The 115,068-nt window shown below is 72.1% G+C and carries 95 protein-coding genes, 5 tRNA genes and 1 pseudogene (2 of these 101 running past the window's edge); 28 read left to right on the top strand and 73 right to left on the bottom strand.

Annotation, left to right across the window (positions count from 1 at the left end; all coding sequences use genetic code 11):
• The 3 genes from rsmD to ACZ46W_RS10240 form a co-directional block, all read right to left on the bottom strand.
• Positions 1-242: the 5' portion of a 16S rRNA (guanine(966)-N(2))-methyltransferase RsmD gene (rsmD, locus tag ACZ46W_RS10250; protein ID WP_468334267.1), read on the bottom strand. It extends 343 nt beyond the left edge of the window; the window shows 242 of its 585 coding nt (coding positions 1-242); the start codon lies at positions 240-242; its stop codon lies beyond the left edge, outside the window.
• 69 nt (positions 243-311) lie between these two features.
• Positions 312-2,498 (bottom strand): ATP-dependent DNA helicase RecG, encoded by a 2,187-nt coding sequence (gene recG, locus ACZ46W_RS10245; protein ID WP_468334264.1) that lies wholly within the window; start codon positions 2,496-2,498, stop codon positions 312-314.
• A gap of 46 nt (positions 2,499-2,544) precedes the next feature.
• Positions 2,545-4,137 carry a DAK2 domain-containing protein gene (locus tag ACZ46W_RS10240; protein ID WP_468334261.1) on the bottom strand — a complete coding sequence of 531 codons (1,593 nt, stop codon included), beginning with the start codon at positions 4,135-4,137 and terminating at the stop codon, positions 2,545-2,547.
• Between the two features lie 241 nt (positions 4,138-4,378).
• Here ACZ46W_RS10240 and rpmB point away from each other — a divergent pair, with 241 nt between their 5' ends.
• Complete coding sequence (gene rpmB, locus ACZ46W_RS10235) at positions 4,379-4,564, top strand: 50S ribosomal protein L28 (RefSeq protein ID WP_064070327.1); 186 nt, start codon at positions 4,379-4,381, stop codon at positions 4,562-4,564.
• Positions 4,565-4,715: 151 nt separating this feature from the next.
• Here the strand turns inward: rpmB and thiD are convergent, their stop codons facing one another.
• A complete protein-coding gene (thiD, locus tag ACZ46W_RS10230; RefSeq protein WP_468334744.1) occupies positions 4,716-5,498 on the bottom strand; it encodes a bifunctional hydroxymethylpyrimidine kinase/phosphomethylpyrimidine kinase in 783 nt (260 codons plus the stop codon).
• A gap of 8 nt (positions 5,499-5,506) precedes the next feature.
• Positions 5,507-6,469 carry a thiamine-phosphate kinase gene (locus tag ACZ46W_RS10225; RefSeq protein WP_468334259.1) on the bottom strand — a complete coding sequence of 321 codons (963 nt, stop codon included), beginning with the start codon at positions 6,467-6,469 and terminating at the stop codon, positions 5,507-5,509.
• Between the two features lie 203 nt (positions 6,470-6,672).
• On the opposite strand from ACZ46W_RS10225, the gene ACZ46W_RS10220 reads away from it, so the two are divergent.
• Positions 6,673-6,906: an Lrp/AsnC family transcriptional regulator gene (locus ACZ46W_RS10220; protein WP_028802415.1), complete on the top strand. Its 234-nt coding sequence runs from the start codon at positions 6,673-6,675 to the stop codon at positions 6,904-6,906.
• A gap of 20 nt (positions 6,907-6,926) precedes the next feature.
• Complete coding sequence (locus ACZ46W_RS10215) at positions 6,927-7,415, top strand: DUF3515 domain-containing protein (RefSeq protein WP_468334256.1); 489 nt, start codon at positions 6,927-6,929, stop codon at positions 7,413-7,415.
• Between the two features lie 24 nt (positions 7,416-7,439).
• Here the strand turns inward: ACZ46W_RS10215 and ACZ46W_RS10210 are convergent, their stop codons facing one another.
• The 3 genes from ACZ46W_RS10210 to ACZ46W_RS10200 form a co-directional block, all read right to left on the bottom strand.
• On the bottom strand, positions 7,440-8,588 hold the full coding sequence (locus ACZ46W_RS10210; RefSeq protein WP_468334254.1) for a D-alanine--D-alanine ligase family protein: 1,149 nt from the start codon (positions 8,586-8,588) through the stop codon (positions 7,440-7,442).
• A 62-nt stretch (positions 8,589-8,650) separates the two neighbouring features.
• Entirely contained in the window at positions 8,651-9,700 is a 1,050-nt protein-coding gene (locus tag ACZ46W_RS10205; RefSeq protein ID WP_468334251.1) for an NAD(P)H-dependent glycerol-3-phosphate dehydrogenase, read from the bottom strand.
• Positions 9,697-10,449, bottom strand: coding sequence for a lysophospholipid acyltransferase family protein (locus tag ACZ46W_RS10200; RefSeq protein WP_468334248.1), 753 nt, complete (start codon positions 10,447-10,449; stop codon positions 9,697-9,699). The genes ACZ46W_RS10205 and ACZ46W_RS10200 overlap by 4 nt, the downstream gene beginning before the upstream one ends.
• Positions 10,450-10,574: 125 nt before the next feature.
• Here ACZ46W_RS10200 and cofC point away from each other — a divergent pair, with 125 nt between their 5' ends.
• Entirely contained in the window at positions 10,575-11,300 is a 726-nt protein-coding gene (cofC, locus tag ACZ46W_RS10195) for a 2-phospho-L-lactate guanylyltransferase (RefSeq protein WP_468334246.1), read from the top strand.
• 10 nt (positions 11,301-11,310) lie between these two features.
• Complete coding sequence (locus tag ACZ46W_RS10190) at positions 11,311-11,514, top strand: hypothetical protein (protein ID WP_366131688.1); 204 nt, start codon at positions 11,311-11,313, stop codon at positions 11,512-11,514.
• Positions 11,515-11,598: 84 nt separating this feature from the next.
• Here ACZ46W_RS10190 and ACZ46W_RS10185 read toward each other — a convergent pair whose 3' ends face one another.
• The 4 genes from ACZ46W_RS10185 to leuC form a co-directional block, all read right to left on the bottom strand.
• On the bottom strand, positions 11,599-12,261 hold the full coding sequence (locus tag ACZ46W_RS10185) for an HU family DNA-binding protein (RefSeq protein WP_366131687.1): 663 nt from the start codon (positions 12,259-12,261) through the stop codon (positions 11,599-11,601).
• A gap of 141 nt (positions 12,262-12,402) precedes the next feature.
• A complete protein-coding gene (locus ACZ46W_RS10180; protein ID WP_366131686.1) occupies positions 12,403-12,630 on the bottom strand; it encodes an SCO5555 family protein in 228 nt (75 codons plus the stop codon).
• 356 nt (positions 12,631-12,986) lie between these two features.
• Positions 12,987-13,580: a 3-isopropylmalate dehydratase small subunit gene (gene leuD / locus ACZ46W_RS10175; protein ID WP_366131685.1), complete on the bottom strand. Its 594-nt coding sequence runs from the start codon at positions 13,578-13,580 to the stop codon at positions 12,987-12,989.
• A 6-nt stretch (positions 13,581-13,586) separates the two neighbouring features.
• The gene (gene leuC, locus ACZ46W_RS10170) at positions 13,587-15,011 is read right to left on the bottom strand and encodes a 3-isopropylmalate dehydratase large subunit (protein WP_468334240.1); all 1,425 of its coding nucleotides are present in this window, start codon (positions 15,009-15,011) and stop codon (positions 13,587-13,589) included.
• A gap of 189 nt (positions 15,012-15,200) precedes the next feature.
• On the opposite strand from leuC, the gene ndgR reads away from it, so the two are divergent.
• On the top strand, positions 15,201-15,917 hold the full coding sequence (gene ndgR / locus ACZ46W_RS10165; protein ID WP_366131683.1) for an IclR family transcriptional regulator NdgR: 717 nt from the start codon (positions 15,201-15,203) through the stop codon (positions 15,915-15,917).
• A gap of 128 nt (positions 15,918-16,045) precedes the next feature.
• On the opposite strand, the gene ACZ46W_RS10160 is transcribed toward ndgR, so the two are convergent.
• From ACZ46W_RS10160 to ACZ46W_RS10115, 10 genes are all read right to left on the bottom strand, one after another.
• Positions 16,046-16,121 (bottom strand) — tRNA-Glu (locus ACZ46W_RS10160).
• 18 nt (positions 16,122-16,139) lie between these two features.
• Positions 16,140-16,211: transfer RNA gene (locus ACZ46W_RS10155), tRNA-Gln, on the bottom strand.
• Between the two features lie 15 nt (positions 16,212-16,226).
• A tRNA-Glu gene (locus tag ACZ46W_RS10150) sits at positions 16,227-16,302 on the bottom strand.
• Positions 16,303-16,362: 60 nt separating this feature from the next.
• Positions 16,363-16,435: transfer RNA gene (locus ACZ46W_RS10145), tRNA-Glu, on the bottom strand.
• A gap of 39 nt (positions 16,436-16,474) precedes the next feature.
• Positions 16,475-16,546 (bottom strand) — tRNA-Gln (locus tag ACZ46W_RS10140).
• Between the two features lie 89 nt (positions 16,547-16,635).
• Positions 16,636-17,355 (bottom strand): HAD family hydrolase, encoded by a 720-nt coding sequence (locus tag ACZ46W_RS10135; protein ID WP_468334236.1) that lies wholly within the window; start codon positions 17,353-17,355, stop codon positions 16,636-16,638.
• A 10-nt stretch (positions 17,356-17,365) separates the two neighbouring features.
• The gene (locus tag ACZ46W_RS10130) at positions 17,366-18,046 is read right to left on the bottom strand and encodes a DUF4241 domain-containing protein (protein ID WP_468334234.1); all 681 of its coding nucleotides are present in this window, start codon (positions 18,044-18,046) and stop codon (positions 17,366-17,368) included.
• Between the two features lie 123 nt (positions 18,047-18,169).
• A complete protein-coding gene (gene gltX / locus ACZ46W_RS10125; protein WP_468334231.1) occupies positions 18,170-19,642 on the bottom strand; it encodes a glutamate--tRNA ligase in 1,473 nt (490 codons plus the stop codon).
• Complete coding sequence (locus ACZ46W_RS10120) at positions 19,635-20,423, bottom strand: fumarylacetoacetate hydrolase family protein (protein ID WP_468334228.1); 789 nt, start codon at positions 20,421-20,423, stop codon at positions 19,635-19,637. Before ACZ46W_RS10120 ends, gltX begins: the two co-directional genes overlap by 8 nt.
• An 80-nt stretch (positions 20,424-20,503) precedes the next feature.
• Positions 20,504-20,686, bottom strand: a complete 183-nt coding sequence (locus tag ACZ46W_RS10115; protein ID WP_366131678.1) for a hypothetical protein — start codon at positions 20,684-20,686, stop codon at positions 20,504-20,506.
• 588 nt (positions 20,687-21,274) lie between these two features.
• Between ACZ46W_RS10115 and ACZ46W_RS10110 the strand changes: the two genes are divergently transcribed.
• From ACZ46W_RS10110 to ACZ46W_RS10075, 8 genes are all read left to right on the top strand, one after another.
• Positions 21,275-25,045: a sensor histidine kinase gene (locus ACZ46W_RS10110; RefSeq protein ID WP_468334223.1), complete on the top strand. Its 3,771-nt coding sequence runs from the start codon at positions 21,275-21,277 to the stop codon at positions 25,043-25,045.
• Positions 25,046-25,054: 9 nt separating this feature from the next.
• Positions 25,055-25,468, top strand: coding sequence for a roadblock/LC7 domain-containing protein (locus tag ACZ46W_RS10105; RefSeq protein ID WP_064070344.1), 414 nt, complete (start codon positions 25,055-25,057; stop codon positions 25,466-25,468).
• A gap of 121 nt (positions 25,469-25,589) precedes the next feature.
• Entirely contained in the window at positions 25,590-25,997 is a 408-nt protein-coding gene (locus tag ACZ46W_RS10100) for a DUF742 domain-containing protein (protein ID WP_366131676.1), read from the top strand.
• On the top strand, positions 25,978-26,565 hold the full coding sequence (locus tag ACZ46W_RS10095) for a GTP-binding protein (RefSeq protein ID WP_468334219.1): 588 nt from the start codon (positions 25,978-25,980) through the stop codon (positions 26,563-26,565). The genes ACZ46W_RS10100 and ACZ46W_RS10095 overlap by 20 nt, the downstream gene beginning before the upstream one ends.
• A gap of 340 nt (positions 26,566-26,905) precedes the next feature.
• Entirely contained in the window at positions 26,906-30,130 is a 3,225-nt protein-coding gene (locus ACZ46W_RS10090; protein ID WP_468334216.1) for a sensor histidine kinase, read from the top strand.
• Between the two features lie 10 nt (positions 30,131-30,140).
• Entirely contained in the window at positions 30,141-30,554 is a 414-nt protein-coding gene (locus ACZ46W_RS10085) for a roadblock/LC7 domain-containing protein (RefSeq protein ID WP_006127847.1), read from the top strand.
• A gap of 97 nt (positions 30,555-30,651) precedes the next feature.
• Positions 30,652-31,227, top strand: a complete 576-nt coding sequence (locus ACZ46W_RS10080; RefSeq protein ID WP_468334213.1) for a DUF742 domain-containing protein — start codon at positions 30,652-30,654, stop codon at positions 31,225-31,227.
• The gene (locus ACZ46W_RS10075) at positions 31,208-31,789 is read left to right on the top strand and encodes a GTP-binding protein (RefSeq protein WP_069978110.1); all 582 of its coding nucleotides are present in this window, start codon (positions 31,208-31,210) and stop codon (positions 31,787-31,789) included. The genes ACZ46W_RS10080 and ACZ46W_RS10075 overlap by 20 nt, the downstream gene beginning before the upstream one ends.
• 235 nt (positions 31,790-32,024) lie before the next feature.
• Here ACZ46W_RS10075 and ACZ46W_RS10070 read toward each other — a convergent pair whose 3' ends face one another.
• From ACZ46W_RS10070 to ACZ46W_RS10030, 9 genes are all read right to left on the bottom strand, one after another.
• Positions 32,025-32,222: an acyl-CoA carboxylase subunit epsilon gene (locus ACZ46W_RS10070; RefSeq protein WP_468334210.1), complete on the bottom strand. Its 198-nt coding sequence runs from the start codon at positions 32,220-32,222 to the stop codon at positions 32,025-32,027.
• 12 nt (positions 32,223-32,234) lie between these two features.
• Positions 32,235-33,818, bottom strand: a complete 1,584-nt coding sequence (locus ACZ46W_RS10065; RefSeq protein ID WP_468334207.1) for an acyl-CoA carboxylase subunit beta — start codon at positions 33,816-33,818, stop codon at positions 32,235-32,237.
• 153 nt (positions 33,819-33,971) lie between these two features.
• On the bottom strand, positions 33,972-36,305 hold the full coding sequence (locus ACZ46W_RS10060; protein ID WP_468334204.1) for a polysaccharide lyase 8 family protein: 2,334 nt from the start codon (positions 36,303-36,305) through the stop codon (positions 33,972-33,974).
• Positions 36,306-36,354: 49 nt separating this feature from the next.
• Complete coding sequence (locus ACZ46W_RS10055; RefSeq protein WP_468334201.1) at positions 36,355-38,778, bottom strand: polysaccharide lyase 8 family protein; 2,424 nt, start codon at positions 38,776-38,778, stop codon at positions 36,355-36,357.
• A 144-nt stretch (positions 38,779-38,922) separates the two neighbouring features.
• Positions 38,923-42,855, bottom strand: a complete 3,933-nt coding sequence (locus ACZ46W_RS10050; protein WP_468334198.1) for an endo-alpha-N-acetylgalactosaminidase family protein — start codon at positions 42,853-42,855, stop codon at positions 38,923-38,925.
• 123 nt (positions 42,856-42,978) lie between these two features.
• A complete protein-coding gene (locus tag ACZ46W_RS10045; protein WP_468334195.1) occupies positions 42,979-44,397 on the bottom strand; it encodes a hypothetical protein in 1,419 nt (472 codons plus the stop codon).
• Positions 44,398-44,512: 115 nt separating this feature from the next.
• Positions 44,513-45,718, bottom strand: a complete 1,206-nt coding sequence (locus tag ACZ46W_RS10040) for a vWA domain-containing protein (protein WP_468334739.1) — start codon at positions 45,716-45,718, stop codon at positions 44,513-44,515.
• A 332-nt stretch (positions 45,719-46,050) separates the two neighbouring features.
• Positions 46,051-47,286, bottom strand: a complete 1,236-nt coding sequence (locus tag ACZ46W_RS10035; protein ID WP_468334192.1) for an AAA family ATPase — start codon at positions 47,284-47,286, stop codon at positions 46,051-46,053.
• 231 nt (positions 47,287-47,517) lie between these two features.
• Positions 47,518-48,879, bottom strand: coding sequence for a hypothetical protein (locus tag ACZ46W_RS10030; RefSeq protein ID WP_468334189.1), 1,362 nt, complete (start codon positions 48,877-48,879; stop codon positions 47,518-47,520).
• 205 nt (positions 48,880-49,084) lie between these two features.
• Between ACZ46W_RS10030 and ACZ46W_RS10025 the strand changes: the two genes are divergently transcribed.
• Positions 49,085-49,693, top strand: a complete 609-nt coding sequence (locus ACZ46W_RS10025) for a YceI family protein (protein ID WP_468334186.1) — start codon at positions 49,085-49,087, stop codon at positions 49,691-49,693.
• Here the strand turns inward: ACZ46W_RS10025 and ACZ46W_RS10020 are convergent.
• A complete protein-coding gene (locus ACZ46W_RS10020; RefSeq protein WP_468334184.1) occupies positions 49,677-50,465 on the bottom strand; it encodes a class I SAM-dependent methyltransferase in 789 nt (262 codons plus the stop codon). The genes ACZ46W_RS10025 and ACZ46W_RS10020 overlap by 17 nt on opposite strands.
• A gap of 4 nt (positions 50,466-50,469) precedes the next feature.
• Positions 50,470-50,877: an ATP-binding protein gene (locus ACZ46W_RS10015; RefSeq protein WP_468334181.1), complete on the bottom strand. Its 408-nt coding sequence runs from the start codon at positions 50,875-50,877 to the stop codon at positions 50,470-50,472.
• 111 nt (positions 50,878-50,988) lie between these two features.
• On the opposite strand from ACZ46W_RS10015, the gene ACZ46W_RS10010 reads away from it, so the two are divergent.
• A complete protein-coding gene (locus tag ACZ46W_RS10010) occupies positions 50,989-51,813 on the top strand; it encodes a helix-turn-helix domain-containing protein (protein ID WP_468334178.1) in 825 nt (274 codons plus the stop codon).
• A complete protein-coding gene (locus ACZ46W_RS10005; RefSeq protein ID WP_468334176.1) occupies positions 51,810-52,064 on the top strand; it encodes a DUF397 domain-containing protein in 255 nt (84 codons plus the stop codon). The genes ACZ46W_RS10010 and ACZ46W_RS10005 overlap by 4 nt, the downstream gene beginning before the upstream one ends.
• Here the strand turns inward: ACZ46W_RS10005 and ACZ46W_RS10000 are convergent.
• Positions 52,033-52,983, bottom strand: coding sequence for a hypothetical protein (locus ACZ46W_RS10000; protein ID WP_468334173.1), 951 nt, complete (start codon positions 52,981-52,983; stop codon positions 52,033-52,035). The genes ACZ46W_RS10005 and ACZ46W_RS10000 overlap by 32 nt on opposite strands.
• 1 nt (position 52,984) lies before the next feature.
• Positions 52,985-53,383, bottom strand: coding sequence for a hypothetical protein (locus ACZ46W_RS09995; protein ID WP_468334170.1), 399 nt, complete (start codon positions 53,381-53,383; stop codon positions 52,985-52,987).
• 41 nt (positions 53,384-53,424) lie between these two features.
• Here ACZ46W_RS09995 and ACZ46W_RS09990 point away from each other — a divergent pair.
• Positions 53,425-57,393: pseudogene (locus ACZ46W_RS09990) on the top strand (CHAT domain-containing protein); the annotation flags it as partial.
• Here ACZ46W_RS09990 and ACZ46W_RS09985 read toward each other — a convergent pair.
• Positions 57,321-58,511: an acyltransferase family protein gene (locus tag ACZ46W_RS09985; RefSeq protein WP_468334167.1), complete on the bottom strand. Its 1,191-nt coding sequence runs from the start codon at positions 58,509-58,511 to the stop codon at positions 57,321-57,323. The pseudogene ACZ46W_RS09990 and the gene ACZ46W_RS09985 overlap by 73 nt on opposite strands.
• 42 nt (positions 58,512-58,553) lie before the next feature.
• On the opposite strand from ACZ46W_RS09985, the gene ACZ46W_RS09980 reads away from it, so the two are divergent.
• Positions 58,554-59,300, top strand: a complete 747-nt coding sequence (locus ACZ46W_RS09980) for a transglutaminase domain-containing protein (RefSeq protein WP_468334164.1) — start codon at positions 58,554-58,556, stop codon at positions 59,298-59,300.
• Here ACZ46W_RS09980 and ACZ46W_RS09975 read toward each other — a convergent pair.
• Complete coding sequence (locus tag ACZ46W_RS09975; RefSeq protein WP_468334161.1) at positions 59,278-59,658, bottom strand: nuclear transport factor 2 family protein; 381 nt, start codon at positions 59,656-59,658, stop codon at positions 59,278-59,280. The two genes, ACZ46W_RS09980 and ACZ46W_RS09975, sit on opposite strands and share 23 nt — an antisense overlap.
• A 2-nt stretch (positions 59,659-59,660) precedes the next feature.
• Complete coding sequence (locus ACZ46W_RS09970; RefSeq protein WP_468334159.1) at positions 59,661-61,013, bottom strand: hypothetical protein; 1,353 nt, start codon at positions 61,011-61,013, stop codon at positions 59,661-59,663.
• An 83-nt stretch (positions 61,014-61,096) separates the two neighbouring features.
• On the opposite strand from ACZ46W_RS09970, the gene ACZ46W_RS09965 reads away from it, so the two are divergent.
• Genes ACZ46W_RS09965 through ACZ46W_RS09955 form a run of 3 tightly spaced genes read left to right on the top strand, consistent with a single transcriptional unit; the run spans position 61,097 to position 63,548 of the window.
• Positions 61,097-61,903 (top strand): alpha/beta fold hydrolase, encoded by an 807-nt coding sequence (locus tag ACZ46W_RS09965; RefSeq protein WP_468334156.1) that lies wholly within the window; start codon positions 61,097-61,099, stop codon positions 61,901-61,903.
• Positions 61,900-63,186 (top strand): SpoIIE family protein phosphatase, encoded by a 1,287-nt coding sequence (locus ACZ46W_RS09960; RefSeq protein ID WP_468334153.1) that lies wholly within the window; start codon positions 61,900-61,902, stop codon positions 63,184-63,186. Before ACZ46W_RS09965 ends, ACZ46W_RS09960 begins: the two co-directional genes overlap by 4 nt.
• On the top strand, positions 63,180-63,548 hold the full coding sequence (locus ACZ46W_RS09955) for an STAS domain-containing protein (protein WP_468334150.1): 369 nt from the start codon (positions 63,180-63,182) through the stop codon (positions 63,546-63,548). The genes ACZ46W_RS09960 and ACZ46W_RS09955 overlap by 7 nt, the downstream gene beginning before the upstream one ends.
• A 25-nt stretch (positions 63,549-63,573) precedes the next feature.
• Here ACZ46W_RS09955 and cimA read toward each other — a convergent pair whose 3' ends face one another.
• From cimA to ureA, 5 genes are all read right to left on the bottom strand, one after another.
• On the bottom strand, positions 63,574-65,223 hold the full coding sequence (cimA, locus tag ACZ46W_RS09950) for a citramalate synthase (protein ID WP_468334147.1): 1,650 nt from the start codon (positions 65,221-65,223) through the stop codon (positions 63,574-63,576).
• Between the two features lie 314 nt (positions 65,224-65,537).
• Positions 65,538-66,077: a TetR/AcrR family transcriptional regulator gene (locus ACZ46W_RS09945; RefSeq protein ID WP_366127812.1), complete on the bottom strand. Its 540-nt coding sequence runs from the start codon at positions 66,075-66,077 to the stop codon at positions 65,538-65,540.
• Between the two features lie 113 nt (positions 66,078-66,190).
• On the bottom strand, positions 66,191-67,204 hold the full coding sequence (locus ACZ46W_RS09940) for an agmatine deiminase family protein (RefSeq protein WP_366127201.1): 1,014 nt from the start codon (positions 67,202-67,204) through the stop codon (positions 66,191-66,193).
• 12 nt (positions 67,205-67,216) lie between these two features.
• Positions 67,217-68,938: an urease subunit alpha gene (locus ACZ46W_RS09935; RefSeq protein ID WP_468334144.1), complete on the bottom strand. Its 1,722-nt coding sequence runs from the start codon at positions 68,936-68,938 to the stop codon at positions 67,217-67,219.
• Entirely contained in the window at positions 68,935-69,639 is a 705-nt protein-coding gene (gene ureA, locus ACZ46W_RS09930) for an urease subunit gamma (protein WP_468334141.1), read from the bottom strand. Before ureA ends, ACZ46W_RS09935 begins: the two co-directional genes overlap by 4 nt.
• A gap of 142 nt (positions 69,640-69,781) precedes the next feature.
• On the opposite strand from ureA, the gene ACZ46W_RS09925 reads away from it, so the two are divergent.
• On the top strand, positions 69,782-71,212 hold the full coding sequence (locus ACZ46W_RS09925; protein ID WP_468334138.1) for a cytosine permease: 1,431 nt from the start codon (positions 69,782-69,784) through the stop codon (positions 71,210-71,212).
• Between the two features lie 70 nt (positions 71,213-71,282).
• Here the strand turns inward: ACZ46W_RS09925 and ACZ46W_RS09920 are convergent, their stop codons facing one another.
• The 9 genes from ACZ46W_RS09920 to ACZ46W_RS09880 all read right to left on the bottom strand — a co-directional run bounded on the left by ACZ46W_RS09920 (position 71,283) and on the right by ACZ46W_RS09880 (position 80,272).
• A complete protein-coding gene (locus ACZ46W_RS09920) occupies positions 71,283-72,389 on the bottom strand; it encodes a branched-chain amino acid aminotransferase (protein ID WP_468334135.1) in 1,107 nt (368 codons plus the stop codon).
• A gap of 239 nt (positions 72,390-72,628) precedes the next feature.
• Positions 72,629-73,672 carry a 3-isopropylmalate dehydrogenase gene (locus ACZ46W_RS09915; RefSeq protein ID WP_468334133.1) on the bottom strand — a complete coding sequence of 348 codons (1,044 nt, stop codon included), beginning with the start codon at positions 73,670-73,672 and terminating at the stop codon, positions 72,629-72,631.
• Positions 73,673-73,757: 85 nt separating this feature from the next.
• Positions 73,758-73,892, bottom strand: coding sequence for a hypothetical protein (locus tag ACZ46W_RS09910; RefSeq protein WP_468334130.1), 135 nt, complete (start codon positions 73,890-73,892; stop codon positions 73,758-73,760).
• A 213-nt stretch (positions 73,893-74,105) separates the two neighbouring features.
• Positions 74,106-74,651 (bottom strand): GNAT family N-acetyltransferase, encoded by a 546-nt coding sequence (locus ACZ46W_RS09905; protein ID WP_468334127.1) that lies wholly within the window; start codon positions 74,649-74,651, stop codon positions 74,106-74,108.
• Positions 74,652-74,738: 87 nt separating this feature from the next.
• Positions 74,739-75,113, bottom strand: coding sequence for a hypothetical protein (locus ACZ46W_RS09900; protein ID WP_468334124.1), 375 nt, complete (start codon positions 75,111-75,113; stop codon positions 74,739-74,741).
• Between the two features lie 44 nt (positions 75,114-75,157).
• Positions 75,158-76,372: an MFS transporter gene (locus tag ACZ46W_RS09895; protein ID WP_468334121.1), complete on the bottom strand. Its 1,215-nt coding sequence runs from the start codon at positions 76,370-76,372 to the stop codon at positions 75,158-75,160.
• 143 nt (positions 76,373-76,515) lie between these two features.
• The gene (locus ACZ46W_RS09890; protein WP_468334118.1) at positions 76,516-77,556 is read right to left on the bottom strand and encodes a S1 family peptidase; all 1,041 of its coding nucleotides are present in this window, start codon (positions 77,554-77,556) and stop codon (positions 76,516-76,518) included.
• Between the two features lie 141 nt (positions 77,557-77,697).
• Entirely contained in the window at positions 77,698-79,329 is a 1,632-nt protein-coding gene (pruA, locus tag ACZ46W_RS09885) for an L-glutamate gamma-semialdehyde dehydrogenase (RefSeq protein ID WP_468334115.1), read from the bottom strand.
• Between the two features lie 16 nt (positions 79,330-79,345).
• On the bottom strand, positions 79,346-80,272 hold the full coding sequence (locus tag ACZ46W_RS09880; protein WP_468334112.1) for a proline dehydrogenase family protein: 927 nt from the start codon (positions 80,270-80,272) through the stop codon (positions 79,346-79,348).
• Between the two features lie 192 nt (positions 80,273-80,464).
• On the opposite strand from ACZ46W_RS09880, the gene ACZ46W_RS09875 reads away from it, so the two are divergent.
• Entirely contained in the window at positions 80,465-81,799 is a 1,335-nt protein-coding gene (locus ACZ46W_RS09875) for a PucR family transcriptional regulator (protein WP_468334109.1), read from the top strand.
• Positions 81,800-81,872: 73 nt separating this feature from the next.
• Here ACZ46W_RS09875 and serA read toward each other — a convergent pair whose 3' ends face one another.
• The 6 genes from serA to ACZ46W_RS09845 form a co-directional block, all read right to left on the bottom strand.
• Positions 81,873-83,474 carry a phosphoglycerate dehydrogenase gene (gene serA / locus ACZ46W_RS09870; RefSeq protein WP_468334106.1) on the bottom strand — a complete coding sequence of 534 codons (1,602 nt, stop codon included), beginning with the start codon at positions 83,472-83,474 and terminating at the stop codon, positions 81,873-81,875.
• Between the two features lie 238 nt (positions 83,475-83,712).
• Complete coding sequence (gene ilvC / locus ACZ46W_RS09865) at positions 83,713-84,714, bottom strand: ketol-acid reductoisomerase (RefSeq protein WP_468334103.1); 1,002 nt, start codon at positions 84,712-84,714, stop codon at positions 83,713-83,715.
• Between the two features lie 75 nt (positions 84,715-84,789).
• Complete coding sequence (ilvN, locus tag ACZ46W_RS09860) at positions 84,790-85,314, bottom strand: acetolactate synthase small subunit (protein WP_019889675.1); 525 nt, start codon at positions 85,312-85,314, stop codon at positions 84,790-84,792.
• Between the two features lie 21 nt (positions 85,315-85,335).
• Positions 85,336-87,195 carry an acetolactate synthase large subunit gene (locus tag ACZ46W_RS09855; RefSeq protein WP_468334100.1) on the bottom strand — a complete coding sequence of 620 codons (1,860 nt, stop codon included), beginning with the start codon at positions 87,193-87,195 and terminating at the stop codon, positions 85,336-85,338.
• Between the two features lie 213 nt (positions 87,196-87,408).
• Positions 87,409-90,378, bottom strand: coding sequence for a putative bifunctional diguanylate cyclase/phosphodiesterase (locus tag ACZ46W_RS09850; protein WP_468334735.1), 2,970 nt, complete (start codon positions 90,376-90,378; stop codon positions 87,409-87,411).
• A gap of 405 nt (positions 90,379-90,783) precedes the next feature.
• Entirely contained in the window at positions 90,784-91,734 is a 951-nt protein-coding gene (locus ACZ46W_RS09845) for a 2-hydroxyacid dehydrogenase (protein ID WP_468334098.1), read from the bottom strand.
• Between the two features lie 47 nt (positions 91,735-91,781).
• Between ACZ46W_RS09845 and ACZ46W_RS09840 the strand changes: the two genes are divergently transcribed.
• The 3 genes from ACZ46W_RS09840 (at position 91,782) to ACZ46W_RS09830 (ending at position 94,297) form a co-directional block, all read left to right on the top strand.
• On the top strand, positions 91,782-92,804 hold the full coding sequence (locus ACZ46W_RS09840) for an aldo/keto reductase (protein WP_468334095.1): 1,023 nt from the start codon (positions 91,782-91,784) through the stop codon (positions 92,802-92,804).
• Between the two features lie 151 nt (positions 92,805-92,955).
• Positions 92,956-94,107, top strand: coding sequence for a PQQ-dependent sugar dehydrogenase (locus ACZ46W_RS09835; RefSeq protein ID WP_468334092.1), 1,152 nt, complete (start codon positions 92,956-92,958; stop codon positions 94,105-94,107).
• 13 nt (positions 94,108-94,120) lie between these two features.
• Positions 94,121-94,297 carry a DUF6191 domain-containing protein gene (locus ACZ46W_RS09830; RefSeq protein WP_468334090.1) on the top strand — a complete coding sequence of 59 codons (177 nt, stop codon included), beginning with the start codon at positions 94,121-94,123 and terminating at the stop codon, positions 94,295-94,297.
• 27 nt (positions 94,298-94,324) lie between these two features.
• Here ACZ46W_RS09830 and ACZ46W_RS09825 read toward each other — a convergent pair whose 3' ends face one another.
• The 14 genes from ACZ46W_RS09825 to ACZ46W_RS09760 all read right to left on the bottom strand — a co-directional run bounded on the left by ACZ46W_RS09825 (position 94,325) and on the right by ACZ46W_RS09760 (position 114,408).
• Positions 94,325-97,369 carry a helix-turn-helix transcriptional regulator gene (locus tag ACZ46W_RS09825; protein WP_468334732.1) on the bottom strand — a complete coding sequence of 1,015 codons (3,045 nt, stop codon included), beginning with the start codon at positions 97,367-97,369 and terminating at the stop codon, positions 94,325-94,327.
• A 69-nt stretch (positions 97,370-97,438) separates the two neighbouring features.
• The gene (locus ACZ46W_RS09820; protein ID WP_468334087.1) at positions 97,439-97,627 is read right to left on the bottom strand and encodes a hypothetical protein; all 189 of its coding nucleotides are present in this window, start codon (positions 97,625-97,627) and stop codon (positions 97,439-97,441) included.
• 128 nt (positions 97,628-97,755) lie between these two features.
• Positions 97,756-98,325: a hypothetical protein gene (locus ACZ46W_RS09815; RefSeq protein ID WP_468334084.1), complete on the bottom strand. Its 570-nt coding sequence runs from the start codon at positions 98,323-98,325 to the stop codon at positions 97,756-97,758.
• 35 nt (positions 98,326-98,360) lie between these two features.
• Positions 98,361-98,948 (bottom strand): GNAT family N-acetyltransferase, encoded by a 588-nt coding sequence (locus tag ACZ46W_RS09810; RefSeq protein WP_468334081.1) that lies wholly within the window; start codon positions 98,946-98,948, stop codon positions 98,361-98,363.
• Positions 98,949-98,966: 18 nt separating this feature from the next.
• The gene (locus tag ACZ46W_RS09805) at positions 98,967-101,276 is read right to left on the bottom strand and encodes an MMPL family transporter (protein WP_468334078.1); all 2,310 of its coding nucleotides are present in this window, start codon (positions 101,274-101,276) and stop codon (positions 98,967-98,969) included.
• Positions 101,277-101,467: 191 nt separating this feature from the next.
• Positions 101,468-103,546, bottom strand: coding sequence for a phosphocholine-specific phospholipase C (locus ACZ46W_RS09800; protein ID WP_468334075.1), 2,079 nt, complete (start codon positions 103,544-103,546; stop codon positions 101,468-101,470).
• 411 nt (positions 103,547-103,957) lie between these two features.
• The gene (gatB, locus tag ACZ46W_RS09795; RefSeq protein ID WP_468334072.1) at positions 103,958-105,469 is read right to left on the bottom strand and encodes an Asp-tRNA(Asn)/Glu-tRNA(Gln) amidotransferase subunit GatB; all 1,512 of its coding nucleotides are present in this window, start codon (positions 105,467-105,469) and stop codon (positions 103,958-103,960) included.
• A gap of 16 nt (positions 105,470-105,485) precedes the next feature.
• Complete coding sequence (locus ACZ46W_RS09790; protein WP_366127229.1) at positions 105,486-105,725, bottom strand: hypothetical protein; 240 nt, start codon at positions 105,723-105,725, stop codon at positions 105,486-105,488.
• Entirely contained in the window at positions 105,722-107,215 is a 1,494-nt protein-coding gene (gene gatA / locus ACZ46W_RS09785) for an Asp-tRNA(Asn)/Glu-tRNA(Gln) amidotransferase subunit GatA (RefSeq protein ID WP_468334068.1), read from the bottom strand. Before gatA ends, ACZ46W_RS09790 begins: the two co-directional genes overlap by 4 nt.
• Positions 107,216-107,219: 4 nt before the next feature.
• Entirely contained in the window at positions 107,220-107,516 is a 297-nt protein-coding gene (gene gatC / locus ACZ46W_RS09780; RefSeq protein WP_016642027.1) for an Asp-tRNA(Asn)/Glu-tRNA(Gln) amidotransferase subunit GatC, read from the bottom strand.
• Between the two features lie 660 nt (positions 107,517-108,176).
• On the bottom strand, positions 108,177-110,285 hold the full coding sequence (locus tag ACZ46W_RS09775; RefSeq protein ID WP_468334065.1) for a putative bifunctional diguanylate cyclase/phosphodiesterase: 2,109 nt from the start codon (positions 110,283-110,285) through the stop codon (positions 108,177-108,179).
• 226 nt (positions 110,286-110,511) lie between these two features.
• Positions 110,512-112,701, bottom strand: coding sequence for an NAD-dependent DNA ligase LigA (gene ligA / locus ACZ46W_RS09770; RefSeq protein WP_468334062.1), 2,190 nt, complete (start codon positions 112,699-112,701; stop codon positions 110,512-110,514).
• A 16-nt stretch (positions 112,702-112,717) separates the two neighbouring features.
• Entirely contained in the window at positions 112,718-113,722 is a 1,005-nt protein-coding gene (locus tag ACZ46W_RS09765) for a methionine synthase (protein ID WP_468334059.1), read from the bottom strand.
• Positions 113,719-114,408: an SDR family oxidoreductase gene (locus ACZ46W_RS09760; RefSeq protein ID WP_468334056.1), complete on the bottom strand. Its 690-nt coding sequence runs from the start codon at positions 114,406-114,408 to the stop codon at positions 113,719-113,721. The genes ACZ46W_RS09765 and ACZ46W_RS09760 overlap by 4 nt, the downstream gene beginning before the upstream one ends.
• Positions 114,409-114,510: 102 nt before the next feature.
• On the opposite strand from ACZ46W_RS09760, the gene ACZ46W_RS09755 reads away from it, so the two are divergent.
• Positions 114,511-114,909, top strand: coding sequence for a DUF427 domain-containing protein (locus tag ACZ46W_RS09755; protein WP_468334053.1), 399 nt, complete (start codon positions 114,511-114,513; stop codon positions 114,907-114,909).
• On the opposite strand, the gene mnmA is transcribed toward ACZ46W_RS09755, so the two are convergent.
• Positions 114,837-115,068, bottom strand: partial view of a tRNA 2-thiouridine(34) synthase MnmA gene (mnmA, locus tag ACZ46W_RS09750; protein WP_468334050.1) — the final stretch only. The gene runs 893 nt beyond the window's last position; the window shows 232 of its 1,125 coding nt (coding positions 894-1,125); its start codon lies beyond the right edge, outside the window — the gene reads right to left on this strand; it ends in the stop codon at positions 114,837-114,839. The two genes, ACZ46W_RS09755 and mnmA, sit on opposite strands and share 73 nt — an antisense overlap.

The raw sequence follows: 115,068 nt of genomic DNA, 5'->3' as shown, positions 1-115,068 counted from the left end.
GCGGCCCGCTGGTCGGCCTCGACCAGCAGGGCGTGGGCGGCGCCCCGGGAGAGCGCCTCCAGGCCGACGGCGCCGGACCCGGCGTACAGGTCGGCGATCCGGATGCCGTCGAGCGTCCCGAGGAGCGCCTCCCAGGTGGAGAACAGCCCCTCCCGGGCCCGGTCGGAGGTGGGGCGGGTGCCGTTGCCCGGCGGCACGGCCAGGCGGCGTCCGCCGGCCGCACCGGCGATCACGCGGGTCATCTGAGGTCCTTAGCCGTCCTGTGAATGCTGGTGCCTCCACGATATGGGCTCCGGCGGCATGTGCACCGCTCAGCCCTTCTCCAGATACTGCTCCCGTTCCTGGTCGAGCAGGGCGTCCAGGGCCGTGCGAAGCTCCGGGAGGTGCTCCAGCTCGGGGTCGGCGGCGACGACCGCCACGGCCTCCTCGCGGGCGGCCGCGATGACCTCCTCGTCGTCGATGACGGCGAGCATGCGGAGGCTGGAGCGGACCCCGGACTGGGCCTGGCCGAGCACGTCGCCCTCGCGGCGCTGTTCGAGGTCGATCCGGGAGAGCTCGAAGCCGTCGAGGGTGGAGGCGACGGCGCCCAGCCGCTGGCGGGCCGGGCTCGCCTCGGGCATCTCGGTGACCAGCAGGCACAGGCCCGGGGCCGAGCCACGGCCCACCCGGCCGCGCAGTTGGTGGAGCTGGGAGACGCCGAACCGGTCCGCGTCCATGATCACCATGGCGGTGGCGTTGGGGACGTTGACGCCGACCTCGATCACGGTCGTCGCGACCAGGACGTCGGTGTCCCCGGCGGCGAAGCGGCGCATCACGGCGTCCTTGTCGTCGGGGGCCATCCTGCCGTGCAGCACCTCGACGCGCAGACCGGCGAGGGGGCCCTTGGCGAGCTGGTCGGCGACGTCGAGGACGGCGAGCGGGGGCCGCTTGTCCGCGTCGCCCTCCTTGGCCTTCTTCTTCTCGTCCTCCTCGTCGCCGATGCGGGGGCAGACGACGTACGCCTGGTGGCCGTTGCCCACCTCCTCGCGGACCCGCTCCCAGGCACGGGCCAGGAAGTGCGGCTTGTCGGCCGCCGGGACGACATGGCTGGCGATCGGCGAACGCCCGGCGGGCAGTTGGTCCAGGACGGACGTCTCCAGGTCACCGAAGACGGTCATCGCGACCGTGCGCGGGATGGGGGTGGCGGTCATCACCAACAGATGGGGCGGCTGCTTCCCCTTCCCCCGCAGGGCATCCCGCTGCTCGACGCCGAAGCGGTGCTGCTCGTCGACGACGACCAGGCCCAGGTCGTGGAACTGGACCTTGTCCTCGATCAGCGCGTGCGTGCCGATGACGATGCCCGCCTCGCCGGTGACCAGGTCGAGCAGCGCCTGGCGGCGGGCGGCGGCGCTCATGGAGCCGGTGAGCAGCACGACCTTGGTGGCGTGCTCCGCGCCGCCGAGCATGCCGCCTTCCGCGAGCTCGCCCATCATCTCGGTGATGGACCGGTGGTGCTGCTGGGCGAGGACCTCGGTGGGGGCGAGCATGGCGGCCTGGCCGCCCGCGTCCACGACGGCGAGCATCGCCCGCAGCGCCACCATGGTCTTTCCGCTGCCCACCTCGCCCTGGAGGAGGCGGTGCATCGGGTGCTCGGTGGCCAGGTCGTCGAAGATCTCCTTGGAGACCTTCTGCTGCCCCTCGGTGAGGGTGAACGGCAGTCTGGCGTCGAAGGCGTCCAGCAGCCCGCCCGGCACCGGCACGCGCGCCACGGCGGGCTGCTGGGTGTCGGCGTACCGCCGCCGGGCCAGGGCGACCTGGAGGACGAACGCCTCGTCCCACTTGAGCCGCTCGCGGGCGTCGGCGATGTCGGCCTTGGTGCGCGGGCGGTGGACCTTGCGGAGGGCGTCCGGGAGACCGGTGAGACCGCGCCCCTCGCGCAGCGCGGGCGGCAGCGGGTCGACGGCGTCCGCCGCGCTGGGCAGCACCGCGTCGACCGCCTTGGCGATCTTCCAGGACTCCAGCTTGGTGGTGGCCGGGTAGATCGGGATGAGGGCCCCGGCCCAGGAGTCCACGGCGCTCTCGCCGTCCTCGCCGCGCAGCAGCTCGTAGGCGGGGTGGGCGAGCTGCGTCTTGCGGTTGAAGACGGAGACCTTCCCGGCGAACATCGCGCGCGTGCCGGGCAGGAGGTCCTTGTGCGGCTTGTGGACGCCCTTGCCGAAGAAGACCAACTGCAGCCGTCCGCTGCCGTCGGTGATGGTGACCTCCAGGCGCTGGCCGCGCCCCTTGGCGCTGTTGAAGGTCAGCACGCGCGCGTCCGCGACCCGGGCCACCACCGTGACGTGCTCGTCCAGCGGCAGGTCGGCGAGGGTGGTGAGCTCGCCGCGCTCCGCGTACCGCCGGGGGTAGTGGTGGAGCAGGTCACCGACGGTGTGCAGGTCGAGGTGCTCGGCCATCACCTTGGCGGTGGCGGCGCCGAGCTGCTTCTTCAGTGGTTCGTCGAGAGCTGACACGTCTCCCATTGCACACCACGGCACTGACAGGCGGGCGCACCTGTGGACGGACGCGCTACTCGACGCCGATCAGCAGCAGGGGGGCCTGCGGGCCGCCCGGGTACACGACCGTGTCGACCGCGAGGTGCGTTTCGCGTACGTGGCTCTCCAGGCGGTCCGCGAGGGCCTCGGGCGCGTCGTCCGCGAGGACGAGGGTGACCAGTTCGCCGCCCGCCGAGAGCATCCGGTCCAGGACCGTCTCGGCGACGGTGGCCACGTCATGGCCGATGACGGCGACGTCGCCGTCGATCAGGCCCAGCACGTCGCCCGCCTGGCAGACGCCGACCGAGGTGAACGACTGGTGCTCCGCGACGGCCAGTTCGCCGTAGCGGGTGGCGCCCGCCGCGGCGGTCATGGCCACGACGTCCTCGTCGAAGCGCCGGTCCGGTTCGTGGACGGCGAGGGCGGCGATGCCCTGGACGGCGGCCCGCGTCGGGACGAGGGCGACCCGGATGCCCTCCGCCCGCGCCTGTTCGGCCGCCGCCGCCGCGGTGTGCCGCAGGGCGGCGTCGTTGGGCAGCAGGACGACCTCGCGCGCGTGGGCGCGCCGGATCGCCTCGACGAGCTCGCCGCTGGCCGGCGGCTCGCCGGGCCGGGCCAGCACCGTCGTGGCGCCCGCCTCGGCGCACAGGTGGGCGAGCCCCTCACCGGGCAGGACCGCCACCACGGCGCGCCCCGCGCGCTCCTCGGGCGCCTCCGTGCCGGGCGTACCGAAGTGGGTGATCCGGATCCGGTACGGGCGCCCCGCCTCGACGCCGGCCTCCACCGCCGCGCCCGCGTCGTCCACGTGGACGTGGACGTTCCACAGCCCGTCGCCGCCCACCACGACCAGGGAGTCGCCGAGCGCGTCGAGCCGCTCCCGGAGCCGGGCCACGGCCGCGTCGTCGGCCTCCAGCAGGTAGATGACCTCGAAGGCGGGCCCGGCGTCCGCGCAGGGCTCCACTGCGGGGGCCACCGCCCGGGGCGTGCGCGGCGCCCGCGCGGGCGCCTCCCCCGAGACCGCCTCCACCAGCGCGCCCAGCATCGTGACGAGGCCGCGCCCGCCCGCGTCCACCACGCCGGCCCGCTCCAGGACGGCGAGCTGGGCGGGCGTGGCCTCCAGGGCCGCGCGGGCGCCCGCGTACGCGGCGCGGGCGACGGTCACCACGTCCTGGCCGCCCGCCGCGGCGGAGGCGGCCGCTGCCGCGACGCTGAGGATGGTGCCCTCGACGGGGTGGGCGACCGCCTGCCGGGCGGACACCGAGGCCTTCCGCAGCGCCCTGGCCAGGTGGTCCCCGTCCCGGCCTTCGGCGAGGACCTCGCTCATGCCGCGCAGCAACTGCGACAGGATCGTCCCGGAGTTCCCCCGGGCGCCGATCAGCGCGCCGTGCGCCATGGCGCGCACGGTGTCGGCGAAATCGGGCGCCGTGATGGCCGTGAAGACGGCTTCGACCGCCTGGGAGGCGGACTCGACCGTCAGGTACAGGTTGGTGCCGGTGTCCCCGTCCGCGACCGGGTAGACGTTGATCGCGTCGATCTCCTCGCGCTCCCGGCCGAGCGCCTCCAGCGCCAGTGAGCACCAGTCGCGGACCACTGCGGAATCGAGCGCCTGCGGCAGGGTCTGCGGCACCTGGTGTCCTCCTCGAGCAGCGCTGGCTGCACCGCAGCGTAGACCCCGCCCGGGGCCGGGGCCCCGACCGGGGGCCGGGCGAACCGTGGTAGTTTCGTTGAACCAGGGCAGTCGTTGTATGCTGCTCCGGTTGCCCGATGAAAGTCGGGCCATTCCCCCGGCAACGCCACTTCAGTCACCAGATCTGATTCCGGCTCGCCGGATTTCACTGTAAGTGCATCTGAAGTCTTTGGAGTGACCCGTGGCTGCCAACTGCGACGTCTGCGGCAAGGGGCCGGGCTTCGGCAACAACATCTCGCACTCGCACCGCCGTACGTCCCGTCGCTGGAACCCGAACATCCAGCGCGTGCGTGCCGTGGTCAGTGGGACGCCGAAGCGGCTCAACGCTTGCACCTCGTGCATCAAGGCCGGCAAGGTCTCGCGCTAACGCCGACGACGGTTCGTCGTAGCGCAGCCTCTGCGGTTGCCTTGAAAGCCGGTCCACCTCGGTGGACCGGCTTTTTGCCGTACCCGCGCCGTACCGGGCGCGCTGCCGCGGCCGTACCCGGGCGCGCTGCCGCGCCGTACCGGCCCGCGCGTTACCGGAAGCGCCAGCCGTGGTCGACCGGGCCGATCCCGCCGCCCAGCGCGAACCCGGCCGCGATGGCCCCGGTGACGTAGGCCTTGGCCTCCCGTACCGCGTCCGGCACCGTCAGGCCCTTGCCCAGGCCCGCGGCGACCGCCGAGGCGAGGGTGCAGCCCGTGCCGTGGGTGTGCCGGTTGTCGTGCCGGGGTGCCCGCAGCCAGTGCTCCTGGGTGCCGTCGGTGAGCAGGTCCACCGCGTCCCCGGCCAGGTGCCCGCCCTTGATGAGCGCCCAGCGCGGCCCGTACTCCAGCACGGCGGCGGCGGCCCGCCGCAGATCGCCCTCGTCCTCCACCGTCACGCCGGTGAGCTGGGCCACCTCGTCCAGGTTGGGCGTCGCCACGGTGGCGACCGGCAGCAGCCGCTCGCGCACGGAGTCGAGCGCGGACGCCGCCAGCAGCGGGTCGCCGTGCTTGGACACCCCGACCGGGTCGACGACCACGGGCGCGTCGGTCCCGGCCAGCAGCTCGGCGACCGCCTCCACGAGCGGCGCGGAGGCCAGCATGCCGGTCTTCACGGCCTGTACGCCGATGTCGTCGACGACGCTGCGGTACTGGGCCCGCACCGCCTCCACGGGCAGCTCCCAGGCGCCCTGGACGCCCAGCGAGTTCTGCGCGGTGACGGCGGTGATCACGCTCATGCCGTGCACGCCCAGCGCCAGCATGGTCTTCAGGTCGGCCTGGATGCCCGCGCCGCCGCCGGAGTCGGATCCGGCGACGGTCAGCACGTTCGGGATCACCCGGGACGTCACTCGCCCTCCCCGAAGTGGTCCCAGCCGCCCTGCGCGTGCCAGGGCGCGCCGTCGACGGTGACCTGGGGCAGCGCGGAGGGGTTGAGGACCTCGCCGATGACCTTCCAGCGGGCCGGCAGCTTCACGTCCGGCGGGAAGGTCGCGACGATGGCGTGGTCCTCACCTCCGGTGAGGACCCACTGCATGGGGTCGACGCCGACGGCCTGGCCGATGTCGTTCATCTGGGTCGGGATGTCGATGAGCCCGGAGCGCAGGTCGATGCGGACCTTGCTGGCCTCGGCGATGTGCCCGAGGTCGGCGATCAGGCCGTCGCTGACGTCGCACATGGCGGTCGCGCCGAGCCCGGCGGCCGCCGGGCCCGCGTGGTAGGGCGGCTCGGGCCGGCGGTGGGCCTCGACGAAGGCGCGCGGCGAGCGGAACCCGCGCGAGAGCACCGCGTACCCGGCCGCCGACCAGCCCAGCCAGCCGGTGTACGCGACGACGTCACCGGGCTGGGCGCCGGCCCGGGTGACCGGCTCGTGGTTGCGCAGGTCGCCCAGCGCGGTGATGGACACGGTGATCGTGTCGCCGCGTACGACATCGCCGCCGACGACGGCCGCGCCCGCGACCTGGCACTCGTCGCGCAGGCCGTCCATGAGCTCGGTCGGCCAGGTCACCGGGAGTTCCGCGGGGACGACCAGGCCGAGGAGCAGCGCGGTGGGTACGGCGCCCATGGCGGCGATGTCCGCGAGGTTCTGGGCGGCGGCCTTGCGGCCGACGTCGTAGGCGGTGGACCAGTCGCGGCGGAAGTGCCGCCCCTCCAGCAGGATGTCCGTGCTCGCCACCACACGCCGGTCGGGTGCGGCCACGACCGCGGCGTCGTCGCCGGGCCCGATCCGTACCGCCGGGGTGGAGGTGAGCCGGGAGGTGAGCTCCCTGATCAGCCCGAACTCCCCCAACTCGCCGACAGTGCCCTTCATCGCTGTGCCCCTTCTGCCCCAGTGCGGTTGCGCTCGCGACCCGTCACTGCTGTAGGTACCGTCAAGTAGACCGTCAACCCGGTACTTCGTGCGCCGGCCTCGCGCGCCACCGGCCGCGAGGGTCTCCCCGCTGCCCGCGGCGACGCGGTACCGTGGCGTCCCTTTCTTCTCCACAAGATCCTCGTGGCCGCCCTGGAGGTTCCGTGGTACAGGCGTACATCCTTATTCAGACCGAGGTGGGCAAGGCGTCGACGGTCGCCGAGACCATCTCCAAGATCCCGGGGGTGATCCAGGCCGAGGACGTCACGGGTCCGTACGACGTGATCGTGCGCGCCCAGGCCGACACGGTCGATGAGCTCGGCCGCATGGTGGTCGCCAAGGTCCAGCAAGTGGACGGGATCACGAGGACCCTGACCTGCCCGGTCGTACACCTGTAGCCCCCGTCTACCCTGAGCCGGTGACGTCTTCGCACCGGCTTCGCCGCCTGCCCGCCCTGCCCGCCACCGTCGCGGCCGCCGCTGTCCTGCTGGCGGCCGCGGGCTGTTCCCCGACGGACGCACAGGCGACCGTCGCGGTTCCCAGCCCGCCGTCGGAGGAAGCCGCTCTCTGCGGCGCGCTGCACGAGCGGCTCCCGGAGACCGTCTCGGGACTGGACCGGAGTGATCCGGAGCCGGGTTCCGATCTGACCGCCGGGTGGGGGGACGGGGCGATCGTACTGCGCTGCGGTGTCCCCCGCCCCGCCGGTATGAGCGATGACAAGGCGGACGCGGTCGAGGTCAACGGGGTGGACTGGCTGCTGGAGAAGCCGGAGCACGGCGGGACCCGCCTCACCACGACGTACCGCAAGGCGTACGTCGAGGTGACGCTGGACGAGACCTTCACCGAGATGAAGCCCCTGCTGGAGCTCGCCGCCCCGGTCGCCGGGACGATCCCGAAGACCCTGTGACCCCCGCCGCGGGGGCCGCGCGGGTCAGCGCAGGCCGGTCGGGCGGCGCAGGGCGGCCTGGATGAGGCGGTCGACGAGCTCCGGGTAGCTGACGCCGCTCTCCTGCCACATGCGCGGGTACATGGAGATCGGCGTGAAGCCCGGCATCGTGTTGATCTCGTTGATGACGAACTCGCCCTCGTCGGTGAGGAAGAAGTCCGCGCGGACCAGGCCCTCGCAGGACGCCGCCTCGAACGCGGCGATGGCGAGCCGCTGCACCTCGGCGGTCTGCTCCGGGGTGATCGGGGCGGGGACGACACCGGAGGCGGAGTCGATGTACTTGGCCTCGAAGTCGTAGAAGTCGTGGTCGGTGACGGGCGGGATCCACGCGGGAACGGAGGCGCGCGGGCCGTCCTCGAACTCCAGCACGCCGCACTCGATCTCGCGGCCGGTCAGCAGCGACTCCACGATGACCTTGGGGTCGTGGCGCCGGGCCTCCTCGATGGCGGCGTCCAGCCCGGAGGGGTCGTCGACCTTGGTGATGCCCATCGAGGAGCCGCCCCGGGCGGGCTTCACGAAGAGCGGCCAGCCGTGCTCGGCGGCGAAGCCGGCGATCTTCTCGCGGGCGGCGGAAGGATCCTGCTCCCACTCGCGGGGGCGGATCACCTCGTACGGGCCGACGGGCAGGCCGAAGGAGACGAAGACCCGCTTCATGTACTCCTTGTCCTGGCCGACGGCCGAGGAGAGCACCCCGGCGCCCACGTAGGGCACGCCGGCGAGCTCCAGGAGCCCCTGGAGGGTGCCGTCCTCGCCGTAGGGGCCGTGCAGCATCGGGAAGACCACGTCGACGTCGCCCAGGACCTTGGGGACGGCGCCGGGCTCGCTGTAGACGACCTCGCGGCTGCCGGGGTCGACGGACAGGACGACGCTGCCCTCGTCGGACTCGGTGAGGTCGGCGACGGACGGCAGCGTGCGGTCGGCGATGGCCATCCGCTCCGGTTCGTCGGCGGTCAGCGCCCAGCGGCCGTCGGTGGTGATGCCGATGGGCAGCACGTCGTACTTGTCCCGGTCGATGGCGCGCAGGACGGCACCGGCCGTGACGACGGAGATGGCGTGCTCGGAGCTGCGGCCGCCGAAGACGACGGCCACGCGCGGCTTGCGCCCGGGGCTGGTGGGGAGGTTCTCGCTGCTCATATCGCGATGAGCGTACCTGCTCCCTCCGGCTGCGTCAGCGACCGATGGCCGCTTCCGCCGGGTCAGCGCCGCTCGGGCTTGGCGGCCCGTGACATCAGCTCCTTGAGGGCCACCATCGGCGGCTTGCCCTCGTGGACGATGCCGACGACGGTCTCCGTGATGGGCATGTCGACGCCGTGGCGGCGCGCCAGATCCAGCACGGATTCACAGGACTTGACGCCTTCGGCGGTCTGCTTGGTGACCGCGATGGTCTCCTCCAGGGTCATGCCCTTGCCGAGGTTGAAGCCGAAGGTGTGGTTGCGGGAGAGCGGCGAGGAGCAGGTGGCGACCAGGTCGCCGAGGCCGGCGAGCCCGGAGAAGGTGAGCGGGTCGGCGCCCATCGCCAGTCCGAGGCGGGTGGTTTCGGCCAGGCCGCGCGTGATGAGCGAGCCCTTGGCGTTGTCGCCGAGGCCCATGCCGTCCGCGATGCCGACGGCCAGCCCGATGACGTTCTTCACGGCTCCGCCGAGCTCGCAGCCGACGACGTCGGTGTTGGTGTACGGGCGGAAGTACGGGGTGTGGCAGGCGGCCTGGAGGCGCTGGGCGACGGCCTCGTCCCGGCAGGCGACGACGGCCGCGGCGGGCATGCGGGCGACGATCTCCTTGGCGAGGTTGGGGCCGGTGACCACGGCGACGCGGTCCTCCGGCACCCCGGCGACCTCCTGGATGACCTCGCTCATCCGCTTGGCGGTGCCCAGCTCGATCCCCTTCATCAGGGAGACCAGGACCGTGCCGGGGGCCAGTTGCGGCGCCCATTCGGCGAGGTTGCCGCGCAGCGTCTGGGAGGGGATGGCCAGCACGGTGAAGTCGGCGTCGTGCGCGGCTTCGGCGGGGTCGGTGGTGGCGCGTACCGACGCGGGGAGTTCGGTGCCCGGGAAGTAGTCGGGGTTGGTGCGGTTGGTGTTGATCGCGTCGGCGACCTCCTGGCGGCGGCCCCAGAGGGTCACCTGGCAGCCCGCGTCGGCGAGCACCATGCCGAAGGCCGTACCCCAGGATCCGGTGCCGAAGACGGCCGCCTTGACGGGGGCGTCGCCGGGGCGGCCCGCCGGGCCTGCCGTGTCGGGGCGTGTCACTTCGCTTCCTCCCCTGCGGCCTTGCGCCGCTGTTCCAGGCGGGCCCTGCGGTGGTCGTACGGCGTGGCGGGGGCCTTCTCGCCCCGGACCTCCTCCAGGAGGGAGGTGATGGCGGCCATGATGACCTCGGTCGCCTCGCGCAGCACCTCGGGGGTGGGTTCCTTGTCGTAGAAGCGGCTGAGGTCGACGGGCGGACCGGCCTGCACGATGAGGGTCTTGCGCGGGAAGAGGCGGACCTTGTTCTCCTTGGCGTAGGGCGGCATCGCCAAGTTGGCGCCCCACTGGGCGACCGGGATGACCGGCACCCTGGTGAGCAGGGCGACGCGGGCGGCGCCGGTCTTGCCCGCCATGGGCCACATGTCGGGGTCGCGGGTGAGGGTGCCCTCGGGGTAGAAGGCGACGCATTCGCCCCGTTCGATGGCGGCGACGGCGGCGCGGAAGGCGTCCAGCGCGTTGGTCGTCTCGCGGTAGACGGGGATCTGTCCGGTGCCGCGCAGCATGGTTCCGACGAACGAGCCCTTGAACAGGGCGGCTTTCGCCAGGAACCGAGGAACTCGTCCGGTGTTGTACTGGAAGTGCGCGTACGACAGCGGGTCGAGGTACGAGTTGTGGTTGACGGCGGTGATGAATCCCCCGTCGGCCGGAATGTGCTCCATTCCCCGCCAGTCCCGCTTGAACAGAACCACCAGTGGCGGTTTTGCGATGACCGCCGCAAGGCGGTACCAGAAGCCGATTCTGCGGCGGGACACTCGGACACCTTCCTCTGGGCGGGCCTGCGGGGGTCAAGTGTCGCCCCAGGCCTCTGCTCTGTCGAGAACACCGTACGCCCCGCCCCGGACACCGGCGCTCCGGGTCGCGCCGGGGCCGCGCCACAATGAGCCCCGGCGGACATGGCCCGCCGAACCGCCGTCGCAGGAAAGGAGCGCCCGCCACGAACGCCGACCCGACCGGCTCCTGGTCCCTGGTCGTCCCGCTGAAGCCCCTTGTCCGGGCGAAGAGCAGGCTCGCCGGCGCCGCCGGCCCCCTGGTGCGGCCACGGCTGGCGCTGGCCTTCGCGCAGGACACCGTGGCGGCGGCGCTGGCCTGCCCGGCGGTGCGGGATGTGTCCGTCGTCACGGACGACCCGGTGGCGGCGCTCACGCTGGGAGCCCTGGGGGCGCGGATCGTGCCCGACACCCCGGCCGCCGGCCTGAACGCCGCGCTGGCCCACGGGGCCGAGCACGTACGCCTCCGGCGGCCCGGCGCGCCCGTGGCCACCCTGAACGCCGATCTTCCCGCGCTGCGGCCGGGGGAACTGTCCCGGGTGCTGGCCGCCGCCTCCGAATTCCCGCGCGCTTTTCTCGCGGACGCCGCCGAAATCGGTACGACATTGCTGTCGGCGGGGCCCGGAGTGGAATTGCGCCCGGCTTTCGGCGGGGCGTCGAGGCGCCGGCATTTGTTGTCGGGCGCGGTGGAAATCCGGTTGGACGACGTCCGCTCCGTGCGCCAGGACGTGGACACCGGGGACGATCTGCTGGCCGCCGTGGAGCTGGGCGTGGGGCCGCGCACGGCCGAGCGGTGGGCGGTGGACGTCGGCGCGGCGGACGGGGCGGCCGGATAAGCTGCCGTCCATGCAGGCGACCGCGTACACGTACGACCCCGAATCCCGCAGCGGGAGTGTGCTGCTCGACGACGGCACCCCGGTGGACTTCTCCGCGGCGGCCTTCGACGCGGGCGGCCTGCGGTTGCTGCGGCCGGGGCAGCGGGTCCGGATCGAGACGGAGGGGCAGGGCGAGTCCCTGCGCATCACGCTGGTGACGCTCCAGACGTTCTAGGCCCCGCACACACACCGCGGGCCGGGCTCCCTTGCGGGGAGTCCGGCCCGGCGTGTGAGGGGCCTTGGGGGCCTGCGCCGCTTACTAGCGCGCGCGTGCGGTGGTCTTCTTGGCGGTGGTCTTGCGCGCCGTCGTCTTCTTGGCCGGGGCCTTCTTCGCGGTGACCTTCTTCGCCGGCGCGGTCTTCTTGGCGGTGGTCTTCTTGGCCGCCGCGGTGGTGGCCTTCTTGGCCGGTGTGGCCTTCTTCGCGGTGGTCTTCTTGGCCGGAGTGGCCTTCTTGGCCGTGGTCTTCTTGGCGGCGGTGGTCTTCTTCGCCGGGGTCGCCTTCTTGGCGGCCGCCTTCTTCGCCGCTGCCGTGGTCTTCTTGGCGGCGGCCTTCTTGCCCACGGCCTTGGAGATGGTGGGCGGGGCGCCCGTGAGGCTGCCCTTGGGCGCCTTCTTGACGGCGACCTCGCCACCCTTGGGGAGCTTCTTCGAGCCGCTGACCAGGTCCTTGAAGCCCTGACCGGCACGGAAGCGCGGAACGGAGGTCTTCTTGACCCGCACGCGCTCACCCGTCTGCGGGTTGCGGGCGTACCGGGCCGGACGGTCGACCTTCTCGAACGAGCCGAAGCCGGTGACCGAGACCCGGTCACCGGCGACCACGGCACGGACGATCGCGTCGAGCACCGCGTCGACAGCATCGGCGGCCTGCTGGCGGCCACCCATCTTGTCGGCAATCGCTTCTACGAGCTGCGCCTTGTTCACGTCTTCCCCTTCGGAGACATTGCCGGAACGAAAGTGTTCAAGCTTTTTCGCACGTTAGGCAGATATATACCGCAAATCAAACACGAAACGGGCTAATCACCCTAGTGCCGCAACGAAGTCGGCCGCCGCGGAGTTCGAGTGTCAGTCCCCTTCAGGGAATCGGCCCTCGTCGAGGTCCTTCATCAACCGGTCCAGCCGCCTTGCCGCACCTGCGAGATCGTGCTTCGCCGCGGCCGTGATGGCCAACAGCTTCCGGGACAGCGTCATCCTTACGCCCTCCGGGACTTGCAGTTCGCGCACGCGGGTGTGCGCTTCTTTCAGTCGGGCTGCGACGGCCTGATAGAGCTCGAGTTGGCTGTCGCGTTCCATGCACCGATTGTGCCATCTGGGGCGAGTTGTCGCCTCCGTAGGGGGTAACTGGCCTGCTGCTGCGGCGTTTCGGGAGCCACGGCCACTCCCCCCGGCAGACCTCCGCCGCACCGGTAAACGCCTTCCCCCGTACGGCAGTTGAAACCTCCCGGCACACCGCTCGCGGGTCGGGGGAGGAGCTTGGCGGGGCGGGCGAACGGTGTCAGCCGGATGGCCCCTTGGGGGGCGGGCAAGGGCACTTTCGGCCATCGTCCCCATGGCTCTCCCGGCGGAGTTGAGCACCCGCACACGACGGTGCCCCCGGCCGTGGATCGGCCGGGGGCACCGGAGGGGTGACGCGGGGGTCCGGGAGGGGCTCAGACCTGGAGGGTGCGCGGCTTGTACGAGGGGCGCTTGGCCTCGTACGCGGCGATGTCCGCCTCGTTCTGGAGCGTGATGCTGATGTCGTCCAGGCCGTTCAGCAGCCGCCAGCGGGCGTTCTCGTCCAGTTCGAAGGCCGCGGTGATGCCTTCGGCGCGCACCTCGCGGGCCTGAAGGTCCACGGTGATCTCCGCCTGCGGGTCGGCCTCGGTCAGCTCCCACAGCGCGTCCACGGTCTTCTGGTCGAGGACCACGGTGAGCAGGCCGTTCTTCAGCGAGTTGCCCCGGAAGATGTCGGCGAAGCGGGAGGAGATGACGGCCTTGAAGCCGTAGTTCTGCAGCGCCCATACGGCGTGCTCGCGCGAGGAGCCGGTACCGAAGTCGGGGCCGGCCACCAGGACCGTGGCGCCCTGCCGCTCGGGGCGGTTGAGGACGAACTCGGGGTCCTTGCGCCAGGCCTCGAACAGGCCGTCCTCGAAGCCGTCGCGGGTGACCTTCTTCAGCCAGTGCGCCGGGATGATCTGGTCGGTGTCGACGTTGCTGCGGCGCAGCGGGACGGCCCGGCCGGTGTGGGTGGTGAAAGCTTCCATGGTTGCTCAGACTCCGGCGGTCGCGGGGGCTTCGGACAGGTCGGCGGGCGAGGCCAGGTGGCCCAGCACGGCGGTGGCGGCGGCGACCTGCGGCGACACCAGGTGGGTACGGCCGCCCTTGCCCTGCCTGCCCTCGAAGTTGCGGTTGGAGGTGGACGCGGAACGCTCACCAGGCGCGAGTTGGTCGGGGTTCATGCCCAGGCACATCGAGCAGCCCGCGTGCCGCCATTCGGCCCCGGCCTCCTTGAAGACCTTGTCCAGCCCCTCCTCGACGGCCTGGAGGGCGACCCGGACCGAGCCGGGGACGACCAGCATCCGTACGCCGTCGGCGACTTTGCGGCCGTCCAGGATGGCGGCGGCGGAGCGCAGGTCCTCGATGCGGCCGTTGGTGCAGGAGCCTACGAAGACGGTGTCGACCTTGATGTCCCGCAGCGGCTGCCCGGCGGTCAAGCCCATGTACTTCAGGGCGTTTTCGGCGGCCAGGCGCTCCGAAGCGTCTTCGTACGAAGCCGGGTCGGGGACGGACGCCGAAAGCGGCGCTCCCTGGCCGGGGTTGGTGCCCCAGGTGACGAAGGGGGCCAGCTCGGAGGCGTCGATGACGACCTCGGCGTCGAAGACCGCGTCCTCGTCCGTCTTCAGGGTCTTCCAGTAGGCGACCGCCGCGTCCCAGTCCTCGCCCTCGGGCGCGTGGGCGCGGCCCTTCAGGTAGGCGAAGGTGGTCTCGTCCGGGGCGATCATGCCCGCGCGGGCGCCGGCCTCGATCGACATGTTGCAGATGGTCATGCGGGCCTCCATCGAGAGTTTCTCGATGGCCGAGCCGCGGTACTCCAGGACGTAACCCTGGCCGCCGCCGGTGCCGATCTTCGCGATGATCGCCAGGATCAGGTCCTTGGCGGTGACGTCCGCCGGCAGCTCGCCGTCGACGGTGATGGCCATGGTCTTGGGGCGGGCCATGGGCAGCGTCTGGGTGGCCAGGACGTGCTCGACCTGGGAGGTGCCGATGCCGAAGGCGAGCGCGCCGAACGCGCCGTGCGTGGAGGTGTGCGAGTCGCCGCAGACCACGGTGGTGCCGGGCTGGGTCAGGCCGAGCTGCGGTCCCACGACGTGGACGACGCCCTGCTCGACGTCGCCCAGCGGGTGCAGGCGGACGCCGAACTCGGCGCAGTTCTTGCGCAGCGTTTCGAGCTGTGCCCGGGAGACGGGGTCGGCGATCGGCTTGTCGATGTCGAGGGTCGGGGTGTTGTGGTCCTCGGTCGCGATGGTGAGGTCGAGCCGCCGCACCTGCCGGCCGCTCTTGCGCAGGCCGTCGAAGGCCTGGGGGCTGGTCACCTCGTGCAGCAGGTGCAGATCGATGAAGAGCAGGTCGGGCTCGCCTTCGGCGCGCCGGACGACATGGTCGTCCCAGACCTTCTCCGCGAGAGTCCTACCCATCGCTTTCCCTCCGGCCGGCGTGGTGTGCCGGCTCCTCTAGAGATCAGTGGGCCCACGCCCGTAAACCCACGTTTCACGTGCTGGACGTCGACATCGAGACCCGTTGGTCGTCGGGTCGCACGTACAGGGTGGCAAGTTCCTGGAGAAATTGAACTTGCGTTTCACAGAGTGAGACGTGAATATCGTTGCATGGACAACTCTAGCGGCGTCGGCGTTCTCGACAAGGCAGCTCTGGTATTGAGCGCCCTGGAGTCCGGTCCGGCCACCCTCGCCGGGCTGGTCGCGGCGACAGGGCTCGCACGACCCACGGCACATCGCCTTGCCGTGGCACTGGAACACCACCGGATGGTGGCGAGGGACATGCAGGGCCGGTTCATCCTGGGCCCGCGGCTGGCGGAGCTCGCCGCCGCGGCCGGTGAGGACCGTCTGCTGGCCACGGCCGGACCGGTACTGACTCATCTGCGTGACGTGACCGGGGAGAGCGCGCAGCTCTACCGGCGCCAGGGCGACATGCGCATCTGCGTCGCCGCGGCGGAGCGGCTGTCCGGACTGCGGGACACCGTGCCGGTCGGCTCCACGCTCACCATGAAGGCGGGCTCCTCCGCCCAGATCCTCATGGCCTGGGAGGAGCCGGAGCGGCTGCACCGGGGCCTCCAGGGCGCCCGCTTCACGGCGACGGCCCTGTCGGGCGTACGGCGCCGCGGCTGGGCCCAGTCGATCGGTGAGCGCGAGCCGGGCGTGGCGTCCGTCTCCGCGCCCGTACGGGGCCCGTCGAACCGCGTGGTGGCCGCCGTGTCGGTGTCGGGGCCGATCGAGCGCCTGACCCGCCACCCGGGCCGGATGCACGCCCAGGCCGTCATCGACGCGGCCGCCCGCCTGTCGGACGCGCTGCGCCGCGCCGGCTGACCACCGTCCCTGCTGCCGACTCCCGGCCCACCGCTTCAACGCCGCAGCGGTGGGCCGGAGTTGTCTCTCCACCCAACCCTGCCCGTGCACGCGAAGAAGCCCTCCCCTGCTGGGGAGGGCTTCCTCTGTGGTACCCCCGACCGGATTCGAACCGGCGCTACCGCCTTGAGAGGGCGGCGTGCTAGGCCGCTACACAACGGGGGCAAGATCAAAAGAGATCCGCTGGCCTACCAGGACTCGAACCTAGACTAACTGAACCAGAATCAGTCGTGCTGCCAATTACACCATAGGCCACTGGTTTAGACCAGTTGGTACCCCCGACCGGATTCGAACCGGCGCTACCGCCTTGAGAGGGCGGCGTGCTAGGCCGCTACACAACGGGGGCCCTAGCGATCCTGCATCGAGGACATGGGAGCTACCCAGACGACCTCGCGGGAAGGATCTGTACCCCCGACCGGATTCGAACCGGCGCTACCGCCTTGAGAGGGCGGCGTGCTAGGCCGCTACACAACGGGGGCTTTGCGGATCAGATCCGCGATGCAGATGAGCTCTGCGAGCTGGCCTACCAGGACTCGAACCTAGACTAACTGAACCAGAATCAGTCGTGCTGCCAATTACACCATAGGCCACCAAAACGCAACCCCCGGTGGGGATTTTGTTCGGGTTACGCTTCCGGGTTCCGGCCTTTCGGCCCGCTCCCCTCGGCGCAGAAAGAACATTACCCGAAGGAGTCCGGGGCTCCAAAACGGGTATCGCCGCGCAGCAGGGCGGGGAGCTGGTCGAGGCCCGTGATCGTCGTGAGCTCGGGTCTCCCGCCGGCCCCACTGCGGTCCAGCCAGATCCCGGTCAGCCCGGCCTCCACGGCGCCCCGGGCGTCGATGTCCGGGTGATCACCGACGTACGCCACCTCGGCCGGACGCAGCCGCAGGGCGTCGCAGGCGGCGTGGAAGGCGGCCGGGTCCGGCTTGGCGACGCCCAGCTCGGCGGCGCAGAGCAGCACCTCGAAGCGGTCGCGCACGCCCAGCACGCGCAGCTTGCGGTCCTGGTTGTGGACGGAGGAGTTCGACAGGGCGGCGTGCCGGTAGTCGGCCGCCAGCAGCTCCAGGACCGGCAGGGTGTCGGGGAACAGCTCCCAGGCGGCCTCGTAGTGCCGCAGGTAGCGCTGGAACCAGGCGTCCGCCTCCTCGTCCGTCAGCGCCTCCCCCAGGAAGTCCCGCACCCGGTCGCGCCGCTGCTCCTCGAACCCGACCCCGCCGGCCTCGAAGCGCCGCCAGTGGAGGGTGGTGAGCTCCTTCCAGCGGGTGAGGGCCTGGTCGACGGATTCGTACCCGTTGACCAGGCCCTCGGCCCGCAGGTGGTGCAGCATGCCGGCGCGGTCGGCGCTCGCGTAGTCGAAGATCGTGTCGTCGATGTCCCACAGGACGGCGCGGATCGGCATGCGGCCGAGCCTACGCGGCAGCCGTCTGCGTCTCGTCCGGCACGACGAAGAAGTCGGTGACGAAGCAGGTGACGGCACCGGAGGCGTCGCGGCCGACCCAGGTGGGGTAGGCACCGTCGCCCCAGCCGGACATGAAGGCGATCAGGTTGTGGCCGGTGTCGGGGGCGGTGACCGTGTGGGGGCCGAGGTAGGCGTCGCCGCCCGCGTCGAAGGCGTCCCACAGGGGGCCCTCGTCGCCCTGGCAGTCCGGGAAGGATTCGTCGCACGCGGCGTCGTAGAAGCAACCGGTGCCGGCGTCGACCGGGTAGGCGAAGAACTCGTCGTCGGCGAGGTCCGCCGGGTCCTGGTCGGCGTGGTGGGCGATCTCCCAGGTGACGGCCGGGGCCTCGGTGATCACCAGGCGGGCGGCGGCCATACGCCGGTGCGGGGTGGCGGACGGCGGCTCGTCGGGCTCGGCGAGCGTGGCCACGGCGCACTCGACCCGGTAGCGGCCCGGCGCCACTTCCGCGGTGAAGGGCTTCGCCTCGCCGCTGCCCAGCTCGACGAAGGGATCACAGGCGACGACCCGGCCCGTGGGCAGCCACAGCTCCCCGGCCCGCACCAGCGACATCGTGCCGGTGAGTCCGGTCTCCTCGCGGAAGCGGTGCCCCGGCGTGAAGCGCCGGGAGAGGTCGGGAGCGGGCATGGGCATGGGAATTCCTCCGGACGGCCGGCGACGATGATCGTTGCCGACCCTAGCGGCGGCCTCCGACAACGCCGGAGGGGCGGCCACCGGGTGTCCGGTGGCCGCCCCCCTCGCACGTACGGGTACGGATTACGCGGCGAGCTTCGCCAGGGCCGCGTCGATGCGGGCCAGGGTGCGGTCCTTGCCGAGGATCTCCAGCGACTCGAACAGCGGCAGGCCGACCGTGCGGCCGGTGACGGCGACGCGGACCGGGGCCTGGGCCTTGCCGAGCTTGAGGCCGTGCTCCTCGCCGGCGGCGAGGACGGCGCCCTTCAGGGACTCGGGGCTGGTCCAGTCCGCGTCCGACAGTCGCTCGCGGGCCGTGCGCAGCAGGGCGTCGGAGCCCTCCTTCATGGCCTTCTGCCAGGACGCCTCGTCCTGCACCGGCTCCTTCAGGAACAGGAAGTCGACGTTGGCCGTGATGTCGGACAGGACGGTCAGGCGGGTCTGGGCGTGCGGGGCGATGGCCTCCCAGGCGGCCCGGTCGAAGTCCTCCGGCGCCCAGGGGGCGTGCGGGGCCTTCAGCCAGGGCTCGCAGGCCTCGGTGAACGCCTTCACGTCCAGCATGCGGATGTGGTCGGCGTTGATCGCCTCGGCCTTCTTCAGGTCGAAGCGGGCCGGGTTGGCGTTGACGTCCGCGATGTCGAACTTCGCGATCATCTCGGGGATGGTGAAGACGTCCTGGTCGGCGGAGAAGGACCAGCCGAGGAGCGACAGGTAGTTGAGCAGGCCCTCGGGGAGGAAGCCGCGCTCCCGGTACAGGTTCAGGGAGGACTGCGGGTCGCGCTTGGAGAGCTTCTTGTTGCCCTCGCCCATCACGTACGGCAGGTGGCCGAAGGCGGGGATGCCCTTGGCGATGCCGAGCTCGATGAGCGCCTTGTAGAGCGCGATCTGGCGCGGGGTGGAGGACAGCAGGTCCTCGCCGCGCAGCACGTGGGTGATCTCCATCAGCGCGTCGTCGACCGGGTTGACGAGCGTGTAGAGGGGGGCGCCGTTGGCGCGGACGATGCCGTAGTCCGGGACGTTGTCCGGGGTGAAGGTCAGCTCGCCGCGGACCAGGTCCGTGAAGGTGATCGGCTCGTCGGGCATCCGGAAGCGGACGATGGACTCGCGGCCCTCGGCCTCGTACGCCGCCTTCTGCTCGTCGCTCAGGTCGCGGCACGTGCCGTCGTACCCGGACGGCTTGCCGGCGGCGCGGGCGGCCTCGCGGCGCTCGTCGAGCTCGGTGGCGGTGCAGTAGCAGCGGTACGCGTAGCCGCCGGCGAGCAGCTTGTCGGCGACGTCCTTGTAGATGTCCATGCGCTGCGACTGGCGGTACGGGGCGTGGGGGCCGCCGATCTCGGGGCCCTCGTCCCAGTCGAGGCCGAGCCAGCGCAGCGAGTCGAGGAGCTGCTGGTAGGACTCCTCCGAGTCGCGGGCCGCGTCGGTGTCCTCGATGCGGAAGACCATGGTGCCCTGGTTGTGCCGGGCGAAGGCCCAGTTGAACAGGGCGGTGCGGACCAGGCCCACGTGGGGGTTGCCGGTCGGCGAGGGACAGAAACGTACGCGGATCGCGTTAGCCACGCTTGATCACCTTGTTGGTGAGAGTGCCGATGCCTTCGATGGTGACGGCGACCTCGTCGCCGACGTTGAGCGGTCCGACTCCGGCCGGGGTGCCCGTGAGGATGACGTCGCCCGGGAGCAGCGTCATGGCCTCGGTGATGTGGACGACGAGGTCCTCGATGGAGCGGATCATGTCGCTCGTACGACCCAACTGGCGCTGTTCTCCGTTGACGGTGCACTGGATCGTGACGTCGGCGGGGTCGAGGTCCGTCTCCACCCAGGGGCCGAGCGGGCAGGAGGTGTCGAAGCCCTTGGCGCGGGCCCACTGCTTCTCGCGCTGCTGGGCGTCGCGGGCGGTGACGTCGTTGGCGCAGGTGTAGCCGAAGATGACGTCCTTGACCCGCTCGCGCGGGACCTCGCGGCACATGCGGCCGATGACGACGGCGAGCTCGGCCTCGTGGTGCAGCTCGTTCGAGAAGGAGGGGTACTCGATGGCGTCGCCCGAGCCGATCACCGAGGTGGTGGGCTTGAAGAAGGCGACGGGGACGTCCGGGACCTCGTTGCCGAGCTCCGCGGCGTGCTCCGCGTAGTTGCGGCCGATGGCCACGACCTTGTTGGGCAGCACGGGCGGCAGCAGCCGGACCTTGCTCAGCGGGACCTTGGTCCCGCTGAGTTCGAAGTCGGCGTACGGAATACCCTTGATGATGTTGAGGACGAGAGCGCCCTCTTCGCCGGGGGCGCCGTCGCCCTCGACCGCGCCGAAGGCGACATTGCCGTCGATGGAGAATCTGGCGATGCGCACGGGATGCCGTGCCCCTTACTTCCGCTGGCTGGAGTCTGACGCTCCAGGCTAACGCGGGAGGCGCATGCCACCTGCCGTTATTACCGCGCGGCCGGGACCGGGGCGTCCATCAGGGTCGTGCGGCGCGGGTTGGCGGTGCTGGCGGGGAGGTCCACCGAGTGGTCCGGCCGCGCGCCCTGGTCGAGCTCACCGGCGTCGGCCAGGTGCATCAGGGTGGTGCGGCGCGGGTTGGCGATGCTGCGCATGGTCATCGTCGTCTTCATCGGTGGTTTCAGACCTCGGTGTGCGGGCGCCGCCGGGGCGCCTGGTTGGCAGTTGCTCCGTCTTTGTAAAGCGTCAGGCTAAACATGGGATTCCCCGCAATTGACGGTAGATGGCAACGATCTATATGTGAGTTTGCTCACGCAGTCGGGGACGATTCCGGCATAGCGGGCGGGTCCCGGGGGTGGGGTAAACGGACATTGCGTACCTGAACGCAGCATTCCGCTGCTGATCATCGCGACTGGGACACCCCCCTCCCCCATGGGGCCGACCAGCGACTCGTACATGAACGCCCGATTCCTCCCTGATCGACTTCTACGCCGGGTGACCCGGCCCTCACGGCTTGTGACACCCGTCCGGGTGCCGGTCGTCGGCCTTGTTGGAGATCCGGCACTGTGCTGGAATTCCACGCACCGCCGCGGGTTCCGGACCGGCGCGCTGGGGCGCAACACAGCGCCGAGCGGCGGTGAGGAAGGGGGGTCTGCGCCGGTCACTCACGACCACCACTGGAGCGCGCTCGCGCTCCACGACGCCGACACCGTCCTGTCCGTTCGCGCGGGGGGACGCCTGGTCCAGAGGTTGCGACGCTAGTGCAGGGACGTTTCAAGAGGGATGGCAACGGGTCTCCCCAGGCCCGCCAGGGCCGAGGGGAAGCTGCGGCGGAGCAGGAGCCTCGCGGCGGGACCGACCGCGGCTCCTCGGCCCAGCACACCCAGAACCACGGACCGGCCGCCGCCGGGGACAGTGGCGACCGTGCGGGACGTTCGGGAGCCGGGCAGGGCGGCGACGCCAAGGGCAAGGCCGGCAAGTCCGGCAAGGCCGGGAAGTCCGCCGCGGCGAAGGCCGCGAAGGGCTCGGCCACGCCGAAGAGTCCCACCGACGCCGGTGCGCGAATAGCCCTGCGCAACTGGCGCATCAGCACGCGACTGGTCTCGCTGCTCGCCCTCCCCGTGGTCGCCGCGACCACCCTGGGCGGCATTCGTATCAACGAATCCATGAACGACATGGAGCAGTTGGACCACATGCAGCTCCTGACCAAGCTGACCCAGGAGGCGACCGACCTCGCCCAGGCCCTCCAGCAGGAACGCGACCTGACGGCCGGTCCGCTCTCCAACGGCGTCGCGCCGACGGAGTTCAAGGTCACCGAGCCGCGCAAGGAAGCGGACCGGGCGCAGAAGGCGTTCCTCGACGCCACCGCCGCGATCGGCGACACGCAGGGCGACGAGGCCCTCCAGAGCATCCACGCCAACGTGACCCAGATCGCCAGCCAGGTCGTGACCCTCGGCTCGATCCGCGAGGGCGCGTACAAGGACGGCTCCCAGGACTTCCAGACGGTCGAGCGCTACAACCGTCTGATCAACTCGCTGCTCAGCCTCTCCCAGGACATGGCGCAGGCGACCAGCAACCCGGAGATGATCAAGCGGACCCGCGCGCTGGCCGCGTTCTCGTCCGCCAAGGAGTACGCCTCCATCCAGCGCGCGATCATCGCGGCCGCCCTGCCGACGACCAACCAGTCCAGGGGCAGGCTCGACCCGAACGACCGTGAGTACGGCGCCGCCGCCCAGGACAACGAGCGGCAGGCCCTCGAGTCGTTCACGAGGATCTACACCTCCGCGGGCGGTGACCCGACCGAGCTCCTGGCGCCCCTCGGCCCGAACAACCCCTCCATCGCCAAGGCGGACGAGTACGCCGACCACGTGCTCCGCAGCGACGAGGGCATGAAGCAGCAGGAGCCGCGCGGTTACCTCGACTGGACCGACGCGTACGACTCCAAGATGACGGCCATGAAGACCATCGAGGCCGACCTGCTCGGCCAGATGGACAGCACGGCCCGTGAGCTGCGCCGCGAGGAGCAGCGCGACGCGATCATCAACGGTGCGCTGATCCTCCTCGTCCTCGGCGTCTCGCTGGTCGGCGCCTTCGTGGTGGCCCGGTCCATGATCCGGTCGCTGCGGCGACTCCAGGACACGGCCACCAAGGTCGCCCAGGAGCGGCTGCCCGAGCTGGTCAAGCAGCTTTCCGAGGCCGACCCGCAGGACGTCGACACGTCCGTGGAGTCGGTCGGTGTGCACTCCCGGGACGAGATCGGCCAGGTGGCCGCGGCCTTCGACGACGTGCACCGCGAGGCGGTCCGCCTCGCCGCCGAGCAGGCCCTGCTGCGGGGCAACGTCAACGCGATGTTCACCAACCTCTCGCGCCGTTCGCAGGGTCTCATCCAGCGCCAGCTCTCGTTGATCTCCGAGCTGGAGTCCCGCGAGGCCGACCCGGACCAGCTCTCCTCGCTGTTCAAGCTGGACCACCTCGCCACGCGTATGCGCCGTAACGGTGAGAACCTGCTCGTCCTCGCGGGTGAGGAGCCGGGGCGCCGGTGGACCCGGCCCGTCCCGCTGGTCGACGTGCTCCGTGCCGCCGCCTCCGAGGTGGAGCAGTACGAGCGCATCGAGCTGGCCGCCGTGCCGGCGACCGAGGTCGCGGGCCGTGTCGTCAACGACCTCGTGCACCTGCTCGCCGAGCTGCTGGAGAACGCGACGTCGTTCTCCTCCCCCCAGACCAAGGTCCGGGTCACCGGTCACGCGCTGCCCGACGGCCGTGTGCTGGTCGAGATCCACGACACCGGTATCGGCCTGTCCCCCGAGGACCTCGCCGCGATCAACGAGCGGCTCGCCTCGCCGCCCACCGTGGACGTGTCGGTGTCCCGGCGCATGGGTCTGTTCGTGGTCGGCCGCCTGTCGCTGCGGCACGGCATCCGCATCCAGCTCCGTCCCTCCGACTCGGGCGGTACGACCGCGCTGGTCATGCTCCCGGTGGACGTCGCCCAGGGCGGCAAGAAGCTTCCCGGCAAGCCCGGCCAGGGCGGCCAGGGCGGTCAGGGCGCCATCCCGCAGGGCCCCGCGGGCCCGGCCGGCCGGCTGACCGGCGGCCCGGGTGCGGCCGGTGGCGGCCGCCCGGGTCTGACCGGTGGTCCGGGTGGCCCCGGCGGTGCGCCCACGGCCCGGCAGGGCCTCGGCGCCGGTCCGGGTGCCGGGGCGGGTGCGGGCGCCGGCGGTGCCCGTGGCCAGGTCGGTGCGGGCTCCGGACCCCGGGCCGCGCTGCCCGGCCGGGACGACGCCGCCGGGCGACCGGGCGGTCTCCAGGGCGGCCCCGGTCAGGGTGGCTCCGCTCAGGGCACCGGCATGGGCGGCCCCGTTCAGGGCGCCGGCATGGGCGGCTCCGGTCAGGGCACCGGCATGGGCCAGGGCGCCGGCATCGGCCAGGGCGGTCAGCCCGGGCGCCAGGGCCGGCCGGGTCAGGCGGGTCCGGCGGGTCAGCCGCAGCAGCCCCAGCAGCAGCCGCAGGACCCGCAGCGTCAGGGCGCCGGTGTGGCGGGCGCCTTCGGCGGCGGCGCCGGCGGCGGCCGGGGTGCCGGCGACAACGGCATCCCGACGCGCTCGGACGTCTGGCAGAACGGCCCCGCCGATCAGGGCGGCCGAGCCGGCCAGCAGCTCCCGCCCGCCGGCGGGCCGCGCGCCGAACTTCCCGGCGCCGCCCCGCAGCAGCCCGGGCAGCAGCAGGCCCAGCAGCCGCAGCAGCCCCAGCAGCAGGCCCCGTACTCCCAGCAGCAGCGCCCGCAGCGCCCCCAGACCACGAGCTGGGGCGCCGACGTGCCGCGCGGCCACGACGAGCCGGAGACCACCGGGCAGTACGCCCGCCAGGACCCCGCCTCCACGGCCCAGTTCGCCCGCCCCGACTACAACGCCGGGCGCCCGGAGCCCGAGGCGCTGCCGGCCGCACCCGGCGCCGGGGACGGCCGTACGCCGCTGTACGACACGCTGGAGACCAACTGGTTCAACCAGAACGGTCAGGCCCAGCAGTCCCAGCAGCCGCAGCAGCCGCAGCAGGGCCGCCCCCAGCGCGGCTCCGGCGGCGGTCAGTACCCCGCCCACGACCAGACCGTGCCGACCCCGGCCGTACCGCAGCCCGCGCAGCCGTCCCGGCCGGCGCAGCAGCGACCCGCATCGTCGCCGCCGCCGCGCCGTGACTCCCAGGGCGCCGGCCAGGGTCCGGGTCAGGGTTCGGACGCGGCCACGTCGTGGCGCACCTCCCCCAATGACGAGCTGGTGCGCCAGGCCGAGCGGGTCCGCAAGCCCGCCGCGGGCGGCGTCACCACCTCCGGCCTCCCCCGCCGGGTCCCGCGTGCCAACCTGGTGCCGGGGACCGCGCAGGAGTCCACCCACCAGTCCGGTCCGCAGGTCTCGCGTGCGCCTGATGACGTACGCGGCCGCCTGACCAACCTCCGCCGGGGCATCCAGCAGGGGCGCCAGGCGGGCAGCTCCACCACGGGCAGTTTCCATATCGGCCCCACTCACCAGCAGGAGCGTTAGTTGAGACCGATGAGCCAGGCGGCCCAGAACCTGAATTGGTTGATCACCAACTTCGTGGACAACACCCCCGGGGTGTCCCACACGGTGGTGGTCTCCGCCGACGGACTCCTGCTGGCCATGTCCGAAGGCTTTCCCCGCGACCGCGCCGACCAGCTCGCGGCCGTGGCGTCCGGGCTGACCTCGCTGACCGCGGGGGCGTCCCGGATCTTCGAGGGCGGCGCCGTCGCCCAGACCGTGGTGGAGATGGAGCGCGGCTTCCTCTTCCTGATGTCCATCTCGGACGGTTCCTCCCTGGCCGTGCTCGCGCACCCGGACGCGGACATCGGCCTCGTCGGGTACGAGATGGCACTGCTCGTGGACCGCGCGGGCAGCGTCCTCACCCCGGACCTCCGCGCGGAACTCCAGGGAAGCCTGCTCCACTGAGGCGGTACGCCCCAATCCGTACCCTCCCCCCTCATGCCTTGTTCATCGTCGGCCGCCCCCTCCGGCCCCCCACCGGCCCAGTCAGACGACAGGCAGACCACCTGCTGTCACTGGAGGATCAATGACCCCGCCCCCCGCCTCTCACGATCCGTACGGTGTCCCCATGGACACCGGGTACGGGCATGAAGGCGACCAGCCGCTGGTCCGGCCGTACGCCATGACCGGCGGCCGGACGAGGCCGCGCTACCAGCTCGCCATCGAGGCGCTGGTCAGCACCACGGCCGACCCGGCCCACCTGGGAAGCCTGCTTCCCGAGCACCAGCGGATCTGCCACCTGTGCCGTGAGGTGAAGTCGGTGGCGGAGGTGTCGGCGCTGCTGTCGATGCCGCTGGGCGTCGCCCGGATCCTCGTCGCCGACCTGGCGGAGGCGGGCATGGTGGCGATCCACCAGCCGGGCAATGGAGAGGCCGGCGGAACGCCGGATGTGACACTGCTCGAAAGGGTGCTCAGTGGACTTCGCAAGCTCTAGCGGCGGTGTGGGAGGCGGTCGTTCCACCACCTCCGCGAAGATCGTGGTGGCGGGCGGATTCGGCGTGGGCAAGACCACGTTCGTCGGCGCCGTCTCGGAGATCAACCCGCTGCGTACCGAGGCCGTCATGACGTCCGCCTCCGCGGGCATCGACGACCTCACCCACACCGGCGACAAGACGACCACCACGGTCGCCATGGACTTCGGCCGCATCACCCTGGACCAGGACCTGATCCTGTACCTCTTCGGTACGCCCGGACAGGACCGCTTCTGGTTCATGTGGGACGACCTGGTACGCGGCGCCATCGGCGCGGTCGTCCTCGTCGACACGAGAAGGCTGGCCGACTGCTTCCCGGCCGTCGACTACTTCGAGAACAGCGGCCTGCCGTTCGTCATCGCCCTCAACGGCTTCGACGGCCACCAGCCGTACACGCCCGACGAGGTCCGCGAGGCCCTCCAGATCGGCCCGGACACACCCATCATCACCACCGACGCCCGCCACCGCGCCGACGCCAAGAGCGCCCTCATCACGCTCGTGGAACACGCCCTGATGGCCCGCCTCAAGTAGACGTGGTCGTACGGCAGTTGTCGTAGGGACGAACAGGGGCCGGGTGTGTCCTTTGACACGGTCGGCCCCGGTGTTCATAACGTTTCGACAGAGAATTGCGGGGCCTCGGACACGAGACGCATCCGTATGGTGCCTGTGTGCGCACATGAGCCCCGCCTTTTGGCGGGGCTCGCTCTTTATGCCCGTTTTATCTGAGGTCTGAACCACTGGTCATGACCCGATCGGGGGGTTTGGAACGCGGCCGCTTTACATGCTGCAATGCGACGAACTCCCGAGTAGTACGGCCCTGAACAGAAAAACGGCACAACCTAGGTGCCGGCGCCGAGAGGTTGTTGGTCGAGTGAGGCGAAGCACGAAAAGCGCCGCAGAGCAGCAGGCGCGGGGCAACTTCACCCCGCCCGCACGCACAGCGGTGCCGCCTGCCGATACGCCCGGAACGCCACCGGCCGCCTCCGGCGGCAGCGGTGGCACTGGCAGCTCCAGCAAGCTGTCCCCGCGCAACTGGCGCGTGGCGACGCGCCTGAACGCCATCCTCCTCATTCCCGTGCTCGTCGGGCTCGTCATGGGCGGCTTCCAGGTCAAGACGTCGATCGACACCTGGCAGGAGGCGCAGGACGCCGAGAAGACGGCGCTCATCGTGCGCGCCGCCTCGGAGTACGGCCAGGCGCTGCTCAACGAGCGGGACCTCACCGCCGTACCGCTGCTCGCCGGGAAGCGCGACGACCCGAAGGTCACCGAGGCGTACGAGGCGACGGAGGCCGCGAAGGAGAAGTTCGACGCGGCCGTCCAGGACATGCCGTCCGGGCAGGGCCTGGAGCGCCGGCTGGAGCTCTTCCGCAACGAGGAGCCGAAGCTCGAGGCGCTGCGCCAGGGCGCGTACACAAAGGCTCTGGACCCGGTGAAGACCGAAGAGGGCTACGTCCAGGTCCAGCACTCCCTGATGGAGTTCTCCAACGAGCTCGGCCTGGGCACCGGCAACGTCACCTCCTACGGCCGTATGGTCTACGCCATTCAGCTCGCCCAGGCGGCCGAGTCGCTCCAGCGCTCGATCGGTATGCACCTGCTGGTCCGGCCGAGCAAGGACGACGAAACGTTCGCCGCGCAGACCAAGGCGTTCAATTCGTACAACTACCTGGAGCAGATCGCCCTCGCCGAATTCCAGTCCGGCGGTACCGAAGAGGATGTGGAGAAGCTCGCGGCGGTCATGAAGCGCCGGGCCATGGAGGGCGACAAGCAGCTCCAGGCCGCGGGCATCACCCTGCCGAAGGACGACAAGGGCTCGGTCCTCGCGCCGATGGCCGTGGCGATCGGCAACAGCGAGGACGCGGACGCGATCAAGGAGCTCCGCGCCAAGGGCATCACCAAAGAGACCTGGCTGGGTGCCTCCACGTCCAAGTTCGACGGCTACGGCGAGGTCAGCACGGACCTTGTGAACAAGGCCGTGGACGAGGCCGCCGAGATCTCCTCGGACGCCAAGACCGACGCCATCGTCAACGGCGCCATCGTCGTGGTCGCCCTGCTGGCCGCGTTCATCCTGGCCGGGATGATGGCCCGGCAGATGAGCACCTCGATGAGCCGGCTGCGCAGCGCCGCCTTCGGCATCGCCGAGCAGCGCCTGCCGATGCTGGTCGACCAGCTCTCCCGCACCGACCCGGGCCGGGTCGACACCCGCGTGCAGCCCATCCCGATCGACTCCCAGGACGAGATCGGCGAGGTCGCCCGCGCGTTCGACCAGGTGCACCGCGAGGCCGTCCGGCTCGCCGCCGAGCAGGCCCTGCTGCGGGGCAACGTCAACGCGATCTTCACCAACCTGTCGCAGCGCAACCAGTCGCTGATCGAGGGCCAGTTGACCCTGATCACCGAGCTGGAGAACAACGAGGCCGACCCGGACCAGCTCGAGAACCTCTTCCGGCTGGACCACCTCGCGACCCGTATGCGCCGCAACGGCGAGAACCTCCTCATCCTCGCGGGCGAGGAGCCCGGCCGCCGCTGGAACCAGCCGGTCCCGCTGGTGGACGTGCTGCGCGCCGCCTCCTCCGAGGTGGAGCAGTACGAGCGCATCGAGCTCACCGGCGTACCGGAGTCGGAGATCCACGGCCAGGCCGTGACCGACCTCGTGCACCTGCTGGCCGAGCTGCTGGAGAACGCCACGACGTTCTCCTCGCCGCAGACCAAGGTCCGCGTCACCGCGACCCGTCTCCCGGACGGCCGCGTGATGATCGAGATCCACGACAAGGGCATCGGCCTGACGGCCGAGGACTTCGCCGACATCAACCACAAGCTGGCCAACCCGCCGACCGTGGACGCCGCGATCTCGCAGCGCATGGGCCTGTTCGTGGTCGGCCGCCTCGCCGACCGGCACGGCATCCGCGTCCAGCTCCGCCCCTCGGGCGAGCAGGCCGGTACGACGTCGCTGGTCATGCTGCCGGACGCGATCACCCACGGTGGTGGTGGCGACCCGTCCATGGAGGACGACTTCACCGTCTCCCAGATCATCCCGGAGCAGAAGGCGTTCGAGGCGGCGCCGCTGCGGACGGCTGCGGAGCTCGGCTTCGACGACTCCCGGTACGAGAAGCCGAACGGTGACGGTGCCACGCTGGACCCGGTGGGCCGCTCCCGGATGCGCGAGGAGCGCCGCGCCGCACTGGGCGCGCAGCTCCACGGCGCCTCCGAGGCCGAGCGCCCCATGTTCCGCGACGAGGTCGCCCAGGAGCAGCAGGCCCCCGCGTACGACCAGCAGGGCGGCCAGGAGCAGTACGGGTACGAGCAGCAGGGGTACGAGCGGCAGGGGTACGAGCAGCAGGACGCGTACGCCCAGGACGGCTACGAGGGCTACGAGCAGCAGCACCAGCAGCAGCCCGCGTACGACCAGTACGGCGGCGGCGACTACGCGCCTGGCGAGTACGCTGAACCCTCCTATGCGGAATCCGGTTTTCCGGCTCAGGAGACCCAGCAGCCGCAGTACGACAACCAGTTCGACCCCCAGCCCCACCAGGGCGAGTGGGCCGATCAGGGCTCGTACGAGGGCGGTTACGCCTCCGGGTACGGAGCGGAATCGGAATCTGCGCAGGGCGCTCCCGCGAACGGCCGGGAACGCGTAGGCTTCTCCTCGGGCCCCACCCCGAGCGCCGGTCACGAGCTGACCGACGCCGGCCTGCCGCGCCGCGGCAGCCAGCAGAAGGCTCCGGCCCCGCAGCAGCAGGTTCCTCAGGCGGAGCAGACGCAGCCGGTCCAGCGGGCCTCGCAGAGCAGCAGTGAGGACAGCGGTTCCGAGGGCTGGCGCTCGACCAACGACGAGCGCTGGCAGCGGGCCGAGAAGCTCCGCGAGCCCAAGGCCGGCGGGGTCACCCCGTCCGGGCTCCCGCGGCGCGTTCCCAAGGCCAACCTGGTCGAGGGGACGGCGGAGCAGACCCCGCAGGGCGGCCCACAGGTCTCCCGTGCCCCGGAGGATGTGCGCGGCAGGTTGAGCAACCTGCGGCGTGGTGTCCAGCAGGGACGCAACGCGGGAACGGACACGAACGGATCGGGCCTCGGCCCGGGTAGTACCTACAACCAGGAGCGTTAGTGTGAGCCCGATGAGCCAGGCGGCGCAGAATCTCAACTGGTTGATCACCAACTTCGTGGACAACACCCCCGGGGTGTCCCACACGGTGGTGGTCTCCGCCGACGGACTCCTGCTGGCGATGTCCGAGGGTTTCCCCCGTGACCGTGCCGACCAGCTCGCTGCGGTGGCGTCGGGTCTGACGTCGCTGACGGCTGGGGCGTCCCGGATCTTCGAGGGCGGCGCGGTCAACCAGACGGTGGTGGAGATGGAGCGCGGCTTCCTCTTCATCATGTCGATCTCGGACGGTTCCTCGCTGGCCGTCCTCGCCCACCCGGACGCCGACATCGGTCTGGTCGGCTACGAGATGGCCCTTCTGGTGGACCGCGCGGGCAGCGTCCTCACCCCGGACCTCCGCGCCGAACTCCAGGGAAGTCTTCTCAACTAGCAGACAGACCGTGCGTTTCTCGCCACCGCACCATAGGGTGCGGTGGCGCGGCTCCACAGGGACATGGAACCGGTGAACGGCAGTCGGAGGAGGAAAAGTGGCAACACCCCCAGGCGGACACCACCCATATGACGGTGCGCACCAGTCGCAGGGTGAGAACGCCCAGAACCGCTTCAACTTCCCTTCCGCACCAAGCGGTCAGGGCGGCATGCAGCAGCCGCAGCCCTACCAGCAGCCGCAGCCCGGTCCTTCCTACGTCCAGCCGCAGGCACCGCGCATCCAGCCGGTGCAGCAGCGTCGGCGTCCGGAGCCCGCGCCCACGTCGGGCAACCACAATCCGCTGGTCCGTCCGTACGCCATGACCGGCGGCCGGACGAGGCCCCGGTACCAGCTCGCCATCGAGGCGCTGGTGTCCACCACGGCCGATCCGTCGCGGCTGCAAGGGCAGTTGCCCGAGCACCAGCGGATCTGCCGGCTGTGCTTCGAGATCAAGTCGGTCGCCGAGATCTCGGCACTCCTCTCCATCCCCCTCGGCGTTGCCCGGATCCTCGTCGCCGACCTGGCGGAGGCCGGACTTGTCGCCATCCACCAGCCCGGCGGCGACGAGTCCGCCGGCGGCCAGCCAGACGTGACACTGCTCGAAAGGGTGCTCAGTGGACTTCGCAAGCTCTAGCGGCGGTGCAGCCCGCTCAACCACCAGCGCGAAGATCGTGGTGGCGGGCGGATTCGGCGTGGGCAAGACCACGTTCGTCGGCGCCGTCTCGGAGATCAACCCGCTGCGTACCGAGGCCGTCATGACGTCTGCGTCCGCGGGCATCGACGACCTCACCCACACCGGCGACAAGACGACCACCACGGTCGCCATGGACTTCGGCCGCATCACCCTGGACCAGGACCTGATCCTGTACCTCTTCGGTACGCCCGGACAGGACCGCTTCTGGTTCATGTGGGACGACCTGGTACGCGGCGCCATCGGCGCGGTCGTCCTCGTGGACACCCGCCGTCTCGCCGACTGCTTCCCGGCCGTCGACTACTTCGAGAACAGCGGACTGCCGTTCGTCATCGCCCTCAACGGCTTCGACGGCCACCAGCCGTACACGCCCGACGAGGTCCGCGAGGCCCTCCAGATCGGCCCGGACACCCCCATCATCACCACCGACGCCCGCCACCGCGCCGACGCCAAGAGCGCCCTCATCACGCTCGTGGAACACGCCCTGATGGCCCGCCTCCGGTAGGTCCCGTGACGCAGGAGGCCCGCACACCACCAGGTGTGCGGGCCTTTGTCGTAGAAGGGTTTGCTTTGCGGGGGCTCCGCCCCCACGCCCCGGCTCGCGGCAGCTTCGCGCCGCGGCGGGCGCAGGTGGCGGTGGGCGCCTGTGGGCACACGGGGCCGTACGACCGCCGGGGCATCCGTCCCGGGACGCCGCAGGGCCCCGCACCGGACGTGGTGCGGGGCCCTGCGTGGGAGGCTCAGCGCTGCCAGGAGTGGGCGGCGCGGAAGCCGCCCTGGCGCTCCAGGCGGCGCCAGCCGGCCGTGGAGCGGACGCGACGCGCCGGAGTGGCCGCCGGGCGGGCGGAGGCGCGGGCGAGCAGCACCGCGGTGATGGCGGCCAGCTCCTCGGGGTCGGCGTGGCCCTTTTCGACGCGGAGCAGGTTGGTGTCGGTCACGTGGGGCTCCTGTTACTGGGGCGGGTTGCCGTGCTTGCGGGACGGCAGGTCGGCGTGCTTCGTGCGGAGCATCGCGAGGGAGGCGATGAGCACCGAGCGGGTCTCGGAGGGGTCGATGACGTCGTCGACGAGGCCGCGCTCGGCTGCGTAGTACGGGTGCATCAGCTCGGCCTTGTACTCCTTGACCATGCGGGCGCGCATGGCTTCGGGGTCCTCGGCGTCGGCGATCTGGCGGCGGAAGATGACGTTGGCGGCGCCCTCGGCGCCCATCACGGCGATCTCGTTCGTCGGCCAGGCGTAGGTGAGGTCGGCGCCGATGGACTGGGAGTCCATGACGATGTACGCGCCGCCGTACGCCTTGCGCAGGATCAGCGAGATGCGCGGCACGGTGGCGTTGCAGTACGCGTACAGCAGCTTCGCACCGTGGCGGATGATGCCGCCGTGCTCCTGGTCGACGCCCGGGAGGAAGCCGGGGACGTCCAGCAGGGTGATGATCGGGATGTTGAACGCGTCGCACATCTGGACGAAGCGGGCTGCCTTCTCGCTCGCCTCGATGTCCAGCACACCCGCCAGCGTCTGCGGCTGGTTGGCCACGATGCCGACGACCTGGCCGTCCAGGCGGGCCAGCGCGCAGATGATGTTGCGCGCCCACCGCTCGTGGATCTCCAGGTAGTCGCCGTCGTCGACGAGCTCCTCGATGACCTTGGCCATGTCGTAGGGCCGGTTGCCATCGGCCGGGACCAGGTCCAGGAGGACCTCCGAGCGGCGGTCGGCCGGGTCTTCGCTGGGGTGGGCGGGCGGGTTCTCGCGGTTGTTGGAGGGCAGCATCGACAGGAGGTAGCGGACCTCCGCGATGCAGGTCTCCTCGTCGTCGTACGCGAAGTGCGCCACGCCCGAGGTCTCGGCGTGCACATCGGCGCCGCCGAGGCCGTTCTGGGTGATCTCCTCACCGGTGACCGCCTTGACGACGTCCGGGCCGGTGATGAACATCTGCGAGGTGTCGCGGACCATGAAGACGAAGTCCGTCAGCGCCGGGCTGTAGGCCGCACCACCCGCACAGGGACCGAGCATCACGCTGATCTGCGGGATCACACCCGAGGCGCGGGTGTTGCGCTGGAAGATGCCGCCATAGCCGGCGAGGGCGCTGACGCCCTCCTGGATACGGGCGCCGGCGCCGTCGTTCAGGGAGACCAGCGGCGCACCGGCCGCGATGGCCATGTCCATGATCTTGTGGATCTTGGTGGCGTGGGCCTCGCCCAGCGCGCCGCCGAAGATCCGGAAGTCGTGCGCGTAGACGAAGACCGTGCGGCCCTCGACCGTTCCCCAGCCGGTGATGACACCGTCGGTGTACGGCTTCTTGTTCTCCAGGCCGAAGCCGGTCGCCCGGTGGCGGCGCAACTGCTCGACCTCACGGAACGACTCCGGATCCAGCAGCAGCTCGATCCGCTCACGAGCAGTCAGCTTGCCCTTCGCATGCTGCGCCTCGGTCGCCCGCTCACTCGGGCCACGCAGGGCCTCCTCACGCAGAGCGTGCAGCTCGGCCACACGCCCACGGGCATCGGTCGGCTCGCCCTGGGTTTCGTCCACAACGGTCATGCATCGACCCTACGGAGCCGACCAAGAAAAACCGCCGTCGACTCCGTACAGTCTCCCGACCCATCTCCTGTGAGCCCTGGACAGAACCATTCGGCAGTGCAGCCGAAGTGCCAGCCCAGAGCCCCCAAGCATTGTGGAGGTCCCACAATAGGGTCAGATGATCACCGTGCAGCGGTGCCCCGCGCCCGCCGTGCCCGGGGCGACCCGCAGCCGGAGCGTGCGGCCCGCCGCGAGGACCTCGATGGACGGATCGTGGGCGTCGACGTGGTGGACCGGGTGGTGCCAGGTGATCTCCAGGGGCCGCCCGGTGCGCGGCGGCTCGCTCACGCAGACCGTCACCGTACGGCCCCGGCGGCGTACGAGCACGCTCGCCGGCGCGCTCGTGGTGAGCGGCCCCACCGTACCGGGCTGCCAGAAGTTGGCGGCGGTCAGGCCCAGCGAGGGCACCGCGACGGCCTGGCGGGCGGCGGTGTTGTCGAGGATCTCCAGCCAGTGGGGGTCATGCGCCCGGGCCGCGACCGCCCGGCGCGGGGCGCCCGGCATCAGCAGGTACGCGTACGAGGCGTCCGCCGGATCGGTGCCGTGGTCGAGCCAGAGGGTCTGGTACCGGCGGGTGCGGCGCTCGGTGGTGGACGTGGTGTTGATGTCCCGCCACGCGCCGGTCCGGTCCTCCCGCAGGGTGCGCAGCCGGTCGGTACCACCCGGGAACACCCAGCCCCCGTGCCCCTCCAGGTGCGCCCAGCGCGAGCCGGGTCCGGTGGTGAGCCGCTCCTCGCCCGCCTCCCCGAGGTTCCGGTTGTCGACGATCGTCTCGACGGGGACGCCGTCGGCGCACCTGATGCCCGCGCCGAGGCAGATGACCGTGTCAGCGGCGCAGAACCATGACTTGCGGGCCTCCAGGGTGGAGCCGAGGCCCTTCAGGTGCTGCCCGACGGCGGCGTATTCGCCGTCCGTCACCCCGCCGACCCACGCCGTGGCCGGTTTCGGCACGCCCCACTCGCCGCCCGCCCGGTCGGGCAGCCGCTTGGTGGACACGGTGGTGCCGGGCAGCCGGTAGAAGTCGACCGTCGGCCAGAACCAGTCGGTGTACTGGCCGTCACCTCCCGGGCCCCACCAGTAGAGCATCCCGGCACCGGTGTGCCAGCCGCGCGGGTTCTCGCCGTTGCCGCACTCGTAGTACGAGATCCGCTCCGAGGCCATGGAGATGTTGGCCGCCCAGCCGGGGCGTCGGTGCACGGCCCGGTCCATGGCGGCGAACAGCTTGTGGCCGACCGGTTCCGGCGCCGCGGGGACGGGTGAGGCGGCGACCGCGTGCAGCCGGGCGAGGTCGGCGACCCCGAACTGGCCGGCGGTGAGGACCGGGGAGACCGTGTCCCGCTCGATCCACCCCTTCACGCGCGCGTGCCACCGGTCGCGCTCGGCGGCCGAGGCGCCGCCGGCGAGCAGCGCTATGGCGGCGATGATGCCCTGGCCGTGGAAGTGGTCGCCGCGCATGATCCCGCGCGGGTCGTTGCGGAGGATGCCCCGGCTGATGGCGCGGCCGTTGACGCTGTCCATCATCAGACCGTTGTACAGAAGGGGCGCGTAGGCGTGCTCGACGCTGTCGAGGACGATCTGGCGGTGGGGATCGGTGACGTCCCAGGGGGACCCGGCGAGGAGGGCGAAGAGCCGTCCCAGGCCGTCGAGCATGACCTGTCCGTACGTACCGGAGTAGGCGACCCAGGTGTGCTGCACGAACGACCCGTCGGCGTAGAGGCCGTCGCCCTTGGTCACGTACGGGAAGACCGGGGAGAGTGCGTCCCGTGCGAGGGCGAGCTTGGCCGGGGATCTGCCGAGGAGGCCGCGCAGCGCGACGGAACGGCACAGGTCGACGCGGTTGGCGCCGGTGGAGGTGCCGCTGTAGTCGCGGAGCATCGCGTCGGGGATGAAGTGGTCGACGGCGGCGCAGGCGGCTTCGACGCGGGCGGGGCCGGCGGCGTCGTAGAGGGTGGCGACGATGTCCATGAGGAGGCGGGGGCTGCCGATCTGCCACTCCCACCAGTTGCCGTAGCGGGTGGTGGAGGGGTTGTAGACCCGCTCGGAGAGGTGGTCGAGCCCGCGCAGGACGTCGGCGAGGAGGGCGGGGTCCCCGGTGTGGCCGGTGCCCGCTTGCGCGTACGCCTGGGTCATGGTCCACAGGCGGTGGTAGCTCTGGGTGATCCCGGAGGGCGGGTTGAAGGCGTACCCGGGCCACAGGGAGGTGTCGGTGGGGGCCATGGAGGTGCGGTAGCGGGCGGCGAGGTCGCCGGTGTCGGCGAGGCGGGAGGCGTACGGTTCGGCGGCCGGGTCGTAGCCGGTGCCGAGCTGGAGGTCGAGCCAGCGGAGCCGGAGCGACTCGAAGTCGTCGGCTCGGGTGGCGGCTTGTGCGGGCACGGCGAGTCCCAGGGCTGCGGTGGAGGTGGCGGTGAGGAAGGTGCGGCGGGACCAGGCGGACGGTGTCGGTGGCACGGAGGGCCTCCCGGGAGGGCGATCGCAGTGGGCATGACACGCAAGGGCTCTACCCCAGTCGCACCACCGCCTTGTGGACCGCACCCAGGGTGCCCGGCGTGACGCGGAGTTTCAGCGCCTGCCCGGTCGCGATCACCTGGACGGAGGGGTCCTTGGACGTCACCTCCGACACCGGACGGTTCCACGTCAGGTCGACGGTGGCGCCGTCCCGCAGCGGGCCGGAGACGCAGAGGGAGGCCGTGCCGCCGCTCTCGCGGATCAGCACGCTCGCGGGCGCGGAGGCCGTGACCGCTCCGACCGTCCCGCCGAACCAGAAGTTCACGCCCGTCAGGCCCAGGGACGGCACCCGCACGCCCTGCTGGTCGTTCGTGTTGGCGAGCACGGTGAGCCACCCGGTGTCGGCGGCCCGCGCCGAGGTCTGCGCGGCGCTCGCGCCCGGCATCAGGACGTACGCGTACGTGCCCCCGGTCGGATCGGTGCCGTGGTCGAACCACAGGGTCAGGTACCGGCGCGTGACGGGGTCCGCCGCGGCGCCCTTGTTGATGTCCGACCAGGCGGCCGTGCGGGCCTCGCGCAGCGCCTTCAGGCCGCTCGTGGCCCCGCCCGGGAAGACGTACCCGGCGTGTCCCGCCAGGTGCGCCCACCGGGCGCCGGTCAGCGCGGCGCTCCAGCCGGGCGTGGTCGGCCGGGCCGAGCCGTCGACGGTGAAGGCGTGGGTCCCGGACGCGCCCAGGTTCCGGTTCTCGACGACCGACTCGACGCCCGTGCCGTCCCAGCAGCGGATGCCGGCGCCGAGGCAGACCACGGCGTCGTCCAGGAAGAACCAGGACTTCTTGGCCAGCAGTGTGGAGGACAGCCCCTTCAGGTACTGCCCGACTGCCGCGTACGTCCCGTCCGTCGCCCCGCCCACCCAGCGCACGTCGGGCCGGGGCGCGCCCCAGGTGCCGCCCTCCCCGTCGGCGAGCGCCTTGCGGGACGCGGTGGTACCAGGCAGCCGGTAGGGGTCGACGGTCGGCCAGAAGTCGTCGCTGTACTGGCCGTTGGCGAAGGTGTCGCCCCACCAGTAGAGCATTCCGGAGCCGCTGTGCCAGGCGCGGAGGTTCTCCCCGTTGCCGTTCTCGTAGTACGTGATCCGGTTCGACGCCATGGACAGGGCGGCCGCCCAGCCGGGGCGGCGGTGGACGGCACGGTCCATGGCGGGGAAGAGCCGGTGGCCGACGGGTTCCGCGCTCACGGCCGCCGGCCCGTCGGCGACGGCCTTGAGCCGCGACAGTTGGGCGACTCCCAGGGCCGGGCTGGACAGGACCGGGCTGAAGTAGTCGCGGGCGATCCAGCCCTTGACCATGCCGTCCCAGCGGGCCTTCTCGGCGGTGGACGCGCTGCGCGCGAGCAGCGCCACGCACGCGATGACGCCGTGCCCGCGCAGGTGGTCGTCCTGCCGGATGCCTCGGGTGTCCGCCTTCTGCACGCCACGGCTGATGGCACGCCCGGAAACGCCGTCCATGGCGAGACCGTTGAAGAGGAAGGGCGCGTACGCCTTCTCGACCGAGTCGAGGACGACCTGCCGGCCCGGGTCGGTGACCTCCCACGCGGACCCCTTGAGCAGGGCGAACAGCAGCGACAGGCCGCCGAGCATCACGGCCCCGTAGGACCCGGCGTACGGCACGTAGAGGTGCTGGATGAAGCTGCCGTCGGCGTGGAGCCCGTCGCCGGAGGTGACGTACGGGAAGACGGGCGAGAGCGCGTCGCGGGCCAGGGCGAGTTTGGCGGAGTTCTCACCGACGACCCCGCGCAGGGCGAGGACGCGGCACAGGTCGACGCGGTTGGCGCCGGTGGACGTGCCGGTGTAGTCGGCGACCGCGCTGTCGGGGACGAAGTGGTCGACGGCGGCGCAGTGTTCGGCGACGCGGGCGGCGCCGAGGTGGTCGTACAGCAGGACGTCGATGTCGAGCAGGGCCTGCGGGATGCCGATCTGCCAGTTGTACCAGTTGCCGTAGCGGGCCTGGGAGGCGTTGTAGGCCTGGTCGTGGAGGTGGTCGAGGGCGGTGAGGAGCTCAGCCCGGAAGCCGGGGTCGCCGGTGAGGCCGGTGCCGGGCTGGGCGTACGCCTCGGCCATCGTGCGGAGGCGGTTGAAGCTGGTGCCGAGGTTGCCGGAGTACGTGTACGACTCGGCGTCCGTGTCCGGTTCGGGGTCGGCGTACGGGAGGTCGGGCCACAGGGAGCCGCCCGCGGGGGCCATCGTGGCGCGGAGGCCCCGGGCGGTGGTGCCGAGGTTGGCGAGCTTGGTGGCGTACGGCTCGGCGGCGGGGGTGAAGCCGGTGCCGAGGATGAGGTCGCGCCAGGTGAGGCGGAGGGTGTCGAACGCGTCGGCTTCAGCGGCGTACGCCCGGGACACCGGCGGGAGGAGTGTGCTGCCGACCGCGGCGAGGAGGACGGTGCGGCGGGAGGGGAAAGGGGAGGGGGAGGGAGGCATGGCGGACGGACCTCCGGGGAAGAGGGCGCGAGGCACTCGCGGGTAAGCGCTTTCTCCCATACGAACGCGCGAATGGTCAATGAATCGCACATGGCGTGTGCGAATTGATCGTTCGATCAGGACGCCCTCTTCCCCAGGGCCGGTTCACCCGCAGTGGAAGCGGGCGTCGCCCCAGTCGGCGTGGTCGTTGCCGTTGCCGTCACCGCCGTCACCGACGACCAGGTCGACGTACGACGCGCCCATGACGTCCGCGTTCAGCGACCAGGGCGCGTCGCTCGCCCTCAGCACCGGCGACTTCACCTTCTCCGCGCCGTCCGCCGTGACGGTGAACTGCACGCTCCCCCGCGTCGCCTGGGCGTCGTCCACCCCCACCTCGGCGGTGAACGAGGTGCACTTCCCGCCCAGGTAGTAGCGCACGGTCGCCGGGGCGTGGGTGCCCAGGCCCTTGGCGTACGCCACTCCCCCGATCCGCAGCGGGGTGCCGTCGCCCGCCGCCGTCCCGCCGTTGGACATGTCCCGCTCGACGGGCCCCCAGCCGCTGCGGGCCGACGCCCAGTCCAGGTCGCTCGCCCACGCGTCGGCGGTCGGCGGGGGCGGCAGGGTGCGCACGGACGTGGCGGCGGTGAGCGTCCGGCCGGTGCCGCCGACGCTGTACGAGGCCGAGGACGCCAGCTCGTACGCCCGGTAGGCGGCGTCCACCGGCGGCGTCACCCGCCAGGTCGCGGTCGCCCTGCCGCCCGGCTCGACCGTGCCGGGCGTGACCGGGCCGGAGGGCTCGGCGGTCCAGCCCTCCGGCAGGCCGAGCGTGACGGACGGGGTCACGGCGGCCGTCTCGTAGTTGGTGAAGGTCGCCGTGACGTCGTTGGCGCGCCCCGGCTCCAGTGTCTCGCCGGCCGTGAGGGCGAGCGTGGCGCAGGCGGGGCGGGCGGTGGCCGGACCGAGGTCGGTGACGGTGAACCGGTCGAGGACGAAGTCGGCCCCGTCCGGGGCGTCGGCGCGCTTGCGCAGCCCGGTCCAGGTGTCGCCGCACCCGGCCGTCACGGTCTCGCTGAAGCGTCCGGTGGTGCGCTGCTGCCCGATCGGGGTACGGCGGGTCTCGACCGCACGAGTGCCCCTGTCATAGCCGGTCACCCACTCGTACGCGCCCGCGTGGCTGGACTGGTAGTCGTACTCGACCCGGTAGCTGTGCCCGTCCTTCATCGGCACGGTCCAGGGCGCCGTGCGGTAGACGAGGCCGGTGTTCTCGTCGTGGGCCTTGAGGGACTCGCCGCCCTCCAGCACGTCGTCGACGAGCTTCCCGTTCCAGCCCGCCTGGGTGTACGGGGCGTGCAGTTGGCTCACATGGGTGCGCGGGTCGTTGGCGCCGCCCGCGTCACCCTTCAGGAACGGCCCCCACCCCTGGTCGACGGCCTCGAAGTCCTCGTACACCCCTGCCTTCACGGTGGGGGCGTTCTCGACGAGCCGTACGTCGTCCACGCGCACCCGTGCCGCGCTGCCGCCGCCCTCGGCCGTGACGGACAGGGTCACCTCGCCGCCCGCCGGGGCGGTGAAGTGGACCTTCGCGCGCTGCATCGACGTCCCGTGCCAGTCGGAGGCGGCGATCCGGTTGGGCACCGTGGAGCGCTCGACGGCCACGGAGGCGCCGCCCGCCGCCAGCGTCGTACGCCGGGCCGCGCCGGGCTGCACCTCGATCCAGGCGGACGCGCTGTACCGCTTCCCCGGTGTCAGCCCCGCGATCCGCTGGGCCACCCCGGCGCGGGCCTCACCGGTGAGCACCGCGCTGTTGCGCCCCTGCTCGTCGGTGTGGCGCACGACCGCCCCGATCCTGGTCCAGGACCCCAGCCGCGCGTCGTTGAAGCCCGGGTCCTTCACCGGCGTGCCCTCGCCCCATGCCGGGTCGGCGGCGGCGGGGGCCGCGTCCCGGTACAGGACGTACGCCTGTCCGGCGGCGGCCGTGAGCGTGACGCGCCCGTCCGGTGCGGGCCGTACCGTCCCGGTCCGTATCCGCCCGTTGTCGGTCAGCTTGTAGACCGTGTACGTGCCGCCGGGCACCGCCCAGGTGCTCGTGCCACCGGCCTTGTTGTAGTGGTACAGCTTGCCCTTCCAGGGCAGCAGGTAGCGGTCGCCGTCCAGGACCTTGCGACCGTGCTCGTAGAAGGTCCGCCTGCCGTCCTCGACCGTGCCGCGCACCCCGCCCGTGAAGGTGATGTCGGCGCTCTTCCCCTCCTCGCTCCAGCGGAGGATCTTGTGCTGCTGGAGGTACTTGGCGGGCAGGTTCTTCTGCCAGACGTTGGCGAGGAAGGCGGTGTAGTCGGTCTCGCCGGTCCAGCCCTCGAAGTCCTCCAGGGCTGTCTGGCCGAGGACCGGGTGGTTGTTCCAGATGTCCTTCTCGCCGTTGCGGATGAACCGGATGATCCGCGAGTTGAGGCCCTTGTTGGTCGCGCCGCCGTAGTCCAGGTCGTTGGCCCAGTGCGACCAGAGGGACGCCCGCTCGAACTTGTCCGCCCACTCCGTGCCGACGTTCCAGCCCTGCGCCTGCACGGCCTGGATGGTCTTGTCGGCGATCCAGCCGTGCGTGTAGTAGACGTCGATGTAGAGGAAGGAGAGGTTGGGGTCGGTCTCGTCCCTCAACTGCTGGAACCGGCGGGCGAGGTCACCGCTGTTGATGTCCCGGCGCTGGTCGATGTAGTAGCTCTGGTTGAGCCAGTTCCAGCCGGGCTTCGTCTTGTCGACGAGGGTCTCGCTGAAGTTGCGGGCCTCCGGGTACGACTCGGTGGCGTTGACGTGGACGCCGAAGGTGGCGCCCCACTTCTTGCCGTTGCGGAGGAGGTTGTTGAGGTCGGCGAGGCCCCCGGCGCGCTTGTTGTAGTTGCGGCCGTAGTCGGGGTGGGCGGAGTCGTGGCCCTCCGATCCGTACCCCTTCAGCACGGCCAACTGCCCGAGCCCGTCCGTGGACAGCGACACCCGCTTGACGTCGTCGAGCGTGCGGGCGAAGGGGTGGGTGGCCTGGCTGGCGAAGTTGAACGGGATGTGGGTGACGACCCGGTCCGGTGTCCGCGCGCTGCCCGGGGCCTTGATCCCGAGCGTACGGAAGGCGATGGCGCCGTCCTGCCAGTCGACCCGCGCGTCCCCGTTGGCGTCGGGCGTCACGACGACCTTGGCCCACGGCAGGTGGTCGCCGCTCTCGGGCCGTGGCGCGCCGGCGCCCCGGTAGGTCCACTGCCCGGACCACACGCCGACGCGTACGCTGCCGTCCGCCGCCTCGCGGGCCTGGTGCCAGAAGCGGGCGTCGTCGCCGTTCGTGGGGCCGGAGGGCTTGTCGTAGCTGGAGTTCGACTCGACGGCGGCGGCGAGCGAGCCGGTGTTGACGATGGCGTAGCTCGCCCCGGTGGGCGCCGCCTCCGGCTGCGCGGGCACCGCCCCGAAGACGTCGGCCGTACGCGTCGAGTCGGGGTCCAGCCGGGTGAACGCGGTCGCGGCACCCGGCTCGGTGGAGCCGACCGACACCAGGTCGTGCCCGGGTATGTCGATGGTCCCCACCCGGAAGGCCTCGGTGTCGCGGACGGCCGTCACCTTGAAGGTGGTGGCCCGCCCGGAGACGGTGAGCGTGGCGTCCACCTCGACGCCCGGCAGGTCGGGGAAGGCGAGGGTGTAGCGGGCGCTCGTGGCGGTGACGACGGGCCCGGCCGTGAGCCGGACGGCGTACGCCCTGCCGTTGAGGGTGACGGCGGTGACCGGGCTCGTACTGCCGAGCAGCCGCGCCCCGCTCGCGCGGTCGGTGTACGAGACGACGCGCGGGAAGTCCCGGGCGACGGCGACGGACAGCTCCGGGGAGCCGATGAGGAGGGCCTCGGACGTGCTGGGGGGCGGTCCGGCGGCGGGTGGTCCGGCGGCGGGTCCGGCGGCGGATGGTCCGGCGACGGGTCCGGCGGCGGGTGGTCCGGCGGCGGGTCCGGCGGCGGATGGTCCGGCGACGGGTCCGGCGGCGGGTGGTCCGGCGGCGGCGGGTCCCGCCAGGGCGAACACGGCGGATGAGGCGGCGGCGAGGGCGCACACCGCACGGAATCGTGGCGACATGGCCACTGGGGTAACGGTCGCCTCACAGCACCGTCAACGAAACGGACGCGGTGCGGCGACGCCAGTCCAACAACGCCCCTCGGTTAATCCAAGTCCGTTCCGCTGCGGCCTGCTTCGAGCGTGTCACCCCTGGGAGGGGAAGACGAAGAAGCCCTTGTCCGTGCCGATGTAGCCGTAGCCGGACGGCTGGGAGAAGAGCGGGATGTTCTCCTCGGGCAAGTCCTTGGCGAGCACCTTCTTCGTCCGGCCGTCGACAGCCAGGAAAACGTCGCCTCCCCCGTCCCCGGCCGTCGTGCCGTACAGCACGCCGCTGGGCGAGAAGCGCACCGGTGTCATCTGCTTCTCACCCTCCTGCTGCTTCCACACCTCCTTGCCGTCGGCGGGCTGCCACACGGCGGTGCCCTCCTCCGTGGTGGCGGCGGCCAGAGTGCGGTCGGGGGAGAAGACGGACGTCCCCTCGGTGTTGATGGTGTCGTTGGGGTAGTCGTCGTACGAGTACTTCGTGGAGCCGCCGATCTGCTTGCCGCTCGCGATGTCGTACGTCGCCGTCACCCACGTGTCCATCGCGAAGCCGCCCGCGCCCCAGGCGGTGAGTACGCGGCCGTCGCGCACGTCGAGCACCCGCACCGCACCGCTGTTCCGCCTCCCGTCGTCGTCCAGCTTCACGCCCGCGGGCGGGGTGACGTCCGCGGTGCTCCACACCTTCTTGCCGGTGGCGAGGTCGGACATGACGAGCTGTTCCGGACCGGTCGCATAGGTGGACCCGTTTTCCACATGGAAGGCGTACGTGCCGGTGATCAGGGGAGCGTGCGCCTGCCCGCCGTCGATCTCCTTGTTGCGCGGGTCGAAGGAGCAGCTCGCCCGCTCCCCGGTGCAGGCGACCGTGCGGGCCGCCCCACCGTCGATGGGCGTGAGCCGCAGGCTCGCGTCATCCACGACCTCGATGATGTGGCCCTCGTGGACGTGGAAATCGACGCCCTCGCGCTGGGCCTTGCCCAGCTCGGCGCCGTCGCCGCCGTAGACGGTGACCGTGGTGGTGGTCTTCTCCTCGCTCAGCCCGTCGGACTCGGTCGTACGGCCGCTGTACACCGCGAACGCGGGAACGCCGTCGTGCCAGGTCGTGGCGGCCACCTTCTCGGCCGTCACCTTCAGCTCCTTGCGTAGGTCGCCGGTCTTCACGTCCCGGAACTCCAAGGTGACGGACTCCGGTGCGTCGCTGACGTGGAGGGTGCCGGTCGTGCCGTCGATCGGATCGTCGTTGAACGGCCCGCCCAGGGCGTACGCGCCCTGGGCGTCCTTGACGAACAGGAAGGTTTCCCCGAGGTCGATGACGCCGGCGGGTGGCAGGCTCCACGCCGGCTTGGCGGCGAGACCGGGTATCGCGGGGCCGCCGTAGACCGGACCGGTGCTCTTGGCGCCGCCCTTCGGGCCGGTGGAGCTTGCGTTCTCCGGCTGAGCGGCCTTGTCGCCGGAGGGGCCGCAGCCCGCGACGAGTCCGAGCGACAGGACGAGGCCGGCGGCCATCACTGTGTACTTGTTCATGTCCCCGTTTGCTTCCGCAGTTGATCTTGACGCGCCCACGACAGCATAGAGGCACGGCCGGGCGCTCGCCGACGTGACCGACGATCTCCAACGTCCCGTCACACGCCCGGTGTTCTCATCCGATGGTGACGACCCGCGCCCAGGGCGGCGGAGTGTCCGGGACGTAGTCGGGGTCGTTCTCGTCGGCGCCGTGGGCGGGCCGGGGGAAGAGGCCGACGACGGTGCGGCAGGGCGGCTGCGCGGAGGGCCACGGTGTCTGGCCGTCCGTCAGCGCGACGATCACGTCCGGGCGGGGCCGGGAGCGGAGCGCCCGGTCGAAACCGGAGCGCAGGTCCGTGCCCCCGCCGCCGAGCAGCTCGATGTTCTCGGCCCGGCAGAGCGGGACGGCGACCCCGGCCGCCGCGTCGCAGGAGATCACCGAGACGAGGTCGCGCCGCCCGCCCACCGCCCGCGAGATCGCCGCCACCTCCAGCAGCGCGCTGCCCAGCTCGGCGTCGCTCACCGACCCGGAGGTGTCGATCACGACGCAGACCCGCGGTGGCGTACGGCGCAGGCTCGGCAGCACCACCCCGGGGACGCTCGCCGAGCGGCGGGAGGGGCGCCGGTAGCTGTGGTCCTCGCCCACCCCCGGCGCACCGGCCGCCGAGCGGACCGCCGCGCCCAGCAACTGCCGCCAGGGCTGCGGCGGGTGGAACGCCTCGTCCGCCCAGCGGCGCCACCCGTCCGGCGCGCTGCCCGGCCGTCCCTTGATCCCCTCCGCGACCCGGAAGCGGACCGCGTCCCGCTGCTGCCTGGTCAGCCCCCGCGCCCCGTCGGGGCCCAGCTCCCACGGGCGCTGCTGTCCGTCGGCGCCACTGCCGCAGTCCAGCCAGGCCAGGTCCGTGGTGAGGCCGGACATCGACGCGGTCCGCAGGTACTCCTCCATCAGCAGCCCGGAGGGCAGCCGCAGCAGCGACGGCAGCACCGCCCCCTTGGGGCGCGGGAGCCCGTCGCCGTAGATGTCGTCGTTGATCTCGAAGTCGGCGGCGATGTTCCGCCGCAGCCTCTCCCCCGGCCCGTACGCCTCGTGCTCCCGGGCGTACCGTTCGCCCCGCCCGTGGTGGTCCCTGAGCAGGTGGGAGACCTCGTGCACCCAGACGCCCGCCAGCTCCTCCACCGGCATGCGCGCCACGAAGCCGGGCGAGACGTAGCAGCGCCAGTGCGCGTCCACCGCCATCGTCGGCACCGTGCTGTCCTCCACCACGTGCAGCGCGAACAGCGCGTCGGCCAGGTAGGGGCGGACCTTCACCGCGTGCAGCCGGGCGGCGAGCAACTTCTCCATGTCGAGCGGGAGCCCTGGCCGGTCGGCCGGCTTCCCGGTACGGGGCCTGGGCTCCTGCGTCGTCGCCCGCACCGGGCGCGGCGGCGCGGGCGGGGACATCGGGCGCGGAACGGCCCGGGGCCGGGGACGCGGCATGGGAGGTTCGGCCTGCTGGGGGCGCGGCTTGGGGGGTTCGGGGCGGGGCTTGGGGGGTTCGGCGTGCGGCTCGGGGGGTTCGGGGCGCGGCATGGGGGGTTCGGCGTGCGGCTTGGGGGGTTCGGGGCGCGGCATGGGGGGTTCGGCGTGCGGCTCGGGGGGTTCGGGGCGCGGCTTGGGGCGCCGCTCGGCCGTCGTCATCGGCGCGTACCCGCCTCGCGTCCGGCGCCGGCCGCCGCCGCCACCCGCCCCACCGACCGGTCCGCGCGCCGTGCGAGGCCGATCACCCCGGCCAGCCGCTCCACCGCCTCCGGGACCTCCCAGTCGTCGCGCCGCAGCCCGGCCAGCGCCGACGCGGGAGCGACCAGCAGGTCGGGGGCGCCGGTCTCCAGCGCCCGGACCAGCACCGCCCAGGCCGCGTCCCACCGCGCCCGTTCCGGCCGGGCCCCGACGGCGGCGACCACCGCTTCCAGGGCGGCCTGCCGCAGGTCGCCCCGGTCCGGCAGCTCGGCGGAGGCCGGGTCGGCCAGCAGCGACTCCGGGTCGGGCAGGTCCATCCGGTCCAGGTGGGCGAGGAGTTCCAGCCCCGGCCCGTCGCCGACCGCGCCCCGCACCAGCAGGGCCAGCACGTCCCGGGAGACGGAGGCCGCCGTGCCGAAGGCCAGCAGCGTCATGGCGGCTTCCCAGCTCCGGGGCGAGGGCCAGGCGCCGCCGCGTCGGGTCTCGCTGCTCGGCAGCCGGTGGATGAGCGTCGGCCGGGCCTTCAGGAAGCCGCAGACCGCCCGCCGGGCGAGGGCGACCGCCTCCGGGAGCCGGTCCGCCTCCAGCCGGGGCAGCTCCGCGCGGGGCCAGACGCCGCCCAGTCCGCGCACCACCACCTCCTGGTCGTGCACCCAGTACAGGTGCACGAAACGGTTGGCCAGCGGCGGGCTCAGCTCCCATCCGTCCGCCGCCGACGCCCGGGGGTTGGCGGCGGCCACGATCCGTACGCCCGGCGGAAGTTGCAGGGCGCCGACCCGCCGCTCCAGGACGACCCGGAGCAGTGCCGCCTGGACGGCCGGGGTGGCGGTGGACAGTTCGTCCAGGAAGAGCAGGCCGCGCCCGGCCCGTACGAGCTCCACGGCCCATTGCGGCGGCGCCATCGGCACCCCCTGCACGGCCGGGTCGTCGCCCACGATGGGCAGCCCGGAGAAGTCGGAGGGTTCGTGGACGCTGGCGATCACGGTCGTCAGCGGCAGGTCGAGGGAGGTGGCGAGCTGGGTCAGGGCCGCGGTCTTGCCGATGCCCGGCTCGCCCCACAGCAGTACGGGCAGGTCGGCCGCGACGGCGAGGGTGAGCGCTTCGAGCTGCTCGTCGGGGCGCGGCTCGGTGGTGGTCGTCCGGAGGAGGGACAGGAGGTCGTCGGCGAGGGACAGTTGGGCGGGAGAAGTCATGGGATCACCTGGGTCTGGGAGAGAGAGGGGAGGGACGGGGTGGGACGGCTCGGGGGCGCGGAGTCCGGTGGGGGTGGGGCGGGGCCCCTCCGGGCTCGCCTCCTCGCGGTCGGCGGGGTGCCCGAACGGTCAGGGAGCCGTGCGTCGCCGCCGATCCGCTGCGGGGGCGACCCTGCACGGCCCCACCCCGGCCGTCATGCGTCTGCGGATGCGGATGCGGATGGGACGCGGTCAGGTGTGCAGGCCGGTACGCGGCCGGGCCCGGTTGCCGCGCTTGCGGCGGATGGCGGGAGGTGTACGGCGGTCGAGCCGCGGGCGGTGACCGGCGGCGGCCGGGTGCTCGGCGACCAGCCCCGAGCGGAAGAGCCCGTGGTCGACGCGGCGGGTCGCGGCCGACTCCAGCGCGTCCCGCAGCGGCCCGTCGCGCAGGACGGCGCCGGGGCCGAGCAGCCCCTCGACGACGGCCAGCGCCCCGGTGACGTCACCGTGCGCGAGCCGTTCCCGTACCGCGGGCAGGGCCTCCGGATCGCGGTGCACCGCGTCGATGGCCCGCAGGCAGGGCAGCGGTGGCCCGCCGAGGGCCACCAGCAGTTCCTCACGCCGCAGTTGGTCCGGGTCGTGGTCGACCGCCGCCAGCACCCCGTTCCGCAGGGCGATCCGGTGGACCGCGCCCCGGCACTCCACGCGGTGCGGATCGCGGGTCGCGGATACGGGGGCGACCGGCGCCGGATCGGACGCGCCCAGTGCCGCGGCGACGAGCGGATGGAGCCGCCCGGCCGCGACGAGCCCCGCCCGGAGCAGCTCCAGGTCCGGCAGGACCCGGGCCGCCGCCTCCGGCAGGACCGGGAGCGCCGCGAGCTCCTGCGGTGGCGGGGAGCCGGTCAGCGGCCGGAACGTCGGGGCGTGGCTGTCGTCGGGGGCGACGAGCTCCAGCACGGCCCGGCTGCGGGAGCCGAGCCGCACGGTGAAGGCCCCGCGCGGGCGGCCTTCGGCCCGTAGCAGCAGCTCGGCCTCGGCGGCCCAGCGCGTCACGGCCCACGGGCCCTCGGCATGGCCGCCGCACCGCCGGGCCAGCTCGCCGCTCCTTCCGGCGTCCCAGAGGTGCCGGTGCAGGTCGAGCCGGAAACGCCGGTCGGGGTGCGGGTGCGGGTGGTACCCGGAGGCACCGCCGCCGGCCCCGTCCCAGAGGGCCAGGGACATGCGCTGTCCGGCATCCGCCCAGGCCGGCGGCGTGCGCACGACCAGGTGCACGCTGCCGTCGGCTCGGCCCGGGTAGCGGGCCAGGGACAGGGTGAGACCGGGCCGGAGCCGCCCGTCGGGGGCGATCCGGGGCATGTGCCAGCGCAGCAGATCGGGCGCCAGTCGGCGCAGGTCCGCGCGGAGGCGGGTGGCGAGATCGGTGCCGTGGCGGTCGCGCACGGCGCGCAGATCGAGATCGACGTCGATCCGGGCGGCGGCGCAGGCGCCCGCCCAGTCACCGGCCGCACGCCGTGCGGTCGCGGTCTCGATCATGGACGGTGGCACGGCGTACTCACGTACGCGCTGCCACATCAACAGGTGGGGCGGAATCCCGTTCGCGGAGGGGTGTGCCATCAGCACTCACCCTGAGCGAACGATTCCCCCAATCCGTACGAGGAGTTGTTCATCATCCCGGGCATCATAACCACGCCCGTGATCATCTGTCCGGCTGATTGAGGTTGCGGATTCATCCGGGAGAGTGGTTGAAAATTGAACGGAATAGGTCTACCGTCGTTCTCGTTGAAGGTTCAACCAACCGCATCGAAGGAGCATCGTCATCATGGGTCTCTTCAGCCGCAGCACCGCCACCGCGCCCGTCGCCACCGCCACCGCCGTGGACCCGGCCCTGGCCGCCCTGACCGGGACGTACACGATCGACCCGTCCCACAGCGGCATCGGCTTCACCGCCCGTCACGCCATGGTCACCAACGTCCGCGGCACCTTCGCCGAGTACGAGGGCACGCTGGACCTCGACGGCACCGATCCGGCGGCCTCCGGCGCGGCCATCGACGTCACGATCGCGTCCATCGACACCGGCAGCGCCGACCGCGACGCCCACCTGCGCGGCGCCGACTTCTTCGACGCCGAGCAGTTCCCGCTGATGACGTTCCGCTCCACGAGCGCCGAGGCGCTGGGCGGCACGGACTACCGCATCACCGGTGACCTGACCATCAAGGGCGTCACCAAGCCGATCACCATCGACCTGGAGTTCAACGGCGCCGCCAAGGACCCGTTCGGCAACGAGCGCGTCGGCTTCGAGGGCAAGGCCGAGCTGCTCCGCTCCGAGTGGGGCCTGACCTGGAACGCCGCGCTGGAGACCGGCGGCGTCCTGGTCAGCGACAAGATCAAGCTGACGTTCGAGATCTCCGCGATCAAGAACGCCGCGTAAGGGGCTGCCGGGTGACCGGCTTACGGGCCTCGATGAGCGTCCGGCACGAGTGAGCGACAAAGGGACCTTCGGCCTCGATGAGGCCGTGCAGGTCCCTCAGTCGTTCCCGGTACTTGTCCACCGTGAAGCCCGGCACCGTCCAGATCACCTTCCGGAGGAAGTAGACGACCGCGCCGACGTCGAAGAACTCCATCCGGAGCCGCTCCATCCGTACGTCCACGATCTCCAGCCCGGCCGCCCGCGCCTCCGCCGTCTCCTCCTCCGGGTGCCGCCTGCGGCGCAGGTCGTCGGAGAGCGGGCCGAGGAAGAACTCGATCAGCTCGAAGACCGTCTCGGGGCCGACGTGCTGGGCGAAGTACGTCCCGCCCGGCCGCAGCACCCGGGCGATCTCCGACCACCACACCGTCGCCGGGTGACGGCTCGTGACCAGGTCGAACGCCCCGTCCGCGAACGGCAGCGGCGGCTCGTCCGGGTCCGCGACCACGACGACCCCGCGCGGGTGCAGCAGCTCCGTCGCCTTCGCGATGTTCGGCGGCCAGGACTCCGTGGCCGCCATCGTGGGCGGGTACGTGGAGACCCCCGCCAGGACCTCCCCGCCGCCCGTCTGGATGTCCAGCCCGGCGGACGCGGCGGCCAGGCGCTCGCCCAGCAGGCGCTGGTACCCCCACGAGGGGCGCTCCTCGGTCGCCCGGCCCTCAAGCCAGGAGAAGTCCCAGCCGGAGACGTCCACCGCGTCGGCTTCGGCGACGAGACCGTCGAATGTACGTGACATACCGTCACTGTACGAACTCGCACCACACCACCTTGCCAGGGTCCCGCTCCCCCACCCCCCACGTGTCGGACAGCGCCTCGACGAGGACCAGCCCGCGCCCCCACTCCGCGTCCGCGCCGGCAGCCCGGCCCACCCGCACCTGGCCCTCCCCGCTGTCGTGCACCTCCACGCGCAGCAGCCCGCCGCCCTGCTCCCGGTGCAGCAGCAACCGGAACCCCCGCCCCGGCGGCACCCCGTGCACAAGTGCGTTGGTCGCCAGTTCGCTCACGCAGAGCAGCACGTCCCCGGCCCGCTCCCGCACGCCCCACTCCGCCAGCGCCGCCGCCGCGAACCGCCTGGCCGCCGGCACCGACCGGCGCTCGCGGCGGTAGAACGCCTCGTACAGGTAGGGGAGTTGAAGTTCCTGATTCATGCACGCAATGTCACCGTGCGTGACTAAAGTGGGCCAGCGAGCCAGGCCGTACAAACGCTTTGTACGGCTTGTGCGGGATCAGGTACTTCGCCGGGTGGGAAGAGGGCGACCATGCACCCTTCGAGCAAGCCCCACAAGAACACGTCCTGGCACCTCATCGGTGCCCAAGTCGGCCAACTGCGACGGGCTGCCGGACTCACCCAGCCCAAGCTCGCCGAGAAGCTGTGCATCCACCAGGAGACGATCGCCTCCATTGAACAGGGCCGCAGACCCCTCAAGTACGACCTGGCGCTCCAACTGGACCAGGTGTTGGAAGCGAAGGGCGTCCTGGCGGCGGGCGTGGCACGGGTGCCGGAGCGGGAGCGATATCCGGCGTTCGCGCGGGACTTCATCGAACACGAGCAGGAGGCGGTGACGCTGCTCTGGTACGAGACCCACGTCGTGCCCGGACTGCTCCAGACCGAGGAGTACGCCGCCGGCGTCTTCTCCTGCCTGATTCCCCCGATCAGCCCGGAGGAGTCCGAGGAACGGCTCTCCGCCCGCCTCGACCGCCAGAAGCTCTTCGACCGCAGGCCCTGGCCGCCGATGATGAGTTTCCTCATCGAGGAGTCCGTGCTGCACCGGCCGATCGGAGGCCCCTCCGTCATCCGAGACCAGATCCGCCATCTCCGCCACTGCGCCGAACACCCTTGCGTCGGCCTCCAGATCATGCCGACGAGGCGGGAGAAACACGCAGGGCTAGACGGACCGATGATCCTGCTGGAGACGCCCGACCACGAGCACCTTGCCTATATCGAAGGCCAGCGGGTCAGCTTCCTCGTCGACGACCCCGACGAGGTCAGTGTCCTTGAGCAGAAATATGGGATGCTCAGGTCACAGGCCCTGACGCCCGAGGAGAGCATGGGCCTGCTGGACGATCTGGCAGGAGAAGCATGAAACCCGCAGCGCTCACGTGGTTCAAGTCCAGCTACAGCAGCGACGAGGGCGGCAACTGCGTCGAAGTCGCCTACGACTGGCGCAAGTCCAGCTACAGCGGCAGCGAGGGCGGCGCCTGCGTCGAGGTCTCCGCCCACCCGGCCGCCGTCCACATCCGCGACTCCAAGAACCCCACCGGCCCCATCGTCACCGTCTCCCCCGCCGCCTGGACCGCGCTGACTACTGGGGTTCATGTGCCGTCAGGTCGATGAGGTGACGCTTGCCCTGCAACAGGCAAGTGATCTCCCAGCCGGTGCGCCTGCCGACGACTCCCGTCGTGGGGACGTGCAGGCGCTCGGCCAGTTCGGCGACGTACACGTGGACCGACGCCTCGATGAGGGCCGCGTAGGCGTCCACACCGCTGCGGATGCGGAGCCGGGCGGTGACGTACGTGGCGACGGCCACCGGAAGTGCGGGCCACCACCACACGGCGAGGGCGGCGTACAGCACCGCCCAGGCCACCAGCGTGGTCGCCCGGCCGAGCGCCTCGCGGGCCGTTTCTATCTGCTGGCGCGGGGCGTCCGGGAGCAACTGCCACAGGGCGGGCCACACCGTGGCCAGGTCCAGGTCCAGATCGCGGGCGAGGCGCAGGGTGACCGCGTGCATCCGGTCACCGGACCAGGTGGGGCGGTGCGGCTCCTCGGGTGAGACGCGGAGCACGGCGAGCCGGGCTGGCCGGAGGTCCGTCCCGCCGGACGTTCCGGCGGCCAGCAGCTCACCGACCCGCCGCTGCTCGCGCTTGTACGCGTCCACGGCGTCGGCGCGCCGCCGCCGGCGCTTGGCCACCCGCCATCGGGCGAGGGCACGGAGCGGCCGGGGCCACGATTCCCAGTCGGCCGCGAACCACAACCGCTCCACCAGTGAGCCGAGCGTCTGCGCCACGAGGCCCACGGCGGCGGCGAGCAGCGCCACGACCAGCATGAGCACCGCGAGCCGTGCTCCGGCTCCCGCGCCGGGCGCCGGGCGCCACGCCTGGGCCTCGCGCACCAGCAGGTCGAGGTCGACGGCGTGGGCGTGGCCGAGCGTCCGGGCGGCGAAGGCGGCGGCCAGGAACAGGGCGCCGGGCAGTACCAGCAGGGACATCCACCGCTCCGCCAGGCGCTTGCCCAGCTCCGTCAGCAGGCCGCCCATCTCAGCCCTTGACCCAGCGCAGCGGAACCCCGCCCATCCGGCAGCGCGGCGCCGCCCGCATCGTGGGCTCCGCCCACTCCACGCGTGCGCAGGCGCCCAGGGGGCAGAGGAAGGCGACGTCGGCCTCGGCGGCAGGCCCCACGCCGATGGGCCCGAGCTCGGGGACCGTGCGGGCGCTCGCCCCGTAGGCGCCGCGCGCGTCGCCGTCCGCGCGGACGATCCGGTCGATGGCGTCGAGCCGCGCCGCGGGGTCCTCGTTCCCGTCGACCACGGCACGCACCAGCCGGTCGAGTTCGTCGGTCCGGCCCAGTTCGGCCAGGTGCTCGCGCAGTGCGTCGAGGTGTTCGCAGACGTACGAGAGCCCTCGCCGTACTCGTGCCGACGATTCGTCCTGCGTCATTCCGACTCCCTCCGCGCACCGGTGCTTTCACGGCATCATGCATGAACGGGGCAGCGGTCGACGGCAGTTGGGGGGCGGCCGCGGTGGGCGATCCAGGACGGCGATCACGTGCTGAGCTACTGGCGCGGGCCGTGCAGGCCCTCCAGACACTGTGGGCGGAGCCCTCCCCCGACCCCGACCCCGCCTTGATAACCGACCTGGCGCGGCTGGTCGCCGACGATCCCACGGACGAGCAGGCCACGGCCGTCCTCGGCCATCTGTACTGGCACCGGTACGAACGGCACGGCGCGCAGGCCGATCTGGACGACGCGGTGCGCATGCTGGCACCGCACTTCCGCCCCGACCGGATGTTCCTCATCCCCGACGGTCTCAGGACGGAGATCGCGGACGCGTACAGCACCCATGTGGACACCCGGCTCGCCCAGGCCCTCGCCGGGGAGGGCGACGCCGGTGAGAACCTGGCGGAACTCGCGGCATGGTGCTGGTTCCTGCTGGAGCACGCCGACCCGGACAACGACCAGTACGGCGTCCATCTGGGCGGCCTCGGAACGGTGCTGTACACGCGGTACGACGTCTTGGGCGACGTCAATGCCCTGTTACAGGCCATCGGCCTCCTGAGCCGGGCCGCGCGGGTCACGCCGGCCGGCCATCCGAGCCGGCCGGGCATCCGGGGAAACCTCGCCATCGCCCTGGCCCGTCGCCACGGGCTCACCGGTTCCGCGAACGATCTGCGCACCGCGTTCGAGGCGTGCGTCGCCGCGCTGCGGGAGCCCCTCACCAGCGCTGACCGGGACGGTTTCATGGGGATGCTCGCCTCGCTGCTGCGCGACAGGGTCCTTCGTGCGCGGGCGGAACACCGGTGGGAGGACGTACTGGCGGCGGGCCGGGCGGTCCTGGACTTCTCCGCCCTGCGCTCGTACGGGCAGGAAGCCGCGGCGGAGGCTCTGGAAGCACGCTTCGCGAAGGGCTCCGACAGGGCGGACCTGGACGAGGCGATCCGGCAGTGGACGGCGCTGGCACACAGGGTGCCGGACACGTACATGGTCCACGAACGTGCCTACGTGACGATGAGGCGGGCCCACGCGTACTGGCGGCGCTACCAGCACGACGGGCGGCCGGACGACCTTGACGTCGTGATCGACACCCTCGAGCAGGCGCTCGCCCTCCTCCCGGACGACGACGTCACCCTCCGCTGGGACCTTCTCCGCAAACTGGCCGTCAGCCTCCTGGAGCGCATCGAGCGGAAGCCGGCCGCCGACGACGTGGAGCGGGCCGTCACGGTGATCCGCGCGGGGCTGGCCGACCGGGCCGGTCACCGGGCGCCGTCCCATCTGCGGGCGATCCTGGCCCGGGCACTGCCCCGGGCACTGTGGTCCCGGTACGTCCTGGCGCGCCGGCCCGAGGACCTCGACGAGGCCGCTGAGCTTCTGGGTTCGGCCGCCGTCAGGGAGGTGCCCTCGGCCGAGGGCGTGCTGTTGTTCGGGAGGCTGACCGCCCAGGTACACCGCGCCCGGTACCGCGCGGGCCAGGGGCTCGACGCGCTTCGCGAGTCGGTCGTCGCATGCCGTGAGGCGCTCGGGGCGGCTCCGGACGTCCATCCCGCACGCCCGGCCGTGCTGGTGCAGCTCGGCATGTCGCTGACCGACCTCTACCAGCACACCGCGGACCTGGCCGCGTTGGACGAGGCGGTCGACCGGGGCCGCGAGGCCGTGCGGGCCGTGCGGGCCGCGGGTGAGGACCAGCTCCACGGCCCCGTCGGGGTGGACGCCGTGTACCTCCTCGGCACGGCCCTGGCCGAACGGGGCGCCCGCACCGGCAGCCTCGACGACCTGAACGACGCCGTGCGGGCGCTGAGGCGGCTGCACGCCACTGCCGCTGCCATCACGACCCGGGACCTGCACGGGCTCGGGTTGGCGCTCAAGCGGCTCTTCGACCGCACCCATGACTCCACACGACTGGACGAGGCTGTGGACCTGCTGCGGCGCGCGGTGGAGTCGTGCGAACCGGACGACTCCGAGGCGACGCCGATCGTGCTGTCGGGGCTCAGCAGCGCGCTCCTGCGCCGTTATGGCCTCAGCGGCGGACCGGCCGATCTGGACGAGGCCCTGGTGTACGCACGGCGCGCCGCCGACGCGGTACCGGCGAACGATCCGGTCACGCTGCCGACGCTCACCTCTCTGGTCGGCGCACTCCTGGAGGAGTGGCGGCGAAATCCCGAACGGGCCCATGTGGACGACCTCGTCGCCCTGTGCCGGCGCGCCGTCGACCTCGCACCGCCCGACCACGCCGCCCTCGCGATGTTCCACCACAACCTGGGGATCGCCCACAAGGTACAGGCCGAGGCGACCGAACCGGACGCGATGTTCCGGGCGTTCAACGAGCTCACTGGCAGGACGGCGATCCTCTCCGACATCGTGGAGGCCGTCGCCGGTCTCGCGAAGGCGGCCCACAGCGAAACCCTCGCGGCGTCCCATCGCATCCGCTCGGCTCGGGTGGCCGCACTCACGCTCTATCCCGTGGACGTGCTGGCCGCTCTGGGGTTCTTGAAGTACGCCGTCGAGCTCATCCCCCTCGTCGCCCCGCGCCGAATCGCGCGGGCCGATCAGCAGCACGCGGTGAAGGACCTCTCCGACCTGGTCACGTTCACCGCGGCCGCGGCCCTCGACGCGGGTGAGCAACGGCGCCCGGACGTGCCACACCTTCCCCTGCCGTACGCCGCCCGCAGTGCCCTCCAGACCCTGGAACAGGGCCGGGCGGTCCTCCTCAGCCAGATGCTCGACACCCGTGGTGACATCTCGGACCTGCGGCGGGACCATCCCGGGCTCGCCGACCGCTTCGTACGCCTGCGCAACCTCCTCGACAGCGAGGACGACGGGTCCCTGGACCGCCCCAGGACCGCCACCGAACTCGCCGACACCGTCGAGGAGATCCGCGGCCAGGGCTTCACCTCGTTCGCCCGGCCCCCGGACTTCGAGACGCTCCTCGCCACGGCGGAAGCCGGACCGATCGTGGTGTTCAACTGCAACAAGGCGCGCTGCGACGCCCTCCTGGTCACCGGTGGAGGCGTATGCCACCTGCCGCTCCCCCGCCTGACGCACGGCGAACTGACCTCGCGGGCCGACCGGTTCCACCGCACGCTCGCCCTTGTGCGGGACCCGGAGCTCGACTGGCGTGCCCAGCGGGAAGCGCAGCGGACGCTGAGCGAGACCCTCGGGTGGCTCTGGGACGTGGCGGCGGAGCCGGTCCTGCTGGCGCTGGGCATCGGCCCGGGGGCGGCGCGCGACGGGGAGCCGCGCCGGGTGTGGTGGTCCCCCGGGGGCCTGCTGGGCTCGCTGCCGCTGCACGCCGCCGGGCACCACGCCGGGTCCGCCGGGGGGAGCGGTGACCGTACGGTCCTGGACCGGGTCGTCTCCTCGTACACGCCCACGATCCGCGCCCTGCGGCACGCCCGGCGCCACGGGGCGGCGGGCGATGGGACGGGGCGGTCGCTGATCGTCTCGATGCCGAGCACCCCGGGCGCCCCACCGCTGGTCGGCGCCTCGGAGGAGGCGGCGGCGGTGGCCGCGGTGCTGCCGGAGCCGACGGTTCTCGCCGGGGCGGCGACGCGGACGGCGGTGCTGACCGGGCTCGGCGACGCGCGGGTGATCCACCTGGCCTGTCACGCGGTCACCGATTCCGTCGACCCCTCGCGCAGCCGGCTGCTGCTGTGGGACCACAAGACGTGCCCGCTGACCGTCGCCGGGGTCGCCTCGGTGGCGCTGGACCGGGCCGAGTTGGCGTACCTGTCCGCCTGCCGGACGACGTACACCGCCGCCTCGGACCTCATGGACGAGGCCATCCACCTGACGAGCGCGTTCCAACTGGCCGGGTTCCGGCATGTGGTGGGCACCCTGTGGGAGGTGGACGACGTGATCTCGGCCCGGGTGGCGAGGGGGTTCTACGCGTCCCTGACGGGGGACGACGGCCTGGACTGCGCCCGTTCGGCGGCCGCGCTCCGGACGTCGGTCCTGGCGCTGCGCGACGAGTTCCCCGGCACCCCGTCGCTCTGGGCGGGGTACCTGCACGCGGGGGCCTGAGCCGCCCCCGGCCCCACCGCCCGCAGCCACCGCTCCAGCGGGTGTTCGACCCAGTGGTAGGCGGCGGCCGACAGGGTCAGGCTCAGGGCGAGGACGAGGAGCCAGGTCGTGGCCGTGTCGGCGACGCGGCCCGCGAGGACACGGATGACGATCTCGTGGATGAGGTACCAGGCGTACGACCAGTGGCCGAGCCGTACCGCCCACGTACCGCCGAGGCCGGTCCGGTGGCCGTCGAGGTCGGCTCGGGCGGCGGCGGCCACGAGGAGGGCGAACAGGGGCGTGGCGAGCAACTGGGAGGCGGTGTACGGGCTGTACCAGAGGGAATCGGGGACGGCCGCCGACCAGGGCACCAGGGCCAGGTGCCAGCCGAGCACCAGGGCGATCGCCGGCCAGAGCCCGACGGGGGGCCGCCAGCCGCGTGTTACGGCGAGGCCGGTGACCACCCCGAGGAGGAACTGGAGCGTCCGGGTCAGCGGGAAGTAGTCCAGCGCCCACGCGCGCGTGGCGCCGTCCTCGTACAACGAACCGCTGAGCCACAGCAGCACCACGCCCGCGCAGACCGCGCCGGCGATCCACCGCCGGCCGCGCGCCGAGCGTACGGCCGGGAGGGCCGGCAGCAGCGGGAAGATCAGGTAGAACCACGCCTCGTCGCTGAGCGACCAGGCCGCCGGGTTGCCGCCCCTGAGGACGACGGGGTCGGGTATCCAGGCGTGGACCAGGAGCAGCGACGCGGCCACCGCCTTCGCGGAGACCTCCTTGCCCAGGGCGGTCCAGGCGCCGACGGACAGCACGGTCGTGGCGGCGAGGAGCGGCCAGATGCGGGCGAATCGGCGCCAGAGGAAGACGGTGGCGGGTACGCGTTTGCCGTCGTACGTCCATGCCAGGACGAACCCGGACAGGACGAAGAAGAACGTCACCCCACTGCGGCCGTACCAGACGGCCTGGCTCACCCCGGGGATCTCGCCGGCCTGCCGGGACAGGTGGTACAGCACCACCAGCAGGGCCGCCCAGAAGCGGAGACCGGTCAGGGAGGGCAGGGTGGTGGGGCGCATCCCGCGATTATGCGGGGCGGGCCGCTGCCGTAGCATCCGGCCATGACGAGCACCGTGCTGACCCCGTGGTGGCGACACCGGCGCCCCGCGCCCGCGAACACGGCCGAGGGGTCCATAGCCGCGACCCGGATCCTCGACTGGCGTCACGCCGGGATCCAGGCGCTGCTGTCGGATGCGCGCGCCGCCGCCCGGGACGCGGGAAAACGAACGCTCGTTCTCGCCGCCCACCGGCTCATCAGCGAGCGCGTCCGGCCCGTCTACGCCATGAATGACGCCCAGCCCGCCTCCCGCACCCTCGTGCGCGGCCGTGGGTCGTGCAGTCAGCGGCTGGCCGTCCTGGAGGCCGTCGCCCGGGCGGCCGGGGTGCCCACCCGCGTACGGGGGCTGCTGGTCGACGGGTCGTTCTGGTACCCGCGTTTCCCGCGCATGCGCCGCCTGGTGCCCGACGCGGTGGTCCTGGCGTGGCCCGAGTTCCGCATCGACGGCGAGTGGGTGAACGTCTCGGAGCTGTACGCGCCGCTCGGCGTCCTCGGCGCCCGTAACCCGGAGGGCTTCACCAACACGGGGTCGCAGACGCTGTTCGAGGCGCTGTCCTCGACCGCCGTGGACTGGGACGGGTCCATGTGCGGCACGGAGACGTGCGCCTCGTACGACCTGTCCGCGATGGTCCGCCGGGACCTCGGGCGGTTCTCGTCGCGCGACGAGCTGTTCGCCGCCCACGGCCAGACCCTGTGCCCGCCCGCGCGGGTGATCGGCGGGGCGCTGCTCAGTCGGGTGACGCCGGCGTGACGTGACTGAGGACGCAGCGCCAGCGGCCGTCGCGCCGCTGGAACACGTCCGTCGTCCACTCGTCCGCGTCGAACCGCTCGCCCCGGTAGTGGGCCGTGTTGGTGATCCGTCCGGTGAACAGCGCCGTGTCGCCGTCGATCCGGACGCGGGGCTCGCCGACCAGCTCCATCGCCGAGTGGGTCAGTTCGCCCGACGCGACGAGCGACAGGAAGTGCTCGCGGGTGGCGACGCCCGACTCGGACACGATCACCCAGTCGTCGGCCATGTGCGCGCCGATGCGGGCGGCGTCGTTCGCGACGATGGCGGCCGCCCACTCCGCGACGACGTCCGCCAGTTCGTCGCCCACGTCGTCGGGCACGGTCAGAACCCGCCGCCGAAGTCGCCGCCGCCGAACCCTCCGCCGCCGCCGAAGTCGCCGCCCCCGAAGCCTCCGCCGCCGCCGAAGTCCGAGGCGTTGAAGTCGCCGCCGGAGAAGTCGCCGCCCTCGTATCCGGCGCCGCCGTACTCGGCCGCGTACGCCGGGGTGGAGAGCATCGAGCCGAGCATGGTGCCCATCAGCAGGCCGGGCAGGATGCCGCCGCCGAAGTACCCGCCGACCCAGGGGCCGTACGCCGGTCCGGCCTCCCAGTAGGGGCGGCGGCCGTACGGGGTGTCCACCGTGCGGGTCATCGGGTCCTCGCCCTCGGCCAGCCGTGCGGCGTCCGCCGCGCAGACCGGCACCTGGCGCACCGCGCCGCCGGCCGGGGCCCAGTCCACGTCGGTGGTGGCCGGGCCGTGGCGCGGGTCGAAGAAGCAAGGTGCCCGCCGCTCGGGAAGCGGGCGGCCCTCGCGGCGGGCGGACAGGACGGCCAGGGCGTACCGGCCGTCCTCGATGGCCTCGGTCACCGCCCGTACGTCGTGGGGGTGCCTGGCCCGGGCCATCAGGGACTTGGCCTTGTCGTAGGAGTCGAGGGCGCGTTCGTAGTCGGCGCGCATCGCGTCGTCGGCGCCCTTCTCACCGGGGTGGAAGTCCAGCCGGTCGAGCTCCTCGCCGTACGCGGTGATGTCCTCGTCGACGACGACTCGCAGTTTCTCCAGGGCTTCCCGCTCCTGCTGCTCGCGCAGGCGCCGCCTGCGCCGGGAGACGGTGAGGACGGTCGCGCCGCCCGCGGCTGCCACCGCGCCGAGCATGATCAGCCCGGCGACCGGGGCGCCCTTGCCGGGCACTCCGGACCAGGTGCCGGGCGCGTCGCCGCGCACCTGTGCCAGGGCCTGGTCGACGAAGTTGTTCAGCTCGGTGGCGGCGTCCACACCGGGCTGGCGGACGGACTGGACGACGTTCTGGACGGCCTGGTTGGACATCACGGCACGGTCGGCGCCCGCGGCGAAGTCGTCGCCGAGGCGTACCCCGTACAGGCCTGTGATGCCGGTCTGCGTACGGAGGTTCTGAAGCAGACCATCCTTCGGGAACTCCGCCGTGGCGGGCAGGACCGCCACGAAGACCGGCTTGTCGGCGTCCTTGATCTTGTCCGCGAGCGCGTCGGCCTCGGCCTTGGGCAGTTGGTCGGCGGCCCCGGGGTGGACGTACACCGGGCCCTGCTTCAGGGCCCGGGCCGCGTCCTGGAGCCCCGTGGCCTTGGCCCCCGCACCGGGGGCCAGGGCCAGGAGCAGCATCAGCGTCAGCCCCGCCACCACGGACAGGGCCGACAGGAGGGTGAACGGCCTGGTCCTCATAGCATCGACGCTACCCCAAAAGGGGGTAAAGCGGATATAACCGCGCGGGAGAATGGAACCCGCGCGAGTGGGAGGATGTGCGAATGGACATCCGTCACAGGAACAACGTTTCGATCATGGGTCGTCCCGACGGTCCCGTCCTCGTCCTCGCCCACGGATTCGGCTGCGACCAGAACATGTGGCGTCTGGTGGCACCCGCACTGGCCGAGCGCTTCCGCGTGGTGCTGTTCGACTACGTGGGCGCGGGGCAGTCCGACCTGACGGCATGGACCGCCGAGCGGTACTCGTCGCTCGACGGGTACGCCGAGGACGTCCTCGACGTCTGCCGTGAGCTGGGCCTGCGCGACGCGGTGTTCATCGGCCACTCCGTGAGCGCGATGGTCGGGGTGCTGGCCGCGGCCAGGGAACCGGAACGGATCGGCAGGCTCGTCCTGCTCACCCCCTCCCCCTGCTACATCGACGACGACGGCTACCGGGGCGGGTTCAGCAAGGAGGACATCGACGAACTGCTGGAGTCCCTGGAGGCCAACTACCTCGGCTGGTCCGGGGCGATGGCTCCCGTGATCATGGGCAATCCCGACCGCCCGGAGCTGGGCGAGGAGCTCACCAACAGCTTCTGCCGCACCGACCCCGCCATCGCCCGTGTCTTCGCCCGCACCACGTTCCTGACCGACAGCCGGGACGACCTGGCCACGGTGACCGTACCGACGCTGGTCGTGGAGTGCGCCGAGGACGTGATCGCGCCGCGCGAGGTGGGCGCGTACGTGCACGCCGCCATCCCCGGCAGCCGCCTGGTCACCCTGGACGCCACGGGCCACTGCCCCCAGCTCAGCGCGCCCGAGGCGACCGTGGAGGCGATCCTCGCCTTCCTCGGGGACGGGGAACGATGACCCGGTCGGCACCGGACCGGCCGCCGGAGCCCCCCGACGACCTCGGGGCACCGGCCGCCGCGGTGGCCCCGCTGCTGGAGGACTCCGCCGAGGACCTGTACGAGAACGCGCCGTGCGGCTACCTCTCCACCCTGATGAACGGCACCCTCGCCAAGGTCAACGGCACCCTGCTGAGCTGGCTCGGCTACCGCCGGGAGGAGCTCGTCGGGCGGAAGCGCTTCAGCGACCTGCTGACGGTCGGCGGCAAGCTGTACCACGAGACCCACTTCGCCCCACTGCTCCGGATGCAGGGCGAGGTGCACGGGATCGCGATGGAACTCAAGGCGAAGGACGGCGCCAGACTGCCCGTCCTGGTCACCTCGGCCGTCCGGACCGACGCGGCCGGCGAACCCCTGCTGATCCGCACCACCGTGATCGACGCCCGCGACCGCCGCGCCTACGAGCAGGAACTCCTCCGCGCCCGCCGCGCCGCCGAAGAGGCGCACCGCGAGGCGGAGCGCAGCCGCGAACACCTGCACCACGTGGTCGCCGTCCTCCAGCGCAGCCTGCTGCCCCCGTCGCTCCCCCACGTGCCCGGCCTGGAGACCGCCGCCCACTACCACACGGCCTCCCCCGACCACCTCGGCGGCGACTTCTACGACCTGTTCTCGCTGGGGGGCGGCCGCTGGGCGTTCTTCCTCGGCGACGTGTGCGGGAAGGGGCCCGAAGCGGCCGCCGCCACCTCACTGGCCCGCTACACCCTGCGCGCCGCGGCCATGAACGACCCCGACCCCGAGGCCGTGCTCCGTACGCTCAACGCCGTCCTGTACGAGCGGTACGCGGGAGACGACCCCCGGTACTGCACGGTGGTCTTCGGGCTGCTCGAAGCGCCGGGCCCGGAGCCGGCCGGCTACGGCATCACCCTCGCCGGCGGCGGTCACCCCCCTGCCCTGCTGCTGCGCGACGACGGCACCGCCGGCTACGTCCACACCCCCGGCGGGGTGCTCATCGGCATCCTGCCGACCCCGCAGATCGCCGTCACCCGCACCCGGCTGGAGCCCGGCGACACCCTGGTGCTGTACACCGACGGCCTGACCGAGGCCCGCACGCCCACCGGGCGGTACGGTGACGACGAACTCCTCGCCTTCGTCACCGGCCTGGCGCCCTCGGGCGCGGAGCCCACCGTCAAGGCACTGACCGACCTGCTGGAAGGCTTCGGCAGCGGCCTCGACGACGACACCGCCATACTCGCCCTGGGCGTCCCCGCCCGCGCACACGAGAACCCGACATCCTCACCATGCTGAACACCACGACTCGGCACACCACCGGCGGCCCCGTGCTGGACGTCCAGGGAGACCTGGACTTCCGGACCGTCCCCGAGTTCCGCAGGACCCTGGAGGACCTGGACCTGCGGCCCGGGCAGCGGCTCCTGCTGAACCTGACCCGCCTCCGGTTCTGCGACTCCAGCGGCATCACGGCCTTCCTCGTCGCCCGCAACCTCGCGGCGACGGCCGGGGCGGACATCGCCCTGGCCGCCGTGCCGGAGAGCACCTTCCGCGTGCTGCGGATCGTCGGACTCGACCAGATCTTCGCCATCGAGCCCGCCGGGACGGCCGAGGAGACCGGACCGGACCGGGCCGAGCGGGCCGAGGCGGACAGCGCCTGATCCCGCCGCTCCGCCCCGGCGCGGCCTACTCGGCCGGCTCGACACCCGCCCGCAGCAGGCCGTACGTGTACGCGTCCTCCAGCGCCTGCCAGGAGGCGGCGATCACGTTCTCGCCGACGCCGACCGTCGACCACTCGCCCTCACCGTCGGTGGTGGTGATCAGCACGCGGGTCGTGGACTGCGTGCCGTGCTTGCCCTCCAGGATGCGGACCTTGTAGTCGACCAGCTCCAGCTTGGCGAGCTGCGGGTAGATCCGCTCCAGGCCGGCGCGCATCGCGAGGTCGAGGGCGTTGACCGGGCCGTTGCCCTCGGCGGTGGCGACGATCCGCTCGCCCTTGGCCCACAGCTTGACGGTGGCCTCGTTGGCGTGGGTGCCGTCGGGGCGGTCCTCGACGATCGCGCGCCACGACTCGGTGCGGAAGTAGCGGCGGGCGCGGCCCTCGACCTCGGCGCGCAGCAGCAGCTCGAAGGAGGCGTCGGCGGCCTCGTAGGTGTACCCCTTGAGCTCCCGCTCCTTGACGCGCTCGACGACCCGGGAGACCAGGGCGCGGTCGCCGCCGAGGTCGACGCCCAGCTCCTTGCCCTTGAGCTCGATGGAGGCGCGGCCGGCCATGTCGGAGACCAGCATCCGCATGGTGTTGCCGACCCGCTCGGGGTCGATGTGCTGGTACAGGTCCGGGTCGACCTTGATGGCGGAGGCGTGCAGGCCCGCCTTGTGGGCGAAGGCGGAGACACCCACGTAGGGCTGGTGGGTGGAGGGGGTCAGGTTGACCACCTCGGCGATGGCGTGGGAGATGCGGGTCATCTCCTTGAGGGCGCCTTCGGGGAGCACCTTCTTGCCGTACTTCAGCTCCAGGGCGGCGACGACCGGGAAGAGGTTGGCGTTGCCGACGCGCTCGCCGTAGCCGTTGGCGGTGCACTGGACGTGGGTGGCGCCCGCGTCGACGGCGGCGAGGGTGTTGGCGACGGCGCAGCCGGTGTCGTCCTGGGCGTGGATGCCGAGGCGGGCGCCGGTGTCGGCGAGGACGGTGGAGACCACGGCCTGGATCTGGGCGGGGAGCATGCCGCCGTTGGTGTCGCACAGGACGACGACGTCGGCGCCGGCCTCATGCGCGGCGCGGACCACGGACTTGGCGTACTCCGGGTTGGCCCGGTAGCCGTCGAAGAAGTGCTCGCAGTCGACGAAGACCCGCCGGCCCTGCTCCCGCAGGTGGGTCACGGTGTCGCGGACCATGGCGATGTTCTCGTCGAGCGTGGTGCGCAGCGCCAGCTCGACGTGCCGGTCGTGGGACTTGGCGACGAGCGTGATCACGGGGGCGCCGGAGTCCAGGAGCGCCTTGACCTGCGGGTCCTCGGCGGCGGCGGCGCCGGCCCGGCGGGTGGCGCCGAAGGCGACGAGCTGCGCGTGCTTGAAGCGGATCTCCTGCTTGGCGCGGGCGAAGAACTCGGTGTCGCGCGGGTTGGCCCCCGGCCAGCCGCCCTCGATGAAACCGACGCCGAAGTCGTCCAGGTGCCGGGCGATGGTCAGCTTGTCGGCGACGGTGAGGTTGATGCCCTCGCGCTGGGCCCCGTCGCGCAGCGTGGTGTCGAAGACGTGGAAGCTGTCGTCGACGGCTCCGGTACCGGCTGCGGCACCGGCGGCGACGGTATGAAGACTGTCGGTCTCCGTGGTCATGACTGTGTTGGCTCCTGTCGGATGTGGCTCCGGACTCCCTGGATCCACCTGCCCCCATTCTCGCGCGCCGCCGTCCCCGGCCGGGGTGGGGCCGGAAAACGAAAAGACCCCTCGCGGGTGCGAGAGGTCTGCGCGCGGGTCTGAGACACGGTGTCCACTGCCGCGGGGGTTCTGCCGCGATTCAGTGGTCACTGCGGACCGGCGCGCTGCTGCCCATAATCATGGCGGTAGCAAGCACGGTCGCAGTCTGCCACAGATGTGAACGCCGCTGGACCCGGGTCTCACGATGCGGGCGGCCCGGCCGGTGACCCGCGTCAGGGGACCAGGGTCTCCTCGATGAACTCCCGTACGTGGGCGAGGACCGCCGCCCGGCCCGTGCCGGGTATGCCGACCGCCACGTGGACGCTGAAGCCGTCGAGCAGGGCACGCATGCGGGCCGCGTACCGGTCGGGGTCGACCCGGCGCAGCTCGCCGCGCGAGATGCCCTCGGCGAGGAGGGCGACCAGGTCGCGGTGCCAGGCGCCCTCGATGGCGGCCTGGCGGGCGCGGGCGTCGGCGTCCGCGTTCTGCGAGCGGTTCCAGACCTCCAGCCAGAGCGTCCAGTGCGGGTCGCGCGGGCCGTCCGGGACGTACAGGTCGACGTACGCCCCGAGCCGCTCCCGCACCGGCGCCGGACGCGACAGCAGGGCGCTGCGCTCGGCGCCGAGGCGGCCCTCGCTCCACTCCAGGGTCTGGAGCAGCAGCTCGTCCTTGGTGCGGAAGTAGTAGAGGAGGTGCCCGCTGCTCATCCCGACCTCGCGGCCGAGCCCCGCCATGGTGAGCCCGTCGAGCCCGCGCTCGGCGATGGTCGCCATGGCGGCGGCGAGCACCTCTTCCCTGGGCGGCGCGCTGTTGCGCCGTCGTGCGGCCGGTGTCGTACGGGGTTCGTTCACTCGTACGTTGTACCCGATCGTCCCGGTCCTCGGCCTCAGACCTTGGGCTGCTGCTGGGTGATGCAGTGGATGCCGCCGCCGCCCGCGAAGATCGTCCGGGCGTCGACCAGCGTGACCGTGCGGTCCGGGAAGAGGCGGCGGAAGATGCCCGCGGCGATCTCGTCGCGCGGGTCGTCGAAGGCGCAGAGCACCACGCCGCCGTTGCAGATGTAGTGGTTGATGTAGGAGTAGTCGACCCACTCGCCGTCCTCCTGGAGGACGGTGGGGGCCGGGACCTCCACGACCTCCAGGCGGCGGCCCTTGGCGTCGGTCTGCTTGCGCAGCAGGTCGACGTTGGCCTTGCACAGCTCGTGGTCCGGGTGGGACGGGTCGGGCTGGGTGTGGGCGACGACCACGCCGGGGCGGGCGAAGGCGGCGACGATGTCGACGTGGCCGCGGGTGCCGTACATGCCGTAGTCGCCGGTCAGGCCGCGCGGCAGCCAGATCGCCTTGGTGGTGCCGAGCTTGGCGTGGATCTCCGCCTCGACCTGCTCGCGCGTCCACTCGGGGTTGCGCTCGGGGCCGAGCTGGACGGTGTCGGTGAGCAGGACCGTGCCCTCGCCGTCCACGTGGATGGCGCCGCCCTCGTTGACGAGGGTGGAGGGGTGGACGGGGACACCGGCGAGGTCGGCCACATGGCGGGCGATCTTCGAGTCGTGCTCCCAGCGCGCCCAGTCGGCCGCGCCCCAGCCGTTGAACACCCAGTCCACGGCGGCCAGTTCGCGGCCGTTGGTGACGAAGGTGGGGCCGATGTCGCGCATCCACGCGTCGTCCAGGTCCCGCTCGACCAGGTCGATGTCCGGGCCGAGCAGCTCACGGGCGGACGCCTCGTCGCCGGGGGCGTGGACCACGGTCACCGGCTCGAAGCGGCGTACGGCGCGGGCGACCGACGCCCATGCCTCGCGGGCCTCGCGCAGCTCGTCGTCGTTGGTGAAGGTCGGGTTCGGCCCCGGCCAGGCCATCCAGGTGCGCTCGTGGGGGGCCCACTCGGCGGGCATGCGGAAAGTCATGGGTGGGTGTCCTCAGAGGAAGTAGAGGCGGTTGAGGGAAACGGAGTCGGCCGGGTCGGAGCGGACCGGATCGCCGTCGAGGGTGACCAGGCCGGTGCGGCCGTCGACCTGGACCTGCCCGATGCGGTCGTTGAGGAGCAGGTCGCCGGGGCCGATGCCGCGCGTGCCGCGCACGGCGACCCGGCGGCGGCGGGTGGGCATCAGGTCGTTGCCCGCCTGCGCGGCGGCACCGGAGACGAACGCCACCGAGATGTCGGCGGCCGTCGCCCCGAACGCGCCGAACTGCGGCCCGAGGACCAGCGGTTCGCAGGTGTCGGTGGCGGCGTTCGGGTCGCCCACGACCCCGTACGCGGGGAAGCCCGACTTGAGCACGAGCTGCGGCTTGGCGCCGAAGTACTCCGGCCGCCACAGCACGATGTCGGCGAGCTTGCCGACCTCGATCGAGCCGACCTCGTGCGCGAGGCCGTGGGCGATCGCCGGGTTGATGGTCAGCTTGGCCATGTAACGCAGGACGCGCGCGTTGTCGTCGCCGTCCCCGTCGCCCTCCAGCGGGCCCAGCTCGGCCTTCATCTTCCCGGCCATGGCGAAGGTCCGGCGTACGGTCTCGCCGGCCCTTCCCATGCCCTGCGCGTCCGACGACGTGATGCCGATCGCGCCGAGGTCGTGCAGGACGTCCTCCGCACCCATCGTCCCGGCCCTGATCCGGTCGCGGGCCATGGCCGCGTCGCCGGGCAGGTCGGTCTTCAGGTCGTGTACGGAGACGATCATTCCGTAGTGCTCGGCGACCGCGTCCCGCCCGAAGGGGAGGGTGGGGTTGGTCGACGAGCCGATGACGTTGGGGACGCCCGCCATCTTCAGGACGTTGGGGACGTGGCCGCCGCCGCAGCCCTCGATGTGGAAGGCGTGGATGGTGCGGCCTTCGAGGACCTTGAGGGTGTCCTCCACCGACAGGCACTCGTTCAGGCCGTCGCTGTGCAGGGCGACCTGGACGTCGTACTCCTCGGCGACGCGCAGCGCGGTGTCCAGCGCCCGGGTGTGGGCGCCCATGTCCTCGTGGACCTTGAAGCCGGAGGCGCCGCCCTCGGCGAGCGCCTCGATCAGCGGCGCCTCGTGGGAGGAGGAGCCGCGGCCGAGGAAGCCGATGTTGACGGGCCAGGCGTCGAAGGCGTTGAAGGCGTGGCGCAGCGCCCACGGCGAGTTGACGCCGACGCCCCAGACCGGGCCGAACTCCTGGCCGATGATCGTGGTGACGCCGGAGGCGAGCGAGGCCTCCATGATGCGCGGCGACAGCAGGTGGACGTGGGTGTCGACGGCGCCCGCGGTGGCGATCAGGCCCTCGCCGGAGACGATCGACGTGCCGGTGCCCACGACGACGTCGACGCCGTCGAGGGTGTCGGGGTTGCCGGCGCGGCCGATGGCGTGGATGCGGCCCTCGCGGATGCCGATGGACACCTTGCGGATGCCCTGGACGGCGTCGATGACGAGGACGTTGCTGATCACGACGTCGCAGGTCTCGCGGACGGCTGCGGCCTTGAGGTGCAGCCCGTCGCGGGCGGTCTTGCCGAAGCCGGCGAGGAACTCGTCGCCGGGCTTCTGGGCGTCGGACTCGACGCGGACCGTGAGGCCCGAGTCGCCGAGGCGGACGCGGTCGCCGGCGCGGGGGCCGTGGGTGGCGGCGTACTCGTAGGGGTTGAGGCGCCGCGCTTCGGCGGGGTGGCCTCCGGGGCGGCTCATCGCTCGGTCTCCTGCTCAGTCGTTTCCGTTACGCCGAGGTAGCCGCAGGCGGCGGCGCGGCGCAGTGCCTCCTCGCGGGCGCCCGGCGCGTCCAGCGGCCCGTCGACGAGTCCGGCGAAGCCGATCGCGATCCGGTCGCCGCCGATCGGCACCAGTCCCACCTCGTCGCTCTCGCCCGGCCCGAAGCGCACGGACGATCCGGCGGGGACGGCGAGCCGCATGCCGTAGGCCGCCGCGCGGTCGAAGTCGAGCCGGGGGTTGGCCTCGAAGAAGTGGAAGTGCGAGGTGACGGAGACCGGCACGCTCGCGGTGTTGGCGACCCGCAGCCGCACCACGGGCTCCGGGTCGGAGTGCTCCGGCCCCGGCAGCAGCGCGCCCGGGCCCTGTTCGCCCAGGCCTGGGCCGATGGGGTCGCTGACCACCGCGAGCCGGGAGCCGTCGTCGAAGACGGCCTCCACGTGGACCTCGGTCACCACGTCCGCGACGCCCGGCAGGACGTCGTCGGGGCCGAGCACCGAGCGGGCCTGCTCGATCGCCTCGGCGAGCCGTCGCCCGTCGCGGGCCGCCTCGCAGACGGTGTCCGCGATGAGGGCGGTCGCCTCGGGGACATTGAGCCTCAGACCACGGGCCCGGCGGGCCCGGGCGAGCTCGGCGGCGCCGAAGATCAGCAGCCGGTCGCGTTCCGTGGGGGTCAGTCGCACGTCACCACACCTTCCTGTTTGAGCACCACTCTAACCACAGGATTCCATGGAGGAAACCATTGACGTGAGGGCCGAGCATCAGTCACATTGAGCGTCACTCTAAATGTCCGCCGGTCGAGGAGCAGAGCAAGGGAGAGCGCCCATGCCGACGATTGAACAGCGCGGAGTCGACACCATCCCGGAGGCGGAGCGCACCAGCGGGCCGCGCGACCTCGTCTCGATCCTGCTGGGCTCCAACCTGTGCCTCGGCGTGATCGTCTTCGGCTGGCTGCCGGTGTCCTTCGGGCTCGGGCTGTGGGCCTCGGTCAGCTCGATCCTGGTGGGGACGCTCGTCGGCGTGGCCGTCACCGCCCCGCTCGCGCTCGTCTCGCTGCGCACGGCGACGAACCTGTCGACGTCCAGCGGCGCCTTCTTCGGCGTGCGGGGCCGGCTCGTCGGCTCGGTGGTGGGTCTGCTGCTGTCGCTCGGGTACACGGCGCTGACGCTGTGGATCGGCGGCGACGTGATGCTGGGCACGCTGTCCCGGCTGTTCGACGTGCCGACCGGCCCCGTGGCGCACACCCTCGTGTACGTGCTGCTGGCCGGTGCCACGGTGGTCGCCGCCGTGTACGGCTACCGGCTGCTCCTGCGGATCAGCCGCTACCTGGCGGTCGGCATGACGCTGCTGCTCCTGCTCGGCGTGCTCGCCTACGCGGGGGACTTCACGACCGCGCCACCGCCGGACACCCCGTACCTGCTGGGTTCCTTCTGGCCGACGTGGCTGCTGTCCGCCGTCGCGGCGGGGCTGAGCGGACCGGTCGCCTTCATCACCCTGCTCGGCGACTACACGCGGTACGTCTCACCGCGGCGGCACAGCCCGCGCAAGGTTCTGCGGGCCACCTGCGTGGGCCTGTGCCTCGGCCTGCTGGTGCCGCAGCTCTTCGGTACGTTCACGGCGCTGGCCGCGCGGGCGGGGCTCGACTACGCGGGGCCGCTGGTCGAGACGGCGGCGCCCTGGTACCTGCTGCCGCTGCTGCTCGCGGCGAGCGCCGGGTCGGTGGGGAACGCGGGGCTGATGCTCTACTCGATGGGCCTCGACCTGGACGCCATCGTGCCGCGTGCCACGCGCGCCACGGCGACCCTGGTGGTCGCGGCCGTCGCGACGGTCCTCGTCTTCGTGGGCCACTTCGCCTGGGACGCGCAGTCGGCGATGACGTCGTTCGTGCTGCTGCTGACCGCGATCGGTACGCCGTGGGCGGTCATCACCCTGATGGGCCACCGCCGGTGCGGCGGGGCGTACGACCCGGAGGCGCTCCAGGTCTACAACCGGCGCGCGAAGGGCGGGATCTACTGGTTCCGGGCCGGCTGGCACCTCCGTGCGACGGCGTCCTGGGCGCTGGGCGCGCTGGTGGGCCTGGCGGCCGTCTCGACGCCGCTCTACGAGGGCCCGCTGCTGGCGCTGACGGGCGGCGTCGACGTCAGCTTCGTCCTGTCCGGGCTGGTGGGCGGCGTGGCGTACGCGGCGCTGACGGCCACCTCCAAGGCGCAGCCCGTCGCCGTGGCCGCCCCGGCCCCCGAGACCGCCGCGTCCTGACGCGCGGCGACGCGGAACGCCCGCGCCTCCGAGCGGGGGGCGCGGGCGTTTCCGTGCGTACGCGAAGGGGTCAGCCGATCTTGTGGGTCCAGCCGTGGACGTCCTCGGCGGCGCCGGTCTGGATGTCCAGCAGCGCCTTGCGCAGCCTCAGCGTGACCTCGCCCGGCTCGCCGTCGCCCTGCGTCCACTCGCCGCCGGTGGACTTGACCGTGCCGACCGGGGTGATCACGGCGGCCGTGCCGCAGGCGAAGACCTCGGTGAGGGTGCCGTTCTCGGTGTCCCGCTTCCACTGGTCGATCGAGACGCGGCCCTCCTCCGACTCGTACCCGAGGTCACGGGCGAGCTGGAGGAGCGAGTCGCGGGTGATGCCGGCGAGGAGGGAGCCGGTGAGCTCCGGGGTGACGATCTTCGTCTTGCCCTCCTCGGACCCGTACACGAAGTACAGGTTCATGCCGCCGAGCTCCTCGACCCACTTGTGCTCGACCGCGTCGAGGTAGGCGACCTGGTCACAGCCCTTGGCGGCGGCCTCGGCCTGGGCGAGGAGGGACGCGGCGTAGTTGCCGCCGGTCTTGGCGAAGCCGATGCCGCCGGGGACCGCGCGGACGCGGTCCTCGGAGAGCCAGATGGAGACGGGCTTCACGCCGCCGGGGAAGTACGCGCCGGCCGGCGAGGCGATGACGATGAACAGGTACTCGTTGGCCGGGCGGACACCGAGCCCGACCTCGTTGGCGATCATGAAGGGGCGCAGGTACAGCGACTCCTCGCCGCCGTGCGGCGGCACCCACGCCTGGTCCTGCTGGACGAGCGCGTCGCACGCGGCGACGAACGTCTCGACCGGCAGCTCCGGCATCGCCAGACGCCGGGCCGAGATCTGGAACCGCTCGGCGTTGGCCTCGGGCCGGAAGAGCGAGACCGAGCCGTCGGGGCGGCGGTACGCCTTGAGCCCCTCGAAGATCTCCTGCGCGTAGTGCAGCGTCATGTTCGCGGGGTCGATCGACAGCGGCGCGTACGGCGTCAGCTCGGCGTCGTGCCAGCCGCGGCCCTCCGTCCACTTGATCGTCACCATGTGGTCGGTGAAGTGGCGGCCGAATCCGGGGTTGGCCAGAATCGCCTCGCGCTCCGCGTCGGACAGCGGGTTCGAGGAGGGCTTGAGCTCGATCGTGGGCGTCGTCGTCATGAGTGCTGTGTCCTTCACCGTTGTGTGTGACGGACCGCGCTCACGCCGCTACATCTGCTAGGACGTCCGAGCTTTCCCGCATGCCGCGGCCCCGCGTTCGATTATCGCTCGCGTGGCCCCGTGCAATGAAACGGCTGGAGTGCGGTCCAGGGTTGATGGTGGCACCCGGGGCCGCACAGGAGAAGCCGCCGGGTGCGGATGCGACCCGGCGGCTGTGTCTGATGTCGTCAGTCGGCGGGTCAGCTCGCTACGCGTACCGCGAGCGCGTCGCCGATCTCGTCGGTCGTGCGCGGCGCCGAGCCGTCCCGCTCCGCCAGGTCGGCGGCGACCGCCTCCTCGATACGGACGGCCTCGGCCTCGTACCCGAGGTGGCGCAGGAGCAGCGCGACGGACAGGATCGTCGCGGTGGGGTCGGCCTTGCCCTGCCCCGCGATGTCGGGCGCGGAACCGTGGACGGGCTCGAACATCGACGGGAACTCGCCCGTCGGGTTGATGTTGCCGGACGCGGCCAGGCCGATGCCGCCGGTCACGGCCGCGGCGAGGTCGGTCAGGATGTCGCCGAAGAGGTTGTCGGTGACGATGACGTCGAAGCGCTCGGGCTGCGTGACGAAGAAGATCGTCGCGGCGTCGACGTGCAGGTAGTCGGTGGTGACCTCGGGGTACTCCTCGCCGACCTTGTCGAAGATCTTCTTCCACATGTGGCCGGCGTAGACGAGCACGTTGTTCTTGTGGACCAGCGTCAGCCGCTTGCGCGGGCGGGCGTTGGCCCGCTCGTACGCGTCACGGACGACGCGCTCGACGCCGTACGCCGTGTTGACGCTGACCTCGGTGGCGACCTCGTGCTCCGTTCCCGTGCGCAGCGAGCCGCCGTTGCCGGTGTACGGGCCCTCGGTGCCCTCGCGGACGACGACGAAGTCGATGTCGGGGCGGCCGGCCAGCGGGGTGGCGGTGTTCGGGAAGAGCTTCGACGGACGCAGGTTGACGTAGTGGTCGAAGGCGAAGCGCAGTTTGAGCAGCAGCCCGCGCTCCAGGACGCCGGACGGGACGGTCGGGTCGCCGATCGCACCGAGCAGGATGGCGTCGTGCGCCTTGAGGGACTCCAGCTCCGCGTCGGGGAGGGTCTCCCCGGTGCGGTGCCAGCGCCGGGCGCCGAGGTCGTACTCCTTGGTCTCCAGCTTCACATCCTGCGGGAGGACGGAGCGAAGGACCTTCAGGCCCTGGGCCACGACTTCCTGGCCGATGCCGTCACCGGGAACCACTGCGAGATTGATGCTGCGAGACATGTCGGCACCCTACTCCCCGTCCCATTGCCTGACATGAACGTTCCAGGATGTGGACGGCCTCGGTGTGTCAGCGGAGGTCGCGGGTTCAGTGACCCGTGGCCCCGCCATTGTCCCGCCGGTCGAGGGCCCGCTGCAGTGCGGCGGCGGCGTTGCGGCGCTCGGTGTCGGTGGGACGCGGCGCGGTGTGGCGGACGCGGCGAACGACGGTCTCAGCGGCCATGACGATCGACTCCTTGAGATCAGAGATGATTCGAGGCGCCGGAAGGGGCGGGGAGCGCGGCCGCAGGGGTTGCCTGCCGGGGGCACGGCGCTCACATCCGCCGTTCGCTTGATGGAGCGAGACGTTCGGCTCCTACAAAGCTAAGCCGTGCCGGAGCGTCTGTCTCCACAATTACTCGGACTTCCTACTATCTGAGACGGGAGCCGTCCCCGGCTACAGGACGTCACCGTCGCGCCAGTCGAAGAGCAGCGCCCCGGCGGGCGCGGCCGGCAGTGTGCGGCCCGCCGCGGGGCGCAGGTACGTGGTGTCCTCCTCGTCCGGCAGGTGCACCACCCCGTCGGGGCCGTACGCCTCGACGCGGCCGTTCCAGAGCTGCCAGCCGCGCGCCCGGTACAGCTCGGCCCCGTCGTCGGAGGCGGACAGCGCGCCGAACGCGTACGCCCCGTCGACGATCTCCTCCAGCCCCGCCATGACCCGGCCGCCCAGCCCCTGGCGGCGGCGGTCGGCCCGCACGGCGACGGCCTCCACGTACCCGACGCGGTACGAGCGCCCCGCGTGGGCCACCCGGCGCATGATCACGCTGCCGTGCGCGGCGATGCCGTGCTCGTCCTCGACGTACGCGTGGACGCCCCCGAGCCCGTGGTCCCAGTCCTCGTCGGCGAAGTCCCCGTCGAAGGCGGCGTCCAGCATCGTCCGTATCGCCGCGAGGCGGGTGCGGCTCAGCTCGTAGGTGTGGGCCATGTGGAAGGAGTCGGTCATACGGCCCATCTTCCAGCGGCGGCGGGGCGCGTGGTGGAGATCCGGCCACCTCGCGCCCCTGCCCGCCCTGCCCGTCTCGGGGCGCCGCTAGAGCCGCCCGCCGGTGAGCCGGGACAGCGGGCCGCGCTGCCGCAGCCCGGCGCGGCGGCCGAGGGCGTAGGAGGACGCCACCACGGTCAGCACGCCCGCGCCCGCCCCGGTGGCGATGGCCTTCCTGGCCTTCACCAGCGTCCAGGCCTGCCCCGCCTTGCCGACGGTCTGACCGGCCGCCGTGCCGACGGCCGACTGGACGGTCCTGGCGGCGGACCTGGCCTTCTGCGTGGTCACCTCACCGAGCCCGGCGAGCGCCTCCTTGCCGCCGCGCGCGGACCGCGAGGCGTTCTCAGCGCCCTGCGCCGCGCTCTTGGCCGCGTTCCGCGCCCGTTCCTTCGTTGCCGTCGTCTTGTTCGTCGTGTCAGCCATGGTGTGCGGGTAACCGGTCGGCGGCCCGCCAAACTGACGGCCGCTCAGGCCCGCTGCGGGGCGGACGGGAGCCGCGGCACGGCGAACGGCGCACGGCGGACGAGGACCAGCGCCACCGCGACCGCCACCACGCCCGCGGCGCAACTAAAGGCGAACGCCGCGCCGTGGCCCCAGCGCTCGGCCAACTGGCCGGAGGCCAGGGCCGCGACGCCCTGGCCGATGATGAGGCCGCTGCCGAGCAGCGCCATCGCCTCGCCCATGCGCTCGATGGGCGCCACCCGCTCGGCGAGACCGAACAGGGCGATCAGGTGCGGCGCCACGGCGATGCCGATCGCGGCGACGGCCACCGCCGCACCGGCGTAACTCTCCACCACCAGCAGCGGGAACAGCAGCACCGCCTGCGCCGCCATCGCCAGCCGCAGCCGGACGGTCAGGTCCCAGGGGCCCGGCACCGCGGTCGTGGCCAGCCCGGCGAGGGCGCTGGTCACCGCCATGGCGCCCCAGACGAAGCCGGCCATCCCGGAGTCGCCCAGGTACTTGGCGAGCGCGCTGACGCCCGCGTTGGCGCCGCCCCACACCAGGCCCTGGAGCAGCGCCATGGCGAACAGCACGAGCAGCCCCGGCGACAGCAGCCCCACATCGGCCACCCGCGATCGCCCGCTCCCGGCCGGCGCCGTCGGATGCACCGCGAACAGCACGCCGAACACCGCGATGAGCGTCCCCGCCAGCACCATCCCCGCCACCGGGTGGACCAGCACCACCACCGTCCCCGCGAGCGCGGGCCCCACCATGAAGCCGACCTCGTCGACCATGGTGTCGAACGACAGCGCCCGCCCGGTCAGTTCGGCCGGGCGCGACCTGGTGAGCACGATCCACCGGGTCCGGGACAGCGGCCCCACCTGCGGGACGGTCAGCCCCACCAGCGCGGCGAGCACCGCCTGCACGACGACCGCCGCCCCGGCCAGGACCGAGGCCACCAGGGCGGCGATGGCGGCCGCGTTGGCCAGCGAGGCCACCAGGATCACCGGCCGGTGGCCGAGCCGGTCGGCCAGCCGCCCGATGGGCGGGCCGCCCACGGCCTGGCCGGTCCACAACATCCCGGCGACGAGCCCGGCCTGCCCGATGCCGTTCAGTTCGGTGAGCATCAACAGGGTGCCGATGGGGCAGAGCGCGGCGGGGAGCCGCGCCAGGAAGGAGATCACGGGCAGGCCGGCGCCCGCGATGGAGAAGACGGCCCGAAGACCCGTCGGTGCGGACATTGGCGTACCCCCGTCTGGAATGGACGGGGGGACGCTAGTTCGCGGAACCGGGCGCCGGGGCCCGTACGGAAGATCACCGGAGCTTCACACCGGCGGGGACCGGTGCGGCCTCGGCAGGTTTGTGCGTTTCGTGACTGTCCGGCTCAGTACACGGCCACGCCGTACGCGCTCAGCGCCTCCCGCACCGGCTGGTGGATCGCCGAGCCGTTGGTCCCCGTGCAGCCGGAGCTGCCCGAGTGGATGCCGAGGGCGACCGTGCCGGCGAAGTGGGCGCCGCCGCTGTCGCCGCCGGCCGAGCAGGCGGTCGTACGGACCATGCCGTAGACCGGCCCGTCGCTGTAGTTGACGGTGACGTTCACGGCGGTGACCGTCCCGCTGGTCACCTTGGTCGTGGAGCCGCTCTTCTTGATGGCCTGGCCCACGACCGCGTTGGCGGCGGAGGAGATGTCCTGGAAGCCGCCGTTGTAGAGGTTGACGGTGCCGGGGGTGTTCGCCGTGTTGGTGTAGCGCACGAGCCCGTAGTCGTTGGTCGGGAAGCTGGTGCCCTCCCGTACCCCGATCTGCGCCCCGCCGGAGGTCGCGGACCAACTGGAGGCCGCGTTGGTGCAGTGGCCGGCCGTCAGGAAGTACTTCGTCGTGCCCTTCTGGACGTTGAACGCGGCCGAGCAGCGGTAGCCGCCGCCGTAGATGGCGTCCCCGCCCGCCACCTCGCGCGTGAAGGTGCCCGGTACGCGGCTGACGCGTACGGCGCCGTCGAGCGAGGCGGCGACCTTCCGCAGCCGCGCCATGTCGCGGGCGGAGACGGAGGAGTCGGCCTCCACGGCGATCTGGTTGGTGCGCGGGTCCAGGCCCCAGGAGGTGCCGGGGATCTTCGCGCGGGACTCCAGCGCGGCCATGGCGGCGTCGAGCTGCGCGGCCCCGCGCTCGACCATCCGTGGCGTGGCCCCGGCGGCACGGGCCCGCTCGGCGGCGGCTTCGGAGGTGACGGTGACGATCAGCCGGCCGTTGTCGAGGTACGTACCGGCGCTGTCGGCGCCGAGCTGCCGTTCGACGGCGGAGTCGAGGGCGTAGAGGCTGACGGGGTCGGCCGCTCCGGCGGGGGTGGCGCCGAAGCCGAGCGAGCCCAGCGTGGATAAGACGAGAGCGGCGGACAGGGTGATGCGCGCACGGGTGGTGCGTCTCATCCCGGGTCTCCTTCGTCGTGTGACGGGTGGGGTACTCGGGAATTTGACATGTCCACCACATGAACACAAGGGCCCGTGCGCATGGAACCGCCCCCGTCCGGCGTGGGGGCCGGGACGGGGGCGGGGCCCAGGGGGCGGGCGTCAGCCCATGTGCGGGTACGTGTAGTCCGTCGGCGGGACCAGCGTCTCCTTGATGGCGCGGGTCAGCGTCCAGCGCATCAGGTTCTGCGGGGCACCCGCCTTGTCGTTCGTACCGGAGGCGCGGCCACCGCCGAAGGGCTGCTGGCCGACGACGGCGCCGGTCGACTTGTCGTTGATGTAGAAGTTGCCCGCGGCGTACCGCAGCTTCTCCATCGTGTACGCGGCCGCCGCACGGTCGTTGGCGATGACCGAACCGGTCAGCGCGTACGCCGACACCGACTCCATCTGCTCCAGCATCGCGTCGTACTGGTCGTCCTCGTAGACGTGGACGGCCAGGATCGGGCCGAAGTACTCGGTCGTGAAGACCTCGTTCTCGGGGTCCGAGCACTCGACGACCGTCGGGCGGACGAAGTAGCCGACCGAGTCGTCGTAGCTGCCGCCGGCGACGATCGTGCAGGCCGGGTCGGCCTTGGCGCGGTCGATGGCGGCCTTGTTCTTGGCGAAGGCACGCTCGTCGATGACGGCGCCGATGAAGTTCGTCAGGTCGGTGACGTCACCCATCTTGATGCCGTCGACCTCGGTGGCGAACTCCTCCTTGAAGCCGGAGTTCCAGATGGAGGCCGGGATGTACGCGCGCGAGGTCGCCGAGCACTTCTGGCCCTGGAACTCGAACGCGCCGCGGGTCAGCGCGGTCTTGAGGATCGCGCGGTCGGCGCTCGGGTGCGCGACGACGAAGTCCTTGCCGCCCGTCTCGCCGACGATGCGCGGGTAGGAGCGGTACTTCTCGATGTTGTTGCCGACCGTCTTCCACAGGTGCTGGAAGGTCTTGGTCGAACCGGTGAAGTGGATACCGGCGAGCATCGGGTGGTTCAGCGCCACCTCGGAGACCGCGATGCCGTCGCCCGTCACCAGGTTGATGACGCCCTTGGGCAGCCCGGCCTCCTCCAGCAGCTCCATGAGCAGCACGGCGGCGTGGGTCTGCGTCGGGGACGGCTTCCAGACCACCACGTTGCCCATCAGGGCCGGGGCGGTGGGGAGGTTGCCCGCGATGGCGGTGAAGTTGAAGGGCGTGATCGCGTAGACGAAGCCCTCCAGCGGGCGGTGGTCGAGGCGGTTCCACACACCCGGGGAGTTGGCCGGCGGCTGCTCGGCGAGCAGGTCGCGGGCGTACTTGACGTTGAAGCGCCAGAAGTCGACGAGCTCGCAGGGCGTGTCGATCTCGGCCTGCTGGACGGTCTTCGACTGGCCCAGCATGGTCGAGGCGGCCATGGTCTCGCGCCAGGGGCCGGCCAGCAGCTCGGCGGCGCGGAGGATGATCGCGGCGCGGTCGTCGAAGGACATCGCGCGCCACGCCGGGGCGGCGGCGAGGGCCGCGTCGATCGCGTCCTGGGCGTCCGCCTGGGTGGCGCCCGCGAAGGTGCCGAGGACCTTGGCGTGGTTGTGCGGCTGCACGACGTTCACACGCTCACCGCCGCCCATCCGCTTGACGCCGCCGATGGTCATCGGGAGGTCGATGGGGTTCTCGGCCAGCTCCTTGAGCTTGGCTTCGAGGCGGGTGCGCTCGGCCGAGCCGGGGGCGTAGGTGTGGACCGGCTCGTTGACCGGAGCGGGGACCTGGGTCACAGCGTCCATGAGTTCCGTAACTCCTTCAGTTCTTGGTGATCATCGAGCGGACGAAGAACAGCAGGTTGGCCGGCTTCTCCGCGAGGCGGCGCATGAAGTACCCGTACCAGTCAGTTCCGTACGCGGTGTAGACGCGCATCCGGTGCCCCTCGGCGGCGAGCCGCACGTGCTCGTCGCTGCGGATCCCGTACAGCATCTGGAACTCGTACTCATCCAGTTTGCGCCCGGCGCGGCGCGCGAGCTCCTGGCTGATGGCGATGAGCCGCGGGTCGTGCGACCCGATCATCGGGTAGCCCTCGCCCTCCATGAGGATCTTGAGGATCCGGACGTACGCCTTGTCGATCTCGTGCTTGTCCTGGTACGCGACGGAGGCGGGCTCCTTGTAGGCCCCCTTCACGATACGCACGCGGCTGCCGTTCGCGGCGAGGCGGCGGGCGTCCTCCTCGGTGCGGAAGAGGTACGCCTGGATGACGCAGCCGGTCTGCGGGAAGTCCTTCCGCAGCTCCTCGTGGATGGCGAACATCGAGTCGAGGGTGGTGTGGTCCTCCGCGTCCAGCGTGACCGTGGTGCCGATCGCGGCGGCCGCCTCGACGACCGGCCGGACATTGGCGAGGGCCAGCTCGTGTCCGCCCTCCAGCGCCTGGCCGAACATCGACAGCTTGACCGACATCTCCGCCCTGGTGCCGAGCTCAAGGGTCTTGAGGCGGTCGATGAGCTCCAGGTAGGCGTCGCGCGCGGCGAACGCCTGCTCGCGGCTGGTGATGTCCTCGCCCACCACGTCCAGGGTGACCTCCAGGCCCTTGGCCGTCGTCTCCCGGACGATGGGGATCACCTGGTCGACCGTCTCACCGGCGATGAACCGGCCGACGACCTGCTTGGTGCCCGGGGCGGCAGAGACAAAACGGCGCATCTTGTCACTGCGCGACGCGGCAAGGATCACGGGACCCAGCACGGGGCACCTCCACGGAACAGGTGTTGAAGGGGGCCGAAGCGGATCTTTCGGAATGAATCCGAACGGATCCGTATCGGCACGGAGAACCACCGTGAAACCTAAGGATCGCTCCGATGCTCGGCCATCGACACCTGTCACGCATCCGTGCCCCGCATCTCATACAGATGTCTGAGCGGGTGGCAGAATGTCCGGGTGAAGGGCGATTACCAAGACCTGGTCGACGAGATCTCGGCGCTGCTGGGCGCCCCCGCGACGCTGGAGAACCGTGACTTCGGGCTGATCGCCTTCGGTGCCCACGACAGCGATGACGACACGGCCATGGACCCGGTCCGGACCCGGTCGATCCTCACCCGGAAGTCCACCCCGGCGGTCCGCGCCTGGTTCGAGGGCTTCGGCATCACCCGGGCGACCGGCCCGGTGCGCATCCCCGCCTCGCCCGACGCGGGCGTCTTCCGGGACCGGATCTGCCTCCCCGTACGCCACCGCAATGTCGTGCTCGGGTACGTGTGGCTCCTGGACGCCGACCCGGGTCCTTCGGCCGACCGGCTGACGGCGGCCATGCAGGTGGCGGAGCGGATCGGGGCCCTGCTGGCGGACGAGGAACGGGCGGACGCGGACCTCTCGCGGGAGCTGCGCACGGTCCTGACGGCGGAGCGGGGCTGGCAGTACGACATGGGGCTCGCCGCCCTGCGCACGGCACTGGGCCACGACGCGGACGGCCTCCATGCCCTGGTGTGCGTCGCCCCCTGGCCGGGCCCCGACACCCCCTCGGTCCGCACCGCCCCGGGCGCGGCGGCCCTGTGCACGGTGCCGTGGCCGCCACGGGAGGACCCCGAGACGGGCACCCACCGGCCGGGCGGCACCCAGGGGGCGCGCGCGGAGGGCCGGGGCACCCACGGCTCGGGCGCGCACGGGCCGGGCACCCACGGCGCGGGCGCGCACGGGCTCGCCGCGCTGATCCGGCTCCGCTCGGCCGACTCGCCGGCCCCCGCGCTCACCGCGGCCACCCGTCTCCGGGACGCGGCCGGCGGCGCCCCGGCGCCCTCCGCCCCCGCCACCCCCACGGCCGCGTGGGCGACGCGCGGCGGGGCGGGACCGGGCGCCGCGCCGGGGCACGGCGTCGTCGCCGGGGTGGCCGACCCCCGGCGAGGGCTGGGCGACCTCGGGGAGGCGTGGCGGGAGGCGATGTCCGCCGCCCGAGCGGCCATGGCCCAGCCCCGCCTCGGGCCGCTGGCCCAGTGGGCGTCGATCGGCCCGTACCGTCTCCTCACGGCGCTCCCGCCGGCCCCGCCCCACGACCAGGCGGTCCGCACCCTGCTCGCGCCCGCCCACACGGAACTGGCCCGCACCGCCGAGGTGTTCCTCGACAGCGCGGGCCAGGCGGGCCGCACCGCGGCGGCCCTGGGCATCCACCGCCAGACGCTCTACTACCGGCTCTCCCGCGTGGAGCAGCTCACCGGCCTGGACCTCGACGACGGCGAGGACCGCCTACTGCTCCACATGGCCCTGAAGGCGGCCCGGCTGTGAAGCGCCGCTTCATGAACGAGACCGGCCCGGTGCGCTGACGCACCGGGCCGGTATCGAACGATCGTACGGTCGATCAGGCGAGGTTCACCGAGCGGGCGGACGTCGCGCCGATCTCCTCCGCGACCTCCGTCAGCACGTGCTGCGGGACCGTGTCGTCGACGGTGAGGACCGCGAGCGCCTCGCCGCCCTCCGTCGAGCGGGCGACCTGCATGCCCGCGATGTTGAGGCCCGCCTCGCCGAGGATGCGGCCGACCGTGCCGACGACACCGGGACGGTCCTCGTAACGCAGGACGACCATGTGGTCGGCGAGCGCCAGGTCCACGTCGTAGTCGCCGACGGCGACGATCTTCTGGAGGTGCTTGGGACCGGCCAGGGTGCCGGACACCGCCACCTCCTCGCCGTCCGCGAGGGTGCCGCGCACGGTGACCACGTTGCGGTGGTCGGGGGACTCGCTCGACGTGGTCAGCCGGACCTCGACGCCGCGCTCCTGCGCGAACAGCGGCGCGTTGACGTAACTCACCGTCTCGTCGACGACGTCCTCGAACACGCCCTTGAGCGCGGACAGTTCCAGCACCTTGACGTCGTGCTGGGTGATCTCGCCGTACACCTCGACGTCGAGCCGGACCGCGACCTCGCCCGCCAGCGCGGTGAAGATGCGGCCGAGGTGCTCGGCCAGCGGCAGACCGGGCTTGACGTCCTCGGCGATGACACCGCCCTGGACGTTGACCGCGTCCGGGACCAGCTCGCCGGCGAGCGCGAGGCGCACCGAACGGGCGACCGCGATACCGGCCTTCTCCTGCGCCTCGTCCGTGGACGCGCCCAGGTGCGGGGTGCAGACGACCTGGTCGAGCTCGAACAGCGGGGAGTCCGTGCAGGGCTCCTTCGCGTACACGTCGAGGCCCGCGCCCGCGACCCGGCCCTCCTTGATCGCCGAGTACAGCGCCGCCTCGTCGACGATCCCGCCGCGCGCGGCGTTGACGATGCGCACGGTCGGCTTGACCTTGTGCAGCGCCTCGTTGCCGATCAGGCCGAGCGTCTCGGGGGTCTTCGGCAGATGGACGGTGATGAAGTCGGAGACCTCCAGCAGCTCGTCCAGGGTCAGCAGCTTGACGCCCATCTGGGCGGCGCGCGCGGGCTGCACGTAGGGGTCGTACGCGACGATCTTCATACCGAAGGCCGACATGCGCTGCGCGACCAGGACGCCGATGCGGCCGAGGCCGACGACGCCGAGGGTCTTCTCGCTGAGCTCGACGCCCGTGTACTTGCTGCGCTTCCACTCGCCGTTCTTCAGGGCGGTGTTGGCCTGCGGGATGTTGCGCGCGGTGGCGATCAGCAGACCGCAGGCGAGCTCGGCGGCGGTGACGATGTTGGACGTCGGCGCGTTGACGACCATCACGCCGGCCTTGGTGGCGGCGGCCACGTCGACGTTGTCCAGGCCCACGCCCGCACGGGCGACGACCTTGAGCTTGGTGGCGGCGGCGATGGCCTCGGCGTCCACCTTGGTGGCGGAGCGCACCAGGATGGCGTCCACGTCCACGATGGCGGGCAGCAGTTCCGACCGGTCGGCGCCGTTGCAGTGCCGGATCTCGAAGTCGGGGCCGAGCGCGTCGACCGTGGCGGGCGACAGCTCTTCGGCGATCAGTACTGTCGGCTTTACGGAGGGATGCGAGCTCACGTGGGTCCTCACAAGTCCAGTGCGGACGGCCGTCCCGACGGCCGCAGGCGGTGGAGGGGGCTTGCCGCGTGGAAGACGCACGACGCTGTGGGCCTGACGCGTATGTGTTGAGAAGTGTAGTGGTGGTGGGTGACATCTTTTCCGCCTCGGCGGAAGGATCACCCATCCGTGGTTGGACAGTCGGTCCAATGAAGACCGGCGGGCCCGGACACCATGTCCGGACCCGCCGCCATGAGGCTTACGCCTCCTCGTTGTCCACCCAGCTCATGAGCTTGCGCAGCTCCTTGCCGGTGGTCTCCAGCAGGTGCTCGGAGTCCTGCGTCTTGTACTCGTCGTACTTCTTCAGGCCACCGTGGTACTCGTCCATCCAGTTCTTGGCGAACGTGCCGTCCTGGATCTCGGCGAGGACCTTCTTCATCTCGGCCTTGGTGGCGTCGGTGATGATCCGCGGGCCGGTGACGTAGTCGCCCCACTCGGCGGTCTCGGAGACCGACCAGCGCATCTTCTCCAGGCCGCCCTCGTACATCAGGTCCACGATCAGCTTCAGCTCGTGGAGGCACTCGAAGTACGCGATCTCCGGCTGGTAGCCGGCCTCGACCAAGGTCTCGAAGCCCGCCTTGACGAGGGCGCTGGCTCCACCGCAGAGAACCGCCTGCTCGCCGAACAGGTCGGTCTCGGTCTCCTCGGTGAAGGTCGTCTTGATGACACCCGCGCGGGTGCCGCCGATGGCCTTCGCGTACGACAGGGCGAGCGCGAACGCGTTGCCGGTGGCGTCCTGCTCGACGGCGGCGATCGCCGGAACGCCGCGGCCCTCCTCGTACTGACGGCGGACCAGGTGGCCCGGGCCCTTCGGGGCGACGAGGGCGACGTCGACGCCGGCCGGGGGCTTGATGAAGCCGAAGCGGACGTTGAAGCCGTGGGCGAAGAACAGCGCGTCGCCGTCCTTCAGGTTGTCCTTGACGGACTCCTCGTAGACCCGGGCCTGGATCGGGTCCGGGATCAGGATCATGATGACGTCGGCCTCGGCGGCGGCCTCCGCCGGCGTGACGACGCGCAGGCCTTGCTCCTCGGCCTTCGCCTTGGACTTGGAGCCCTCGTGCAGACCGACGCGGACGTCGACACCCGAGTCACGGAGCGACAGCGCGTGGGCGTGGCCCTGGCTGCCGTAACCGATCACCGCGACCTTGCGGCCCTGGATGATGGACAGGTCGGCGTCGTCGTCGTAGAACAGCTCGGCCACTGGGTCTTCTCCTTGGTGTGCTGGTGTTGCGTCCCACCGTACGGTGGGGAGGGATGTGGAAGTCGAGGGGTCTCGCTACGCGGAACGGTCCAGGGCGCGCAGGCTGCGGTCCGTGATGGACCGGGCGCCACGCCCTATGGCGATGGTGCCGGACTGGACCAGCTCCTTGATGCCGAACTGCTCCAGCATCTTCAGCATCGCGTCGAGCTTGTCACTCGAACCGGTGGCCTCGATGGTGACCGCCTCGGGCGAGACGTCCACGGTCTTGGCGCGGAAGAGCTGGACGATCTCGACGATCTGGGAGCGGGTCTCGTTGTCGGCGCGGACCTTCACCAGGACGAGCTCGCGCTGGATGGCGGCGCTGGGCTCGAGCTCGACGATCTTCAGGACGTTGACCAGCTTGTTGAGCTGCTTGGTCACCTGCTCCAGCGGCAGGTCCTCGACATTGACCACGATGGTGATGCGGGAGATGTCGGGGTGCTCGGTGACACCGACGGCGAGCGAGTCGATGTTGAAGCCGCGGCGGGAGAACAGGGCGGCGATCCGGGCGAGGATGCCGGGCGTGTTCTCCACCAGGACGGAGAGCGTGTGCTTGGACATGGTTCTTGACTCAGCTCTCTCTCAGTCGTCTTCGTTGTCGCCGAAGTCGGGGCGGACGCCGCGGGCGGCCATGACCTCGTCGTTGGAGGTGCCGGCGGCGACCATCGGCCAGACCTGGGCGTCCTCGTGGACGATGAAGTCGATGACGACCGGGCGGTCGTTGATGGCGTTGGCCTCGGCGATGACCTTGTCCAGGTCCTCCGGGCGCTCACAGCGGATCGCCACGCAGCCCATGGCCTCGGACAGCTTGACGAAGTCCGGGACGCGGGTGCCGGCGCTGGGCTGCTTGCCGTCCGCCTCGGGGCCGGAGTGCAGCACCGTGTTGGAGTAGCGCTGGTTGTAGAACAGGGTCTGCCACTGGCGGACCATCCCGAGGGCGCCGTTGTTGATGATGGCGACCTTGATCGGGATGTTGTTCAGCGCGCAGGTGACCAGTTCCTGGTTGGTCATCTGGAAGCAGCCGTCGCCGTCGATGGCCCAGACCGTGCGGTCCGGCATGCCGGCCTTGGCGCCCATGGCGGCCGGCACGGCGTAGCCCATGGTCCCGGCGCCGCCGGAGTTGAGCCAGGTGGCGGGCTTCTCGTAGTTGATGAAGTGGGCGGCCCACATCTGGTGCTGGCCGACACCGGCCGCGTAGATGGTGCCCTCGGGGGCGAGCTGCCCGATGCGCTGGATGACCTGCTGCGGCGACAGGCTGCCGTCCTCGGGCTGGTCGTAGCCGAGGGGGTAGGTGTCGCGCCAGCGGCTGAGGTCCTTCCACCAGGCGCTGTAGTCGCCGGTGTTGCCCTCGTTGTGCTCGGCCTGGACGGCCTGGACCAGGTCGGCGATGACCTCGCGGGCGTCACCGACGATCGGCACGTCGGCGGCGCGGTTCTTGCCGATCTCGGCCGGGTCGATGTCCGCGTGGACGATCTTGGCGAAAGGCGCGAAGCTGTCCAGCTTGCCGGTGACGCGGTCGTCGAAGCGGGCGCCGAGGGCGACGATCAGGTCGGCCTTCTGGAGGGCGGTGACGGCCGTGACGCTGCCGTGCATGCCGGGCATGCCGACGTGCAGCGGGTGGCTGTCGGGGAAGGCGCCCAGGGCCATCAGGGTGGTGGTGACCGGGGCCTGGGTCAGCTCGGCCAGGACCTTCAGCTCGGCGGTGGCGCCGGCCTTGAGGACGCCGCCGCCGACGTACAGGACGGGGCGCTTGGCCTGGGTGATCAGCTTGGCGGCCTCGCGGATCTGCTTGGCGTGCGGCTTGGTGACCGGGCGGTAGCCGGGCAGGTCGAGCTGCGGCGGCCAACTGAAGGTCGTCTTCGCCTGGAGGGCGTCCTTCGCGATGTCGACCAGGACCGGGCCGGGGCGGCCGCTGGAGGCGATGTGGAACGCCTCGGCGATCGTCTTGGGGATGTCCTCGGCCTTGGTGACCAGGAAGTTGTGCTTGGTGATCGGCATGGTGATGCCGCAGATGTCCGCCTCCTGGAAGGCGTCCGTACCGATCGCCTTGGAGGCGACCTGGCCGGTGATCGCGACCAGCGGGACGGAGTCCATGTGCGCGTCGGCGATCGGGGTGACCAGGTTGGTGGCACCCGGGCCGGAGGTGGCCATGCAGACGCCGACCTTGCCGGTCGCCTGGGCGTAACCGGTCGCGGCGTGGCCGGCACCCTGCTCGTGGCGGACGAGGATGTGACGGACCTTGGTGGAGTCCATCATCGGGTCGTACGCGGGGAGGATGGCGCCGCCGGGGATGCCGAATACCGTCTCGGCGCCCACTTCCTCGAGAGAACGGATGAGGGACTGCGCACCCGTGACGTGCTCAACGGTGGCGGAGGTCTGTCCGCCGGTACGGGCCCGCGGCTGCGGATGGTGGGCCCCGGTGGCCTGCTCGGTCATCGGCATTCTCTTCTCGAAGCTGAGGGTTTTCGCGAGGTTTAGCTGGTTTGGCAGGGTGCCAGTGCAACAAAAAACCCCTCGTGCCGTGAGGCAAGCGAGGGGAGCGCGCCGGTGTGGGTCTGCAGGGCCGTGATCAGGCCGTGCTCAGCCGACGCGCTTTCCAAGTACGAGAATTCGGGTGCGCATGGCATTGACCCTCCCCCCGGCGCACCATCAGTGTCAAGTGGGTGGGACGCGAGTCTCATTATGTGAGCGAAGCGGGTGAGGTGAGCGCATCCCCGGGAGGGCGCTCGGCAGGCTGTCGGGGACCGTGTCGGTGAGCGCGTCGGGAACCGTGTCGGGGAGACCGCTCGGGAGGGTGTTCGGGAGAGCACCCGGAAGGGCGTCCGGAAGGGCACCCCGGGTGAGCGCCGGCAGGGCGACCCCGCCGGGCACGGGGAACTCCTCCCGGACGAGGGCACGGCGCAGCCGGTACTCGTCGAGGGGGCCGGAGAAGGCCATTCCCTGCCCATGGGTGCACCCCATCGCGCGTAGCGCCAGGACCTGCTCCGGTACGTCGACCCCGTCGGCCACGGACTGCATGCCGAGGTCACAGGCGATGCGGAGCAGCCCGCTGGTGATCTTGTGCAGCCGGGCCGATTCGACGACGCCCTCGACCAGGCCCCTGTCCAATTTCAGTATGTCGACCGGGAGCCGCCGGAGCGCGTTGATGGCGGCGTAACCGCTGCCGAATCCGTCGAGCGCGATGCGTACGCCCAGCCTGCGCAGGCCTGCCAGGCGCCGTTCCAGCTCGTCGAAGGAGATCCGCGGGTCGCTGTCGGACAGCTCGATGATCAGCGACCCGGAGGGCAGTTCGTACTTGGTCAGCAGGGCTTCGACGGTGCCGAGCGGCATGGACCTGTCGACCAGCTTGCGGGCCGGGAAGCGGACCGAGACGGGCGCGTGGTGGCCCAGCCGGGCGCGCTCGGCGGCCTGCTCGACGGCCTCTTCGAGGAGGCGGCCACCCAGCGCCGCGGCCCGCTCGCCGTCCTCGGCGACCCGGAGGTATTCGGCCGGGGTGAACAGGATGCCCTGGGCGGAGCGCCAGCGGGCCTGGGCGGCGACGGCGGCGATCCGCCCGGTGGCGAGGTCCACCACGGGCTGGTGCAGCAGGACGAACTCGCCGTCCTGGGCGGCGGTGCGCATCCGGGTGGCCAGTTCCGTGCGGCGTACCACGTCGGCCTGCATCTGGGGCGCGTACAGCTCGACGCGGTTCTTGCCGCCGGCCTTGGCCCGGTACATGGCGAGGTCGGCGTTGCGGAGGAGGTCTCCGGCGCTGATGCCGGCCTCGGCGAAGGCCACGCCGATGGACGCGGCGACCCGTACCTCCTGGCCCTCGATCCGGTACGGCTGCGACAGGGTGAGCCGCAGCCGGTCGGCGATCTCCTGGACGCGCTGCTCGCGGGCGGACTGGTCCTGGCTGCCGTCGCCGAGGATCAGGGCGGCGAACTCGTCGCCGCCGAGGCGGGCGGCGGTGTCCCCGGCCCGTACCGAGTCCTGGAGCCGGCGGGCGGCCTGGATGAGCAGCTCGTCGCCCGCCTGGTGGCCCAGCCGGTCGTTGACGCCCTTGAAGCCGTCCAGGTCGATGAAGAGCACGGCCGTGCCCGCGTCGCCCGCCCGGCGCCCGCTGAGCGCCTGGCGGACGCGCCGGGTGAACAGGGCGCGGTTGGGCAGGTCGGTGAGTGGGTCGTGTTCGGCGTTGTGCTGGAGCTGCGCCTGGAGGCGGACCCGTTCGGTGACGTCCCGGCTGTTGAAGATCAGGCCGCCCTGGTGGCGGTTGACGGTGGACTCGACGTTGAGCCACTCGCCGGTGCCGGACTTGAAGCGGCATTCGATGCGGGTGGTGGGCTCCTCCGAAGGAGGAGCGGCCAGGAACCGCCGTACCTCGTGGACGACGCCGCCCAGGTCGTCGGGGTGGATGAGGGAGGCCAGTTCGGAGCCGATGAGCTCGTCGGCCTCCCGTCCGTACACACCGGACGCGGCCGGACTGACGTAGCGCAGCACCCCGTCGGGGGCGGCGATCATGATGACATCGCTGGAGCCCTGCACCAGGGACCGGAAGTGGTTCTCCTTCTGGGCCAGTTCATGGGTGAGGGCGATGTTGTCGAGCAGCATGATCCCCTGGCGTACGACCAGGGCGAGCACGACCGTGCATCCGGTGAAGACGACGACGCGGTCCACCGTGCGGTCCTCGATGACGTTGTAGAGAATGCCGAGCGTGCAGACCGCGGCCGCCAGGTACGGCGTGAGGGCGGTGAGCGACCCGGCGATGGGACGGGTGGGCTGACGGGGCCCGCGCGGCGGGGCGGGTACGTCGGTGGTGCGGTTGGCGCCCCAGGGGGCGTAGGCCAGCAGCAGCGAGCCGGCGAACCAGCCCGCGTCCAGGAGCTGGCCGGAGCGGTAGTGCTCGCGCAGCAGCGGCGAGGTGAACAGGGCGTCGCACAGCACGGTCAAAGCCAGGGCGGCGATCGCCGTGTGGACGGCCGACCGGTTGGCCTGGGAGCGCCGGAAGTGCAGGGCGAGCACCATGCTCACCAGCACGATGTCCAGCAGCGGGTACGCGAGGGACAGGGCGGCCCGCGCGACGCTCTCCCCCTCGAACCGGGCGGTGTGGGCGAGGGCCAGGCTCCACGACAGGGTCAGCAGCGAGCCGCCGATCAGCCAGGAGTCCAGCGCGAGGCAGATCCACCCGGCCCGGCTGGCCGGCCGCTTGGCGAGGACGAGCAGCCCGACGATGGCGGGCGGCGCGAAGAGCAGGAAGAACAGGTCGGCGAGGGACGGCTGAGGCACGTCACGGTCGAGCACGACCTCGTACCACCCCCAGACCGTGTTCCCGCCGGCCGCCATCGCGGAGGAGAAGGCGAACAGCAGCCAGGCCGGGCGGAAACCGCTGTCGCCCGTGCGTGCGTAGAGGAAGCACGAGACGGCGGCGGTCAGCGCGGCGGCGCTGAGTCCGAAGTCGCCCATGATCAGGGCCATTTGCTCGGAGCCCCAGCCGACGGCGGCACCGGCGGCGTAGGCTCCGCACAGCACGGCGAGGAGCACCTGCCACATCAGGCCGCCGGAGCCGCCCGCGCCGCCGTCCGCCGTGCCGCCGGAGCCGCCGCCCGCGACGGCCGGACGCTCGATGAGCACTCCCGGGGCGCTCACCGGAACGCCCCCGTACGCGCCTTCGGCCGGTGCGGCCGCCGCGTTGCCGGCGACGGCCGCGCCGGCGACCGGTGGGCCGGGCACTGCCGTATCGGCGACCGTCGCTCCGGCCGCTGCCGTGCCGGCGACGGTGGCTGCTGCTTCGGTGGCCGGGACGCGGTCGGGGGTCGCAGTCGGCTGCCCCGTCGCGTCGGTTCGTTCGCCCATCGACCGTGCATCGCCCGTCGCCCCCCTCGGATTCTGATCGGCAATCACGTCGCTCCCCTGCGCCGCTCCGTGCTCGACGCGGCCCCCAGATCGGGACGATACACCAGGATCGTCACTCAGGGACAGGGGTGGTCTACGCTCCGTGACGATCATCAGTGTTATGGGCACGGAGGGCGCCCAGATCGCTTCGGAGGGTGTTCAACCGGTGGTGAGGACGAGGTTCCGCAACGGCTCGCGCTCGGCGAATCGGGTGAGTTGCGCGGCGACGAGACGCTTCGCGCGGGGCATGAAGGCGGACGTGCGGCCGCCCGCGTGAGGGCTGATCAGTACGCCCGGAGCGTGCCACAGCGGGTGCCCCTGGGGCAGCGGTTCGGGGTCCGTGACGTCCAGGGCGGCGGTGATCCGCCCGCTCAGGACCTCGGCGAGGAGCGCCTTGGTGTCGACCACCGGGCCGCGTGCGACGTTCACCAGCAGGGCCCCGTCCTTCATCCGGGCCAGGAAGGCGGCGTCCGCGAGGTGGTGGGTGTCGGGCGTCAGGGGCGTGGACAGAATCACCACGTCCGCGTGCGGGAGGAGGGCGGGCAGATCCGTGAGCGCCTGCACGGGGCCGCGCTCAGTGGTGCGCGCGGAGCGCGCGACGCGCGCCACCCGCGCGCACTCAAACGGCGCGAGCCGGTCCTCTATCGCCGCGCCGACCGATCCGTACCCCACGATCAGCACGGACTTGTCGGCGAGCGCCGGGTAGAAGTCGGCCCGCCACTCCTCCCGGTCCTGCCCGCGCACGAAGTCGGGGATGCCCCGCAGGGACGCGAGGACCAGGGCGATGGTCAGCTCCGCCGTGCTGGCCTCGTGGACGCCCCTGGCGTTGCACAGCGCCACGCCGGGTGGCAGGACGCCGAGGCCGGGGGTCACATGGTCGATCCCGGCCGAGAGCGTCTGGACGACGCGCACGGAGGTCATGGCGGCCAGCGGGCGCACCGAGATCGCGCTGCTCTTCATGTAGGGGACGACGTAGAAGACACAGTCGGCCGGGTCGGCGGGGAAGTCCGGGCCACCGTCCCAGAAGCGGTAGGTGAGGCCGGACTCGGCGGGTGCGGGGAGGCCGTCCACCTCGTCGGCCGGAATGGGGAGCCACACGTCAGCAGTCATGGTCAGGAGGTTAGTTTGGGGAGCGGCACAAGGAGGGGTACGGGGAGTTGGAGCGCAGGACGATCGGGGCGACGGCGCTCGACGTAGGTGCTGTGGGTCTCGGCTGCATGCCGATGAGCTGGGCGTACAGCGCCTCGCAACAGCGCGGCGACCGCTCCTTGCGCACCGTGCACGCCGCGCTCGACGCCGGGGTGACACTGCTGGACACCGCCGACATGTACGGGCCGTTCACCAATGAGCTGCTGCTGGGCCGGGCGCTCCGGCAGCGGCGGGCGGAGGCCTTCGTGTCGACGAAGTGCGGGCTGCTCGTCGGGGAGCAGCACATCGTGGCCAACGGGCGGCCCGGCTATGTGCGGCGGGCGTGCGACGCCTCGCTGCGGCGGCTCCAGACCGATGTCATCGACCTGTACCAACTGCACCGCGCCGATCCTGAGGTGCCCGTCGAGGAGACGTGGGGCGCGATGGCGGAGCTCGTGTCGGCGGGGAAGGTGCGGGCGCTGGGCCTGTGCGCGATGGCGGTCCGGCCGGCCCGCCGGGGCGGTACGGGCGCGCACGGGGGCGATCTGTACGAGGGAACGATTCGGCAGCTCGAACGGGTGCAGCAGGTGTTCCCGGTGAGCGCGGTGCAGGCCGAGCTGTCGGTGTGGTCCCGGGAGGCGCTGGTGCGGCTGCTGCCGTGGTGCGAGTCGCGGGGCGTGGGGTTCCTGGCGGCGATGCCGCTCGGCAACGGCTTCCTGACCGGGACGCTGACGCCGGGCGGCGGCTTCGAACCCGAGGACCTGCGGGCCCGGCACCCCCGGTTCACGGCCGAGATGATGGCCGCGAACCAGCCCATCGTGGTGGGGCTGCGGCGGGTGGCGCGGCGGCACGGCGGCGAGGCGGCCGGGGTGACACCGGCGCAGGTGGCGCTGGCCTGGGTGCTGGGCCGGGGCAGGCACGTCGTACCGGTGCCGGGGACCAAGCACGAGCGGTGGGCGGTGGAGAACGCGCGCGCGGCGGAGCTGTCGCTGACGGCCGAGGACCTGGCGGAGATCGCGGCGCTGCCGCCGGCGCGGGGGTCGTGGGACTGATCCCGCGGCTGCCTCCCGCGCCGACGGGCCGGGATCTTCGGGCGGATCTTCCGGCCGGACAGGGGAACGTGATCGGCCCGGGCGGTGTATCAAGGGTGGACACGCAGCTCACACCGCCGTTGAAGGGATCGGAACTGTGCAACGTCCTGCTGTGACGGCCGTGTTGGCCGCTGCCGCCCTGGTGCTCGTGGCCGGGTGCTCGTCGGGCGGGGGCGGACGCCCCGCGGACGGCCGGAGCGCCGCGTCGCCGCCCCCCGCGTCCGCGTCCGCCACGCCGCCGGGCTCCCCCTCCCCGTCCGCGCCGCCCGCGAAGGGCACGGCGAGGGTGGTGTCCACGCTCACCGAGGGCCTGGCGTCGCCGTGGGGCCTGGCCGCCCTGCCGGACGGCGACCTGCTGGTCTCCTCGCGCGACGAGGGGACGATCACCCGGATCGACGGGGAGAGCGGCGCCAAGACCGTGATCGGTTCGGTGCCGGGGGTGGCGCCGGCGGGCGAGGGTGGCCTGATGGGCCTCGCGCTCTCGCCGTCGTACGCCTCGGACCACCTGGTGTACGCGTACTTCACCACCGAGTCGGACAACCGCGTCGCCCGCATGCTGTACGACGAGAAGAAGCCGGCCGGCCAGCAGCTCGGGGCGCCCGACACGGTGCTGCGGGGCATCCCGAAGGGCTCGGTCCACAACGGCGGCCGGATCGCGTTCGGGCCGGACAAGATGCTGTACGCGGGCACGGGCGAGACCGGCGACACCGGCCTGGCGCAGGACAAGAACTCGCTGGGCGGCAAGATCCTCAGGATGACCCCGGACGGGCGGCCCGCGCCCGGCAACCCCGCCCCGGACTCGGTCGTCTACACGTACGGGCACCGCAATGTGCAGGGGCTGGCCTGGGACTCCGAGAAGCGGCTGTGGGCGGCCGAGTTCGGGCAGAACACCTGGGACGAGCTGAACCTGATCGAGCCCGGCAAGAACTACGGCTGGCCCGAGGTGGAGGGCAAGGGCGGCAGGCCCGGCTTCGTCGACCCGGTCGCCCAGTGGAAGCCCGCCGACGCCTCCCCCAGCGGGATCGCCTTCGCGGAGGGGTCCGTCTGGATGGCCGGGCTGCGCGGCGAGCGGCTGTGGCGCATCCCCCTGGCCGGGGCGGAACCTTCGGCGGACCCCCAGGCGTTCCTCGAAGGGCGTTACGGCCGGCTGCGCACGGTCCTGGCGGCGGGCGGCAACAAGCTCTGGCTGGTGACCAGCGAGACGGACGGGCGGGGCACCCCGGAAGCGGGCGACGACCGAATCCTCCGGGTGGAGGTGACATGAGAGGCGGCAGCCGGTGTTCAACCTGGTGGAACAGCTCTTCGCGCCGGGCCGCAGGCACACCGACGACGAGCTCCGGCGCCTTGAGCTGACCCGGGAGGACCTCGGCGACAGCGACCCGGCGCGCGGGCCCATAGACCTCGCGTCGGGCACGGTCACCATCCGCGCGCCCCGCACGCCGGACGGCTCCTGACTCTGCCGGTGCCCGGCCGGGCAGGGGTCAGGCCGGGACCTCGGGCAGGAGGCGGAGGCGGTGGGCCAGGGCGGCGGCTTCGCCACGGCCCGAGACGCCGAGCTTGGCGAGGATGTTCGACACGTGCACGCTCGCCGTCTTGGGCGAGATGAACAGCTCCTCGGCTATCTGGCGGTTGGTGCGCCCCACCGCGACCAGGCGCAGCACGTCCTGTTCGCGGGGCGTGAGGCCGAAGCCCTCGTCGTCCGGTGCCGGCTCGGCCGCCCGCGGGGCCGCGAGGGACAGGCGGGCGCGGGCCGCGAGCAGTTCCAGGTCCTCGCGCAGCGGCCGGGCCCCCAGGTGGACCGCGACGAGGTGCGCCTCGCGCACCAGCTCGGCGGACCGGTCGCGGTTGCCGCCCCGGGCGAGCAGCGCGTCCGCCCAGCGGTGCCGGGCGCGGGCCAGCTCGTAGGGGCGCTCCAGCGCGCCCAGGGCGACCACGACCTCCGCCCAGCGGTCGGCGTCGTCGCGGCCCTCGGCGCGGGCCAGCTCGGCGCCGACGAACAGCGCGTACGCCTGCCACACCGGGACCGGGGTGGCCAGCCGCTTCGCGTACGAGCGGATCAGCGCCAGCGACTCGGCCCGGCCCTCCTCCGCCGCGGGCAGCCCGCGCGCCTCCGCCTCCGCCGCGGCGGCGATCAGCAGCAGCGGCCAGGCGTACCGCTGGCTGCCGACCGGGAAACCGTTCCGCGCCGCCTCGGCCAGTCCGGCCCGTACGTCGGCGATGCGGCCCTGCGCCGCCGCGACGCCCAGCTCGACCTCGGCGAGCGGCAGCAAGTACTGGAGCATCGGGTCGTGCTTGCCGTAGGTGTCCCTGGAGAGCTCCAAGTGCTCGGCCGCGACGGACAGTTCACCGCGGAGCCAGGCGAGCTGGGCGCGCCTCAGGTGTGCCCCGGCGCGTGGCTTGGTGCTGTAGGCGATGCGCTGGAGCCGGTGCGCGCCCTCGCTCGCCTCGTCCCAGTGGCCCAGCGATATCTGTGACTCGACGAGGTTGTTCAGCACCCAGCCCTCGTTGTCCCGCAGGCCGCACTCGCGGGAGAACGCCAGCCCCTCCTGGGCGATGCGGACCGCCTCCCGGGAGCGCCCGACGGCCTCCAGGCAGGAGGGGATGTTGACGTAGGCGCGTCCGGCCTCGTTGCGCACGCACAGCTCGCGGGCGCGGTCGAGGACCGCGTGCATCTCCGCGAGACCGGCCTCGATGTCGCCCGCGTCGACCATCAGGCCGCCCAGGGTGAGACGGGCGTTGAGCTCGACCGGCTCCGCCTCGACCAGGCGGGCGTACTCGACGGCCCGTTCGGCCGCGGCGAGGCTCTCCGGGCCCGGCGCGTGCAGCATGCCCCAGCCGGCGGCCACGGCGAGGACCTTCGCGTGGACGGCGGACGGCGGCAGGCCGCGCACCAGCTCCTGCGCGGTGGCGATCTCGGGCCAGCCGTCGCCCCGGCCGAGGTTCGACATGAGCCGGGACCGCTCGGTCCAGAACCAGGCGGCGCGCTGGGGGTCCTTGCCACCGGAGGCCGTGGCGGGGTGGGTGTCGTCGTCGAGGAGCCTCAGCGCACGCTTGACGATCTTCAGCGCCCGTTCCCGCTCGCCGCACAGCCGGGCGGCGACGGCGGCCTCGGCCAGCAGGTCCAGGTAGCGCAGCGGGGTGGTGTCGGGGCAGCCGCACGCCGGGTAGGCCTCGGCGTAGTCGATGGGCCGCAGGGACGCGCGGACGTCCTCGGGCACGTCGTCCCACAGCTCCATGGCCCGCTCCAGCAGGCGCAGTTGCTCGGCGTGCGCGTGGCGCTTGCGGGCCTCCACGGCGGCCCGGAGCACGACGGGCAGCGCCTTGGCGGCGTCGTGCGCGTGGTACCAGTAGCTGGCGAGCCGGGTGGTCCGCTCGTCGGCCCGTACGAGACCGCAGTCGGCCTCCAGCGCTTCGGCGTACCGCCGGTTGAGGCGGGAGCGCTCGCCGGGCAGCAGGTCGTCGCTGACGGCCTCGCGCACCAGGGAGTGGCGGAAGCGGTACCCCTCGCCGTCGGGCACGGCGAGCAGGATGTTGGCGTTGACGGCGGCGCGCAGCGCCTCGATGAGGTCGTCCTCGGGCAGCCGGGCGACGGCGGCGAGCAGGCCGTACTCCACCGTGGAGCCGCCTTCGGCGACGATCCTGACGACCTTCTGGGCATCCTCGGAGAGCCGCTCCACGCGCACGAGCAGCAGGTCCCGGAGGGACTCGCTGAGCCCGCCGGGCTCGCAGCCGCTCTCCTGGCAGACGACGAGCTCCTCGACGAAGAAGGCGTTGCCGTCGGAGCGGCGGAAGATGTCGTCGACGAGGGCGGCAGCGGGCTCGGCGGCCAGGATGCCGGTGAGCTGGCGGTGGACCTCGGTGCGGGTGAACCGGGGCAGTTCGATCCGGCGGACGGTGCGCAGCCGGTCCAGCTCGGCGAGGAGGGGCCGCAGCGGGTGGCGGCGGTGGATGTCGTCGGCGCGGTAGGTGGCGACGACCACGAGCCGGCCGCGCGTGACGGTGCGGAAGAGGTAGGCGAGCAGGTGGCGGGTGGAGGCGTCGGCCCAGTGCAGGTCCTCCAGGGCGAGGACGACCGTGCGGTCGGTGGCGATGCGCTCCAGGAGGCGGACGGTCAGCTCGAAGAGCCGGGCGGTGCTGTCCTCGTTGTAGGGCTCCGGGCCGGCCGCGTCGCCCAACTCGGGGAGCAGCCTGGCCAGTTCGCCCTCCTGGCCCTGCGCGGCGGCGGCGAGCTCGTCGGGGAGCTTGCGGCGCAAGGAGCGCAGCGCGGTGGAGAACGGCGCGAACGGCAGCCCGTCCGCGCCGATCTCGACGCAGCCGCCGACGGCGACGACGGCACCCTGGGCGCACGCCTCGCCGAGGAACTCCTCCAGCAGGCGCGTCTTGCCGACGCCTGCCTCGCCGCCGACGAGCAACGCCTGCGGCTCCCCCGCGGTGGCGCGGGAGAGCGCCTCGGTGAGTGCGGTCAACTCACCGGCTCTGCCGACGAAGACGGGACTGACGGACCTGTTCTCCACGTCGCCGAGCATCGCACAGCCCTGTGACAACGCGGCACCGGATATCGGCACGGCGGCCATGGCGCGGGCCTCGCCCGTCCGTCAGGCCGCTGTCGCGAAGCGGTCGGGGTCGGTATTCACCCGCCCTCCGGGGGCTTGGTGGCCGGAGCGGCGGGCGAGGGCGCGGTCGGCCTTGCGGGCGGCCCGCGCGAGGTTCGCCAGCCGCCGGGCCTCGGCCTCGCGGACGAGGTCGGCGTGACGGGCGGCGTGCTGGAGTTCGTACGTGAGCATCGTGGTCTCCCTGGCGGTGTCGGGGCGTTTCGTGATGCCTCAACTCTCGTGCCCCAGGGGGGTCGGCCACATCGGGAGACTGCCGCATCTTGGGCGGGCAGGGGTCCTTAGGCGCGCGTAAGGACCCCTCAGGAGCCGGTGGTGGGCAGGGCCAGGAACAGGTCGGCGTACATGCCGGCGGACAGGATCAGGCCCAGCCCGCCCAGTACGGCTCCGGCCAGGGCCACCGCCCGGATCCACAGGGGGCGCTGGGGGCGGGTGAGCACGATGAGGCCGGTGATCAGGGCGACGACGGCGAACAGGCCGTTGACGAGGGCGGTGGTGTGCCAGGCGTCCCCGTAGATCTCGGCGATCTGCCGGCTGGGCGAGCCGCCCTGGGCGGTGGCGATCTGACCCATGAGCGTCTCGCGTTCGGAGGCGACGCGGCCCATCCAGGTGCCGGTGAGGGAGGCGATCCCGAGCGCCGTGGCGACGACGGCCGCCGCGGCCGCGGCGAGGCCGGTGGCGTGCGGGTTCCCCGGCTCGCCCGGCTCCTGCTCGAACTCGGCGGCGTGCTCGTCGTCGTACTCGGCCTGGTGGTCCTGGTGGCCGGCGGCCGTGTCGGGGGTGGCCCCGGGGGCGGTCTCGGGGGCGGTGCCGGACGTGGTGTCGGTGCCGGTGTCGGGCGTGGTGTCGGTCTTCGTCGTCGTGGGGTTCATGCGCGGCACGCTAGGTGCCGTTTCTGAGAGGCCCCTTAACGCGCCGCTTCACGCGCCTCCTGGCGGGCCTCGCGGCGAGCCTCGCGCCACTCCGGTGCCAGCACGGACCAGACCTCCATGTCGTGCCGTACGCCCCGGTAGGGGTAGCTCTCGCGGAGGACGCCGTCCTTGGTCATGCCGAGCCGCTTGGCGACGTTGATGCTCGCGGTGTTCGCCGAGGAGACCTGCCACTCGACGCGGTGCAGGCCGCGCTCGTACACCGCCCAGTCGATCAGGACGCGGACCGCGCGGGTGACCAGGCCCCGGCCGGACACCGAGGGCTCCAGCCAGCAGCCGGCCTCGCAGGTGCCGGCTGCGGTGTCCATGACCCGCAGGAGGACCCCGCCGACCAGGGTGCCGTCCAGCCAGATGCCGAAGATGCGGCCCGTGTCGGCGGCCGCCTTGTCGGCGTACGACTGGAGGAAGGCGCGCGTCGAGGGGAGGTCCGTGCAGACGGTCGGAAGGGCGACGTACCGTCCGATGTACTCCCTGCCCCGGTCCAGGTGGGCCAGGTACTCCTCGGCCTGCCACGGCTCCAGCGGCCGCAGTTCGGCTCCGTCGTCGCCCAGGGATATCGCGAACACCGTCGTGGCCCTCCTCGGCTATGGCACGAGCTGTCCGTCGTCGCTCGAGCGCTGCCAGGGGATCTTCGCACGGTCGGCATCGCGGCACTCGGGGTTTTCGATGCTGATGCGCGGCAGGACGCGGTCGAGCCAGCCGGGCAGCCACCAGTTCGCGCCGCCGAGCATGTGCATCAGGGCGGGCACCAGGAGCGTACGGAGGACGAAGGCGTCCAGGGCGACGGCGGCCGCCAGCCCGATGCCGAACATCGCGATGACCCGGTCCCCGGAGAGGACGAACGCCAGGAAGACGGCGATCATGATGACGGCGGCGGAGTTGATCACCCGGCTCGTCTCGGCGAGGCCGACGCGTACGGCCCGCCGGTTGTCACCGGTCTCCAGCCACTCCTCGTACATCCGGCTGACCAGGAAGACCTGGTAGTCCATGGAGAGCCCGAAGAGCACGGACACCATGATCACGGGCAGGAAGGGTTCGATGGGCCCGGCCCGGCCGAGGCCGAGCAGTTCGCTGCCCATGCCCCACTGGAAGATCGCGACGACGACTCCGAAGGCGGAGGCGACGGCGGCCACGTTCATCAGGGCGGCCTTCAGCGGGATGCCGATCGAGCGGAAGGCGAGCAGGAGCAGCAGGCAGCCCAGGGCGATGACGACGCCCACGAAGAGCGGCAGCTTGCCGATGATGACCTGGGCGAAGTCGTCGTAGCCGGCGGTGACGCCGCCGACGTACACGTCGAGGGAGGTGCCGTGCTCGGCGGTCGGCAGCACGTCGTCACGCAGCCGGTCGACGAGGTCGCTGGTCGCCTGCGATTGCGGCGCGGATTCCGGTACGACGGTGAGGACGGCCGTGTTGCCGCTGCCGCTGTACGTGACCGGGCTGACCGTTTCGACGCCGCCCGTGGCGCGCAGCGCGTCGGGGAGGGCGGCGAGGGCGACCCGGTCGTCGGCGCCGTCGAGCTCGGCGACGAGCGTGAGGGGGCCGTTGACGCCGGGGCCGAAGCCGTCGGCGAGCAGGTCGTACGCCTTGCGGGTGGTCGAGGCGGCCGGGTTGTTGCCCTGGTCGGAGGTGCCGAGGTGGAGGCCGAGCGTGGGCAGCGCCAGGACCAGCATGACGACGGCCGCGACGGCGCCCAGCAGCTTGGGGTGGCGCTCGACGAACGCCGACCAGCGGGCGGCGAACCCGGTCGGCAGCTCGGGCTCCGGGCCGTGCTCGACGAGCCGGGCGCGCTCGCGGCGCGACAGGGCGCGCATGCCGATGAACGACAGCAGCGCGGGCAGCAGCGTCACGGACGCGGCGACGGTGAGGACGACGGTGAGGCAGGCCGCGATGGCGACGCCGTTGAGGAAGCCCAGCCGCAGTATCAGCATGCCCAGCAGGGCGATGCAGACCGTGGCGCCGGCGAAGACGACGGCCCGGCCGGTGGTGGCGACGGCGTTCTGGGCGGCTTCGGCGACCGGGAGGCCGCGTTTGAGGCCCTTGCGGTGCCTGGTGACGATGAACAGCGCGTAGTCGATGCCGACGCCGAGGCCGATGAGCATGCCCAGCATGGGCGCGAAGTCGGCGACCGTCATGACGTGGCCGAGCAGGCCGATGCCCGCGTAGGCGGTGCCGACGCTGACGAGGGCGGTGGCGATCGGCAGGAGGCTGGCGGCGAGGGAGCCGAAGGCGAGGAAGAGGACCACGGCGGCGACGGCCACGCCGACGATCTCGGCGGTGTGGGAGGCCGGTGCCTCGGTGACCGCGACGGCGCTGCCGCCGAGCTCCACCTGGACGCCGTCGCTCGCGGCCGCGCGGGCGGCGTCGACGACGGCCTGGATCCGGTCGGGCGGGAGCTCGTCGGCGGGCCGGTCGAAGGCGACCGTGGCGTAGGCGGTGCGGCCGTCCTGGCTGATCTGCCCGGGCGCGGAGTCCTGGGTGGCGGCGCCCGCGGCGGTGTGGGCGTCGGCCGGGGCGCCCTGGGGGGCCTGGGAGCCCTGGGGGCCCTGGGCGGTGGGGGCGTCGGGGAGCGTGTCGTACGGGCCGGTCACGGCGGCGACGCCAGGCAGCTCGGCGACGTCGTCGAGCATGGCGGTCATGCGGTCCTCGACGGCGGCCGCGCGGACGCTGCCCTTGGCGGTGTGCCAGACGATGGTGTCCCCGTCACCGCCCTGGCCCCGGAAGCCGTCCTCCAGGAGCGCCGCGGCGCGTCCGGACTCGGTGCCGGGGACCTCGTAGTCATTGGAGTACGCGGAGCCGGCGATCCCGGCGGCCGCCGTGACACCGACCAAGGCACAGAGCCAGAGCAGGACGGCGGCGAGGCGGTGCGTGATGCACCATCGGGCGAGGGCTGCCAACGGGTGTACTCCCTGAGTGGTTCGAGGTCTCTATCGGGGATTGCCCGTAAAGAACGCATGACCTACGTACCGCCACTCTGGCAGCCTAAAGAGATCGATTGTCCGTTTCGTGGCGATACTCACAGCCCCAGCGCGACGGCGCGTGGAAGCCCGGGCCAAAGGTCCTGGGCTTCCACGCGCCACCCGCGCACTCAGCCGGAGACGCTGGCGCGCCCGTTCTCGATGTGGCCCATCAGGCGCCGCCGGAAGCCGTCGGGGCCGGTGATCTCGACGTCGTACCAGCCGTGCGCGTCGGCGGCGGAGTGGACGACCGTACGGCTGCGGCCGGCCTTGACGGTGACCTGCCGGGTCCAGCCGTCGAGGTCCGCGTCGTCTACGTAGCCGAGGGGGCGGACCGTGAAGGTGACCGGGCCGCCGCCGGTGGCGGCCAGGGTGAGGTGCAGGTCGCGCTCGTGCGGATCGATGCGCGAGGTGACCTCGGCGCCGCCCGCCGCCCGGCCGGCGAACTCGCGGCGGAAGCCGTTCGGGCCGGTGATCGTGAAGCGGTACGCCTCCCGGGTAAGGGGCACCCTCCATTGCGCCGTGCCCCTTACATCGCGGTGCTGGGGCACGGTGAACTCCCCGGCGTACGGATACAGCGCGAAGTGCGCGCTCGCCCTGCCGGTGTTGCTCAGCGTGACCTCCAGGGCGCCGTCGCGGAGCCGCCCGTGCGCGTCCGGCTGGTACGGCAGGGGCCGCGCGGGGCGCGTGCCGGGCTCCTGGTCGGGCATGTGCTGGACCAGTGGCGGCTGCGGGCGCCAGCGGCCGGTGAACGGCGGAATGGCGCCCGGCCGCTCCACCTCCGGCTGCGGGCGGCCGCGCCGGAAGTCGAACGCCGACGTCAGGTCGCCGGTGACCTGGCGCCGCCACGGCGTGATGTTGGGCTCCTCGATCCCCGTCCACTTCTCCAGGAAGCGGATCACCGAGGTGTGGTCGAAGACCTCGGAGCAGACGTAGCCGCCCACCGTCCACGGCGACACGACCAGCAGCGGCACCCGGATGCCGAGCCCCGTGGGCAGCCCCTTCCACCGCTCGTCGGTGTTGTCCGCGGGCGGCACGGGCGGCGGGACGTGGTCGAAGAAGCCGTCGTTCTCGTCGTAGTTGATCAGTACGACGGTGTGGCGCCAGACGTCCGGATGGGAGCCGAGGGCGTCCAGCACCTTGTAGACGAGGGTGGCGGAGGCGATCGGGGACGAGGAGCCGGGGTGCTCGGAGTCGATCGCGGAGGGCACGAGGTAGGAGACCTCCGGCAGCGTCCCGGCGGCGACGTCCGCCAAGAAGGCGTCCGCGAGGGTGCCGGTCTCCACCCGCCGCAGCCCGCGCTCGAAGAGCGACCGCTCCTGGGCGGTGAGGGTGGCGACGCCCTCCTCCAGCGCGGCGAGGAGCCGGGCGCGCTCGGCGGCGTCCCGGGTGTCGCGGACGGCCGCGTAGAAGGACTCCATGTAGGTGTGGCCGCCGGTCCTGGCCAGCGCCTTGCGGGCGATCTTCTTGAAGGTGGTGAAGAACTCGATGTTGTTGTCGGTGAAGTTCTCCCACTCCGTGTACGTCTTCCAGGTCCGGCCCGCCTTCTCCAGGCGCTCGGCATAGGTCGGCCACGGGTAGCCGGGGTGGGTGCCCTCCGCGTACGCGGCGTTGGTGACGGCACGGGAGCCGTCGGCCTCGTACCCCGTCCAACCGCTCCACAGGTGGTTGCGGTTGGGGCTGGTCGAGGTGTGGATGGAGGAGTGGTAGGCGTCGCAGATGGTGAACGTGTCCGCGAGCTCGTAGTGCAGCGGGATGTCCTGGCGGTCGTAGTACGCCATCGTCGCGGCCGTCTTGGCGGAGACCCAGCCGTCCATCCAGCCGTCGCGCCAGGCCTTGGCGCCGCCGCCCCAGGAGTGGTCGAGGTCGCCGATGTACTGGAGGTCCTTCTTCTGCGTCTCGGCGGCGTCGCGGATGGGGAAGGGCAGCACGGTTCGGCCGAGCGGTCCGGGCTGCTCGAACACCGGCTTGCCGGAGGGCAGTTCGACGGCGTTGCGGTCGCCGAAGCCCCGGACGCCGCGCAGGGTGCCGAAGTAATGGTCGAAGGAACGGTTCTCCTGCATCAGGATCACCACATGCCTGACCGCCCGCAGCCCGCCCGAGGGAGGAGCGGCGGCCATCGCCGCCCGCAGCGAGGGCGGCAGCAGCGATCCGGCCGCGGCGGCGCCGAGGGCGCCTCCACCCAGCGCGAGCATCTTCCTGCGCGACATGTCCCGCGTTTCCCGCTGCCGCGAATTGTCCGGTGACAAGCTCGACCTCCCGTCGACGGCTCAATGGTTCGCCCTTGATCCATTGAGTGGTACGGCCGGGACGGTAGTGAGGGCGGGTGTCGACGGGAAGACCTGGCGACGACAGTGGCGTGAATGTCCAAGGCATGGACCAAAGAATCCAAGCGTTTCGCCCGAATGCACCCCGCTTTGCCGGAAACCGCCATGGCCACAACACGCCAGGTGCGCATGAGCCGCGGAGCCGGGGGCAGAAGCACCAACGCTCCCCCCACGGGACGGCACCAGGCCCCGCCACACCCCTCCCCCCGGTGGCGGGGCCCTCCGTGCCACGCCTCGGCCCCCGCACCCAGGATGTCCTGCGTACGGGGGCCGAGTGGTGCCTGCGAGCCGGCGTCAGCCTTCGACGCCGAGCTTCTCCAGGATGAGCTCGCGCACCCGGGCCGCGTCCGCCTGGCCACGGGTGGCCTTCATGACGGCGCCGACCAGGGCACCGGCCGCCGCGACCTTGCCGCCACGGATCTTGTCCGCGATGGCGGCGTTGGCGGCGATCGCCTCGTCCACGGCCGCGCCCAGCGCGCCCTCGTCGGAGACCACCTTGAGGCCGCGCTTCTCGACGACGGTGTCGGGGTCGCCCTCGCCGTTCAGCACGCCCTCGATGACCTGGCGGGCCAGCTTGTCGTTGAGGTCGCCGGACGCGACGAGCTGGGTCACCCGGGCCACCTGCGCCGGGGTGATGGGCAGCGCGTCCAGGGCCTTGCCGGACTCGTTGGCGTTACGGGCCAGTTCGCCCATCCACCACTTGCGGGCCTGGTCGGCCGGGGCGCCCGCCTCGGTCGTGGCGACGATCAGGTCGACCGCGCCCGCGTTGAGGATGGACTGCATGTCGTGCTCGGAGACGCCCCACTCCTCGCGCAGCCGGTTGCGGCGCACGCGCGGCAGCTCCGGCAGCTCCTCGCGGAGCTGCTCCACCCACTCGCGGGACGGGGCTACGGGCACGAGGTCGGGCTCCGGGAAGTACCGGTAGTCCTCGGCCTCCTCCTTGACCCGGCCGGACGTCGTGGAGCCGTCGTCCTCGTGGAAGTGGCGGGTCTCCTGGATGACCGTGCCGCCCGCGTTCAGCACGCCCGCGTGGCGGCTGATCTCGAACCGCACGGCCCGCTCGACGGACCGCAGCGAGTTGACGTTCTTCGTCTCCGAGCGCGTACCGAACTTCTCCACGCCCTTGGGGCGCAGCGACAGGTTCACGTCGCAGCGCATCTGGCCCATCTCCATGCGGGCCTCGGAGACGCCGAGCGCCTTGATGAGCTCGCGCAGCTCGGCGACGTACGCCTTGGCGACCTCGGGGGCGCGCTCGCCGGCGCCGACGATCGGCTTGGTGACGATCTCGATCAGCGGGATGCCGGCGCGGTTGTAGTCCAGCAGCGAGTGCGAGGCGCCGTGGATGCGGCCGGTCGCGCCACCCACGTGCGTGGACTTGCCGGTGTCCTCCTCCATGTGGGCGCGCTCGATCTCCACGCGGAAGACCTCGCCGTCCTCGAGCTGGACGTCCAGGTAGCCGTTGAAGGCGATCGGCTCGTCGTACTGCGAGGTCTGGAAGTTCTTCGGCATGTCCGGATAGAAGTAGTTCTTCCGGGCGAAACGGCACCATTCGGCGATCTCGCAGTTGAGCGCGAGGCCGATCCTGATGGCGGACTCGACGCCGACCGCGTTGACGACCGGGAGCGAGCCCGGCATGCCGAGGCAGGTGGGGCAGGTCTGCGAGTTGGGCTCGGCGCCCAGCTCGGTCGAGCAGCCGCAGAACATCTTGGTCCTGGTGCCGAGCTCGACGTGCACCTCGAGCCCCATGACGGGGTCGTAGGCGGCGAGGGCGTCCTCGTACGACACCAGTTCAGTGATGACGGTCACGGTGAAACTTTCCCTCTCAACTGAACAGGACGTCGTCGTCACCGATGCGCTTGAGCTCACGCACCAGAATGGCGAGGCCCGTCACGATGGCGGCGGCCGACACGGCGGCGTCGATCAGCAGAAGCGTGTCGCTCTCGCCACGCGCCTTGCGGACCTGCTTGACCACGCTCAGCGCGCCGAACGCGGTGGTGCCGATGGACAGATACGTACCGGCCTTCGACTTCTTGAAGCCCTTGGCCTTGGTCAGTGCGCTCACAGCGACGGAGCCTCCTCCAGCAGCGGGTGGCCCCAGCGTGCCACGAAGGCCGCCTCGACGGCCGCGCCGACCTTGTAGAGGCGGTCGTCCTTCATGGCGGGGGCGATGATCTGCAGACCGACCGGGAGGTTGTCCTCCGGCGCCAGGCCGCAGGGCAGCGACATGGCGGCGTTGCCGGCCAGGTTGGTCGGGATGGTGCACAGGTCGGCGAGGTACATCGCCATCGGGTCGTCGGCGCGCTCGCCGATCGGGAAGGCCGTGGTCGGCGTCGTCGGCGAGACGATCACGTCGACCTGCTCGAAGGCCTTCTCGAAGTCCCGCGTGATCAGCGTCCGGACCTTCTGCGCGCTGCCGTAGTACGCGTCGTAGTAGCCGGAGCTGAGCGCGTACGTACCGAGCATGATCCGGCGCTTGACCTCGTCGCCGAACCCGGCCTCACGCGTCAGCGCGGTGACGTCCTCGGCCGACTTCGTACCGTCGTCGCCGACCCGCAGGCCGTAGCGCAGGCCGTCGAACCGGGCGAGGTTGGAGGAGCACTCCGACGGCGCGATCAGGTAGTACGCCGACAGCGCCAGGTCGAAGGACGGGCAGTCCAGCTCGACGACCTCGGCGCCCAGCTCCTTCAGCAGCTCGACGGACTCGTCGAAGCGCTGGAGCACACCGGCCTGGTAGCCCTCGCCGCGGAACTGCTTGACGACGCCCACCCGCATGCCCCGCACGGAGCCGTTGCGCGCGGCCTCGACGACCGGCGGTACGGGCGCGTCGATGGACGTCGAGTCCAGCGGGTCGTGCCCGGCGATGACCTCGTGGAGCAGCGCCGCGTCCAGCACGGTCCGCGCACACGGCCCGCCCTGGTCGAGGCTGCTGGAGAACGCGACCATGCCGTACCGCGACACACCGCCGTACGTCGGCTTGACGCCGACCGTGCCGGTGACGGCGGCGGGCTGCCGGATGGAGCCGCCGGTGTCGGTGCCGATGGCCAGCGGCGCCTCGTACGACGCCAGCGCCGCGCTGGAGCCACCGCCCGAGCCGCCGGGGATCTTGGTCAGGTCCCAAGGGTTGCCGGTGGGCCCGTACGCGCTGTTCTCCGTCGACGACCCCATGGCGAACTCGTCCATGTTGGTCTTGCCGATGATGACGACGTCCGCGTCCCTGAGCTTCTTGGTCACGGTGGCGTCGTACGGCGGAATCCAGCCCTCCAGGATCTTCGAACCGACGGTCGTCGGCATGTCCTGGGTGGTGAAGATGTCCTTCAGCGCCAGCGGTACGCCGGCGAGCGGGCCGAGCTTCTCGCCCCGGCCGCGCTTCTCGTCCACGGCCCGGGCCTGGGCGAGGGCGCCCTCGCGGTCGACGTGCAGGAAGGCGTGCACCTTCTCGTCGACGGCGTCGATCCGGGCCAGGTGGGCCTCGGTCACCTCGACGGCGGTGAGCTCGCCGGACGCGATCTTCTCGGCGATCTCGGCGGCGGTGAGCCTGATGATGTCCGTCATGTTCTTAGTCCTCCCCCAGGATCTGCGGCACCTTGAAACGCTGCTGCTCCTGGGCCGGGGCGCCGGAGAGCGCCTGCTCGGGGGTGAGCGACGGACGGACCTCGTCCGCGCGCATGACGTTGGTCAGCGGCAGCGGGTGGGAGGTCGGGGGTACGTCTTGATCGGCGACCTCGGAGACGCGGGCGACCGCGCCGATGATGTCGTCGAGCTGTCCGGCGAAGTGGTCGAGCTCTTCGTCCTTCAGCTCCAGACGTGCCAGCCGGGCGAGGTGGGCGACCTCCTCGCGCGTGATGCCAGGCATGCAGCGATCCTCAGGGGTGAGTGTGATGGTTTTGGCCCAATCCTATGGGGCGGGGCGCTCTACCCGTTAAACGGTTTGCCCGAGGCCCCGCCGGGCGGGCCCGTGCCCGTGCCCATCCCCCACCGACCCGCAGTCGGCGTCCGGCCGGAGCGGGGCCGTGCAGGGTCGCCCCCGCAGAGGTTGGCGGCGAAGGCCGGGCTCCCTTTACCGGCACCCAAGGCCGCCGGCCTCGAGGAAGTGAGCCCGGAGGGGCCCCGCCCCCACCCACCGGCGGTGACCGCCCGCCCCACCGGTCCCGCACCCGGGGTCACCGGTGAAGGGCACCGCCCCAGGGGGCACCGGGCAAAGGCACCGCCCCGGCCCGTTGTGCCCACCCGTCCCGCCCTGCGGGACGACTGCCCACAACGGGGGGGACCCACCCACCAGGCGACCGACCACAACGGGGGAACCCACCCACCAGGAGACCGCCCACAGCGGGGGGACCGCCCAGGAGACCGCCCACAGCGGGGAGAGGGCCTGCCCGCCGGGCGACCGATCGCGGCGGGGGCCGACCACGACGGCGACCGATCGCGGCGGGGGCGGACCACGACGGCGACCGATCGCGGCGGGGGCCGACCACGACGGCGACCGATCGCGGCGGGGGCGGACCGCCCGGTAGGGCTACTGCACCACCTGGTCCGCGTCCTGGGGCGCGGGGGGGAGCTCGCGGGGCGGGCGGTGCCAGCCGGCTTCGCCGCGGGCGCGCAGCCAGGCCGTCGTCTCCGCCGGCGGCATCGCCGCGGCGACCAGCCAGCCCTGCACCGCGTCACAGCCCAGGTCCCGCAGCCGCTCCCAGGTCTCGTCGTCCTCGACGCCCTCCGCGACCACCAGCAGGCCCAGCGAGTGCGCCAGGTCGACGGTGCACCGGACGATCTCGGCGTCCTCGTTGTCGACCGCCAGTCGCGCCACGAACGAGCGGTCGATCTTGAGCTCGCTCACCGGGAGCCGCCGCAGGTGGACCAGGGACGAGTACCCGGTGCCGAAGTCGTCGAGGGACATCTTCACGCCGTGGCCCGTGAGCCCCGCCAGGGTGTCGGCGGCGCGCTGCGGGTCCTCCAGCAGGACGTGCTCCGTTATCTCGAGCTGGAGCGCGCCCGCCGGGACCCCGTGCCGGGCGAGCCGCGCCGCGACGGCGCCGGCGAAGCCGGGGGTGTGGACGTCGCGCGGGGAGACGTTCACGGCGACGGGGACGTTCAGCCCCTGGGCGCGCCACTTGGCGACCTGGCCGAGCGCGGTCTCCAGGACGTACTCCGTGAGGTGCGGCATCAGTCCGGAGGACTCGGCGATGGCGATGAACTCGTCGGGCGGGACCTTCCCGCGCTCCGGGTGCACCCAGCGCACCAGGGCCTCCAGCCCGGCGACGTGTCCGTCGAAGCGGACCTTCGGCTGGTAGTGGAGCTCGACGTCGCCGGCGTCCAGGGCGCGCCGCAGGTCGCCGAGGAGACCGAGCCGGTCGGGGGTGTTGGAGTCGCGCTTCGACTCGTACACCTCGACGCCCGTGCGGTCCCGCTTGGCCTGGTACATCGCCACGTCGGCCCGCTGGAGGAGCCCTTCGGCGTCCAGCGCGTGGTCGGGGAAGACGGCGACGCCCGCGCTGGCCTCCAGGACCAGGGTGAGCCCGTCGAGGTCGAGCGGCGAGGACAGCTCGGCGGCGAGCTGCCGCGCCACCCGCTGGGCGCTCGTCGTGGAGTCGGCGGTCGGCAGCAGTACGGCGAACTCGTCGCCGCCCAGCCGCGCCGCCTCCGCCCCGCGCGGGAGCGCGAGCCGCAGCCGGTCGGCGATCTGGAGCAGCAGCCGGTCGCCGGCCAGGTGGCCGAGCGTGTCATTGACCGACCGGAAACGATCGAGGTCGATCAGCACGAGCGCCGCCCTGACGCCCTCGCCCTCGGCCTCCTCCAGCGCGGTCCAGGTCCGCTCCAGCAGCCACTGACGGTTCGGCAGCCCGGTGAGCGGGTCGCGCAGTTGTTCCTCCGCCCGCGCACGGGCGATCCAGAGCGTGGAGTCCAGGGCGATCAGCGGCACGGCGAACAGCGGCAGCACCACCGGCAGGGAGACCGCGACGACACAGATCAGCGGCGCGATGCCCAGCAGCGCGACCGCCACCAGTCCCTGCCGCAGCAGCGCGGTACGGGCGGCCGTGGGCAGCCCGCCGCTCTGCGGGGCCAGCGTGTACCACAACAGCAGCCGGGTCACCACCAGGTACGCGGTGGCCGCCAGCGCCAGTTCCGGCACCGCCTCGATACCCCATTCGAGTGGCTGCCACGGCCGTTCGACCGTGGGCACGTCCCCGAACGCGGCGAGGACCAGTGCCGCCGACCCGATGCCGAGGATGTCGGCCGCGCCGTGCAGCAGGCCCTGCCGCCAGCGGTGCCGCCGCGCCGCGCCGACCAGGACGACGACGGCGAGGCTGACCAGTCCGGCGGGCACCCACCCGTACAGCAGCAGGACGGCGATGGTGAGCGCGGCGCCGGAGCCGGTGCCTCCCCACCACCGGTCGCGGCCGAGCGCGACCAGGTGGCCGACGATGATGCCGGTGAGCACGGCGAGCGACCAGCCGGCCGTGGATCCGGGGAAGAGCGCGTTGCCGCCGCTCACGGCGCCGTACAGCCCGGCCAGGAGGACGAAGGCGGCGACGGCCACGACGACGGTCGGGAGCCTGGATGCGATGCCCGCGCTGGCCGCGTACGCACGCGGCCGTGAGACCGGGGCGGCACTCTCGGTCGGTTTCATTCCGTCCCTCTCACAGCCGGCGGTGCCGTTGCCTCGCGATGGCCCGTTGTCATGCCGCCACGGCCGGAATCCACCCTGCGGCCGTGCACGACATGCGCCGTCTCAACAGTAGGCCGCGGAAGGCTTCGACGGGCAGCGCTCTACAGCTCTTGCCCGAATGCGGCCCGGCCACCCTTATCCATCTGGTATGCGCCGAACGGGTGACCTCCAGACACCGATTCCCGGCCTACTGTTCGAGCGGGACCGCCACCTCGCGCGCCGCGTCCGGACCCTGTTCGAGCAGGACTTGGAAGCCGTCCTCGTCCAGAACCGGAACCTTCAACTGCATTGCCTTGTCGTACTTGGAGCCGGGGTTGTCGCCCACAACGACGAAGGCGGTCTTCTTCGAAACGGAACCGGTCACTTTCGCTCCGCGGCTCTGGAGGGACTCTTTTGCGCCATCCCTGGTGTAGTTCTGGAGGGTGCCGGTGACGACGACCGTCAATCCCTCCAGCGGGCGCGGCCCTTCGTCCTCGCCCGTGCTCTCCTCCTCCATCCGCACCCCGGCGGCACGCCACTTGCGGATGATCTCCCGGTGCCAGTCCTCCTCGAACCACTGCTTGAGGGAGGCCGCGATGGTCGGACCCACGCCCTCGACGGCCGCCAGCTCCTCCTCGCTCGCCTGCTCGATGCGGTCGATCGAGCGGAACTCGCGCGCCAGCGCCTCCGCCGCCACCGGCCCGACGTGACGGATCGACAGGCCGGTGATGATCCGGGCCAGGGGGCGCTGCTTGGCGGCCGCGATGTTCTCCAGCATGGCCAGGGCGTTCTTGCGCGGCTCCCCCTGCTGGTTGGCGAAGACCGTGGCGATCTTCTCCTCGCCCGTCTTGGGGTCGCGCTTGGGCAGACCGCTGTCCTGGTCCAGGACGTACGCCTTGATGGGCAGCAGTCGCTCGATGGTGAGGTCGAACAGGTCGCCCTCGTCCACCAGCGGCGGCTCGGACGGCTCCAAGGGCTTGGTCAGCGCGGCCGCCGCCACATAGCCGAAGTTCTCGATGTCGAGGCACTTGCGGCCGGCGAGGTAGAAGAGCCGCTCACGCAACTGGGCCGGGCACGTACGGCCGTTCGGGCAGCGCAGGTCGACGTCGCCCTCCTTCATCGGCCGCAGCGGCGTCCCGCACTCGGGGCACTCGGCCGGCATCACGAACTCCCGCTCCGTGCCGTCCCGCAGGTCCGCCACCGGCCCGAGGATCTCCGGGATGACGTCACCGGCCTTGCGCAGCACCACCGTGTCCCCGATGAGGACGCCCTTGGCCTTCACGACGTCCTGGTTGTGCAGGGTGGCGAACTCGACCTCCGAGCCCGCGACCGTGACCGGCTCCACCTGCGCGTACGGCGTGACCCGGCCCGTGCGGCCCACCCCCACCCGGATGTTGACCAGCTTGGTGTTGACCTCCTCCGGCGCGTACTTCCAGGCGATCGCCCAGCGCGGCGCCCGTGAGGTGGAGCCCAGCCGGCCCTGGAGCGGGATCTCGTCGAGCTTGACGACCACGCCGTCGATCTCGTGCTCCACCGAGTGCCGGTTCTCGCCGAAGTACGCGATGAACTCCCGTACGCCGTCGATGTCGTCAACCACCTTGTTGTGCCGGGCGGTCGGCAGGCCCCACTCGCGCAGCAGCCCGTACGCCTCCGACAGCCGGCTGATCTCCAGGCCCTCGCGCGCGCCGATGCCGTGCACCACCATGTGCAGCGGGCGCGTGGCGGTGACCTTGGGGTCCTTCTGGCGCAGGGAACCGGCCGCCGCGTTGCGCGGGTTGGCGAACGGCTTGTCGCCGGCCGCCACCAGGCGGGCGTTGAGCTCCTCGAACTTCTCCATCGGGAAGTAGACCTCGCCCCGGATCTCCACCAGGTCCGGGATACGGTCGCCCTTCAGCCGGTCGGGCACGTCCGAGATGGTGCGGATGTTCGGTGTGATGTCCTCGCCCGTGCGGCCGTCGCCGCGCGTGGCCGCGCGCGTGAGGCGGCCCTTCTCGTAGGTCAGGTTGACGGCGAGGCCGTCGACCTTGAGCTCGCACAGGAAGTGGTACGCCGAGGTGCCGACCTCCTTGGCGACACGGTCCGCCCAGGCGGCCAGCTCCTCGTCGTCGAAGGCGTTGTCCAGCGACAGCATCCGCTCGCGGTGCTGGACGGCCGTGAACTCCGTCTCGTACGACCCGGCGACCTTCTGGGTCGGGGAGTCGGGCGTCCGGAGCTCCGGATACTCCTCCTCCAGCGCCTCCAGGGAACGCAGCAACCGGTCGAACTCGGCGTCGCTGATGACCGGCTGGTCCTTCACGTAGTACCGGAAGCGGTGCTCCTCGACCTGCTCGGCAAGCTGCGCGTGCTTGTCCCGTGCCTCCGCCGGCACGACATCGTGCTGTTCGACAGCCACCGTCATTCCTCCGTTACTGACGTCACTCAGGGTTGTCCGCGAGCGATCTCGCCGCCTTGACGCAGTGGGCGAGCGCGGCACGGGCGTACGCGGGCGAGGCGCCCGCCAGCCCGCACGACGGGGTGACCACGAGCGACTCGGCGAGAGTCCCCGGATTCAGCCCCAGCCTGCGCCACAGCGTCCTGACACCCATGACGCTACCGGCAGGGTCTGACAATGGGCCGTCGGTGGACCCCACGACGCCCGCGAACAGCTTTGTGCCGCCCTCGACCGCCTCCCCGATCTGCTCCTCGTCACGCTCGGTGAGCAGCGCGAAATCGAACGAGATACCCGCCGCGCCGGCCCGCCGCAGCAGCGCGAACGGCACGTCCGGGGCGCACGAGTGCACGATCACCGGACCGTCGTGGACGCTCATGACCTCCCGCAGCGCGCTTTCCACGACCTGCCGGTCCACCGCCCGGTAGGTGCGGTAGCCGCTCGCGGTCGGCACCCGCCCGCGCAGCACGGCGGTGAGGGACGGCTCGTCGAGCTGGAGCGCCACCCGCGCGCCCGGCACCCGGCGCCGCACCTCCGCGAGGTGGGCGCGCAGCCCCTCCGCCAGCGAGGCCGCCAGGTCCCGGCAGGCGCCGGGGTCGCCGAGCGCGGCCTCGCCGCCCCGCAGCTCCAGGGCGGCGGCCAGCGTCCACGGCCCCACGGCCTGGACCTTCAGCAGGCCCTCGTACCCCTGTGTGAACTCCTCCAGGGCGTCGAGGTCCTCGCCCATCCAGGACCTGGCCCGCCGGGTGTCCCGGCCCGGCCGGTCGCTGACCCGCCAGCCGCTCGGCTCGACGTGAGCGTACATCTCCACGAGCAGCCCGATCGTCCGCCCGATCATGTCGGCGCCCGGGCCGCGCGCCGGCAGCTCGGCGAGGTGCGGGAAGTCCTCGAAGGTCCCGGTGACGGCCTTGGCGGCCTCCCGCGCGTCGCCGCCGGGCATGGACCCGACGCCGGTGGCCGGGCCCCAACTGAAGTCGTCGCTGTCGGTCATCGTCCCGGCCGCACCGTCACGTCGTTGATCTCCGCGTCGCGCGGGAGGTCGATGGCCATCAGGATCGTCGTGGCGACCGACTCGGGGTCGATCCAGCGCGAGGCGTCGTACTCCTTGCCCTCCTGCTGGTGCACCTTGGCCTGCATGGGGCTGGCCGTGCGGCCCGGGTAGACGGACGTGACGCGGACGCCGTTGCCGTGCTCCTCCTGGCGCAGCGAGTCGGCCAGCGCCTTGAGGCCGTGCTTGGAGGCGGCGTACGCGGACCATTCGGCGTGCGCGTTCAGACCGGCGCCGGAGTTGACGAACACGACGTGTCCCTGGGACACCCGCAGTTGCGGCAGGAGCAGCCTGGTCAGCTCGGCGGGCGCGATGAGGTTGACCTCGAGCTGGCCGCGCCACGCCTTGGTGGTGAGGTCGCCGACCCGCCCGAGGTCGACGACGCCCGCGATGTGCAGCAGCGAGTCGAGCCGGTCGGGGAGGGTCTGGTGGGAGAAGGCCCAGGAGAGCCGGTCGGGACCCGCGAGGTCGCCGACGAGCGTGCGGGCACCCGGGTAGGTGTCGGCCAGTTCCTTGGCGCGCCCGGCGTCACGGGCCAGCAGGACCAGGTCGTCGCCCCGCTCGTGCAGGCGGCGGGCGACGGCCGCGCCGATGCCGGAACCCGCCCCGGTGATCATGTGTGTAGCCATACGGGCCATGCTCGCATCCTGAGGGCGGCCACCGGATCCCGGCGCTCCCCCGCGCGCAGCGCTACGGGGAATCCGGCACCCGGCACGGCTGTTGGACCGGCCATGACGACAGGACACCGCATCACCATCGAGCAGGGCACCGACCTCGTACGCGTGGTCCACGACGGACAGGTGGTCGCCCAGAGCCGCCGTCCCCTGCTGCTGCGCGAGACGGGCTACCCCGTGCGGTACTACCTGCCGGTGACGGACGTACGGATGGACCTCCTGTCCCCCTCGGACACCCGCACGCACTGCCCGTTCAAGGGCACCGCGTCCTACTGGTCGCTGCCGGGCGCGAAGGACGCGGCATGGGCGTACCCCGACCCCAAGCCGGAGGTCGCCGGGATCAAGGACCACCTCTGCTTCTACGGGTCCGGACGAGACGGGGATCAGGCCGAGACCGACGCCCGCCGGGTCGTCGTGGCGATCGTCGCCGAGCCGACGACGCGGGTGTCGTCGTAGAGGACGATCGCCTGGCCGGGGGCGACGCCCCGTACCGGCTCGGCGAAGGTGACGTGCAGTTCGTCGCCCTCGAAGGAGGCGGTCACCGGGGTTTCGCCGCCGTGGGCGCGGAGCTGGGCGGTGTAGGTGCCGGGGCCGGAGGGGGCCGTGCCGCACCAG

This window comes from Streptomyces sp. NPDC031064 (genome assembly GCF_055570965.1).
Note: the sequence above shows the minus strand (reverse complement) of the source record. Positions and strands in the feature narration are given on the sequence as shown.

Excerpts from the sequence above, each read along its gene's own strand:
- ACZ46W_RS10225 (WP_468334259.1), bottom strand. The coding sequence starts at position 6,469 with ATGAAGGGCACTGTCGGCGAGTTGGGGGAGTTCGGGCTGATCAGGGAG.
- ACZ46W_RS10130 (WP_468334234.1), bottom strand. The coding sequence starts at position 18,046 with ATGCCCATGCCCGCTCCCGACCTCTCCCGGCGCTTCACGCCGGGGCAC.
- ACZ46W_RS09855 (WP_468334100.1), bottom strand. The coding sequence starts at position 87,195 with ATGCCGATGACCGAGCAGGCCACCGGGGCCCACCATCCGCAGCCGCGG.
- ACZ46W_RS09775 (WP_468334065.1), bottom strand. The coding sequence starts at position 110,285 with ATGAAACCGACCGAGAGTGCCGCCCCGGTCTCACGGCCGCGTGCGTAC.
- ACZ46W_RS10190 (WP_366131688.1), top strand. The coding sequence starts at position 11,311 with ATGCAGGCGACCGCGTACACGTACGACCCCGAATCCCGCAGCGGGAGT.
- ACZ46W_RS09940 (WP_366127201.1), bottom strand. The coding sequence starts at position 67,204 with ATGACTTTCCGCATGCCCGCCGAGTGGGCCCCCCACGAGCGCACCTGG.
- ACZ46W_RS09890 (WP_468334118.1), bottom strand. The coding sequence starts at position 77,556 with ATGAGACGCACCACCCGTGCGCGCATCACCCTGTCCGCCGCTCTCGTC.
- ACZ46W_RS09995 (WP_468334170.1), bottom strand. The coding sequence starts at position 53,383 with ATGACGCAGGACGAATCGTCGGCACGAGTACGGCGAGGGCTCTCGTAC.
- ACZ46W_RS10055 (WP_468334201.1), bottom strand. The coding sequence starts at position 38,778 with ATGCCTCCCTCCCCCTCCCCTTTCCCCTCCCGCCGCACCGTCCTCCTC.
- recG (WP_468334264.1), bottom strand. The coding sequence starts at position 2,498 with ATGGGAGACGTGTCAGCTCTCGACGAACCACTGAAGAAGCAGCTCGGC.
- ACZ46W_RS09925 (WP_468334138.1), top strand. The coding sequence starts at position 69,782 with ATGCCGACGATTGAACAGCGCGGAGTCGACACCATCCCGGAGGCGGAG.
- ACZ46W_RS10115 (WP_366131678.1), bottom strand. The coding sequence starts at position 20,686 with ATGAAGACGACGATGACCATGCGCAGCATCGCCAACCCGCGCCGCACC.
- ACZ46W_RS09935 (WP_468334144.1), bottom strand. The coding sequence starts at position 68,938 with ATGAGCCGCCCCGGAGGCCACCCCGCCGAAGCGCGGCGCCTCAACCCC.
- ACZ46W_RS10020 (WP_468334184.1), bottom strand. The coding sequence starts at position 50,465 with ATGTCACGTACATTCGACGGTCTCGTCGCCGAAGCCGACGCGGTGGAC.
- ACZ46W_RS09800 (WP_468334075.1), bottom strand. The coding sequence starts at position 103,546 with ATGTCGCGCAGGAAGATGCTCGCGCTGGGTGGAGGCGCCCTCGGCGCC.
- ligA (WP_468334062.1), bottom strand. The coding sequence starts at position 112,701 with ATGACGGTGGCTGTCGAACAGCACGATGTCGTGCCGGCGGAGGCACGG.
- ACZ46W_RS09765 (WP_468334059.1), bottom strand. The coding sequence starts at position 113,722 with ATGACCGACAGCGACGACTTCAGTTGGGGCCCGGCCACCGGCGTCGGG.
- ACZ46W_RS10010 (WP_468334178.1), top strand. The coding sequence starts at position 50,989 with ATGCACCCTTCGAGCAAGCCCCACAAGAACACGTCCTGGCACCTCATC.
- ACZ46W_RS09960 (WP_468334153.1), top strand. The coding sequence starts at position 61,900 with ATGACCCGGTCGGCACCGGACCGGCCGCCGGAGCCCCCCGACGACCTC.
- leuC (WP_468334240.1), bottom strand. The coding sequence starts at position 15,011 with ATGGGTAGGACTCTCGCGGAGAAGGTCTGGGACGACCATGTCGTCCGG.
- ACZ46W_RS10085 (WP_006127847.1), top strand. The coding sequence starts at position 30,141 with ATGAGCCAGGCGGCGCAGAATCTCAACTGGTTGATCACCAACTTCGTG.
- cimA (WP_468334147.1), bottom strand. The coding sequence starts at position 65,223 with ATGACCACGGAGACCGACAGTCTTCATACCGTCGCCGCCGGTGCCGCA.
- ACZ46W_RS09760 (WP_468334056.1), bottom strand. The coding sequence starts at position 114,408 with ATGGCTACACACATGATCACCGGGGCGGGTTCCGGCATCGGCGCGGCC.
- ACZ46W_RS10015 (WP_468334181.1), bottom strand. The coding sequence starts at position 50,877 with ATGAATCAGGAACTTCAACTCCCCTACCTGTACGAGGCGTTCTACCGC.
- cofC (WP_468334246.1), top strand. The coding sequence starts at position 10,575 with ATGAGCCCCGGCGGACATGGCCCGCCGAACCGCCGTCGCAGGAAAGGA.
- ACZ46W_RS10105 (WP_064070344.1), top strand. The coding sequence starts at position 25,055 with ATGAGCCAGGCGGCCCAGAACCTGAATTGGTTGATCACCAACTTCGTG.
- ACZ46W_RS09970 (WP_468334159.1), bottom strand. The coding sequence starts at position 61,013 with ATGAGGACCAGGCCGTTCACCCTCCTGTCGGCCCTGTCCGTGGTGGCG.
- ACZ46W_RS09895 (WP_468334121.1), bottom strand. The coding sequence starts at position 76,372 with ATGTCCGCACCGACGGGTCTTCGGGCCGTCTTCTCCATCGCGGGCGCC.
- ACZ46W_RS09915 (WP_468334133.1), bottom strand. The coding sequence starts at position 73,672 with ATGTCTCGCAGCATCAATCTCGCAGTGGTTCCCGGTGACGGCATCGGC.
- ACZ46W_RS10135 (WP_468334236.1), bottom strand. The coding sequence starts at position 17,355 with ATGCCGATCCGCGCCGTCCTGTGGGACATCGACGACACGATCTTCGAC.
- ACZ46W_RS10180 (WP_366131686.1), bottom strand. The coding sequence starts at position 12,630 with ATGGAACGCGACAGCCAACTCGAGCTCTATCAGGCCGTCGCAGCCCGA.
- ACZ46W_RS10005 (WP_468334176.1), top strand. The coding sequence starts at position 51,810 with ATGAAACCCGCAGCGCTCACGTGGTTCAAGTCCAGCTACAGCAGCGAC.
- ACZ46W_RS09945 (WP_366127812.1), bottom strand. The coding sequence starts at position 66,077 with ATGGCGACCATCGCCGAGCGCGGGCTCGACGGGCTCACCATGGCGGGG.
- ACZ46W_RS09955 (WP_468334150.1), top strand. The coding sequence starts at position 63,180 with ATGCTGAACACCACGACTCGGCACACCACCGGCGGCCCCGTGCTGGAC.
- gatC (WP_016642027.1), bottom strand. The coding sequence starts at position 107,516 with ATGCCTGGCATCACGCGCGAGGAGGTCGCCCACCTCGCCCGGCTGGCA.
- ACZ46W_RS10030 (WP_468334189.1), bottom strand. The coding sequence starts at position 48,879 with ATGGCACACCCCTCCGCGAACGGGATTCCGCCCCACCTGTTGATGTGG.
- ACZ46W_RS09900 (WP_468334124.1), bottom strand. The coding sequence starts at position 75,113 with ATGGCTGACACGACGAACAAGACGACGGCAACGAAGGAACGGGCGCGG.
- ndgR (WP_366131683.1), top strand. The coding sequence starts at position 15,201 with ATGGACAACTCTAGCGGCGTCGGCGTTCTCGACAAGGCAGCTCTGGTA.
- ACZ46W_RS09980 (WP_468334164.1), top strand. The coding sequence starts at position 58,554 with ATGACGAGCACCGTGCTGACCCCGTGGTGGCGACACCGGCGCCCCGCG.
- ACZ46W_RS09910 (WP_468334130.1), bottom strand. The coding sequence starts at position 73,892 with ATGGCCGCTGAGACCGTCGTTCGCCGCGTCCGCCACACCGCGCCGCGT.
- ACZ46W_RS10210 (WP_468334254.1), bottom strand. The coding sequence starts at position 8,588 with ATGAGCAGCGAGAACCTCCCCACCAGCCCCGGGCGCAAGCCGCGCGTG.
- ACZ46W_RS10045 (WP_468334195.1), bottom strand. The coding sequence starts at position 44,397 with ATGAACAAGTACACAGTGATGGCCGCCGGCCTCGTCCTGTCGCTCGGA.
- ACZ46W_RS09905 (WP_468334127.1), bottom strand. The coding sequence starts at position 74,651 with ATGACCGACTCCTTCCACATGGCCCACACCTACGAGCTGAGCCGCACC.
- ACZ46W_RS09815 (WP_468334084.1), bottom strand. The coding sequence starts at position 98,325 with ATGAACCCCACGACGACGAAGACCGACACCACGCCCGACACCGGCACC.
- pruA (WP_468334115.1), bottom strand. The coding sequence starts at position 79,329 with ATGGACGCTGTGACCCAGGTCCCCGCTCCGGTCAACGAGCCGGTCCAC.
- ACZ46W_RS10025 (WP_468334186.1), top strand. The coding sequence starts at position 49,085 with ATGGGTCTCTTCAGCCGCAGCACCGCCACCGCGCCCGTCGCCACCGCC.
- ACZ46W_RS09920 (WP_468334135.1), bottom strand. The coding sequence starts at position 72,389 with ATGACGACGACGCCCACGATCGAGCTCAAGCCCTCCTCGAACCCGCTG.
- ACZ46W_RS10050 (WP_468334198.1), bottom strand. The coding sequence starts at position 42,855 with ATGTCGCCACGATTCCGTGCGGTGTGCGCCCTCGCCGCCGCCTCATCC.
- ACZ46W_RS09965 (WP_468334156.1), top strand. The coding sequence starts at position 61,097 with ATGGACATCCGTCACAGGAACAACGTTTCGATCATGGGTCGTCCCGAC.
- ACZ46W_RS10000 (WP_468334173.1), bottom strand. The coding sequence starts at position 52,983 with ATGGGCGGCCTGCTGACGGAGCTGGGCAAGCGCCTGGCGGAGCGGTGG.
- ilvN (WP_019889675.1), bottom strand. The coding sequence starts at position 85,314 with ATGTCCAAGCACACGCTCTCCGTCCTGGTGGAGAACACGCCCGGCATC.
- ACZ46W_RS10035 (WP_468334192.1), bottom strand. The coding sequence starts at position 47,286 with ATGACTTCTCCCGCCCAACTGTCCCTCGCCGACGACCTCCTGTCCCTC.
- ACZ46W_RS10040 (WP_468334739.1), bottom strand. The coding sequence starts at position 45,718 with ATGGAGAAGTTGCTCGCCGCCCGGCTGCACGCGGTGAAGGTCCGCCCC.
- ACZ46W_RS10065 (WP_468334207.1), bottom strand. The coding sequence starts at position 33,818 with ATGACCGTTGTGGACGAAACCCAGGGCGAGCCGACCGATGCCCGTGGG.
- ACZ46W_RS09820 (WP_468334087.1), bottom strand. The coding sequence starts at position 97,627 with ATGCTCACGTACGAACTCCAGCACGCCGCCCGTCACGCCGACCTCGTC.
- ACZ46W_RS09985 (WP_468334167.1), bottom strand. The coding sequence starts at position 58,511 with ATGCGCCCCACCACCCTGCCCTCCCTGACCGGTCTCCGCTTCTGGGCG.
- ACZ46W_RS09845 (WP_468334098.1), bottom strand. The coding sequence starts at position 91,734 with ATGACTGCTGACGTGTGGCTCCCCATTCCGGCCGACGAGGTGGACGGC.
- ACZ46W_RS09755 (WP_468334053.1), top strand. The coding sequence starts at position 114,511 with ATGACGACAGGACACCGCATCACCATCGAGCAGGGCACCGACCTCGTA.
- gatA (WP_468334068.1), bottom strand. The coding sequence starts at position 107,215 with ATGACGGACATCATCAGGCTCACCGCCGCCGAGATCGCCGAGAAGATC.
- ACZ46W_RS10100 (WP_366131676.1), top strand. The coding sequence starts at position 25,590 with ATGACCCCGCCCCCCGCCTCTCACGATCCGTACGGTGTCCCCATGGAC.
- ACZ46W_RS09825 (WP_468334732.1), bottom strand. The coding sequence starts at position 97,369 with ATGCTCGGCGACGTGGAGAACAGGTCCGTCAGTCCCGTCTTCGTCGGC.
- leuD (WP_366131685.1), bottom strand. The coding sequence starts at position 13,580 with ATGGAAGCTTTCACCACCCACACCGGCCGGGCCGTCCCGCTGCGCCGC.